We start from the raw sequence: 115,343 nt of genomic DNA, 5'->3' as shown, positions 1-115,343 counted from the left end.
AGCCACTCTTGTTACTCTCTACATCCACCAACTTGCCATAGGCCGTGGTGAGCAGCATGCCCAGCTTCACTGGCTTGGACACCAGAACTCCGGCCTTACCCAGAAAACGCTTGAATATAGTGTGCTGCGATAGTTTTAGTCCTTTATTGATAAGATCCTGAATCATATTTTTGTCTTTTGTTTGGCACTTATACGGTAGTAGTCTTCTATTTGGTATATGCTACCGCAGCATGATAGAAGAGAGCCGTCTTAGATAAAAAATTATTATTGCCTACATGCTTTGCAGTCTTGTTTTTTCTCCATTAAATTGGTGTACTTTAAGCATTAAATTATCCCATACACTTACAGGCATGTCGCATCGTATATGAAAGCGTCCCTCATCATGCTGGTGTCGTTGCTGGTAGCTTCGGCCGCAGTAGTCTTTGGTTCCTTCCTGCTCCCTGACTCCTATGAAGTCAGGCGCTCCATTGTGGTCAACGGCAAGCCAGAGCAGGTGTTCCCATACCTGAACAACCCGACCAAGTGGGAAGAGTGGAACGCCTGGAACAAAGCCTACGACCCCACCTTGATTCGCCTTTACGGTGGTCCGCTGTCAGGTAAAGGAGCTTACCAGGAATGGAACGGCGACAGGGTAGGAATGGTGAAAGTACACTTTACGGAAAGCACGCCCCCTAACGAACTGTACTACAAGCAGTTCATCAAAGGCGAGGAATTTGAAACCATTGGCATCTTCAGCCTGGAACCGCTGGAGGAAGGGACACGCGTGGTGTGGCACCAGAAGACACGTGTGGCCGATGATATCCTTAACAAGTATAAGGGCTTCTTTAAGAAACTCAAAACAGAAGCTGAAACGGAACAAAGCCTGCTTTCGCTCAAATTGCTTTTAGACCCCAATGCCAAGGCGGACAGCAAAGCACAGATCGCAAACGGAAAAGGCCGCAGCTAGGTATAGCAGCGGCCTTTTGCCTTTTTTATAGGTATAGCTAGAGCAGTTCGTTTGCCAGGTTGGCCAACTCAGAGCGTTCCCCTTTCAGCAGTGTGATGTGCGCATATAGCGGGTGGTTGCGCGCCCGATCGATCAGGTAGGAAAGGCCATTACTCTGCGAGTCCAGGTAAGGCGTGTCGATCTGGTATACATCCCCCGTGAACACGATCTTGGTGTTTTCCCCCGCCCGCGAGATGATGGTCTTGACCTCGTGCGGGGTCAGGTTTTGCGCTTCGTCCACTATAAAATAGATGTTCGAAAGGCTGCGCCCCCTAATATAAGCCAGAGGTGTGATCACCAGTTTCTCCAGTTCCACCAGTTCCTTGATCTTCTGGTACTCTTTGCTATTCTCCGCATACTGGTTCTGAATATACTTCAGGTTGTCCCAAAGCGGTTCCATATAAGGGTTGAGCTTCGATTTGATATCGCCGGGCAGATAGCCGATGTCTTTGTTGCTGAGCGGCACGATTGGCCGCGCCAGGTAGATCTGCTTGTAGTCGCGGCGCTGCTCCAGGGCACTGGCCAGGGCCAGTAGGGTCTTGCCTGTACCTGCCACACCCTGTATACTCACCAGCTTGATGCGCGGATTTAACAAGGCATGCATGGCGAACGTCTGCTCGGCATTTCGAGGCTTCACACCATAGGCCGTTTGCTTGTCTACCCGCTCAAACTGATCCTCGGCCGGATTGTAGTATGAGAGGATAGAGCTTTTAAAGCTTTTCAATACATAAAAGTGATTGTCTGGTGGAGTTTCCTTAATCACTTTACCGCTATTTGAGTTGCCTTTTTCATACAAGTCGTTGATCACACCCGGATCAATTTCCTCCAGCGTATCACTACCGGTATACAAGCCCGCCACATCCTGAATCTTACCGGTTTCATAGTCTTCGGCGATCAAATTGAGTGCCCGGGCTTTCAGTCGCAGGTTGATGTCTTTGGTCACCAGTACAACTTTGCTCTTTGGGTAATCCTGCTGCATGTGTAGGGCAGAGTTCAGGATGTGGTGGTCGTTCTTATCGCCAAAGATCTTGGTGGCATCCAGTTTGGCACTGCCGTTCATCATCACCTTAAACTTGCCTTTGGTCTTGCCGTTGAGCGGAATCCATTCCTGCAGCATATGCTCAGAGGAAAGCTTATCGATGAAGCGGATGAACTCGCGGGCCTCAAAGTTCTTAATGTCGTTGCCTTTCTTGAAGTTGTCGAGCTCCTCCAGCACTGTAATTGGAATAGCCACATCATGCTCCTGGAAGTTCTGCACCGCGCTGTGGTCGTAGAGGATGACCGAGGTGTCGAGTACAAATATCTTTTTGCCTTTTGCATCAATTACTATACCGGGTGCAGGTTCTTTTACCTTGCTAACTGTACGTGAAATTGTTTCGGTTTTGTCTTGGGTTGTCTTCGTCTGTTTGGGCATAAGGGAAGGGCTAAAGTGGTAGACATACCCATTTTACGCAAACACATAGCGCTTAGTCTATCTTTAAAAGAGTCTATTTCCTGTTGCGCACAGGTGTTGTTATCAGTGAAAAAAAATTCCGATTTTTAGTCTTCTGATTTATAACTCTTTACAAAATAAACTTGTATAACTAAATGCTTAGTTGAATATGAAAAAAATATCTATATTTGTTTGAGCCTTCCTTAAAAGAGGAGTGCAGTTTTATACGATACTATAAAATATAATCGGGCGTATGAAAACCACTTATACCTTCTTCTTACTGCTGCTTCTTGCCCTTCCGCTGCCCCTGCAGGCACAGACGAAGCCCAAAAACGGCATCTGGCCTTTCAGGATTAATCGTTTCGACAAAGAGGGGCGCCACCACGGCCGCTGGAAGCTATACCTGTCAGATAACAAGACCCTGCTTCGTGACGGGCGATTCAAGCACGGGCAGGAGCGGGGCAAGTGGCGCTATTACTACCCTGATGGAAGTATCCGGAAGATCGAGTACCACAAGCCATACTCTAAGGAATTTCTAATCAAGTTCTTTCATGACAACGGCGAGCTGGAAAAGCAAGGCATGGCCAGGGTGGTGGAAACCGAGCACGTGATCCACTACTATTGGTTCGGCACTTGGCAGGTATACAACCGCGCCGGCCAACTCACCCACACGGAGTATTATGAAAAGGGAAACGAGATGAAGCTGGAATTGAGCAGAAAATGATGGGTAGGGGGTTGACTGGATTTTAATTTGTCTGAATCAGGATTTGCAGGATTTAAGATGGCCACTACCCCCACGGATTAACAGGATTGTCCTGCACGATTTTCATCCACCTGCACCTCCCGAATCAATTCCGGGATCTTCGACCTCGAAGGTGGACTTGTCCTACCTACTGCTTTCCCGCCTGTCATCCTGAAAGGATCTTGGTTGCCGGTTGGTTAGGTGATTGCTATAACACACCCCTGCCCCCAATGCTGTTAACTTAAGGAATAAGAAGAAGCTGATTCGGATTTATCAATCCGAATCTAATCTGTTGCGGGTCTCCAGACCCGCGTGTACCTGTATACGGGGATTAGGAAATCTCCTGCACTGGGGGTAGGGGCCCCTTATTAAGCTTTCGGATTGATAATCCGAGTATTTGCTTAAGTTGACAGCATTGTCCTTATCCCCGGGATGTTAAGCCGATGCTGCTTGCTACCAAGATACTTACAGGATGACAAAAGAAGTAGCATGAAGGCCCCACTCTTAAGCGGAGAATTCCTGCCAATCTTAATCTACAGGTACAGCGCTGTAGTAAAAACCATTGGCAGGTATAGAAAGACATCCTTGACACTTGAGCTACGAAGCAGATCGCTCTAGCCATGTGCACTTTTCGGCGCTCCACTGTTCGAGCGTTCAGCGAGTGGGGGCTGGGGCCCTCGATTTGGAGCGTCTTGATTTTTTTGCTTGCTGGGGGTAAGGGCCCTCTATTTTTTCATCAATGAAAAAAGTGAGTGCCCGCCGCACAGGCGAAGTTACAAATCAACGTAGTTAGTATACCTACAACAGCAGTCGCTATAAAGCAAGCTATACCTGGGCCAGAGGCCCCACCATAACAGTCACGAGCGTGGACGCTCGAGCCATTAAACAGAGCCCCGCTGGCAAGGCGAAGACCCTCACTGACTACTAACTCAGCGTATAATACTCCTCCTTCTCTTTATCATGCAGCCGCACATACCCATGAATTACCAGTTTTACCAGCATACGATAGGCCCTTCTTTCAGATAAATTCGCAATTTTCATATACTGCCGCAGCGTAACACGTCGGTTGAGCGCCAGGTAGTCCAGCACGGCGCGTTCGTGTCGGTCAAGGGGAATGCGCTCGAAAGCGGGCTCTTCCGTCTGTAAGGATTTCTCTACCATTTTGCTGGTTTGCACGCTCGTGTCCTTTACACGTACATAACCCCGCCAGTCATCTTCTTTTACTTTGGCAAAATGTGGTTTAACGTTGCTTTCGGGTACTGTCACTTTCAAGATGGTGTGACCGTCCAGTTCCACTTCTTCATAGGTAAGCAAAAGGGGAGGGTCGCAGTAAAAGCTGGCGGCAAGCTCCAGGGTATGTTTCTCTTCCTCTGGGTCTATGCCGACTACCTTGCCATCGTCTTTTACTCCGATCAGGATGGTGCCACCGCGTGTGTTGGCAAAGGAAACCAGGGTACGGGCTATTTTGTCAGGCTGGGTGACGCGCTGCTTAAAATCTACCTGATCGTTTTCGCCCTGCCAGATCAGGCGCTGTAAATCATCCATAGTCAGAAGGCTGCAGGTATACAGGCTATACCTCGTTATACTGTAATAAGAGCTGGCGCCCGGTTTTGTTTTGGTAGGCCAGCTTCATGCTAAATCAGAAATGCATAAAAAAAGCGAGCCTGTTGGGGCTCGCTCTCTTTATACGCAATATGTATTAGAATGGCAGATCGTTGTCTGCATCGCTGCTATAGAAAGACGGAGCCGCTGACTCCTGGGCAGGAGCACCAGCCGGAGCGCCAAAACCACCTGAGGCGGCAGCACCCTCAACACGCCATGCCTGCAGGTTGGTGAAGTACATGGTCTGGCCGTTCTTCGTGAAAGGCTTGCCCGTCAGGTTAAACGTTACTTTTACTTCGTCACCCGGCTTGTAGTTGTCGATCAGGTTGCACTTGTCTTGCGTCAGTTGGAACTTGCAGTACTGCGTGAACGAACCGTCCGGAATCTCCAGCACAAACTCACGCTTTCTGAATTTTTCACTTACCTGCTGTTCCTCAAACACTTCGTACAGCTTTCCTTGAATATCAAACGACATAAAATATACTTTATAATGAATAGATTGATCTAAGGACAAATATACAAAATGTTTGGTTTCGGCGGGACGGAAAAATGGCAGCTTTTTTAATTTTCATGCTTAAAAGCGGACCGATAAAACAGGCAGGGCCCTGCAGGCGTAGGAGCCTACTATAACGCACCCATTAATATGCAAAACTTAGCGATTGCCCTACACGGAGGAGCCGGCACGATCACACCCGCCTCCATGACACCAGAATTAGAGAAAGCCTACAAGCAAGCTCTCTCATATGCCTTGAACCAAAGCTACCAGGTGCTTGAAAAAGGTGGCTCGGCGCTGGATGCCGTTGAATTGGCCGTGGTGTTGCTCGAGGATTCTCCCTTGTTTAATGCCGGTCGTGGTTCTGTGTTCACGAAGGAAGGCAAGCACGAGATGGACGCGGCCATGATGTGCGGCAAGACCCTGGAAGCCGGCGCGGTGGCAGGTATACGAAGTATCCGCAATCCGGTGCGGCTCACCCGGGCCATACTCGAGCACTCCGACCATGTGTTCCTGAGCGGCTATGGGGCGGAGGAGTTTGCCCGCAAGTACAAAATTGATTTTGCACCCGAAGAATACTTCTACGACCAGCACCGCTACCAGCAGTGGCGCGAGGTACGGGACACTGACATTTTTATGCTCGATCACACCGAGGAACGGAAATTCGGCACAGTAGGCGCCGTTGCCCGCGATGAGAACGGAGACCTGGCAGCAGCCACCTCTACTGGCGGCATGACGAACAAAAACTACAACCGCATCGGCGACAGTCCGGTGATCGGGTCGGGTACCTATGCCAACAACAAAACCTGCGCGATTTCCTGCACCGGGCATGGAGAGTTCTTTATCCGGGCGGTGGTGGCTTATGATGTGTCCTGCCTGATGGAGTACAAAGGCTATACCTTGCAGGAGGCCTGCGAGGAAGTAGTAATGGACAAGCTCGTTAAATTTGGGGGAGAGGGCGGACTGATTGCCGTGGACAGCAAAGGAGAGCTGGCCCTGCCCTTCAACTCCGAGGGGATGTACCGGGCTTGCCGAAGCAGCGGCAAAGAGGGCAGAGTGGCTATCTACAAGGACTAACTGCGCGACTCTGAGGCCATCTCGTTTTTCTCTACGTCCGCCATGTCCTTGTAAAAGGACCGCGAGTTGATGTTGAACACGTTTCCCTTTGCCAGCACATGCATCATCATACCGGCGATGGCCACCGGGCGTCCAGGCTCTATGTCGTTGATGTTCGTGTAACTCACGCCGTGCCCATCTACAATGACAACCAGATTGGATCCGATGGTTTCGATCATATGACCGTCTGTGATCAACACGCCGGTATCTTCACCCAAACCAATGCCCACAGTTTTAGGGTAAGTGACCACCGCCTCCATCAGCCGACCGAAGCGACCACGTATCACGAAGTGGGAATCGATGATGACGCCGCTGATCAGGCCAAAGCCCCGGTCCATCTTCACTGAGCCGCGCAAGAGAGATTCTGTGGAGCTGCCTCCCTTGATCATAACTTCCGACATGGCCATAGCGCCTGCACTGGTGCCGGCCACCACAAACTCCTCATGCCAGTACCTGTCGTGGATGATCTGCAAAAACTCTGTGTTTCCAAATATGCGGGTGAGACGGGACTGGTCGCCACCGCTGAACATCACCCCATCGGCTTTGCGGATGCGTTCGAGGTACTCCGGCTTCAGGGCATCCTCTTCTTCCCGGATGTGCATCATGTTGGCGTTCTCACAGCCCAGGATACCGAATGCGCTTTCGTAGCGTTCGCCTACTTCCTCAGGTATAAGCGAGGCTGTCGTAATCACTTCGATGGTAGGGTTGCGGGCAGGTATTTCGTTCAGAAAGCGCTTAAGTATACCCAGTTCAAAAAAATCAAGGTAGTATTTCTTTTGATGTTTCGGGTTCGGATATGAGCCTTTGTCTTCATTTCCGCCAATGGCTATGAGCTTTCCTTTTGGTCTATCCACGTGTGCTTCTCTTTATGCTAATTGTATACTAATGCGAAAGGTAAAATGTCCTACGATCAAATTTCCCTCCCCTAAGATTACCTATATTTTCGAAAATCGTTACGAGACAAGCATCTTTATTACGTCTGAAGCCTGTATTTATTTGTTTCTCTGAATTGTACTGCAATAAAGACGCACGACTTACACAATAAAAATATCACAAATGTTATATATTTAACTAATCTGTGATCTTACTATATATACTTCATATAATAAAAGTTATATTTCCAAACCTCCGGCACCTCCTCCCGTATAGTAATCACACAAGCTTCGGCTTATAATTATTTACGACGCTAAACCTTTCCAAGCTATGAAACTAAACAACCTGAATGACTTATTCATCCACGAACTAAAGGATATCTACAACGCTGAAAAGCAGATCACCAAGGCACTTCCTAAAATGATGAAAGAGGCTTCGTCCTCTCAGTTGAAGAAGGCTTTTGAGATGCACCTCAGCGAAACAGAGACACAAATAGAGCGACTTGAGCAAGTCTTCGATTTATTGGGCATGAAGGCCTCCGGAGAGAAGTGCAAGGCAATGGAAGGAATCATCAAAGAAGCGCAGGACATGATGTCTGAAAACGCTGACTCTGATGTGATGGACGCTGCCCTGATTGCTTCGGCTCAGCGTGTGGAGCACTACGAAATTGCCGGTTATGGTACACTTTGCACCTATGCCAAGCAGTTAGGTCACAAAGAGATTCTAACCCTGCTGCATACCACACTCGAGGAAGAAAAGGCCACTGACCTGAAGCTAACCGATCTGGCTGAGAGCAAGATCAATGTAAAAGCTGAACACAAAGGAGCAAAGTAAGCTCTAAAAATATACCGAAAAAAATCTGTCCTTTCCCCATGCTAAACAAGCTGGCCAGAAGGAGACAGATTTTTTTGTTTATACCTGTTTGCATCAAAAAGGCCCCGCATAACTGCAGGGCTTTTTTGTATGTTAAGTCATTGCCTATTTCAGCATGGCATCCAGCGTGTTGGTGGACACGGCATGGTAGTTAGGCTTGGCTCTAATGTAGATTTCCTGCGCCTTCTTCTTGCCTTCCGGCGTAGCGGCCAGTGCTTTATAGATCGGCACCAGGAACTTACGACGTCCCACATTGGTCAGGAAGCTGTCGAGCGCCTTGTCGGCAGCCGCGTAGTTGTTACGGATGGTGTGGATGAACCAGGCCGCCAGTACCTCAGAATTACCCGAGTTGGTGAAGCCAAAGGCTTTGTCCAGGTCTGCCATCTGCTGCTGGCTCATCTGCTCAGGCAGCATGCGGATAAAGTGCAGCCACTCGTGGCTCGACCAGTCTTTGGTCTGCAACTGACTGGCCGGTTTGCCGCCCTGCCAAGCCTTGAATGACTCTTCAACCTGCGCGAAACGCTTCGATGTTGGCTTCATATGATCTTCTGGCAGCCCAGGGGTATAAACCCAGCCTTCAATATTGATCTGCTCCACTAGTTTCGCATCGCCCTGAATCAGTTCTTTGCGCAGAAAATCCAGGAAGAGATCAGTATTTGTACTCTGGAAAGCAAAGGTCTGGAAGTATTTGTTCAGGAACTGGTCGAAACGCTCCCGGCCCACGGCACGCTCCATATTTTGTAAAAAGAAGTTACCTTTCTCATAGGCAATGTCCGTCAGGCCTTCGTCCGGGTCACGTCCTTCAAGATCCAATTTCAGGCGGGTATCATCGCTATTTGGACCTAGTTCTTGCAGCGTGTTCTGCAGATCCTGGTAGCCCAGCACGTTCAGCATGTCGGCGTAGTCCTTTCCGTAGATCTCCTCCATGATGCGGCGCTCAAAATAGACGGTAAAGCCCTCGTTCAACCAAAAATCGTCCCAGGTGCCGTTGGTCACCAGGTTACCACTCCAGCTGTGCGCAAGTTCGTGCGCGATCAGGCTGGTGAGCGAGCGGTCTTTAGCCAGCACGGTAGGCGTTACGAATGTCAGGCGTGGGTTTTCCATACCGCCGAAGGGGAAGGAAGGAGGGAGCACCAGCAGATCGTAACGGTCCCAGCGGTACTTGCCATATAGTTTTTCGGCGGCTACCAGCATCTTGTCCATTTCAGCAAACTCATACACGGCAGCATCAATCGTGGCTGGCTCAGCGTAAATACCGGTCTGCTGCCCGATCGGCTTGAACACCAGGTCACCCACTGAGAGGGCCATCAGGTAAGACGGAATCGCCTGGCGCATTTCGAAGGTATAGCTGCCGGTTTTGTTCTTCTGCTGCGGGTTCTCTGCGCTCATCACGGCCATCAGCTCTTTTGGCACCTGCACTTTGGCGCTGTAGGTGATGCGTATACCCGGGCTATCCTGAATCGGAATCCAGGTGCGGGCCAGGATTGCCTGCGATTGCGTGAATAGGAAGGGGTGCTTCTTGCCGGCCGTCTGCTGCGGGTTGAGCCACTGCAGCGCATCGGCATTGGCTGTTGTTCTATATTGAATCGTTACATAATCCGTTTCAGGCTGAATTGCGATGATCAGCGGTCGGCCGAGGAATTCTTTTTCGTCACCGAGCTTGAAGGTGGTTGGCGTCTGCTCTTTGCCCAAGTATACCTGTTCGATTTCAAGCCCGCGCGTATCAAATACGATCTCGTTGCCTTTTGCCAGGTTCTCGATCTGGTAGGAGGCTTTGCCGGAAATCACTTTCTGCTCAAAGTTCACGGCAATGTCTAGGTCCAGGTGGCGTGCCACAGCCTCGGCAGGCTTGGCAAAGCTGTGTACGTCGGCAGGCGCCTGGGCCATGCCTTGCTGTTCTGCTGTCATAGTTTCATCTGTCGTGGTGGTTTGGGTAGAGCAGGCACCTAATTGCAGACTGCCGGCCAATCCTAATCCAAGTAAAAATTTACGGTATGGAGTCATTGTATACATTGGTTATCGTCTGGAAAGATACATTTTTTGCCATGAACTTTAAAGTACCATCCTGTAAATGCAGCGACTGGACCTTTTAATACGTAATATGTTATAGAGGAATCTTTAGTAATTATAGTTGATCCACTTCACGGGCAATGGATCTGTACCATCGCGGCGAGCTGGCATTACCGGTATATATAGAACATTTTATACGTGTTTAAAGTACATAAAGCAAAACAAAAGCGAAACGGCTCCGACTTCAAAAAAATAGCACAATTTCAAGCAATACATTATTGTCGTGTTTTCACAGCCTTTCGCTCAAGCCATTAAACCAACTAACATGAACCCTTTCATCCTACAGAAATTTAAACCAATAGGTCTGGTCTTCCTTTGCCTGTTTAGCCTTGCTGCTTGCAACAAAAGCGGGGATAGCAAAGAAGAAGGCGGCGGCGTTAAAGAAATGCTGGGCCTCAACACGGTGGCCGCTACTGAAACCGACAGTCTATACATAAAGGACTACATTGGTCAGCATAAGCAGTTTAAAGAGCACGAAGACCTGATCTACCAGTTTTATGGTGATCGTGAATACAGACTGGGCTGGTTCAGGGGCTCCGATCTGGTGCCTGAATCAGAAAAGTTGCTGACGACCCTAAACAATGCCGCACAAGAGGGCCTGGACCCTAAAGAGTATAAGGTAGTTGCCATCGACGAGATGATCAGCCAATACAATGAGATGGGACGTAAAGACTCTGCGCGTCTGCAATTACAGCAGCAGATCGATATTGCCCTGACTGCCACTTACTTCAACTATGCCTCTGATTTTTACAGGGGCCGCATCGACCCAAGCAACGTAAAACAGGTGGAGTGGGGCGTTCGTAACAATAAAATAAAACTGCACAAAGCGCTCCAGACAATCCTGAAGGAACGTGAAAGCACCTACCCGTACTACGAGTTTGAAGCGCTGCACAAAGGCTACGCCGACCTGCGGGATGCCCTGCAGCAGTACCGTGAGCTGGAAGAAAAAGGAGGCTGGTCTAAAGTAGAACTCGGCAACAAAAAGATGCTGGTGAAAGGCGATACAGCCGCTGCCGTGCTGTCGCTTCGCCAACGCCTGAACCCAACTGCACAGATCAATGCAAACGACCCGGTGATGCGCAAGTTTGACGACAAACTGGAGGCGCAGGTAAAGGCATTCCAGGAACTTCACGGCATCGTGCCTGACGGCAAAGTAGGTGGCAACACGCTGCGCACGATGAACGTGCCGGTGGAAGACCGCATCCAGCAGATCATGATGAACATGGAGCGCTGGCGCTGGATACCAAAGCGCCTGGTGCCAAAGAGTCTGGACCAGAAGTATATCTGGGTAAACATTCCGGAATACAAACTCTATGTGTACGAAGACCCGAACAACAGCCCGGAGGCAGAACGCGCCTACAAAAAAACCATGGAGATGAATGTGATCGTGGGCAAAACCATGCATTCCACACCAATCTTCAGCGACAGAATGGAATATGTGGTGTTGGCCCCTTTCTGGAATGTACCAAACAGCATTGTAGAAAAAGAGATCGCGCCGGCAATGGCCCGAAATCCGGGTTATCTGGAAGGGCAGAACATGGAAGTAGTGACCAAAGAGCGTGAACCAAAGCAGATTGACCCGTCTTCCATCGACTGGTCGTCAGTCACTGAAAAGGATTTCCCTTACATGGTTCGCCAGCGTCCAGGGCCTAAGAACTCGCTTGGCACGATGAAATTCCTGTTTCCGAACGAGCACGCCGTATACCTGCACGACACGCCATCCGGCTCCTTGTTCAGCCAGACCCAGCGTGGTTTCAGCCATGGCTGCGTTAGGCTGGAACGCCCCATGGACTTAGCACAGTACGTGCTGAAAGACATGCCTGAGTGGAACGAGAGCCGCATCCGTGAAACGATTAGCGGAGGAGAGGAGAAGTGGATCACCTTACCAAAGCAAATTCAGGTATACCTGGTATACTTCACCAGCTGGGTCGATGAAGACGGCAACGTACACTTCCGTGATGACATTTACGGCCACGACAAGCGACTGGAGCAGGAGCTATTCAGCTAATCCGAAGATATAAGGATATCATCTTAACATGTGAACTATGAAACAGTTAGGAATAGTATGCCTGCTCTTTGGACACATGCTGCTTGCCTCCTGTGGCGAGGAGCAAAGTTCAAGGGACAGACCTGAAAAAATAACAGACGGAAGCCTGACGCAACGGGAGGTGGGGGCGGATACCACGCTGCAGCATGTGGCCGAGATCAGTATTCGTGCCATCGGTGGGGAGGAACTTGAAAGCATGACTTTCGATCAGGACACCATCGAGGTAAAGGCAGGTACGCTGATAAAGCTGACTTTTACCAACGAAGGGAAGGATCCGAAGATGATCTATAACATCGTTTTCACGAAAGAAGGCTACTCGGCACAAGCCGCCCAAAAGGGGAGCAAAGCAGGTGCTTCGGGCAACTACCTGCCAGACAGCTCTCTGCTGCTGGCAGCGACGCCCCTGGCTTTGCCCGGTCAGTCTGTGACAGTGGAGTTTACGGCACCCGACACAACCGGTGTTTTCGAGTACGTGAACACCTACCCGAGCGAAACACCCTTGATGAAAGGAAAGCTGATTATCAGGGAGTAAGCCCCATACCTTGATTTTATAATAGCAAAGCCTCTGCACACAAGCAGGGGCTTTCTTTTTGAGCTTTAAACACTTACAGGTATAACCTGAGAACGAATTGCAAAAAAAGCATGTTAGAAGGCATACGATATACCCGGCGAATGCATACTTTTGTAGCATCCTGATTGCTTATGAAATTCACCAACCCTGACTGTCTGAACTGTTCGAGCCGCGCACACTCCCTGCTGAGCTGCTGCCGGGCATCTGAGCTGACGCACCTTTCTGAAACCAAATCGTGTTTCACTTACAAGAAAGGGCAGCTGATCTTTCATGAGGGGGGTAAGCCGTCAGGCCTCTACTGCATCAACACCGGCAAGATCAAAATCGCCAAGCTCGGTAGCGACGGCAAAGAGCAGATCGTGCGCCTGGCCAAACCGGGCGATCTGATCGGGTACCGTGCCCTGATGGCTGACACCAATTATTCTGCCTCGGCGGTTGCACTGGAGGATGCTGTGATCTGTTTTATACCTCGTTCGCAGTTCCTGGAGTTGATCAGTCAGAACGTGGAGTTTGCGGGTGGGCTGATGAAGCTTATTTCCAATGCCCTGGGGGAGGCGGAGGAACGCATGGTGCAAATGGCCTACAAGCCAGTACGCGAGCGTTTGGCTGAGGCTTTGCTGCTGCTCCAGAAAACATATCAGGAGCGGGAAGAAGGCGATACATTTACCATTTCTATCTCCCGCGAAGACCTGGCCTCCATTGTCGGTACTGCCAAGGAAACGACTATCCGACTACTTTCCGAGTTCAAAGACGAAGGACTCATTTCCGCCAAGGGCAGCTCCATTACCATTCTGGATCACGACAAGCTGTACAAGATCAGCCATATGTACGACTAGGTCGATTGGCGCAAGGTATAAGGTATAGGCAATAAAAAACGGCAGCCGTATGACGTCTGCCGTTATTGTAGCTCAGTCTCTCCTCTAAGCTAAAATCACCTTATACTAAACACTAAACTTTAATCACAAAACATTATCTTGAAAGGCTTTCAGCGCTCTTGCGCCAGCCATTATTATCTTGTTTGATATAACAAATGTCGGGCATTCTGCCGGGCTATGCACTGAGGTATATCAGTTCAGAAAGTGACATACATCATCTTTTAGGCTTCACCATCCAATTACCTTTGTGTCAGACATTAATAAAGGATAATTGTGATGGAAGCCGCACTCCAAACCAATATTCAGAACTGCTACCACTGCGGGGATTCCTGCGGTGACGAACCCATTTTGGCGCACGAAAAAGCCTTTTGCTGCGACGGGTGCAAAGCCGTTTATGAACTTCTCGAAGAAAACAATCTCTGCACGTACTATAACCTGGAGGAAAGCCCAGGCCTGACAGGCAAGAAGCCTGTCTCAGAGGCGCGTTTTGCCTATCTGGACGATCCGGGGGTGGAAGCACAGCTGATTAACTTCCGCAGCGACAAGATCTGCAAGCTGACCTTCTACATTCCGCAGATGCACTGCAGTTCCTGTATCTGGCTTCTGGAAAACCTCTTTAAGTTAAACCCAGGTATAGCCGAGACCACGGTGAACTTCATGCGCAAGGAAGTGGCCCTCACATACCTCCACGAAAAGACCTCATTGCGTGAAGTGGTGGAACTGCTGACCCGTATCGGGTATGAGCCCGCCATTACGCTGGCCGACACCGACGGTAAGAAAACCACCAGTAAAAGTCGCACCATCATTTACAAGCTAGGTATAGCCGGCTTCGCTTTTGGTAACGTTATGCTGCTGGCCTTCCCGGATTACCTGGACTTTACACAGGGGCTGCAACACAACTTCGGCTCGTTTTTCGGGTACCTGAGCATTCTGCTGTCTATACCTGTGTTCTTTTACAGCGCACGTGGTTTCTTCACGTCGGCTTGGGAGGGCATCAAGCAGCGCATGGTCAACATCGACCTGCCGATCTCCACCGGTCTGCTGGCGCTCTTCTTTGTTTCCCTTTTTGATATCCTGACCGGCCGCGGACCTGGCTACCTTGATTCGTTTACCGGTCTGGTGTTCTTCATGCTGATCGGTAAGTATTTCCAGCAGCGCACCTACGACACGCTGTCCTTCGACCGCGACTATACCTCATATTTCCCGGTATCCATCACGGTGCTGAAAGAGAACGGCGAGGAATCATCCACAGCGGTACGAAATCTTCAGGTAGGAGACCGTATCCGTATTCGTAACCAGGAACTTATACCTGCCGACGCCATCCTGTTGCGCGGTCGTGCCATGATCGACTACAGCTTTGTATCTGGTGAGTCGGAGCCGGTAGAAAAGGTGGTAGGCGAGGTGATTTACGCCGGTGGTCGCCAGGTAGGCGAGAGCATTGAACTGGAAGTGGTGAAAGAGGTGTCCCAGGGTTACCTGACGCAACTCTGGAACGACACCGTATTCTCCAAGAACGAAGAACAGTACCTGCATACCTACTCTAACATCGCGGGCAAGTACTTCATCATCGTGACCCTGATGGTCGCAGCCGGTGCGCTCATTTACTGGGTACCGCGCGACATGGACATTGCCATGAAAGCGTTTACGTCCGTACTCATCATCGCTTGTCCTTGCGCCTTGTCGCTGGCCACACCTTTCGTGCACGGCCATACCATGCGGGTATTCGGACGCAATAAGTTCTACCTCAAAAACACCGGGGTAGTCGAGCGTTTAGCCAAAATCGACACAGTAGTGTTCGACAAAACCGGCACGCTCACAGAGCCAAGCGAAGCAGAGGTAACCTACACAGGTAAAGCTCTTTCAGCTGATCAGGCGCAAGCTATACTTTCAGTGCTGCGCCACTCCACGCACCCGCTCAGCCAGCGCATCAGCGAATCCATGAAAGGCAGCACGGCACCAGTTACAGGCTTTCAGGAATTCACCGGCAAAGGACTGGTAGGCGAAGTAAACGGTATGTTGATAAGGGTAGGTTCAGCCGCATACCTGGGCGTTCCTACTGATAAACAGAAAGACACGCTCAAAACAACTGTTTATGTATCTGTTGACGGCGTAGTACTGGGTTACTATACCTTCTTCAACGTGTACCGCGACGGCCTGAAAAAAGTGCTGGGTGATCTGAAAGACAAGAAGATCGCGGTGCTCTCCGGTGACAACGACCACGAGGCGGCACGACTGCGGGAACTGCTTGGCACTGAGGCAGAGTTGAACTTCAACCAGTCGCCAGTGCAGAAGCTGGAGTATATCCAAAAGCTAAAAGAACAGGATAACCACAAAGTGCTGATGGTAGGAGACGGCCTCAACGACGCCGGTGCCCTGAAGCAAAGTGATGCAGGTATAGCCCTGAGCAACAGTGTCACCAACTTCTCACCGTCCTGCGATGCCATTCTGGATGCTGAGTCATTCGACAAACTGAGCCAGTTCCTGAACTTTTCCAGGAAGACCATGACGCTGATCCTGCTGACATTTGCTGTGTCGCTGGTTTACAATGTGGTCGGCCTGACCATGGCCGTGATGGGACTGTTCACACCGATCGTCTCTGCCATCCTGATGCCGATCAGCACACTTAGTGTGATGACGTTCGCAACGCTCTCCGTTAAGTACGCCGCCAAAAAAGCGGGACTTTAATTATGGGTGAATGAGTGATTGATTGAAATAGTGATTAAAAATTCATTCTCTGTTTTATTCCATTATCCATTCGATCAATCACTCAACCATTCATTCACTAACGCACCAAATCAAAAAAACGCCATGTATATCATATTCATTCTCATCGCCATTAGTGTGCTGGTAGCAGCTGGTTTTCTGGCCGCTTTCCTGTGGGCCGTTCGTTCCGGGCAGTACGACGATGACTATACGCCAGCCGTTCGCATGCTTTTCGAAAACGAGGTTGGCGGCGGTCCAAAAACCGATAAAGCAGCTCAAAAGCAGCCCTAAGTCACACGGTTTACTGATGACAATCACCTGGAAGAATGACATTAGTCATCTTTTCGGAGAGGTCGTTTTATCAATTTTGCAAATGATTATCAAGCAAACAAACAGTATTACACAACACATCTTAACCAATGGAGGACACCGCACATGTCAACTAATGTAGAAACCGTCTTAGAGCCGAACCCGAAACGGGTAGGACAGGATTCAGGGGGGATAGAATCCTTTTTCTACGACAACAAGATCGTTCGCGACTTTGGTATCGCCACCGTTTTCTGGGGCGTAGCCGGTATGATCATCGGTACGCTGATCGCGTTCCAGCTCGCAAACCCCGACGTGAACCTGGGCAACCAGTACACGACTTTCGGTCGTATCAGGCCACTACACACCAATGCGGTGATCTTTGCCTTCGTGGGTAACGCCATCTTCATGGGCGTGTACTACTCGCTGCAGCGCCTTTGTAAGTCGCGCATGTACAGTGACCTGCTGAGCAAGCTCAACTTCTGGGGCTGGCAGCTGATCATCGTAGCAGCCGTTATTACCCTTCCTCTGGGTATGACTTCCTCGAAAGAGTATGCAGAGTTGGAGTGGCCTATTGACATTGCTATCACACTGATCTGGGTGGTGTTCGGATGGAATATGTTCGGCACCATTGCCAAGCGTCGCGAAAAGCACATGTATGTGGCCATTTGGTTCTACATCGCCACTTTCCTGACCGTAGCGGTGCTGCATATTGTAAACTCTTACGCGCTGCCTGTCAATTTATTCAAGAGCTACTCTGGCTACGCCGGGGTGCAGGATGCGCTGGTGCAGTGGTGGTATGGCCACAACGCGGTTGCGTTCTTCCTGACAACGCCGTTCCTGGGCCTGATGTACTACTTCCTGCCTAAGGCTGCAAACCGTCCGGTATACTCATACAGACTCTCTATTATACACTTCTGGTCGCTGATCTTCATCTATATCTGGGCTGGTCCGCACCACTTGTTGTATACCTCATTGCCTGACTGGGCACAGTCACTGGGTGTAGTTTTCTCCATCATGCTACTGGCACCAAGCTGGGGCGGTATGATCAACGGTCTTCTGACGCTGCGTGGCGCCTGGGACAAGGTACGTGAAGAGCCCGTGTTGAAGTTCATGGTAGTGGCGATTACCGCTTACGGTATGGCTACTTTCGAAGGCCCGATGCTGTCGCTGAAGAACGTAAACGCCATCGCGCACTTTACGGACTGGATCGTAGCACACGTGCACGTAGGTGCCCTGGGCTGGAACGGCTTCCTGACATTTGCGATGCTGTACTGGTTGTTCCCACGCCTGTACAAAACACAACTACACTCTAAGAAGCTGGCCAATGCACACTTCTGGTTAGGCACACTGGGTATCCTTTTCTATGCCATCCCGATGTACTGGGCAGGTTTCACCCAAGGTTTGATGTGGAAACAATTCACTCCGGAAGGTACTCTGCAGTATTCTAACTTCCTGGAGACTGTGCTGCAGATCGTGCCGATGTACTACCTGCGTGGTATTGGTGGTGTGCTATACCTGAGCGGTGTGTTCCTGATGATCTACAACCTGTATAAGACGGCTAAGTCTGGTGCTTTGGAGGCAAACGAGGCGGCAGTAGCTCCACCGGTTGTGAAAGAAGTGAGCCACAACGCCGGTCACTGGCACAGCTGGATTGAGAAGCGTCCGATGCAAATGGCTATCTGGGCAACCGTAGCGATCCTGATCGGTGGACTGGTTGAATTTATACCTGCCTTCGTGATCAAATCTAACGTGCCGACCATTGCCAGCGTGAAGCCTTATACCTCACTGGAATTGCAGGGACGTGACCTCTATATTAAAGAGGGCTGTGTGAACTGCCATACGCAAATGGTTCGTCCGTTCCGTTCGGAGACAGAGCGCTACGGTGAGTACTCTAAAGCAGGTGAGTTCGTGTATGACCACAACTTCCTGTGGGGTTCCAAGCGTACCGGTCCGGATCTTCACAGAGTGGGCGGCAAGTACCCACACAGCTGGCACTACCACCACATGCTTGACCCGACTTCCATGTCACCAGGCTCTATCATGCCGGCTTACCCATGGCTGTTTGAGCAGGACGTGGACCTGACCACGACGCAGAAGAAACTGGAAGTGCTGAAGCAACTGGGCGTACCTTACGAGGACGAGTACATTGCGAACGCGAACCAGGAGTTGATGAACCAGGCACGTGAGATTACCGCCGATCTGGCCAAAGAAGGCCTGGAAGTGCGCCCTGAAAGCGAGATCGTCGCCATGATCGCCTACCTGCAGCGTCTGGGTACCGACATCAAGGTGAAAGCTGAAGAAGTAGAAGAATAGTAAACCTGACAATAGACAAGATGACAGAGGACTGAAGCGTAAATCGGAAGTCCTTTGTCACCAAGTTTAAGCGTCGAAATTTATAAGACAATGTATAAGAACGTGTTACAAGCCATAGAAGGCATTGAAATATACCCGCTCATTTCATTTACTATCTTCTTTTTGTTCTTCCTGGGCCTGCTGGTTTACGTGGCCCTGATGGACAAGAAGTATGTGAGTAACATGAGCAGCTTCGCCTGCGCAGACGAGGATCAAGACCAAACAACAGGAGGGAACAGACAATGAAATCTCCCATGACAAAACTGAAACAACTGGCCCTGGCGGCCGGCTTTGTCCTGATGACGGGGGCCACGGCCTTTGCGCAGGATGCAGTGCAGGGCAAGAAAATATTTGAAGGAAACTGCGCCGCCTGCCACAGCATGGATGCTGACGTAGTAGGACCTGCTTTGAAAGACGTGCACGAGCGCCGTGGTGATGAATGGCTCCATAAGTTCATCAAGAACTCGCAGGAGATGATCCAGGCGGGTGACGCTGATGCGGTGGCCGTGTACGAGAAGTTTAACAAAATGCCGATGCCGGCGTTTGGTGGCTCCCTCACCGACGACGACATTAACCATGTGATCGCTTACATAAAAGAGGCCAGTGCCGCGGCACCTGCCGTAGCAGAAGCGCCTGCAGCCACAACTACAGCTGAGGCAGCAGCCCCGGCCGCCGTGCAGGAGGTTGCTTTCATGGACCTGCCACCGATCGTGCACTTTATTTATGGACTGGTGGGTCTGATCATCCTGCTGATTATCATTGTGCTGATCATGCTTTTCCGTCTGATCGTGCCCATGATGGGAGACTCTCTGAAAGACGAGGAGTTTCAGGGTACTTTCTCTGGACGCGTATATGCGCTACTGAGTGGTGATGCCACGGTAATGACGGGCAAGGCAAAAGACGTGATTCACTCTACCCACGATTTCGACGGCATACAGGAGTACGACAATGACCTGCCGCCATGGTGGAAGTACATGTTCTATGTGACTATTGTGTTTGCTGTAGGGTACATGCTGCACTACCACGTGTTTCGCACCGGAGCGCTGCAGATTGAGGAGTATGAAACAGAAATGGCACAGGCAGCTTTGATTGCCGCCCAAAATGTGGAAGACCCGAATGCAGTCACTGATTTTGAAGTACTGACAGATGCTGGCGCACTGGAGTCAGGCAAGGCGCTCTACATACAGAACTGCGCGGCCTGTCACGGCCAGGCTGGTGAAGGTACGGTAGGCCCTAACCTGACAGATGAATACTGGATACACGGTGGCGATGTGAATGACATCTTCCGCACGATCAAGTTTGGTGTGCCTAGCAAAGGCATGGTGCCTTGGCAGGGCAAACTGACCAAAGACCAGATGCTGGAAGTGAGCAGCTACATCCTGTCACTGCAAGGCACGAACCCGCCGAACGCCAAAGAGGCGCAAGGCGAAAAAGAGTAAATAAAACCCTCCCTACGTAAGAGGCAGGCATTCGGAAGAGTGCCTGCCTTTTGTATTTTGATGGTTTACTGATGACAATCACCTGGAAGAATGACATTGGTCATCTTTTAACAGACCACAAATCTGGAATTTTGTATCAGCAAAGAGCAGCATAAAGCAGCTTCTGGCTATCATTCATAATTTAACAGGCAGGATTAATATCCGCACAAATTAAACTGCCATGGCAACTAAAATGCACACCGCTCCGGACGAATTCCGGGACCATATTTCGACAGTAGACGAGCATGGAAAAAGGGTATGGGTATACCCTAAAAAACCCAAAGGTAAACTCTATGACTATAGAAAGTGGGTAAGCTATGGCTTGCTGGCGTTTCTGTTTGCAGGACCTTTCATTAAGATAAATGGACTGCCGCTGCTGATGCTCAATGTGGTAGAGCGCAAGTTCGTGATCTTCGGCGTCCTCTTCTGGCCGCAGGACTTCTTTATACTGGTACTCGCCTTTCTAGCGCTTGTTGTGTTCATTATCCTGTTCACGGTGGTTTATGGCCGCTTGTTCTGTGGCTGGGTCTGTCCGCAAACGATCTTCCTCGAAATGGTCTTCCGCCGCATCGAGTACCTGATAGAGGGTGATTACACCAAACAGCGGGCACTGAACAAAATGCCCTGGAATACGGAGAAAATTCTGAAGAAGAGCTCCAAGACCGCTGTTTTCTTGTTGATCTCATTCCTTATATCCAACTTGTTCCTGGCCTATGTAATAGGTATAGATGAACTGAAGAAGGTAATAGTAGAAGGCCCTATCAATCATATGGCTGGCTTTGGATCTCTACTGGCTTTCACGGGCGTATTTTACTGGGTTTTTGCTTACTTCCGGGAGCAGGTATGTACCATCGTTTGCCCTTATGGCCGTTTACAAGGGGTAATGCTCGACAAGAAAAGTCTGACAGTAGCCTATGACTATGGCCGTGGGGAGCCTCGCGGCAAGCTGCGCAAAGGGCAGGAGCGGACTGAAGGCGACTGTATCGACTGCCACCAGTGTGTGCAGGTATGCCCGACAGGTATAGACATACGCAACGGAGCACAACAGCTGGAATGTATCAACTGTACGGCCTGCATCGATGCCTGCAACGACATCATGCGCATGATCGACAAGCCGGAAGGTTTGATCCGCTACGACTCTGAAGAGGCTATTTCGGAAGGACGCCAGTGGAAGCTGTTCACACCACGGGTGATGGGCTACAGCGCTGTGCTGATGCTCCTGCTGGTTGCGCTTACGTCGCTTTTGCTTACCCGCGACGACGCGGAGGCAACTATTCTGCGCACACCGGGTCAGCTCTACCAGAAAACAGAGCAGGGCACCGTGAAGAACCTTTACAACATCTCGGTGATCAACAAGACCAATTTGGATATGCCACTGACCCTGAAGCTGCACAACACAGACGGCTCGATTAAGATGGTGGGCAGCGAACTGGTGCTGCCGGCACAGGGCAAGGCCGACGGAGTGTTCTTTGCTGAAATTCCGCAAAGCCAGTTGACGGGCATGAACGCCAAGATAGAAATAGGAGTGTACCACGAGGGTGAACTCATCACCACACAGGACACCAAGTTTCTGGCCCCTGCCAAATAAATACAGCTTAATTAAAAAGCAATCATTCAAGCGCAATCATCATGAAAACTGATAAAGATAAAAAATTCACTTTCTGGCCTTATGCCGTTGTCATTGGCCTGGCGTCCTTCATGGGCTACATCATCTACTTTGTTATTCAGGCCATGAACCAGGATGTAGACCTGGTGAGCAAAGACTACTACGCTCAGGAGATCGCCTACCAGGACCAGATTGACCGCGTGCGCCGCACACAGGCCCTGGGCGATGTGATGCTGCAGTACAACGAGGAGGCAGGCAGTATCCTGCTGCAGGTGCCGGCTACATATGAGGATAAAAAGCTGAACGGCACGATCACCTTGTTCCGTCCATCGAATGACAAACTGGACAAGCAGCTGCCTTTGCAGCTTGGCAGGGACAAGAGCCAGCTCATAGAGGTGGGAGACCTTGAAAAAGGGCTCTGGAAAGTTCGTGTGAACTTCAGCGACGGAGAAGAGGCATATTATTCAGAAAAAACAATCCAAATAAAATAAAGCCATGATCTGGGCAGGTTTTCTATTTGGCTTATTAGGCAGTTTCCATTGTGTCGGGATGTGCGGCCCTATAGCAATGGCGCTACCATTTGTCGGGAGCTCTGGCTGGCGTTACTACGTCGGCCGGCTCCTGTACAATGGTGGTCGCATCGTTACGTACGCTTTATTGGGCGCGCTCGCAGGCGCCTTCGGACAGTCCCTCGAGATGGCTGGCCTGCAACAAACCGTATCCATTGTATCCGGTGTGCTGATCTTGTTGCTGCTGGTTTTGCCGGCCGCTTTCAAAGGCAAGGCTTCCAGTGTAATGGGGACAGATAAGGTGATGGTTTGGGTGCGCAAAAAACTCGGCTATTACTTTCAAAAAAACTCAATGGGTTCCCTCTTCATGGTGGGTATGCTCAACGGGCTGCTTCCTTGTGGATTCGTTTACATTGCCCTGGCCGGTGCCATCAGCGCTCCAGGTATAGGGGGTGCCATGCTCTATATGGCGCTCTTCGGGTTGGGTACTTTCCCGCTCATGTACATCGTTTCACTTTCGGGCAAACTAATCAGCCTGAAGGTGCGGGGCCTGTTTAACAGAGCTGTTCCATACGTGGGTATGGCATTGGCGGTGCTGTTCATTATGCGAGGCCTTGGCCTAGGTATACCTTACCTGAGCCCTAAGGTAGTGCAGACGGCGCAGCACACCACCGAAATGAGCTGCTGCTCAAAGCCAGAATAACTCTAAAGCCAATACTGTTAAAAGTCACTTTTTCGGATGATGCAGCTCACTGCAGCCGAAGCCGGCTTCCTATACCTTTACGATACTAACCATAACGACTATGACAACGCTATCGCAGACAAAACGCATCCTGGTTCCGCTGGACCTGAACGAGACGGGGGAGGACCTGTTGTACTATGCCGGGCAGATGGCCCACGCACTGGGGGCAGAGCTATACCTGTTCCATGCCTGCAAAACGGCTGACATGACATTTACACAGCAAAGCAGCTGTATTCAAAAACTTCGGTCATTTGCCGAGCGCGTGTTTAGCCGGGAATTCAACGCTTCCAAAGTTGCAGCGCCCTTTGACTGCGTAGTGCGCCCGGGGCAGATTCGGGACAGTATACAATCCGTTGTGCAAGACTATCAAATCGACCTGGTATTGATGGACGCGGGAGCACGTGCCAACAAGGGGCTTACAGACGAGGCGGCAGAGCAGACCGCAGCCATCATGGAACTTGTGTCATGCCCTGTGATGGTGGTGCCGGCCTGCGTAAGGTATAGAAAACTGAAAAACCTGGTGTTTGCAACCGACTTTACAGACCAGGACCAGCAGGTACTCTTCCGGATTGCGGACCTGGCGCAGCAGCTGAAAGCTAAACTGACCCTTGTACAGGTATACGGGGAGGAAGAGCGCTCCCAGTTGTGTAGCTACAAGGCCGCCATGTTGGAGCTTGAGAAGCAGCTGGAGGGGCGCAAAGTGGCGTTCCGCTTACTGGAGGAGGAAGATGTGTTGGAGGGCATTAGCGAGTTCTCAGAAAAAGCATCGGCAGATTTACTGATACTGGCCACTCAGGACAACTTCCTGATGGAGCGTCTCTTCAGCACGAACTACATGAAAACCATGGCCTTCCACACCCGCATACCACTATTGACCTACCGACAGCAAAAGAAAAAACCATGTTCCGGCTGCTGTGTTAACTGCAAAAGCAAACAAGAGCAGGTACAACTGCAGGCTATAATCCAGTAAACCCACAGCTATGTCAGTCAGGGATTTCATAAAAAGAGGGATGATTGAAGGGGAGTCAGAAACCCTGGATCGGGGGAGCTGCATTTTCAGGCAAGGAGAGGAAGTTTCCTTTTTTTACCTGGTCACGCAGGGGCGTGTGGCGCTGACAGACTATACAACAGGTAAAGATGAGCAGGCTGTTGCCCCACCAGATTATTTGCTCGGCATCACCGACCTGCTGCATGATACCTACAGCTTCACGGCCTATACCCTGGAGCACACCGAACTGATCCGGATAAAACGGGAAGCGATAAAAAAAGCTTTGCATGAAAATCCGATGCTGCGACTATACCTGCTCAAAATGATGAGCTGGGAAGCCAGCCTCACCAACACGGCTTTCGAATAATTAAACCACTTTATGTTAAAGAGCCAGTAGCCCACAGCTGCTGGCTCTTTGTATTTACAACCTATACCTGTAGCTGGCAGTAAACAAAAGCAACATACCCGCCACGACTATATGAAGAGAATCATAAGCCGGCTGAAGCTTGTTGTTCAGTTCATTTATACCAGCATAGGTTTTTACCCGACATTGGTCTCCCTGCTCTTTTTCGGTATTGCGGTCTTAATGATCTATTTTGAAACCAGGGGCATCAGCAAATCCCTTGAAGATGAACTCCCTTTTTTCATCATTAGTCATGGCGAAACGGCCAACATGATCCTGAGCTCGATTGCAACGGGCGTTTTCTCGCTGATCGTTTTCGGTTTTACCATGGTCATGCTGGTGCTCAACCAGGCGAGTGCCAATTTCTCACCCCGGGTTATTCCAGGACTTATTACTTCCAAGTCCAACCAGAAAGTGCTGGGCTTATTCCTGGGAACGCTGATTTATACCTTGGTGGTGATGGTGAATGTTCGCTCCGAACACTATGACACCGACCTGCCGGGGCTTGCCGTGTTCCTGGCCATGTGCTTTACGATCCTCTGCCTGGCCTTTTTTGTTTATTTCATACACTCCATTTCTACTGCCATACAAATTGGCAGCATCCTCGAAAGCATTTACAAACTGACGCTGCAGAAATTGCGCAAGGAAATAGAGCAGGACGAAGGGAAAGAACTCCCCGCCATCTTCGAAACAGGAAACTGGCAACAACTCAATAGTAGCTATAGCGGTTATCTGCAAAAAGTAGACAGGGATGCCGTGATAGAGCTTTGCAGAGAGCATGATGTGGTGCTGGAGTTTTTGCAGCCGCTCGGGCACTTCGTGATCAAAGGATTACCATTTGCCAAGGTCACAGGGAAGCTTGAAAACAAAGATACTTTTTGTGAAGAGCTAAACACCCAGGTGAGCTATTACCAGGAGGAGCTGGCGGAAATAAACTACCTCTATGGTTTCAAGCAGATTACGGAAAGCGCAGTCAAAGCGCTTAGTCCCAGCATAAACGATCCTGGCACCGCCATAAAGGCAATCGACTACCTGACCGATCTCCTGATCGTGCGGATGGAGCTCACCGACGAGAAAATATACCATGACAAAGAGAATGTGCTTCGCCTGCGACTTGATGAGGTCAGCTTCCAGGAATTACTCAGCCTTTGCCTGGGGCCGATCCGGGTGTATGGCAGAGAAGACCCGGTTATTTTGCTGCGTCTGCTGAACCTGCTTAAAAACCTGTGCCAGGCAGCAAAATCAAACCCCAAAAGACTGGATCCAATCACTTCGGAGGCTCGGCTCGTCATAGCCGATGCGGATGGTGCTGTGCAAAACAGGGGAGACAGGGACAAGATAGACGACATGATAGAAGCACTGAACAATACCCGGGCGCTTCCCCAGTCACTTCCTAAGCTCAGCTTAAAGTTGGCGACTTAAGCGGGAAAAAGTTATTTTTACAGGAATTGCTAATTGCTGTTTATGATTTTTGATTCGATTAAGAAGGTGCTGGATAGTGTTTTCAACATTATCCACGAGACCGATGAGCCAGGCACAATACGCGAAATTTACGATAAGATTCCGGTGCGTGGCAACAATACCTGGATGCTGATCTGCTCCGCCATGCTGGCCTCCATCGGTCTCGACACAGGCTCAGGAGCCGTCATCATCGGGGCCATGCTTATCTCGCCGCTCATGTCGCCTATCCTGGGGCTGGGCTTGGCGGTGGGCATCAACGACCGCGAAATGCTCTGGGCGTCCGTCAAAAACCTGTCCATCGCAGCAGCTGCCGGCCTTATCGTGAGTACGTTTTATTTCATGATCACACCCTTGGGCGAGCCTACCAATGAACTGCTGGCCCGTACCAAACCAACCTTGCTCGATGTGATGGTGGCCTTTTTTGGCGGTGTGGCAGGCATCGTCTCTATCTCCAGATCCGATAAATCGAACGCCATACCTGGCGTAGCCATTGCCACCGCCCTGATGCCGCCGCTGTGTACAGCGGGCTACGGTCTTGCCCTGGGGCGTCTGGACTTCTTTTTCGGAGGCTTTTACCTGTTTTTCATCAACGCTGTCTTTATCAGTCTGGCCACTTTCCTGATCGTTAAGTATCTGAAGTTCGACACCAAGCACTACGTAGACAAAGCCACGGAGCTCCGTGTGGCGCGTATCATGGCCATCGTGCTTTTTATCGTGGTGTCACCCAGCGCCTATTTCCTCTACAACATTTACCAAAACGTACAGACCAAAAAGAAAATTGAGAACCTGATCGTGCGCGACTTCGCTAACCGAGACAATGAGATCATTAAGTGGGAGGTTTCTGATACCGATACCCTCAGCACGATCAAGATCTACAGCGTTGGAAATCCTGTGCATGATACCCTTATCACGCACTACAACACATTGCTGGCTAACAATTCACTCCCGAAACACCAGGTCAAACTAGTGCAGCTCGACGTGTCTGCCGAAGATGTGCGTCGCATGGCTTCTGACCTGACGAATAACCTGACGCAGGACTTTTTGAGAACGATTGAGATCCAGAAAATGCAAAGCCAACGTGCCGACAGCTTGATGCGGCTTGCCAATTCGTATACGCCTGTGAGTGCCAGCCGCGAACTCAAACTGATCTTCCCGGAAATTGACAAAGTAGAGGTGGGAGAGATCGTATCGGTAGCCGAAAACAAAGCAAAGCTCGATACAGTTATGTTGGTTATGATCGGATGGAAAAAACCACAGGCTGCCGATCAGGCGAAAAACACCAGTGCCGTTTTTGTGGACCCAGCCAAAGTAACGGAGTATGAACAGCGTATACAGCAGTACATGGCCAGTCGCTTCCGCCGCGACTCGGTGAGGGTTTCATCTTCCTTATAATCGGCAGTATGGCAAGTCAGGGCAGTGACATTTTAAAGCGGAAACTGTATAGTATCATTTTTGAAGCTGAAACGCCGGCAGGTAAGGCTTTTGATGTGATACTGCTGTTTATGATTGTGGCCAGTGTGGTGGTGGTTTCGCTGGAGAGTGTTGTAAGTTTGAGGAGAGACTACCTCCACCTTTTCCAGGCACTGGAGTGGGCATTCACCATTCTCTTTACAATTGAGTATCTGCTGCGCATTTACAGCTCAGGAAAACCACTTAACTATATTTTCTCTTTTTTCGGGATCATTGATTTTCTGGCGATCATTCCAACCTACCTGAGTCTCTTTATATTGGGTTCCCAATACCTGTTGGTCATTCGGGTATTCCGACTGCTGCGCATTGCCAGGGTCTTTCGCCTGACACGGTTTGTGAACGAAGGACAGGTACTGTCAAAGGCTTTGCGTGCCAGTTTAACCAAGATCACCGTATTTTTGGGAGTTGTGCTGATGATGGTTATTGTAGTGGGCGCCCTGATGTATGTGATAGAAGGCAGGCAGAGTGGGTATACGAGCATCCCGAAGAGCATCTACTGGGCCATTGTGACACTCACCACAGTAGGATTTGGTGACATCACGCCAGTTACGCCGTTGGGGCAATTTCTGGCCAGTTTACTGATGATCACTGGTTACGGTATAATTGCAGTACCTACAGGCATTGTGTCAGTAGAGCTAGCCAATGCAGAACGCATGAATACCAACACCCGCGTTTGTCCGAACTGCCACAAAGAAGGACACGCCCCAACGGCTAACTTTTGCGACAACTGCGGCTATGAACTTCATAGAAAGCAGGAGGCAGTGGGGAACCCTGCCTAGTCTATGATGATCCGGGGGATGTTTATGGGGAGTCTGGTGAGTAATTCATAGTTGAGCTGTGTGCTGAGCTCGGCAAAGGAAGCCACCGTAATGTGCTCATTCCCCTGTTTGCCCAGCAGTACGACCTCGTCCTGCAGCGACACGTTGGGTATACCTGTCACATCCACCATCAGTACATTCATATTAACAATGCCAACCACAGGCGCCCTATGCGATCTGATGAGTACATGCCCCTGGTTACTCAGGCTACGACTATACCCCCAGGCGTACCCCACCGGAATGGCCGCAATCAGCATTTCGCTGCTGGCCTGAAAACTTTTGCCATACCCTATAAACTCACCCGACGGTACTAGCTTTAAGCTCATTACATGGCTTTTCCAATTGATTAACCGCCTCAAGGGATCTGTGCGGTCAGTGCTCACTCCCATATAACGCTGGTAGATTTCCGGGCTTGGCCAGAAACCATACTGCATAATACCAACCCGTACCAAGTCCAGATGCGTTTCAGGGTATGACATAACGGCTGCCGAGCAGGCTGTATGCAGGGTTTTTATCTTAAGTCCTTTCTGCAGAATCGAGCGCACGGCCAGGTGGTATTTGTTTAACTGTCCTGTTACCCGGTCATGGTTTTCACTGCTCTCAGCCCCTGCATAGTGCGTGGACACTCCCACTAGCTCAAATGCATCAGGTTGCTTTAGAATAATATCGGCAGCTCGTTCTATTTCAGCGGTGTCTAATCCAATGCGATTCATGCCGGTCTCCAGATCGAGATGGATACGGGCCGGCTTTTGTAAAGATCGGGCTGCAATGGCTGCTTGTTCCAACCTGTTGATCGAAAAAATATAAAGCTCAATGTCGTTAGCAATAGCCCAGGCCAGTTCCGCATCATCAATGTAGCCCATGATCATGATGGTAACGTGCCGGGGCAGCACTTGATGCAGGCGGTAGGCCTCATCGGCACTGAAAACTGAGAAATGGTCAACTCCGCAGGTATGAGCCAGTTTCCCGAACTCCTCAATGCCGTGCCCATACGCGTTTCCCTTTATCACGGAAGAAAAGCGGGTGGCAGGGCTTAGCTGGGCTTTAAGAAACTTAATGTTATGCGCTAAAGATGAACTGCTTATTTCGATATAAGAACTATGGAACATGAAGTGGTTAGGGGTTTATTACAGACGCTGCGATGCGGTAAAACAAGGCGGCTCCCGTAGGTATAAGTTCATCAGGAAAATCATAGTCGGCATGGTGGAGCTGTGGTTGGTCCGGACCGGAGCCCAATCCGAAAAGGGCACCGCTATACCTGTTGGTGAAGTGCCCGAAGTCCTCAGACCAGCGAACCGGTTGTGCGGCCTGCTTCACGTCCATGTCCAGTTGCCTTGCTGCTTCCGCTACAAGTTTTACTGCTTCCTCACTACAGCGTGTGGCGGGAAATTCTTCGAACCACTCCAACTCATACCTTAATCCGTACTTGAGCGTAACCAGCCTAACAGACTCTACTGCAAGTGATTTCAGTTTATTCAGGTCTTCCTGCTCAAAGGCCCTGAGTGTGGCCAATACCACCGCAAAACCTGGGTTGATACCAAAGGAGACTTCACCCAAGCGGGCATGCACAATGGTGAGCAATGTCAGGTCCCGAAAATTTTGTGGGTCCCGGATCAGGGCATTAAAGGCTTGAATCAGTTCGCTCATGCCTTCACCTGGGTTCAGCCCATTCTCAGGCTCCGCCGCATGGGACTCTTTGCCATGCAGCTTCACCTGCAGTCCCACAGAGGCTGCCGCGAATATGTCTGGGCGGTAGAGTACCTGTCCCATGGGTAAACCAGGGATATTGTGCAGCGCAAAAACATAATCAGGAGCAAGCTGCTGAAAGGCCGCCGTCCGGAGTACTGCCAAGGCACCCGCGCCGTTCTCCTCTGCAGTCTGAAACAGCAGTACCACGCGGCCCCGTGGCAATGGGTTATGGTGCAACATACTGGCAAGCCCGGCTAAAATGGACATATGTCCATCGTGCCCGCATTTGTGACTGACACTTATATGAATGGAGGTATAGGGTAGCTCGTTTTGTTCAATTATCGGGAGTGCATCTAACTCCGCACGAAACAATACGGTTGGTCCTTCGTTCGTTTCGCTTCCATGGAAGATGGCTGCGAAGCCAGTGCCGCCAAGATCTTTTATTATTTCAGCAGGCTGGTAACGCTGTAAGAAGCTTTTAAGGGTGAGACTTGTTTCATACTCAAGGCCGGAGAGTTCAGGGTGCCGGTGCAAGTGGTGGCGTAACGCCGTGATTTCATGCAGATCAGGTATAGAAACAAGGGGCAGGGTAGAGGGCATAGGTAAAATGTACTTAGCTGTCAGTAGGGCTTACGGTTGATTGGGCTAAAACTTTACAAAAAAGCCTGCCCCGTACATCATCATGCTAGCAGGGCAGGCTGTAATTTCGAAATTATAACTTACTTACGAACTGATTTCTTCGCAAATCTGATCGACTACCTGCAGCAGCACCTTTGCGATTTGCATGGCGCCCGTGCGCACTTCAGCTAAATTGGTTTCCTGCTTGGCATTTGACTCTACAAACCGCACAGTTTCTTTCAGGGAGTCGATCTTCATGGTGTCAATGGTAGACTTAACCTTGTGCGCCAAGGCACTCACCGACTTCCAGTCATTCTGCTCCAGCGCAATTTGCAGATCGCGCACGGTAACAGGTATGGTATCGGCAAAGAGCTGACGGGCACGGTTCATAAACACCTCGTTGTTGTGCGACATTTTCTGGATGACCTCCATGCTGTAAAGTGGAGCAGCATTCACTTGCTCATCCTGCACTTGCTGTGGAGTGTCAGTGCCTTTTTGCTCGGCTCTGTATTGCTTATCAGGTACCAGGCTGGCAATTTTGGCAAACAGCACTTCAGATTCAAAAGGCTTCGACAGATAGTCATTCATACCTGCGCTCAGGTATTTTTCGGCATCTCCTTTCAGAGCATTGGCTGTGAGGGCAATGATCGGAATACCGGCTTTACGCGGATCGCCCATAGCCCTGATCTGTATCGTAGCATCAATTCCGCTTAGTTCCGGCATCTGGATGTCCATCAGTACAATGTCGTAATCCGATCGCTGTACCATTTCGACAGCTTCGAGGCCGTTGGTGGCAACGTCCAGCGCAAAGCCCCATTCTTCCATGATAGCCTGCGCCAGGAAAACGTTCACTTCATTGTCCTCTGCCAGCAATACCTTTACAGCACCCAGGCTACTGTAGTCAATATCTGCGGCTTCTTCCTCCGGGAGTTTGTCTATTTCGCTTTTCGGGTAAGTGATCATAAACTGGAAAATACTGCCTCCTTGCGGATTATCTTCTACCCAGATATCGCCACCCTGCCGCTCTACCAGGTTTTTACAAATGCTGAGTCCGAGTCCGGTACCTCCATACTTACGGGTGATGCTGGAATAGGCCTGTGTAAAGCCCTCGAAGATCAAATCCTTTTTGTCGGACGGTACGCCTATACCTGTATCAACTACCGAAAACTCGATGGTGAGGGTAGATGGTGTTTCCTCCAGCGTTCTGGCGTGCAGGGTAACGCTTCCTTCCTCCGTGAACTTAATGGCATTGTTTAACAAATTCAGAAGAATCTGATTCAGGCGGTAGGGATCTCCCTGCAATAGGCTATGCGGCAGGTCCAACTGGCCAAGCTGAAGGGCAATATCCTTTTCTTCGGCCTTGTACTTCAATGCCTGATAGGCTGCTTGCACAGTCTCTTCAATTCTGAATGGAATAGACTCCAGCTCCAGCTTACCTGCTTCAATCTTAGCCACATCCAGAATGTCATTTATAACGACCAGCAGGTTGTCAGCAGACTTGTTGATGATCTTGAGGTAATTGAGTTGCGTATCGTCCAGCTGGGTTTTGTGCAACAGACCACTCATGCCCAGTATACCATTGAGTGGCGTCCTGATCTCGTGGCTCATATTGGCTAGAAAGTTCTCTTTTACCCGTGCAGACTCTTCAGCCGCTTCTTTGGCATTTTTGAGTTCACGCTCGGTCATGATCCGGTCGGTCACGTCCTGCGCAATCCCAATGACGTAAGGGGCCTGACCATCTTCACTTACTTTATAATTCTGGTAGTTGAGGAAGCGCTCCTCTTTGTCTTTCCGCAGTACGCTCAGTATACCTTTGACCACGGTGTTATCTTCAAACTGCTTCAGGTAGTCCGGGAAGTGCTGGCGATGCAGTAGCGGGAAGAACTGTTTTAGCTCTTTACCCAGAATCTCCTCTTCTGTATAGCCCAGCATTTCGACCAGGTAGGGGTTAACAGAAAGGATGACGCCCTGCATATCGTGCGTACACAAATAAGCCTGGCTGTACTTGATCAGGTCACGGTACTTCTTCTCGCTCTTTTTGAGAGCTTCTTCTGCCAGCCGGCGCTCTGTTATTTCACGTGAAGAGGACTGAATTTTGATGATATTGTCTGCATTGTTGGTAATGGGCTTGATGCTGGTTTCGACCCAGATGTAGTGGCCATCCCGGTGCTTTTTACGGTGCTGTACAGTCGTGTCGTGTCTTTTCTCTAAAGCGATCTGGTGGCCCATGGTGTGCACTTTGAGCGCATCATCCGGATGTATGATATCATAGGCAGAAATTCCGATCAACTCAGCGGGCTTGTAGCCCAGCATCTCTTCCACGGCATTCGAGACATAGAGAAAGTTTCCCTCAGCGTCGTGCAAACAAACCAGGTCGCGTGAGTTTTCGGACAGCAGCCTGTGCAGTTCCTCGCTCTCCTCCAGTCGTTTGTTGGCGTTATATTGCTCTGTGATGTTTGCGGATATGCCCAGCACATGCACATCGCCATTTTTTGTGGTAAGGGGCTTTTTGATGGTGTTGAACCATTCCACGCGACCATCAGGCAGGGTAAAGCTGTCCTGTACACGAAGCTCCTGACCGGTTTGGATCACGATTTGGTCAACCTCGTTATAATACTGCAATTCTTGCGACACCTTATGCAGATCGTTGGTATTCTGATCCAGAAGATCCTTTGGCTCCTTTCCAAACAGCGCGGCGCACTCATGGTTCACAAGTTTGAAATTGCCTGCGCCGTCCTTTACATAAATCAGTGTAGGACTGGTATCTAGCACCAGTCTGATAAAGTCATTCTTCTCTTTTACTTCATCGGCAGCCTTACGCTCTTCTGTCACATCGCGTACAATCGTCAACACCTGCTCTTCATTGTACTTTACGATACGTCCTTCGTAAAACCGCTCGTCCAGTTCGTAGTTTATTGACTGCATCTGACCGGTTGCCAGCACGTCCTGTATCAGGTCAAATGCTTTTTGGCTGAGGGAAGCAGGGAGCATATCAAAGAGTGTTTTCCCAACCACCTCTGAGGGCTGCATGATATCGTACTGTGAGTGTTCATTATGCATCTCCAGGTATACCCCACGTTTGTCGATGATAAACATAAGGTCAGGTATGGCATCCAGCATCGCCCGTATTTTGGCTTCACTGTTTTTGATCTCCTGCTGTGCGTGATGCAGATCGGTAATATTAAGTCCGTGCCCGATAACGATCCTTACTTCGCCCTTCTCGTCGAGTACTGGCTTGAGTTTTCGGATATGGTAACTTGCGTTGCCCTGTTTATCGACGAGCCTTTCCTCAAACGAGACCTGACGACGTTCCTGTAAGACTTTAATTAAATGCTTACCACGGTTTTCTATGCGGTGCAACGGCACATTGCGGTAAGCGCAGTACTCTTCGTTCGTTTTATTAATGATCCATTCCCGAAGGTGTGGATCCGACACGGCCGTCGGGTTCACAAAAATGTAGCGCAGCTGATCATCATAAACAGCCACGTCTGAAGGCAGATTGTTCAGGATGGCCTCATAAAACGCTTTCTGTTCGGCCAGTTCCTGGTTCTTCTGACGCAATTTGGTGGTGTCCTCAGCCGATCCGATGATCTGGCTAACTTTGCCATCGGCATTGCGTCTGAAAACGGCTTCCTTACAAAATAGAATTCTGCTGGAGCCGTCCCTTGCCCGTACACTATATGTTATTTCCCGAATCTCGCCGTCCCGGGCACTTAGCATGCCCGAGGTGTGCTGCAGCAGGACGGGCTTGTCCACGTCTTGTATAACGGACATAAAAAAATGACCGTCCATGGCATCCAGGTCCTGTTGCGTGTACCCCAGAATCGTTTTGATGCTGTTGTTAAGGTAGATGCTTTTATTCTGATCCAGATCGTAAATGTAGACGATACTCGGCACCATGTGCATGACATTTTGCACGAGCTCTGCCGTTGTATCAGGCTGATTTGTACGCAGCAGCTCTAGTTCGCTGGCAAGAGAGGTGGCCTTAAGTTCAGCTTCCTGACGTGCTTTCTTTTCTTTTTCGAGCTCATTTTGCAAAACCTGCAGCTCGTATGAAGTTTCCATCATGCAATCAATAAAATCCGAGTAAAAAGGAAAGCGGATTTACCCGCAAATTATTGTTTTTCATTGAGGTAACAATCAATGTAGGAAGATAATTTTAGTACTAAACAGAATAATTTATTTTCTAAATACAAGTTCCTTCCAGTCTAATGTCTGTGCTATACCTTCGGGTTACCATCTTTTAGATTAGGCGATAATAGTATTCTGCAGTGCTATACAGCTCGTGTTATGATTTTGACACAACAGCAGAATACTATTCTGGAATTTTCAAAAAAACAGCAGCCTATAGCATTTTTAGAGAGTTGTTTCAGTTCCTATTATTTATCAAAAGGGCAAATGGTTGCTTAAAAACAAAGATGCCTGCTGATTATAGAATAAATTATATTTATTTGAAATTTTGTTTATTTCATTTTTTAAAAAAATGGGCAAACTTTAAATCAAACAAAATATAGCAAAGTAGCAGAACATTTACCCTTATGAAATTTGCCCGCCTGAAGGAAAAATTCATCAGCTCAATAATGGATAGCAGTGGCGAGTTGTTTTCTGTCATAGATGCCTCAGGCAACTACCAATTTGTTGGCGGCTCCATCCGAAGCTTACTAGGCTATCAACCAGCAGACCTGGTTTCTCGCTCGGCTTTTGAATTCATTCACCCCGACGACCAGCCTCTGGTTGCATCCGCTTTGGGAAGTGCCCTATTTAACAGGACAACCAACCTGCCAAATTTCCGCTTCAGGCACCTAAACGGAAGCTGGCGCTGGTTACAATGCCGTATTACCAATATGTCGGATAATCCGGAAGTGCGGGGCTTTGTGACCAACTCAATTGATATAACAGATCGGGTAGAGGTGGAGCGACAACAATTTCGGTCGCAGGCGCATTACGAGTCCCTGTTTCATAATCACCCTGATGCGGTATTCGAGCTGGACAGGGGCGGCTTTTTTACACTCGTCAACAAAAACTTCCCTAAGCTGGCAGGCTATGGGCCGGAAGAAATAAAAGGCATGCACTTCCGTGATTTGGTGCATGAAAAAGACCTTCCGATCGCGCTGAATGCCTTTGTAAGAGCACTGGAGGGGAACGCACACCAGGTGGAACTGTCGATCGTAAAACCTGAACAGGAGGAAGTGTACCTGACTATTGCCGTTGTGCCCGTGGTGATAGGAAATGACATTGTGAAGATACAAGGTATAGCCCGCGATATTACGTTGCAGAAAAAATACGAAAGCTACACAGCGGCGCAGTCCAAACAGTTGCACAGTATCATGGAACGTTTGCCGGAGTCTTTCTTCTCGCTCGATCGGGAGTGGCGCTATACCTATGCCAACAATCATTACTGCCAGTATCTGGGTATTTCTAAGACAGACCTCCTTGGTAAGAAGATATGGGATTTGTTTCCAGATGCGGTGAACGGCAGTTTTTTCAAAACTTGCCTGCAGGTGGCCCAAACAGGTATGCCGGCTGTCATGGAAACGTCCTCTCCGCATCACGAAGCCACTACCATCAACCTACAGATATACCCAACTGGGGAAGACATCTCTGTTCATTTTGTGGATATAACGGAAAAGAAAAAGGAGCAGGACCGACTTGAAAAACTATCGTTGGTTGCCAGCAAGACAAATACCTGTATTCTTATCAAAAACAAACGGGGGCAGATTGAATGGGCAAATGAAGCATTCGAAAGCGTAACAGGCTATACCTTGAGCGAGATCATACTTCGGGACTCTACAGCATTGCTGTCAGGTGAGGAGACAGATCCTAAAACATTAAACAAGATCCGGAAGCACATTGCCAATGGCAAGCCTTTCAGGGGTGAAATACTTAATTATACAAAAGACGGCAAAAAAATCTGGTTTTTCCTGGAGATCACGCCAGTCCATGACGAGCATGGAGACCTTATTAGGTTCATCTCGATCCGGACAGACATTACAGCTCGAAAAGCAAAAGAAGAGGAACTGATAGAGGCAACCCGTGAATTGTTTCGCCAGAACCACGACCTGCAGCACTTCAGCTATATGGTATCGCATAACCTTCGGGCTCCGGCTGCCAACATCATGGGGCTGTCGAGTCTAATGGGCCGCATCGATAAGCGTGACGCCATGTATGATCAGCTCATACAGAAAATAAAATTATCTGCACACAACCTGGATACGGTCATTCGCGACATGAACCATGTGCTTTCCATACGCGACCAGCACGAGGACCTGCAACGCGAAGAGGTATACCTGGCAAGGATAGTGGACGAAGCGATCACCCTGATGGAATATAAACTCAACCGCCAACCCTGCAACCTTCAAGTAACCGTAGATTCTGAAATCAAATTAGTCTCCAACAAGGCATACCTGCTGGAGATTCTCAAGAACCTGATCTCAAACGCAATTAAGTTCAGGCAAAAGGACAAACCACTCGATCTTACTATTTCTGCCAGCAGGAAAAAGGAAACCGTGACACTCAAAATAAGTGACAATGGTGTAGGCATGAACATGCACCAGGTGGGAGAGGACCTGTTCAAAATCTACAAGCGGTTTCATGTTGGCTACCAGGGCAGAGGCATAGGCTTGTTTTTGGTCAAAACTTATTTGGACATACTGAAGGGAAAGATCAAAGTGACATCAGAACCAGGCAGAGGCACCAGTTTCAAAATTCAATTCAAAGCCTAAGCTTGGTAGATGCTGCTTAAATGACGATGGCAATGCTACGCCAGGCCTAAAGTTTGGCCACAACTCTGTATACCTGTTAGCAAATGCGACCGTTTGCTACTGGTGTCTGTTCCTGTTGGAGTAGATTGCGCCGGAGATAAGGCCTTTACTAAAAAATTTGAGGAGATAAGTCTTTAAATTACGTCAATTCCTGCTTGTGCCCGTACGATAAGATACGAGCCCATTTGACTACTGCAGATATCCCATTACCGATGGATATAAATAAAGAACTAGAGCTGTATCAGTTCGAAAAACTTAACCAGACGCTCTTTCTCAATCATCCGGATGCCATTTACTTACTGGATCTGGAGGGGAATTTCATGATGGTAAATGACGAAGTGTGCCGCATTACCGGGCATGACCGGGAGACGCTCATCGGCCAGAGTTTTGAACCACTCATCGAAGAGCGTATGAAAGCTTTTACAAAGGAGCGCTTTCTTGAATCCATTCAGGATAAACCACAGCGCTACGAAACCTCTATTGTCACCAAAAGTGGTTTTAGACACCTGGACGTCACCAATTTCCCACTCAAAAATGATGACCGCATCCTCGCTATTTTCGGAATCGCCAAAGACATTACTGAAAAGAAACAGAAAGAATTAGAGCTCGAGCAATACATGGCACTACTACAAATGCATAACGACGAGTTGGAGATCTTCCGGAAGATACTGGCCCATGACATGCGCAAGCCGGTTGCTAACGCACTAGGTTTTGCAAGGCTACTGAACGGAAGCCTCCCCGAGAGCAAAGAAAAAGAAGTGAAACGCTATTTGTTGCACACCGTGGAATCGGTTGACGTAATGCTGCGCGACCTGAACGAATTGATTGCGTTGCAGTCGACAGGGAAGGAAAGCAAAGAAGCGGTGGACGTCAAAAAAACGATAAAGCGTATTGTCAATTTCTTTCAGGAAGAGATCCGGCAGGCGGGCGCAGTCGTAGAGCAGGAAGTGGCGGATAACATCCATATACAGACTATCAAGGCTTATTTCAACAGCATTATCCGCAATCTGATCTCCAATGCAATAAAATACCGTAGTCCAAACCGCCAAACAGTAGTCCAAGTGTCAGCTTTCCTGCACAATGGGCTCATCACCATTTCAGTGAAGGACAATGGCATCGGTATGAACCTGGCGGGTATAGGCAAAGAGTTGTTTCAGATGCACAGGAGATTTGCTCCGAAGGCAGCGGAAGGCAACGGCCTGGGATTGTATATTGTGAATCAGCAGGTCAGGTTGATGGGTGGGCAGATCAAAGTTGAAAGCGAGTTAGACAAAGGCTCCACGTTTACCATCACGCTTCCCACTCAGTAAATTTTTACCTGCATACCTAAGCCAGCCGCATACATGTCGTAACCCGTGTGCTATACCTTACTTCACCGTGAGCTCATGGCTCTGGATCATCCGATAAATTGTTGATTTGCCGATATCGAGTTTGTCAGCTACTAGCAGTACATTATAATCGTATCTGTCCAGAAAACGTTGAATGATGGCAGTAGTGTATTCCTTTAAGCTGCGTTCTTCGGCCAGGAAATCCCTTTCGGTGTGACTGGCGGAAAAATTGATATCCTGTTCCTGTATTGTGTCTTCATCAGCCAGCACAACAGCCAGTTCTGCCAGGGCCTTCAGCTCGCGCACGTTGCCCGGAAAAGCATAGGAGAGGAGTTTCTGCTGCGCTTCAGGCGACAGGTGTTTGCGACCCATTCCGTTTTCTTTGACGAAAGCGTCAATAAAAAATTTTGCCAGCACCAGAATATCGCTCCCTCGCTCACGCAAAGGCGGCAGTTGGATAGGCAGACCCAGCAATCGGTAGTACAAATCTTCTCTGAACCGACCTTTTTTTACTTCCTCAGCCAGGTTTTTGTGGGTAGCCACAATAATGCGCACATCCACCGGCACTACAGCGTTGCCACCTACCCGTGTAATTTCTTTTTCCTGCAGCACGCGCAGCAATTTAGACTGCAGGCTAATATCCAGTTCTCCGATTTCATCGAGAAAGATAGTACCCTTGTTCGCTTCTTCAAACTTACCCAGGCGGCGTGAAACAGCTCCGGTAAAGGCGCCCTTTTCGTGGCCAAACAATTCGCTCTCAATCAGTTCGCGCGGTATAGCCGCCACGTTTACAGCCACATAGGGCGCTCTTTTACGGGTGCTGTTATAGTGTATCGCTTTGGCCACCAATTCCTTGCCCGTACCCGTCTCGCCGTGTACTGACACCGTAATATTGGTTTTAGTCGCTTTGTCCATCAGGTTAAACACCTTTTTGATGGCATCACTGTTGCCAATGATCACTTTGCCAAAATCGTATTTCTGCCCGATCTCCTGTTTCAGGTGGTCGATCTCTTCACGCAATGACACATTTTCCCGTATCTTGTTGATCGTGTTCCAAAGTCGTTCCGGTGTGTCTTCGTCCTTTACAATATAGTCATAGGCGCCCAGTTTGAGCAGATCTACAGCAGTGGCCACATCCTCCTGACCTGAAATAACCACGACCTGTACATCGGGGCTCTGTTCTTTGATGCGTTTGAGAACCTCCGAACCGTTTTTGTCTGGCAGCGAGTAGTCAAGCGTCACCACATTGGGCTGCAGGTGCATGTTGGCAAGACAATCGTTGGCTGAGTGAAACCTGCGGATTTCATAGTCTGGATTCAGCGAAAGGTGGTATTCCAGCAATTCGCTATACCAGATATCGTCATCCAGAATGAATATTTTAAAGGAACCGTTTGTCATCAGCTGTGGGATAGTTGCAAAGTTTGAGTCAAATATAACTTAAATGTTATATCCTGATAACAGATTCCGTCCCAATTTTGGTTTAACTGTATGGCTTAATCAGCATTTCAGAATAATGTTATAATTCGCCTCGGTTCAGTACTTTACATTACTTAATACTGCCTTCACACTTTGATGCGGCTACATAGAAAAAATCAAGAGAGAAGTTTAAGGTATGAGTTCCGACTTGTACTTTGTGACAATGGTGACGGGGCATCTACATATTCATATCGTCGAGCATTCCGTCATTCTAAGGTTGGCATGGTTAGCCCTTCGTGTTGATGACCTCACATTTGGCTCGCACAAACATGAATACGCCGTAGCAGATCAAGCCCAAAGCCAAAATCCCCAACAGGAAGGAGCCATAGGAAGCCTCCTCCAGAAACTGAAAGGCCTGAGAACTACTGCCTGCCTCCTTGGAATTTGAAGTCAGTGCGGCGCGTAAAAGCAGGTAGCCAATGATCAGCCAAACCACCCCGCGGGCGATATACCCCACTAGTCCGGCCCGTATGAGCGAGGTTCTAATTTCCGGCTTTAGCTGCTGTGCCTGTACTTTGTTCATGTACTTACCGGAGTAGGCACGGTAAAACTGGTAAATGCCCATCACCATGGTGCCAACAGCCACAGCTCCAAGCAACCACTGCCCAAAAGGCTGCGACAGCAACTCACGCGCCAACGTTTGGCGTGAATCCGCTCCGTTGCCACCTCCGCCGTTGCCAAGCAGCAGTTGCGCGGCTGTGAAGGCAAGTGCTCCGTAGACTGCTCCACTAAATGCGTAGCCGATACGCTTTCCTATACCTTTAGCATCCGTTCCCTTCTCCTCCGTGTCGCGGATGGCCTGTATGAAGCGCCACAAGGTATAGCACAGCATACCAGCCACCACGATCGCAAGCAGCACCTTGCCATAAGGCTGCTCCAGAATGAACTGAAAAACCCCGGTCTTGCCGGCTCCCTGCTCTGTCTGACCGCCAAGTTCGAAAGCCGCCATAAAGGCAAGCGCTCCAACCAGGCAGTACACGATTCCTTTAGCGATCAGACCAATGCGGGCGAATCGCACGACCCACTCCGGGCGGGGGGCAGGTATACGGGAAGGCGAGATAGAAATATCCATATAGTGAGTATTTAACCTTCCCATACACGAAAACCCGAGGCTAAAGTTTAGTATCGTGCCTATAAGTTTTTGAATCGCTTATGTGCTTCCTCCTCCAGGCGGGCACGGTGATCCGGATGGGCAATCTCAATCAACGCCTTGGCACGCTGCCGCAGGTTTTTACCGTACAGGTAAGCCACGCCGTATTCCGTCACCACGTAATGTACGTGCGCGCGCGTCGTCACCACACCTGCTCCCTGGTTGATGTAGGGTGTGATCCGCGAAATGCCTTTGTTCGTCATGGACGGCAGTGCAATGATTGGCTTCCCGCCATCGGATAAAGCTGCTCCCCGAATAAAGTCCATCTGGCCGCCTATACCTGAAAACTGGTAAGTGCCGATGGAGTCAGACACCACCTGGCCGGTCAGGTCAATCTCAATGGCGCTGTTAATGGCAGTTACTTTCGGGTTGGAGCGGATGACAGTCACATCATTCACATAGTCAGAACTGAGCATCGTGATCAGCGGGTTGTCATCCACAAAATCGTAGAGCTCCCGGTTGCCCACAATAAAGCCTGTCGCAATGCGGCCCCGGTGCTTCTTCTTGAACTCGTTGGTAATGATACCTTTCTCGACCAGCGGCAGTACCCCGTTAGAGAACATCTCTGTGTGAATGCCAAGGCCTTTGTGGTTGGTGAGGCTCCTGAGTGTGGCATCCGGTATACCGCCAATTCCCATTTGCAGCGTGGCGCCGTCTTCTACCATTTCGGCAATGTAGCGACCTATGGTTTCCTCTGTTTGGGTGATGCGCGGGCCATAATCCACTTCCGGAAGCGGCTCATTCACCTCCACCAGCGCATCAAAACGGCGAATGTTGATCAGGGCGTCACCGTGGGTACGGGGCATCTGGGGGTTTACCTGCGCAATGACGTGCTTCGCACTGATAACAGCCTGGCGGGCAATGTCCACAGAAACTCCCAGGGAGCAGAAGCCATGGCGGTCGGGCGGCGACACGTGCACGATGGCCACATCCAGCGGCATGATGCCGGAACGGAACAGGTTCGGGATTTCGCTCAGGAAAATAGGCACATAATCCCCTCGGCCACTGTTCACGGCCTCACGCACGTTCGCCGACACGAAAAGTGAGTTGATATAAAAAGCGTCACTGCAACGTTCATCAGCGCAGGGCATGTCACCAAAGGTAGAAATACTCACCAGCTCCACGTTTCGCAGTTCATCAGCACGCTCAGCCAACTTATGCAGCAGGTACTGTGGCGTAGCGGCACTGCCGTGCACAAATACGCGATCACCTGATTTGATAACAGAAAGCGCTTCTTCAGCTGTGGTGTACTTCAATTGGAGTTGATTCATGGTTCTTTGTTTTTGAATGTATGCTTTGGGAGTATCGCTTAACTTACGTCCAGGCAGGCACTCGGTTTATAATGCGTCCTAAATCAGGGCGCCATGTTTAATTATTCGCAAAAGAATATATAAATTTGAAAGCAAGCTATGATATTTGTCACCCTTAAAAATAAGCGCGCGTAAGGAGGAAGGAGAGAAGCCCCACACCCTTGCCGACCACACACCCACTTCAACTATGAAAAGCATAAAAATTAAACTGTCATCAGCGCTATACCTGTTTCTTTGCTCTATTTTTCTTAGTTCATGTGTGGCCACTTCCGGCATCGACAACACCACTAGTATTAGTTCATCAGAAGGAATTCTGGGTAAGAAGACAACCTACGCCTGGTACCAGCCAACTCCACCTGCACAGCCTGCCTACGGTCCAGAATTTAATCCCAGTTTGCAGAGGCACATGCTGAAAGCGATAGAAGAGGAACTGCAGCGCAAAGGCTATACTAAGACCACCGTAAACCCAGATATGCTGGTGGCTTACGATGTGAGCGTGTCGGTACCGGATGCGATGGACAAAGCCGAGCTCTATGGTCCGGGCTTCGGATATAGTTACGCGTATATGGCCGGCTACAGGTATAGCTACGGCAACGCACAACTCCCTGGATACCGCGCCGTGGACTTGTTTAAGCAGGGAACGCTGATCGTAGACGTGATCGACCCAAAATCAAAGCAGCTGCTCTGGCGCGGTTGGACCGAGGGAGCCATAAAGAATTTTGATGCAGGATATGGAAAGGCGAAGAGCGAAGTACAGAAAATCATAAATCGTATGCCAGGCGCCGTGCAGCCTTAGAAAACACCATACTCCGTGTAGGAAAAGGATCCAGCACTTCCTATACCTGTGCCCATAAATCAGACAACAATTTTTTGCCGGCTTATTTTAGCGCTATATTTAAGACTCAGAACTACACCAAACAACTTACCCTTATGAAACAGTACCTGGACCTGATGCAGCACATCCTTGACAGAGGGGTGAAGAAAGAAGACCGTACCGGCACCGGTACCCTGAGTGTGTTCGGCTACCAGATGCGTTTCGATCTGGCGGAAGGGTTTCCGCTGGTAACGACTAAAAAGGTGCACCTTAAGTCCATCATTCACGAGCTGCTATGGTTTTTGAAGGGCGACACCAACATTGCTTACCTGAAAGAAAACGGTGTTACCATTTGGGACGAGTGGGCGGATGAAAACGGAAATCTGGGTCCGGTATACGGCTCGCAGTGGCGCAGCTGGCCTACACCCGATGGCCGCCATATTGACCAGATTACCCAGGTGGTGAATCAACTCAAAAACAACCCTGACTCAAGACGCATTATTGTGAGTGCCTGGAACGTGGCCGAGATCGAAAACATGAAGCTGCCGCCGTGCCATGCTTTTTATCAGTTCTATGTTGCCGAGGGCAAACTGAGCTGTCAGCTATACCAGCGCTCCGCTGATGTGTTCCTGGGGGTGCCGTTTAACATTGCCTCATATGCCTTGCTGGTATTAATGATGGCGCAGGTGACCAGCCTGGAGCCAGGCGAGTTCATCTGGACCGGAGGTGACACGCATCTATACCTGAACCACCTGGAGCAGGCCCAATTGCAGCTTACCCGTGAGCCGCACACGCTGCCAACCATGCGCTTGAACCCAGACGTTAAAGATATTTTCGGTTTTACATTCGAAGACTTTAAATTAGAGAACTACGAAGCCCACCCAGGTATAAAAGCACCTGTTGCCGTATAAATGTTAAAAGTATAAGCCTATAAAACAAAATGCCCGAAGCTAAGCTTCGGGCATTTTTCATTTAGGGATTAGTAGACCAGATACCGGCCTCTTTGATAAACACGCGGCGGTTTAGTTTGAGTTGCGCCACGATCAACTCGGCAAAGTCCTCCGGCTGCATCACGCGATCCGGGTTCCCGTCCGTCAGTTTCAAATCAATGGCCATGTCAGTAGCCACCGTACTTGGCGTAAGGGTGCTCACCCGGATGTTGTGCTTGCGCACCTCCTGCATGAGCGACTCCGACAGGCCAATGACAGCGAACTTAGAGGCACTATAAGCACTCGTTACCGGGGCGCCTCGCTGACCGGCCGTAGAAGAAATGTTAATGATATCGCCGGTCTGGCGCTCGATCATTTCTGGCAACACGGCGCGGGTCATGTAGTAAACCCCCATCAGATTCACCCGGATAATGTTTTCCCAGTCAGCTGGGTCGAGTTCAAGAAATTTGCCAAACTTAGCAATCCCTGCGTTGTTGATCAGGATGTCAATGGGACCGAGTTCGGAGCCAATATGCTTTACTGCTGCATTCACTGATTCTATATCGGTTACATCGGCTGTGGCAACGGAAGCTTTAACCCCCAGTCGCATGACCTCTTCGGCTACTTCTTCTAACTGCGATGTTGTACGAGCCAACAGCCCCACATTTACACCTTCTTTGGCCAGCGCGACTGCTATTGCTCTCCCTATACCTTTACCGGCGCCCGTAATGAGGGCGCTTTTGCCTGTTAATTTTTCCATGTTGTAATAAGCAATGTTTGTAGCTACAAATATACCACAGTATAGTCATAAAGTTTAGGTCAGTTCCTGATATTTACCAAATGAAATTCGGCGCTTTTCTGCGTTGCTCTGCATGGCGGCCTCTATGAGGCGGATGGTATTTCGTGCCTGTTCCGGTTTTACTTCCAGTTCCGTTATACCTGCGATGGCATCTCGGACATTTTCATAAAAACCCCGGTAATCACCCGGTTCACTTTGAATTTTGCCGATAAGGTGTTGTCCGTTCAGTTCAGTGTCAAGTTTGCCCCAGATCTCTTCCGATTCTACGCCCCAGTCTGCTACTACAGGGCTATGTCCCGCTTTCAATGCCGCTTCCTGGACGTCCAGGCCGTATTTCACAAAGGCGCCTTTATCACCTGAAAGTTTAAAGCGAGGTCCAGGCTGCTTCACCAGCATACCTGCCTTTAAAATAGCTTTCAGGCCATTGGTGTAATAGAGCGTTAAGTCAAAGCTGTCGATGATCTTGCCGCCACTACGCTGGGTGAGAAGGTCAGCGTATACCTCTTGCGGAGTTCCAAACAACATGAGGGCCTGATCTATCAGGTGGGCACCCAGATCATAGAGGATGCCCGACCCCGGCTGCTCTTCCTCTTTCCAGGTCTGGGAGGCAGGTATAGGACGGAAGCGATCGAAGTGTGCTTCGTACTCTACCAGACGGCCAAGCATTTCGTTTTCGAGCAACTTCTTCACAGTCCTGAAATCACTGTCCCAGCGGCGGTTTTGGTAAACGGTCAGCAGCTTTCCTTTAGAATGGGCAAGTTCTATGAGTTCGCTTGCTTCTTCTGAAGTAACTGTAAACGGTTTCTCGACCACCACATGCTTACCTGCTTCTAACACTGCTTTGGCCAGGCTGTAATGTGTGTCGTTGGTGGTAGCTACGATCACCAGGTCAATGGCTTCGTCCTCCAAAACGCTCGTGGTATCGGATACAATATCAGCTTCAGGGTATAACTGTCTGGCAAGCGCAATGCTTTCGGGGCGGTTTGCTTTTATTTTGCTGAGTTTCAAGCCATCCACGGCGGATAAGATCGGCGCGTGAAAGACCCGCCCGGCTGTGCCGAAGCCAAGAAGGCCGATATTTAAAGTTTTATTCGTCATTAGAGGTAATTATAAAATTTCATCATTTGCCGCCTTCAAATGCTTACGGCAAGCCATCCTATTTGCTGCATAATAATAATGAAACTACTATATTTAACTTTCGCTTCAATTAACCATACCTTGCAATTTGAAACAAATTTTACCCCAACCAATTAAATTTTTAAGGTATAGCTGTGTCGCTTTTGGCTTATACATTACAACCTCTGCAGCTAGTTTAGGCCAGAATCAGCCATTTGCCGACTCTACGAGGTTTGCCGCCGATACGGTACAGTTCACATACAAGCCTTACGAATTAAGCGCAGCAGATTTTAACAAAGGGCTTGTCACCTCTGTGGAACCGGCTATTATCGGCAGGTTTGATGGCTTGCGGGTGGTGTCCGGCGGAGGTGCACCCGGTACAGGAGCAGAGATGGTGCTGCGATCAGGTACTTCTTTATTCGGAAACAACAGCCCGTTGGTGATTATCGATGGCGTTTTGCTCGATTTTTTCAGTCATTCCCTTCATGCAAGCAACCTGAGCTGGCTGAATCCCAATGATATTGCCGCGGTTTCGCTGCTGAAAGATGCCTCTGCAACCGCCCTTTATGGAGGTGCCGCTGCAAACGGAGTCCTGGTGATCACAACGAAATCAGGAAACGCGGGCGACAAAATCCGGCTGCAATACAATGCGACAGGCGCAGTTTCAAGCCTGCGCAAAAGGGCTGATATCTTTTCTGCGGATGAATTCAGAATTCTGATTCGAGAGCGATATCCTAACCAGCAGCATCTCCTGGGGGAACACAACACCGACTGGCAAGATGAGATCTACCGTACGGGTTTCGGATTGGCCAACAATCTAAATGTGAGTGGCGCAATGGGGCCAGTACCGTATCGGGTGTCTGTTGGACAGCTGAAGCAAGACGGAATTCTTAAAACCTCCGGGTATAAGCGCAACACGCTGGCCGTCAATCTCCAACCTAGCCTTTTTCAGAAGCACCTGACTTTCAATCTGTCCATGCATAACACACGGCAGGAATTGCAGCTGGCCGATGAACGGGCCATACCTGCCGTCATGGCTTTTGACCCTACGCAGCCTGTGCATGCTGATAACAAGTACGGTGGCTATTTTGCTCACACTAGACCGGATGGCTCTTTGTTGAGTAGCCAGATCAACCCGGTGAGTCTGCTGGAGCAAATGGAGAATAGCGATGAGATTAAAACACTCTCCGGTCAGGCGCACGTACAGTATCGGCTACACTTCCTTCCTGCGTTTACGGCCAACTACAGGTATGCCTACTTCAAATCCGATAGCGATTACAGCAGTAGCTGGCCGCTCGATATGGCTTCCCGCCCGTCCAGCCATATCGATTTGATCAAGCATGCCTTGGAGTCAGAAACCAAGCATTCTGAGGTGTTTATTACATTAGATCAGCTCCTGCCTGCTTGGAGTAGTAAATTGAACTTGAAAGTTGGCGCGCTCAAAACCTACCAAGAGAATTTAAGCCAATATGAAGAAAGCCAGCGCAGCAGCATTCTGTATACCAGGGCTCAGAACAGACAGCTAATTTCGGAGAACTTGAGTTATTATGGAAGCTTTGGCTATACCCTGTTTGATCGCTATACCTTAAGTGCTTCTTTCAGAAACTTGTCAGATTCAAGATATAAAGAAGATGTTTTCCGGCACCAGTCAAAGGCAGTAAGTATAGGCTGGGACATCGTAAAAGAAAGGTTTCTCGCCAACTCGGAATTTATCGCGCTACTAAACCTTAGAGCAAATCTGGGCAGCTTCAGCAGACTGGATGAGCCCGGAAGATTCAGGAGCATTGGGTGGTCACCTGTTCAAGGAAGTCCGACGCCTGGTGGGTCTAACTGGTATGTATTTCCGGGTCCCAGCAACGAAATTAAATTAGAGAAAACGTTGCAGAAAAGTTTAGGTGTAGAGTTCGCCCTGTTTCAGAATAAAATTCTCGGTAGCATTAACTATTTTCAGAATAAGTCTAGCGACCTGCTTATACCTTTTAGACTTCCGTATGGTAGTGGCAATGGGTTAAGGCACCTGAGCGTAGGTGACCTCACCGCGTCCGGGTTAGAAACAGCTTTGCACTACACAATATATCAGAAAGGAATTGCCTTTCTGAAGTTAGGAGCCCATGCCACTTTTATCAGAAATGAGGTTGGCAGTATAGGGGATGCTACAAAAAAATACACCTACTCCGACAGTGACTATGGCCTGGCACTGGTTGAGGGTAAACCCGCTCAGGTTTTCGACCTTTATCAGCACCTTTACGATGGTGACGGGAAACCCATACAAGGTGGTTATGATAAAAGCGAATATGGTTATGCCTTGAAATATGCCATGGGCACGAACCAACCGAAGGTATACTATGGCATCAGTTCCAATGGCGGCTATAGAAAATGGGAAATGTCTTTGTTAGTGCGGGGTTCGGCCAGACAACAGGTATACAATCAGGCAGACGCCAAACGAAGTTGGCTGTATGCAAATGACAAATATCCTTCCTTATCGAATGCGACCCGCAGCTACCTGGAGAACGGCTTTATTAGTTCCCACTTAGAATCCAGCCACTTTCTCGAAGATGCATCCTTTCTCCGTCTGGAATATGTGCAATTTGGCTACAATGTCGGGAAACTGCTAGGCAATAAAGTCAATTTAAAAGTTAACGCCACGGTACAGAACGCTTTTATTTTAACCAAGTATAGTGGACAGGATCCAGAAGTCTCCAACGGTATTGACAGGGGGCAGTATCCACAACCGCGCACCTTCTCGTTAGGTTTAAATCTGAGTATATGACAGATAAGAAGGCTGGCCCAAGGTAAAAGACAGCCTTTTATTTACCTGTTTTTCAAGTATTTATACCTGTAGCCCGGCTTTAAGATTTTGCAACCAATCATGATTGATCCGTAGGTGAGAATCCTCCAGTTTCTCTATACCTCGTATACCTGTTGCATTGGTCCCGAATACGCAATCAGCTTGAACCAACTCTTCCGGTTTAGCCAGCACCTGACGTACTGCTATACCTTGCTGAAGGCACCCGCGCAGGATATTGCGGCGCAAAATCCCGTTCACACAGCCAGACTCCAAAGTGGGGGTATAGAGCGTTCCATCCTTCAGCCAGAAAATATTGGAAGAGATCAGCTCCGCGACGTTGCCTTTTGCATCCAATAGCAGCATATCATCCAAACCGCTGGCTTGCTTCTCTATACCTGCCAGTACATAAAGTGGGGCTTGCGGACCTTTGAAATGGGAAAGAGGAGAGAAGCACGCTTTAGCAGTCTGACAAATCCCGACTTTTATACCAACGTCAGGTATAGGTTGCGTTGGTTCTGCCGTTGCCAACCATTCGATTTCGTTGATTTGTGGGGTATATAGTCCGGCACCCGCCCGCCATACCTTCAGCTTAAGACGACCTAACTGAGGCACATTGCGTTGTTTAGCCAGCTGCAACAGTTTTTCTTCGAGCTCTCCATCCCAAAAATAAGCAGGTATAGCCAATTGCAGGGCTGCAGTTGCCTCTCTCATTCGCGCTTGATGGTCAGGCCAAAAGCGCAGCATGCCATCCACAGCCATCACTGTTTCGAAAAAGCCGTCATTATACTGAAAGGCCCGGCTGGTGATGGCTAGCTTCAGATCTTGTACAGGAAGGAAAGTATTGTTGTAGAGAAGCAAGTTTTTTAGTTAAGAGTTATAAGTTGAAAGTTAATAGTTAGAAGTTTTGAAGTAATTTTTTGTCATCTTGGAAAGATCTTGGTGGCGAGTAGCAAAGGATTACGAAGCTGGTAACCAAGATTCCTTCTGAATGACAATTTAAAAGAAAGCGCAATTATCTACACCATTACCGAATCAAAGCAAACCGTTTCCCTGGAAGCGCTTTCACCATTCCTTTAAATTCCAGACCTAACAGCACGGAGGCCAATTGGTTAACCGGTACCTGTGACTTCCAGCCTAAATTATCCATTTGCTCTTCGCCGGATTGAATCAGCACTTGCAGCACCTGCATTTCTTCCGGTGTGAAATCTGCCGGGTCTAGGGCAGGTATAGCAGCGGCCCTTTTGGAGGCCAGTTTGTCTTCGACATCCCAGTTAAGCAATTCGATCAGGTCTTGGGTGGAAGTTAGCACAGCCGCTTTGTGTGATTTGATCAGCCAATTGGTGCCTTCCGACATGGGAGAGTTGATATTGCCAGGCACAGCCATCACTTCTTTGTCATAGCTGTGGGCGATGTCAGCAGTAATGAGGGTTCCGCTCTTGAAAGCCGCCTCTATCACGATGGTGCAGTCGGACATACCTGCGATGATGCGGTTTCTGGCTGGGAATCTCGGTGCATCGGGTTTGGTGCCGAAGGTGTTCTCGGTGATTACGCCGCCTTGCTCGAGCATTTTCTCGGCATACTTTTTATGCACCCCGGGGTAGATCGTATCAGGTCCGGAGGCCATCACGCCGATGGTCGGAAGTCCGGCCTGCAGTGCGGCCCGGTGAGCGGCAATGTCAATGCCGTAGGCCAGACCGCTCACGATCATCACATTATAGGGCTTCAGTTCATCCACAATCCGCTCGGTTATCGCTTGCCCATAACTCGTTGGTTTACGGGTGCCTACAATGCTGATAATGCGGCGATGGTTTAAGTCGGAGTTTCCTCTGAAATAGAGGAGGGGCGGGGCGTCGGGCAGTTGCTTCAGCCGGTTCGGGTACTTCGGTGAGGTATAGAACAGCAATTGCACATGCTTGTCTGCAGCCTTTTTCAGCACATCTTCCGCTTCCAATAAGGCCTGACGACCGTTGTCGCGAATGCTCTTCGCTACACGCTCACCCACGCCCGGCACCTTCAATAGCTTGGCAACAGGCGTGTCAAACACGGCTTTGGCAGAGCCGCAATAACTCACGAGCACCTTCGTCAGCTGGTCGCCGACGTGGGGCAAAAACGAGAGGGCTACTTCAAACTGGGCTTCGTGTGACATGCACCAAAGTACGCAGGCTTAGCTTTTGGTGTTCAGCTGTTCCTTGATTCCCACCAGGAAAGAACGCACTTTCTCCAGCGAATTGATGATCTCGATCTTGTCCTTGGTCTGCACCGATTTGTTCTTCAGCACTTCCTTAGCGCCCTGTATCGTGAAGCCGCGCTCTTTTACCAGGTGGTAGACCGCTCGCAATTCTTCAATGTCCTTGGCAGTGTACTGGCGGTTGCCTTTCTTGTTTTTCTTCGGCTTGAGCTGGTCAAACTCAGTCTCCCAGAAGCGGATCAGCGAAGGGGCGACGTCAAACTGGGCAGCTACTTCACCGATGGTGTAGTACTGCTTTTCGATTTCTTTTTCTTTATAAGGCATAGTGTCGGTTTCAAGGTATAGGGCAGCAGCACTAATTTTCGGGTATAGCACGCAGAATTACGGCTAAAATTGCTACTTTTGCCCTAATGCAGGCCCGTGTAAGCATTGCCCGAAAGGGCTGTTTCTATAAGGCAAAAATTCTATATTTTTTGTTATTAAACAACAAGTATAGCAGATTGTATCTAAAGGCTTAATAATCATAGATGAACTCAGCTGAAATTAGACAAAAGTTTCTTGACTTCTTTGCGCAACGGCAGCATCAGATCGTGCCGTCAGCACCCCTTGTGGTGAAAGATGACCCCACCCTGATGTTTATCAACTCAGGTATGGCGCCCTTCAAGGACTACTTCCTGGGCAACAAACCCGCCCCATCCAAGCGCATTGCCGACACCCAGAAATGTCTTCGCGTATCGGGCAAGCACAACGACTTGGAAGAAGTAGGTTACGACACCTATCACCATACGATGTTCGAGATGCTGGGCAACTGGTCTTTCGGCGACTATTTCAAGAAAGAGGCGCTGGCCTGGTCCTGGGAACTTTTGACAGAGGTATACCAACTGCCGAAAGATAGACTGTATGTGTCGGTTTTCCAGGGTGATGACTCCGAGAACCTGCCGATGGACCAGGAAGCTTTTGATATCTGGAAGTCTATGATTGCGGAAGACCGCATTCTGATGGGCAACAAGAAGGACAACTTCTGGGAGATGGGCGACACTGGTCCTTGCGGTCCGTGCTCGGAGATTCACGTGGACTTGCGTACCGACGAGGAGCGTGCACAGGTGGACGGCAAGACACTCGTCAACGCTGACCATCCGCAGGTGGTGGAGATCTGGAACAACGTATTCATGGAGTTCAACCGTCTGGCCGATGGCTCGCTGGTAAAACTGCCTGCGCAGCACGTCGATACAGGTATGGGCTTCGAGCGTCTGTGTATGGCCATTCAGGGCAAACGTTCTAACTACGATACCGACGTTTTCCAGCCGCTGATCCAGTTCATCGCCAAAGAAGCCGGTGTTGTTTATGGAGAAAACGAGCAAGTAGACATTGCCATCCGCGTCATGGCCGACCACATCCGGGCCATTGCTTTTGCGATTTCGGACGGACAGCTGCCGTCTAACAATAAGGCGGGCTATGTGATTCGCCGTATCCTGCGCCGTGCGGTCAGGTATAGCTTTACATTCCTCGACTTCAAAAAGCCATTCCTGTATAAACTGGCTGCCGTACTGGCGGACCAGATGGAAAACGTATTCCCGGAACTGAAAGCACAGCTAAGCTTCGTGCAGCGTGTGATTGAGGAAGAAGAAAACGCTTTCCTGCGTACGCTGGAAAACGGCCTGAAGCGTCTGGACGCTTTGGAAGCTAAATTCAAAGAGAACAACAACACCATCGACGGCAAAACTGCCTTCGAACTGTATGATACGTTCGGATTCCCGCTGGACCTGACCGCCCTGATCGCCCGTGAAAAAGGCCTCAAAGTGGACGAAGCTGGCTTTGGTGTGGAGATGGAGCAACAGAAGAACCGCTCCCGCAACGCTTCGGCACAGGAGCAAAGCGACTGGGTGATCATTCAGCCGGATGTGGAGACGGAGTTCTTGGGTTACGAGCATGACGTAGCGGATTCGCATATCGTGCGCTACCGCCAGGTGAAAACCAAGAGCAAAAGCGAGTACCACATCGTGTTGGACCGCACCCCGTTCTATGCCGAGAGCGGCGGACAGGTAGGAGACACAGGCTACCTGATTTCGAATGCAGAGCAAATAGAGGTGCTAGACACCAAGAAAGAGAACGACCTGATTCTGCACATCACTTCTAAGCTGCCACAGAACATCGAAGCCACATTTAGGAGTGAAGTAGACTTTGAGCGTCGCAACCTGATCCGTAAAAACCACTCGGCTACGCACTTACTGCACGCTGCTTTACGTAAGGTTTTAGGTGAGCACGTACAGCAAAAAGGCTCTTTAGTAAACGAAAAAGTGCTCCGTTTCGACTTCTCGCACTTCGCCAAAGTAACCGACGAGCAGCTTCGCGAGGTTGAAAACATTGTGAATCAGCGCGTGCGCCAGGCTATACCTTTGGAAGAACAGCGCAACATTCCTATTGCCGAGGCGAAAGAAATGGGTGCCATGGCGCTATTCGGTGAAAAATATGGCGAGTTTGTGCGTGTGATTGCTTTCGACCGCGATCATTCGGTGGAGCTTTGCGGCGGTATACACGTGCACAATACAGGCGAGATTGGCTATTTCAAGATTCTATCAGAAAGCTCTGTAGCCGCTGGTGTGCGTCGTATCGAGGCCACAACGGCAGCGTCGGCTGAGGAATACATGCAGCAGCAACTGAATGAACTGAACGCCGTGCGCGAAGTACTCGGCACGCACAGCAACATTTCGGGTGCCGTGCAGAAGCTGCAGGAGGATAACAAAGCCCTGCAGAAGCAACTCGAGCAATTCGAACTGAAGCAGCTGACCACTCTGAAAGAAAGTCTGGTGCAGAAGGCCCAGTCTATCGACGGTGTGAACTTCGTGGCGGAGAAAGTAGACGTGAGCACAGCTGATTACCTGAAGAAACTGGCCTTCGACATGCGTCAGGCAGTAGACAACCTGGTGCTGGTGCTGGCCGCTGAGATTGACGGCAAACCACAGATTGCAGTGATGTTGTCAGATAATCTGGTTTCGGACCGGAAACTGAACGCGAGCCAAATGGTGCGCGAACTCGCCAAAGAGATCAAAGGCGGCGGTGGCGGACAGCCGTTCTATGCTACAGCGGGTGGTAAAGACACTTCCGGCTTGACGGCTGTACCTGCGAAAGCAGCTGAACTGGTGAAAACATTGATTAATGCTTAATATAGAGTATCGGTAGCCAACTTAGAGTCAAACTAAGAAACTTCCAGTATTTATACTTGTAAAATGGATAAAGCAATAAGAGACAAATACCAGGCGATAATCGGTCTGGAAGTGCACGCCCAGCTGCTGACGGAGAGCAAGGCCTATTCGTCTGACTCCACGGAATATGGCGTGATGCCGAATACCAACCTGAGCGTTATCACACTGGGGCACCCGGGCACTTTGCCACGCATAAATAAGTCTGTGGTGGAGATGGCTGTGAAGATGGGTCTGGCAACCAACTGCGAGATCAGACGCTACAACATCTACGCCCGCAAAAACTACTTCTACCCAGACCTTCCGAAAGGTTACCAGATCACACAGGACAAAACGCCTGTTTGTACGGCCGGCTACCTGGATGTGAAGGACGCCGAAGGCAAGGACAAGCGCATCGGCATCACCCGCATTCACATGGAGGAAGACGCCGGTAAATCCATGCACTTAGCAGGTGAGACAGAAACGCTTATAGACCTGAACCGTGCCGGTGTGCCGCTGATTGAGATCGTGTCGGAGCCGGATATTCGTGATTCGGAAGAAGCTTACAACTACCTGACCGAAATCCGCCGTTTGGTGCGCTACCTGGAAATTTGTGACGGCAACATGGAAGAAGGCTCGCTTCGTTGCGATGCCAACATTTCGGTGATGTTGAAGGATTCTCCGCTTTGGGGCACCAAGGTGGAGGTGAAGAACATGAACTCCTTCCGCAACGTGCAACGTGCCATCGAGCACGAAATCGAGCGCCAGATCATGGTCATTGAGAACGGCGGCACGATCGATTCTGAAACCCGCAACTTCGACGCCAACACCGGCACCACTACGGCCATGCGCTCTAAGGAAACCTTGAATGACTACCGCTACTTCCCGGAGCCGGACCTGCCACCATTGGTAATCGAGCAGGAGTGGCTGGAGCGCATCAAAGAAACCATGCCAAGCCTGCCACAGGAACTATACAAGCGCTTCACGGAAGAATTTGGGCTATCTGAATATGACGCTGGCGTATTGACAGATGCGAAAGAGATCGCGCTGTACTACGAAGAACTTTGCAAGCACACCAGTAACTACAAAGGTGCAGCGAACTGGGTTACGGGTCCGGTGAAATCCTTCCTGAACGAGCTGCAACTACACATTAAGGACTTCCCGCTGCAGCCGCACGCCATTGCGGAGATCATCTCACTTGTTGACGAAAACAAAGTAAGTCATTCAGTAGCTGCCAAGAAGATCTTCCCTTATATGCTGGAAAATCCAGGTATACCTGCCCACCAGGTGGCCGAAGAGCAGAATCTGCTGCAGGATTCTGATTCGGATTCTCTAAAAACGATCGTTGCTGAAGTGCTGGCTGCCAATCCGCAGAAAGTGGAGGAGTACAAAGCTGGCAAGCAATCGCTGATAGGTATGTTCATGGGTGAAATCATGAAGAAGACCAAAGGCAAAGCAGACCCGAAGGTGGCAAACAAATTTCTGCAAGAAGGGTTAAAGGCGTAGATTTATGCTTTACGTATCAAAATAGACGTGATTCAGTCTCGCTGCTTGATACGATCATCTAAATTAAAAAAGACATGAACCTAAGAAACTATGTAGTACTGGCTTCAGCGGCTGCCTTAATGGCCAGTTGCCAGGGCAACAAGACGGCAACCAACGGCAGTGCTTATACCATAGAAGGCAAGTTGCAGAATGCCACGCCAGGTCAGATCTTCCTGTTCGAGCTGGGAGAGCAGCAGTTCATTGCCCGCGATACAGCTGATATTAGTCAGGATGGTACATTTACTTTTCAGGGGGAGGTTAAAGAGCCAACTCTGTATCGCCTTGGCCTTGATCAGCAGAATGCGATGATGATGGTGCTGGAAAACAAAGCCATAAAGGTAGAGGCGGATGCCCGTGACCTGAACAATACCGCCAAGTTCGAGAACTCCGAAGACTCGGAGCTATTCCAGCAGCTCAACAAGATGGTGAACGAAAACCGTCAGAAGGAAATGGCGCTGAGTGAACAGTTTAACCGGGCCATCTCAGAAGGTAATACAGAAGAAGCAGAAGGTTATCGCCTGCAGTATCTGAACTTACAAAAGGATGTCAAGAGTTTCATTGCCAAGCATCCTGAGTCTGTTGTATCGGCCTTTGGTACGCTGAGCCTGGTAAATCCGCAGCTTGACTTTGCTTTTGCCGACAGCATGCTGACGCTGTATACCCAGCATATACCGGAATCGAAGTATACGAAAACGCTGACGGACCGCCTTGCCACCATGCGCACGACGGCCATTGGCTCTGCTGCCCCTGACTTCACTTTGCCAACCCCGGAAGGCGGTGAAATAGCCCTGTCCTCACTCAGAGGGAAATATGTACTGATCGACTTCTGGGCTAGCTGGTGCGCGCCTTGTCGCAAGGAAAACCCGAACGTGGTGAAGATGTATAACAAATACAAAGACCAGGGTTTCGAAATTTTTGGCGTATCCCTCGATCAATCCAGAGAAAAATGGTTGAAGGCAATTGCCGATGACAAACTAACCTGGCCACAGGTTTCGGACTTGAAAGGCTGGGAAAGCTCTGCAGCACAGCTTTACCAGGTGGACGCTATTCCACAGACCATTCTGCTCGATAAAGAAGGAAAGATTATCGCCAAAGGTTTAAGAGGCGAAGAACTGGAAGCTAAAATCGCTTCGCTTGTGCAGTAAGGTATAGCACAATCTCCAAAAAGAGAAAAGCCCCTCCGTACATGAGGGGCTTTTCTTGTTTTTAAACTAGAGTAATACAGTTCTATAAGATTATCGGAAATCAGGCTAAAGTATAGTGCACTCAATTTAAGCTTTCGCCGGATACCCTAAAGGTAAGATTTATTGTTTCTGCAACTTCCAGGATGCAAAACCAGACAATTACGTACTTCCTGAATATCCTTGATCCCAAAGCTACTTTTTAAACACGCGTTGTAGCGCTCCCCAAAGCAACTTTTTCTGCTCCTGATCACCATCGAGTACAGCCAAGGATTGTGAGAACACCACCGGCACACTGCCAACCATCACCGGATTGTAAAGGGTGAACTTATCATGCGGCAGGTCGGTATCCAGTCGGCTGGCGAAGCTGAGGATATAGCTGGTTTGCAGGGTATCGCAGAGCGTTTCAAACTTAGTGGTGGCACCCGACACATTGTTTACAAAAGCAACATCGGCAGGCCCAAAGCCGATCGCAGCCAGAATCTTGATGAGGAAATCAGACTGAGGTAGATCTTTAAAAGCTGGTTCAGGTAGCGTAACTAAAACAACAAGCCCCTTTCGGTTTTCACCGATCACCTCAAAGGACTTTGGCTGTTCTGCCTTCTCAATTTTTGGCAATTTAGGAATAGCCGCTACCGGCGTTGAAGTTGCAGGTGCTTCCTGGGTAACAGGCGAAGCCTTTGGTACTGCTTTTTCCTCCACAACAGGTATAGCCAAAGTTTCTGAAGCAGGCACAGATGCAGGGGCACTGACTTGTGCTACCTGCTCATCGGGGAGCAGGTATAGCGTTTCCGGCATAAAATGTCGGAGGAACTCACTGTTAAGTTGATCAGGCGTCAGTGCTGTCATGTGTATAGGTATAGATTACTCCTGACCTTCTTTCAGATCAAAAATAGAGCGCAGTTCATTTGCTTCACTCGGCTTCATACGGCCCGCCAGCACAAGGCGCAGTTGACGACGACGCAAGGCACCGTCATAAAGCTTGATTTCTTCTTCTGTTTCAGGTATAGCCTCAGGCACATCAATCGCTTTGCCGGATTGGTCCACAGCCACAAACGTGAAGAAAGCCTGGTTCGACATCACTTTTCTTCCTGACGGAATGTCTTCGGCATACACCACGATGTGCACTTCCATAGAAGAAGAGAAAGCGCGGGTTACTTTGGCCTCGAGGGTTACCACGTTGCCTAGTTTTATGCTTTCAGCAAAAGACACGTTGTCTACCGAAGCCGTTACCACAATGCGGTTGGAGTGTCGCTGTGCGGCGATGGCCGAAACAATGTCCATCCAGTGCATCATTTTGCCACCCATCAGGTTGTGCAAGGTATTGGTATCGTTGGGCAATACCAGCTCGGTCATGATGACGTAAGATTCGCTTACTTTTTTCTGTTTACGCATGTCTGTTCTATAAATTCTGCCGCAAAGATAGGGCACGGGCGCTCAAACAAAAAGCCGGCTATAAATTAAGATCGTTTGCTATACCTTAAAAAGAAGGCTTGTCCCAGCCGGACTTACCGAGTAATGGCACGAATTTAAAGTCAGTGAATGCTTCCTGAGAAAATTCATTTTCGCTGGTGCGCGTAATACGCAGCATCTTCTGACTTGATTCCCCCCCGACAGGAATCACCAGTATACCGCCTATGTTCAGCTGACTTACCAACGTTTTCGGTATACCTGGCGCACCGGCTGTTACGATGATCTTATCAAAAGGCGCGTGTGCTGGCAGCCCCAGGGATCCATCACCGTGGAAAGTATGCGGAAATAATCCGTAGGTTCTGAAAAACTTCACCGCCTTGTCGTAGAGCGGCTTATTGTATTCGATGGTGTATACCTTGGGCGTGATCTGCAGCAGTACACAGCATTGGTAACCCGAACCAGTTCCGATCTCCAGCACTTTGTCAGTTGGCTGCAGTCTCAAAAGCTCCGTTTGGAAGGCCACGGTATAGGGTTGCGAGATGGTCTGGCCCTCGCCAATCGGGAAGGCTTTGTCCTGATAGGCTTGCTCGAGAAAGGCTTTCTCAAAGAAGAAGTGCCGGGGTACCGTCTCGATTGCAGCCAACACCCGTTCATCGCGTATGCCTTTGTCTCTCAACTGCTTTACCAAGGCGCGGCGCATGCCTTTATGCTTGTACAAATCTGTCTGCATTTCCCTCTGAATTTGTAAAATGTAAAAAATCAAGCTGAGCAATTTCAGGTATAGGGATCCCGCTATACCTTGTCTGAACTCCGCCTGAAACTCGTGTATTGCGAAAATAAGCATACCTGCCCACAGTTACCTAACCGGATCGTAATTTAATCTTCCCTGCAAACGGAATAACAGGACGTAACCGTGCATTTGAGCGAAATCATGGTTAATTTTGTATTCAGTTAACAAATCAGAAAATCATGTTCACAGGTATAATAGAAGGCATGGGCCAGGTGCAGGCCATTCGGGAAGAGGGCACCAACAAGCACTTCACGCTGTCGGCCTCTTTCACACACGAGCTGCAGATCGACCAGAGTGTGGCCCACAACGGCATTTGCCTGACGGTAGTGAACATCACGGATGCCGGCTATACCGTTACAGCTATCGACGAAACCCTGCAAAAAACGAATTTGAACAGCCTGAAGGTTGGCGATAAAGTAAACCTGGAGCGCTGCATGAGCGCCAACGGCCGCTTCGACGGACACATCGTGCAGGGTCACGTGGACCAAGTCGCAGTATGCGAATCAGTGGAAGATCAGAACGGTAGCTGGGTTTTTACTTTCCGCTACGATTCTTCATTAGGCAACGTAACCGTGGAGAAGGGGTCTGTGACGGTGAACGGCATCAGTTTGACAGTATTCAACTCAAAAGAAGACCGTTTTTCTGTGGCGATCATCCCTTATACCTACGAGCATACCAATCTGCATCAGGTAAAGCCGGGTTCAACTGTTAACCTGGAGTTTGATATTATTGGGAAGTATGTGGCGAGGTTGTTAGGGAAAGCTTAAACGTCACTTCACCACAATCCGATGGTAAGTCACCCCATAGCCACCCCAAACGCCCAACCCTCCGTTGATGTTTGACCTTGTGGTATTAGGTGAGCCGATGGGACTGCCATTGTTGTTCCGTTCGTTTTCCAGGGTATACCAGAAGCGGTAATGCTCTATGTCAACCGCTGCCCAGCGCACTATGATGGTGTCGCCCTTACCAAAATAACTATAGGTATCTAAATCCACATCCTGACCGCGGGGTTCGCCTCGGTCCAGCGGGAAACTCAAATTTTGCACGCCGTTGATCAGCTCATCGTTGAAAACGGAAGCAAAATAGCCCGGATAGAATGGTTCGCTGTTACGCTTTGTAAAATAACGCACACTGTTTCCCAGCGTGTCAGGGTCCTGGTAGCGGTAAAAGAGCGTAAACAGACTGTCCTGACTTGGGTCGGGGTGGGGTTGCAGAAAAAGCTCCTGCAACGGGTTCAGGTTGGGGATAGTCGTTGAGGAAGTCAGTACACGCCCCTCATGGCTGATCCGCAATTGGTAGCTTTTGCCTACTTCCCCCTGAAGCTCTTCGGTGGTATAAACATAGAAAATAAAATTGCTTTTGCTGGTCAGTAGCACTTCAGGTATAGCATACTGCTCTGAAACCACCCGCCGCAATTCCGGCCAAAAGGCAGCGGCTGGCACCTCTTTTAAGGTATAACTTTCCCCACCGCTCGACACGACCACCTGTGCCCCGTGCACGAAACTATCCTCCATATCGGCAGGAGATAAGCCCGCGAAAACCGGTCTGCTGCGTGTGAGTACCAACACCGGTGGAGCCCCCTGTTCAATGTGCCCTTCCACCACCAGTTGCTCCTCGCCGGCAGGAATATCGATAGTTAAGTTCTCTTCACAGGAAGTTAGAGACCAAAGTAATAACAGTACCAGAATATAGCTCAGTCGCATCGTTTTACCATTTAAAATTCCAGGTGACGGATGGCAGAGGAAAAGGGATCAGCGACACCTTTTTGGCCTGTATTTTTGTATCTGTGCTGTAGGGCGTGCCGTCGCTGTCGATGAAATACAGAAACGGGTTTCGGCGCCCATACACGTTGTAGATCGCAAATGTCCAGCTGGATTGTAGCCTACGCTGTGTCTTTCCCTCCAAAGTGGCCGACAGGTCAAGGCGGTGAAAAGGCTGCATCCGGAAGCTGTTGCGATCCCCGTACTGGTAATTGACAGTCCCCTCAATTAGATAGCGGCGCTCAGGCATGGTGGTCGCTTGGCCGGTTCCGTAGACAAAACTGCCACCAAAAGTCCAGCGCGGATTGTAGGTATAAGTGGCCACTAAGGACACATCATGCCGGCGGTCGAAGCGGGCGGGGAAGGTGCGAACCTGGTTAATGTCGGGAAACGTGCGGTCGGTCCGCGACAAGGTATAGCCGAGCCAGCCCTGCAGTTCACCATAATTCTTGCGCAGAAAGAACTCTGCCCCATACGATTCACCGCTGCCCCGCACAAATTCATATTCCAGATCACGGTTGCTCGGACCAGCCACAAAACCTTCGCGGTATTCTAGCTGGTTTTCCATGGTTTTAAAATAGAGTTCTACGGAACCTTCGTACATGTTCTGGTTGAAGCTCTGAAAGTACCCAATAGCATATTGGGTCGCCCGTTGCGGCTCCACGATTGCCGAGCTCGGCACCCACACATCAAGCGGTAAGGTGGTGTAGGCATTGGAAACCAAGTGCAGGTACTGCGCCGATCGGGTATAACTGGCCTTGACAGACGATGCAGCATTCAAGGTATAGCGTGCTGATACCCGTGGCTCCAGTGCCTGGAAGGTTTTAACCCGCTCTCCTTCGGCATACGCTACCGAATCGATAGCCCGTTGGTTTTGGTCGAATTCATAAAAAGTGAAAGGGCCCGTTTGTGCAAAATAACTACCCCGTATACCTAGGCTCAGCAAAAGCCGATCCGTCACATTCCAGTCATCGGACATATAGATTGCTGCCTGATGGGCTGTCTTAGAGAGGATCCGATCGGTAGAGAACACATCTCCCTCGGCTGTTTCGGCGCTGCCTGTGCGGGGGCGCAAGGTATGGTGCGTGTACTGCATGCCATATTCCAGATGATGCTGCGCTGAAGGAGTATAGACAAAATCTGCCTTGGCTGTGTAATCCCGGATACCGGTTTCTACTGAAGTCGTAATGTCCCCGAAATCCCAGGTGAAATCAAACGCGTAGTTGCTTAGTATACCTGAAACATCCACCGAGTGCCTGTCCGAAAACCGGTGATTCCAGCGTGCTGTGGCAGCGGCATTGCCCCATTGGAAATCAGCCTCGAAGCGGCCGGATGATAAGGTGAGCGTGCCCACATCTTTGCCGTAATAGCCGCTCAGGTATAGCTTGTCCCTGGACGATAGTGTATAAGAAACTTTCCCGTTGAAATCGTAGAAATAGTACGGCACACCGCCTTGCTCAGTGTTTTTCAGAAATGGTTCGAACAGAACATCCACATAGGTGCGACGGGCGGAGAAGATGAACGCAGCCTTGTCTCTTATCATAGGTCCTTGTACCGTCAGACGGGAGGCGATCAATCCGATACCGCCTTCTGCCTGCAGGCTGTCTGCACTGCCTTCGCGCAACTCCACATCCAGCACCGATGAGAGGCGTCCGCCATATCGGGCAGGCATGTTGCCTTTGATCATGGTAGCATTGCTGATTGCATCGCTGTTAAAGACCGAGAAGAAATTGAGCAGGTGTCCCGGGTTGTAGACCACCGTCTGATCGAGCAGAATCAGGTTCTGATCGGATCCGCCGCCGCGCACATAAAAGCCTGTGTTGCCTTCCCCGCCGGATTGTATACCCGGCATCAACTGTACCGTTTTCATAATGTCCGTTTCCCCAAATAACACGGGCAGCGTCTTCACCGATTGCATCGGGATATCAAGCTCTCCCATAGTCGCGGTTTGGGTGATGGGCTTAAGGCGTGTGCCGATCACTTCTACCTCGCGGGTGCTGTAGGAGGCTGGGGCTAGTCGCAGATCGAGTGTTTCGTTGCTGAAGAGCTGCAGCGGCGTTTCCTGGTTCTCGTAACCTATGTAACGGATAACCAAGGTATAGCTTCCGGGTGGAGCGCTCAGGCTATACCTGCCGTCAGGCTCCGAAACGGTGCCGATAGAGGGACGTTCCTTCAAACTGATGGAAGCGCCAGCCAACGCTTCAGCTGTGTTAGCGTCGAGCACCTGACCGCGCAGCAAAAAGCTGTCCTGTGCCCATGCGGGCAGCACGGGCAGAAGTATGAGCGGCAGAAACAGATATAAGAAATGTCGTAGTTGCAAGTCCGGAAATCAGCTGTTCTAACAATACGACAGAAACAGCGCATTATGCCAAAGGTTTGTGCTGAAAGCGGGTATATTTTCGCAGCCACAAGCGGTAGCCCACAACCGCCAGCATAGCGGTACCTGTACCAACCAAAGCACCCCCAACAATATCACCCGGATAATGTACACCCAGGTAGATACGGCTATAGGATACGACCACGGCCCAGATCACCAGCACGATCTTGAAGATCAGGTAGCGGTCGCCCAGGATTAAGTTAAAGAACACGGCCAACGCAAAACCCGTTGAGGCGTGGGAGGAGAGAAAGCCGAACCTACCACCGCAGCCGCGCACCAGATTCACCAACTCCGAAATTTCCGGATCGTGGCAAGGGCGCAGACGGGCAAAGTATGGCTTAAAAATACCTGAGGCCACATAATCGGCCAATCCTATACCTGCCACCGCCATCAGCAACATCGGGATGCTCTGCAGTTTATAGCGCCAGATGATGTAGCCGATCAACAGGAGGTAAAAAGGAATCCAGAAATACTTATTAGAAACCGTAACCATGACCGCGTCCCAGAACGGACTCTGCTGCTCGTTCAGGTATAGGAACAGTTCTTGGTCCAGTTTCTCCAGTTTTTCCAGCATATAAGAGCAACGGTAAATTAATGTTTAGAAATTCAGAAGTTGAAAGGATGCCTGACGAATCAGCATTCGCTTAAAAGTTTAATAAAAACTGATACCAATTGCATTGGTTCAGGACTACGCAATATTGATCCAGTCGATTTCCTTCTTGAGGTAGCCCAGTGTTTTTTCTTCTGGTCCGCCCGGTTCCGGCTTATGGTTGTAGACCCAGGAGGCATGCAGCGGTAAGCTCATCAATATAGACTCGATGCGACCGTTAGTAGCCAGCCCGAACTTGGTGCCGCGGTCGTACACTAGGTTAAACTCCACGTAACGGCCACGGCGGATGAGTTGCCATTGTTTCTCCCGCTCCCCGAAAGGCAGATTACGGTTCTCGTTGATAATTTTAGTATAGAAAGGCGCAAAAGCATAGGCCACATCGCGTACGAAGGCAAAGCGCTCTTCCATACTGATTTCATCAGTCGCCATCAGTCGGTCGAAGAAGATACCGCCCACACCGCGTGTTTCCTGTCTGTGCTCGTTGTAAAAGTAGTCATCCGCCCATTTTTTGAACTCCGGGTAATAAGAGGGATGGTGCTTGTCGCACACGGCTTTCATGGCTTCATGAAATTCCCGTGCCTGTTTCAAATCAACATAGATTGGGGTGAGGTCGATGCCGCCGCCAAACCAGGCCGTGCCGTTGCCGGCTTCGAAGTAGCGCACATTCATATGCGTTATTGGCACCATCGGGCTGTGCGGGTGCATCACCACCGAAACGCCCGTCGCAAAGAACTTCGGGTCCGGCATCTGCAGCATTTTCAGGAATTGGGGAGAAAGCTCGCCTTGCACGGCCGAGAAGTTGACACCGCCTTTTTCGAGTACGTTGCCGTTTTCGATGATGCGCGAAATACCGCCACCGCCCTGCTCGTGCTGCCACTCGTCTTTCTGGAATTTGGCACCACCATCGCAATTTTCAAGGTCGCGTACCAGGTCTAACTGGAACTGCCGCATAAAAGCTTCAACTTCTTCTCTGAACATTTTTTCTCCTTTTTGATTATTGGTATCACGACACACGTATCACGTAGCACGACTTTATTGGGACAAAGGAGTATTTAAAACAGTACAAAAGACTTATAGGGAACGGCTATACCTTGGTGTCCATATTCTTTTGTCCTTTATCACGAAGTCCTCGACAATAAAAAAAGTCGTGCTACGTGATACGAAATACGTGATACGTACCCACAAAATTACCAAATAAACCCCGCTCTACCGAACATTCGTAAGGATTTCAGAAAAAGGGCTTTTTTGCTTAACTTCGGGCAATAACTAAGCGCAACCTATGTCTAAAGAACTGATGGAGGCATTTAAGATTGACACGGGCATTCTTAAAAAGGCTTACCGACTCATGATAACTGCCAAGACCATGGCAGACACCTACGAAGAAAACAAAACCATTTGCAGCAAGTACGTCCACAGCACCTCGCGTGGGCACGAAGCGATTCAGCTGGCTACGGCTCTTCAGCTAAAGCCCTACGACTACGCCTCGCTCTACTACCGCGACGACTCCATGCTGTTAGGTATAGGCATGCAACCCTACGAACTGATGCTGCAGCTAATGGCCAAAGCAGATGACCCTTTTTCAGGCGGCCGCACCTATTACGGACACCCATCGCTGCGTCGTGAAGGATTCCCGACCATTCCGCACCAAAGTTCAGCGACCGGTATGCAGGCTATACCTGCCACCGGTATGGCACACGCCATCGCCTATTTCGAGTCGCAGGGACTAACCAATGGAGAGGAGAAGCCTGTGGTGCTTTGCTCGCTGGGTGACGGCTCTGTGACCGAGGGCGAGGTAGCAGAGGCATTTCAAATGGCAGTGCTAAAGAATCTGCCGATCGTATACTTGGTACAGGACAACGACTGGGGCATTTCGGCCACGGGCAAGGAAATGCGGGCTATGGATGCCTACGAGTATGCGGCTGGTTTTAAGGGTATGGAACGTCTGCGCGTGAATGGCTCTGACTTTGCAGAGTCATACGAAGGCATGCGGGTGGCATTTGAATATGCGCGGGAAGTGCGTAAACCGATACTGGTGCACGCCAAGGTGCCCTTGCTGGGGCACCATACCTCTGGTGTGCGTCGTGAGTGGTACCGTGGAAACAACCTGCAGGAACACAGCGTGAACGACCCGATCCCGAAACTGCGCCAGGCTTTGCTTGAATCAGATGTTACCTCTGAGGAGATTCAGTGGCTGGAACATGAGGCACAGAAAACAGTGGCGCAGGACTACCAGCGTGCGCTGGATGCTCCTGTACCTGATCCTGTTACATTCGACCAACATGAATTCGCCCCGACACCAGTTACCGAAGAAAAAGGCGAGCGCAGTCCATCCGGCGCTGAAAAGACTATAATGGTGGATGCCGCCCTGCATGCCGTGGACGATATCCTGCGCACTTACCCGGAGGCGCTATTCTATGGCCAGGACGTGGGAGGGGAACTCGGCGGTGTTTTCCGAGAAGCAGCCTTGCTGGCCAAGAAATACGGCGACGCCCGCGTGTTCAACACCCCGATCCAGGAAGCTTATATTGTGGGCTCTACCGCAGGCATGTCCGCCGTTGGAGCCAAGGCCATTGTTGAGATACAGTTTGCCGATTACATCTGGCCGGGCATGAACCAGCTTGTGGAGGAGCTTTCCAAGAGTTGCTACCTGTCCATGGGCAAATTCCCGGTGCAGTCGCTGATCCGGGTTCCGATTGGCGCCTATGGCGGCGGTGGTCCGTATCACTCGGGAAGCATAGAATCTACGCTGCTAACCATACGCGGTATAAAAGTAGTGTACCCAAGCAACGCAGCCGATATGAAAGGTTTGATGAAAGCCGCTTTCCTTGATCCTAACCCGGTGATCATGCTCGAGCACAAAGGCCTTTACTGGTCGAAAGTAGCCGGTACGGAAGACGCTAAAACCGTAGAACCGGACGAGAACTACATCCTGCCACTCGGCAAGGCCAATGTGGTGCAATACGCTGACCAAGAAGAGGTACGCATGGGTAATAGCATGACTGTGATCACTTACGGTATGGGTGTGTACTGGGCTAAAACAGCTTCCAGGCAATTCAAAGGCAGCGTAGAGATCCTCGATCTTCGCACGCTCAACCCGCTGGATTTTGAAGCAGTAGTTGCTTCCGTACGTCGCCACGGCAAAGCTTTGGTGCTGACCGAGGAACCGTTGATGAACTCATTTGCTGAATCATTGGCTGGTCGCATCTCCAAAGAGTGCTTCCAGCAGTTGGATGCGCCTATCTATACCTTGGGTGCCGCCAACCTGCCGGCTATTCCTTTGAATGTAGAATTAGAGAAAATGATGCTGCCGAATCCTGATAAAGTGGCAGCGGCCATGGAAGAGTTGCTGAATTACTAAATTAGGTATAGCTGATAATAAAAAGCCCCGCCAATTACTGACGGGGCTTTTTTATGTACCAAAGTTTAGAAAGGATAACCGATGCCAATATTCAGGTTAGTCCGTCGATCAGCGGGGTCTGTCTGGCGGAAAAAGTCAGAGAAGCGGAAGTCGCGAATCACAAACTTATTGCCGTTGATATCGCCGGCCGGGTCATACACCTGTGTGGCAAAGTCAAAGCGCAGGATCACGACCGAGAAATTGAGACGAAGGCCAAATCCGGTACCCACAGCGAGTTCTTTGTAGAAGCGGTTAAACTGAAACTCGGAGCCGGGGCGGTTATCGGGCTTGAGCATCCATACGTTGCCAGCATCCACAAAGAGCGCTCCGTTCAAAAATCCGACCATATTGAAACGATACTCGGCACTGGCCTCCAGTAGTACTTCGCCTGGCTGCTCTGCTATGTAAGGACGCTGTACTGGTTCTCCATCTACATCAACCGTACGGTAAGAACCTGGCCCCAATCGTCGGGCTGTCCAGGCGCGCACGCTCGAAGCGCCGCCTGCAAAAAAATACTTGTCGTAAGGCAAAGCGGTAGAGCCAAAAAGCGGACCGCCCACCCCTGTGTTTACTCTGTAGACAAAGTACCGCTGCCCACCCAAGGGGATGTAGCGTCGGTAGTCGGGGTTGATTTTAGCGTATTGAAATTGTCGCAAATTGCCCATTTCCGGCAAAATGCCCAGCTTGGAAGTGAGTCCACCCACCTCGGTAAGCACACGCAGATACCTGGCGTTGCGGGATTGTATAAAATCGTTGGTGTTATAAATCAGGTTGAAGCCAATGAATGAAATAAACCCACTCCTAAAACTTTCAAAAAAAGAGCGGCTCAGATCACTCAGCTCTCTTAAGTCTTTCTGGAAGGTTGTATCGATGCGCCCCACCTGGATCACGTTCACGTTCACGGGCGAGAACACATATTGCACCGTGGGCGTTTGCAGCGGACGAGGGTACTTGTACCAAATATAGTCCAGAGAAGACTCGTATATTGACCGCTGAAATTCTAAACGGTTCACATTGGTATAACCAGCATACAAACGTGTGCGGGGATTGAAGTCCTGCAGTATGTTTTTACCTCCGAAAGGCAAAATAAACAGGGGAAATGTAAGCGCAGCATCCCCCCCGAGCTCCCGTATCATCACTGTTTGCTCGGGGTTAGAAATGTTATACTGCCCTTCCAGGCCTCCCCTTATACCGAACTCCAGGTTCTCGGCCCCGCCAAACACATTCCGTATTTTGAGACGGACAGTCGAGAATGGTCCCGGCCTACGCTCCGTGTAGTTCAGACCCAATTCAGTCGTTTCCTGAAACTTCTTGGACGGTAGGGCATTGACAAAGGCATTGAGCTGGTTACCGGCCAACGAGTCTGTTAAATTGGTAACCTTACTGTAGAGGACGTTGTTGAACTGAAATACATCCATTTCCGCCAGGCGCCTTTGTGTGAGAGAAGTCCTGAACTGGCTGTAGCGCTGGCCAGGGTATACGGACACCTTTTTGTCCAGAATATTAGGTGAGAACTTCTGGTCATAGGCCAGGTACTTCACATTGTTATACTCCAGGGTGTCCCTTACCAACCCAAAGCGATCTGCATCTGTTTTGAAATATACATTCCGGATGGTATATGCTTTATGGGAAGACTGATCTTCGGGGTTTTGGATAATGGTGTTCACCCTCACCGTATTCTCTCCAAAACTAGTGTCTACCTCAAACTCGATATAAGCGCGTGCAAAATCAAAATAACCGTTGTGGCGGATCATTTCATACAACCGATCACGCTCAGCGCTGATAATTTGTTCATCGTATACATCACCGACCTTAAGCAACGACCTATCCTGATACCGTTTTACGACATGAAGCAATGAGTCATCAGGAACCGTGAAGTCGAATTCGCTGTAGCGGTAAGGCTCGTTTTCGGCAATGTTGAGCGTAATGTATACCTTTTTGCCCTTCACCTGCTTTTCATAACTCACTTCATTTTTAAAAAAGCCTTTGGTGTTCATGTAGATTTCCACCTGATCCTGGGTACGCTCCATCAGCAGGGAGTCATAGATGGCGGGGGGCTCACCGATCTGCATCAGTAGGTTGCCTTCTTCCTTGCGGCCCTGCTGCCGGGCGATGCGGCGGTCAAAACGGTCTTGTATCCGGCGGGATTTGGTAGAATCGCCACCAACTTCGGCTATTTTAGTAGCGCGCTTTTTGCGTAACTCCTCAATGCGCTCGTCGATGCGGGAAGGGCTGTAAAATCTTTTCCCAAAATTATAAATGGCCAAATAGGGGGTAGAGGCCAGGAAAGTACGGTTTGGCTGCTGTTGGTAAAGTGCCTCTACCTCAGTCTGACTCACATGGTTTATCCCTTCGGGTTCTATACCTAACAAGAGCTGCTCGTTTTCGCCCAAATTTTTGGTGGGCACACAGGCAGCAAAACTAATAATTGTAATTACCAGCCCGAATATGTAACATCGTGTTCTCAAACGATTCTCTGCTCTATGTTGTCGAAAGCAATTGTAAAGTACGTTAATGCCCTGCAAGTAAAAAAATACCGCAACCAACACCAAGCCTTTGTGGTGGAGGGTGCCAAAAGTGTACTGGAGTTGCTGCATTCAGACTTTGAGCTACAGCACCTGTTCATTACCGAAGAATTTTTGCAGGAGCACGGTAACCAGCTAAGCAAAGGTACACGATACGAACTTGTTACGGAACAGGATTTGACAAAGGCGGGTACTTTTTCAACTAATAATGCCGGACTGGCTGTGGCCCGCATGCGCCAACTGCCCAATTTACAGTTCAAACCCGGTGAATTTACGATCGCACTCGACGATATACGTGATCCGGGCAATCTGGGCACCATCATTCGCATTGCGGACTGGTACGGTATTCAAACGATCGTATGTTCCGAAACCTGTGCTGACTTTTACAACCCCAAAACCATTTCAGCTACCATGGGTTCCTTTACCCGTGTTAAAGCCTACTACCTCAACCTGGGGGAATGGTTGCGCGAGCTTCCAGAGGGTATCCCCATCTACGGGGCCTCGCTGGACGGTGAGAACCTGCACCACATGCAATTGCAGCCCCACGGCGTAGTAGTGATGGGAAACGAAGCCAACGGCATACGCCCGGAAGTCGCTAATGAGGTAAACCACCTGATCAAGATCCCGGCATTCGGCAAGGCAGAGTCGCTGAACGTAGCCACGGCCACGGCCATCATCATCGACAACTTTATGCGGCATGCAGTTATCTAAAACAGAAGAGACCTCCGATTAGAGGCCTCTTCTGTTAACAGTATAATCACTTAACAAACAGATTCTTAATTAAGTAGTCTTAAACCAAAGCTGATCACGTTGGCATCCGGGCCACGATTGTCTTTGAACAGGTCGTTCATGTTGTATTTCACAAACAGGTCCAGGTTGCCGTAGCCTACCACGCCGGTCAGGCCATACTGAAAATCACTCAGGTTGTAGCTGCTGCGTATTTTTTCTTTTTGGGTCTTGCCGCTGTCTTCATACTTCAGCTTGGAATGCCCGCCCAGGCGATAGCCTACAAACGGGCCGGCTGCAATCTTAAATCCTTCCTTGCCGTTCTGGCGCTTGAATTGCAGCATCGGCATAAGCGGAATATTTACCGATGAATGCGTCAGCTTAGACTTATCGTAATTGGTTTCCGGTTCGCGGCGGAAAAAAGTCACATCGTCTACATCCTCTTCGATGACAAAGTTGCGATCAAACATATAGTTGTTGAAGGCGAACTCCAAACCTGACACCAGGTGTAGCGGGCTTTTGCGACCCCCAATTTGCGATTTAAGGTGCCAGTTTAGGCTTACGTAGCGGGATCCGAGCGGCTTCAGGTCAGGAACTTGCTGGCTTTCCGTATTCAGGAAATTGTTAAGGCCCAGGTCTACGTCAAAGTTGAAACGGGTGGCCTTGTACGACTTTTTCACGTCGCTGGTGCGTATGCTGTCACGTTCGGCCCGGTTCGGCACATTTACGTCTACTTTGGTGTTGCCGTCCTTTTCTTCAATTTCTACGTCAATCTTGATGTTTTTATTGATGCGGATCTGGTGCTTTTCTTTCGTTACCTTACCATCTTGATCAGTCTCCTGTACGGTAATGGTGACCGTCTCAGGGTTATCATCATCCTTGCCAAACACAACCGTCGTTTCCTGCGACTTCAGTTCCTTGTTAGCGCCGTCCATACGGTCTACCTGGTCTACGTACTTATTCAGAACGCGCATCAGGGAGTCGAGGCTATAATTTTCGAAAGCCTTGAGCTGCTCCATGTTCTGCAGGTATAGCACCATTTTAGCGCCATTGGCCATTTTCACAACGATCGTGTCCTGCTGGCCGAGTCGCTCGCCTATGGTTTGTCCGTCTTTGGCAGACGCACCGGTGGCTGCAGCCAAGATGATGGCTGTTACGAGAAGTAGTATCTTTTTCATGGTTTTAAAAGATTAGAGTTGAATGACTTTTGATATTTTCTGTTTTCCAATTTGTGTTTCAAGTGCAATTCTGTCTGCGTTGATACCGAGCTCAGACAACTCCACCCGTTCTCCGTTAGACAGGTTCCGCACCTGCTTAAAAATGTTCTTTGCCAGTTTTTGCTTCTTTTCAAAGCCGCTAAGCTCTACTTCTGATTCCACTTCTTGCACAGCGACGGCTCGTTTTATTATAATTTCTACCGGTTGGGCGTTCAAATCCACGGTGTTAGCAGCGAAAGTAGCCGGAGCAGTTTCTCCTGTGTTACCAATTTCGACTTTCTGAGGTGCGTCAGGTGTAGCCGGCTGCTCTACCTGTGCTGCCAACTGTTGAGCAGACACCGAATTTCTTGTACTGTTTTTCAGGCTGGCCTTTTTCACATCCGCTCTGGTTTCTGCTTTGGCGATCATTTGCTTCTTAACCATTTCTGCCTGCGTGGTTGCTGGGGTAGTAGTTGTGGAAGGTGTAGCAGGCTCAACCACTTCTTTAACATCTGATGGCGAAGTCACAGGTTCTTCAGTTACTTGTGCTAGTTGCGCATCGGCCATAACTGGCTCAGGTATAACGAGAGGCTGCTCTGGCTTCAAACCGTTTACATCGGCCAAGCCGTCTCTGTCAACTGGCACAGAGCCGTTCTGCACGTTGTAAAATACGATGCCCACGGAGAGTAACAGCGCAATGGCGGCCGCGATAGAGTAGGAGAGCCACATAAACCCTCGCGGCTTCGATTCGCCTTTGTTGGCGGCAGGCATTTCAGTTTCTATCCGGTCCTGCAGTCTGTTCCAAAGGTCGGCATGAGGTGTCGGTGACGAAGGTCCCAAACGCTCCTTGAATAGCTTGTCTATGTCTTCTGGTTTCATAACTGAACCTCCTTATTATTTTTAGCTAGCGACTGCTTCCTGTCCGGTCAGTCTTCGTTGCAGCATGGCGCGTGCTTTGCTTAACTGCGATTTCGAAGTGCCTTCCGTGATATTCAGCATATCGGCTATTTCTTTGTGAGAATATCCCTCAATTGCATACAGGTTAAAAACTGCCCTGTAGCCGGCAGGTAAAGTGCGCAAAAGCTCCAGCAATTCGCCTTCTGCCAGATCGTGGTCGGCTCCCATGCTACCCGCCACCTGTACGTGGTCGTCTTCTATCGACAGGTATAGCGACTCTTTCTTTCTCAAAAACCCCAACGCTTCATTCACCATGATGCGTCTTACCCAACCCTCGAAGCTGCCCTTGCCTTCAAACTTGTCTATGTTTTGGTATACCTTCATAAACCCATTGAGTAAAGCCTCCTCAGCATCCATCTGGTTTTTGAGGTAACGCAGGCACACACCGTACATCGGCGAGGCAAAGCGCTCGTAAAGGCATTTCTGCGCTTTACTTTCGGCCTTTTGGCAACCTGCTATTAACTCCTGTTCCGTCACGCTGGGTAAAATTTTATCAAATGATGTCGCTTATCTGGCCTTTTCTGAGCTGTTTTGCTGCTCTTTACCTCTTAGATGTGGATACTCGTCCGGAGGTTGCCTAAGCAAAAATAAATTTCTCATATTTTTTTTGAATAGCGCTACCGTTGGCTATAAAATACTGGCTTTCAGCTTAAAATAAAAAAGCTGTATTTGCTTCAATAGTCGTTTAGACATTAGAGCAAAACAGCCTTAAAAACTTGAATAAGAATGATGAGTTTAACTATTATTAATAAGCCTTGTCATTATACCTAAAGCCCTGCCAAATTGTAAGGAAGATAATTTTCAGATCGAGCAGAATGGACCAATGTTCTAGATACCATAAATCAGCTTGTACACGATTAAGCATAGCTATAGTCTCTTTCGTTTCGCCCCTATACCCATTTACTTGTGCCCAACCTGTGATGCCGGGAGTAAGGAAATGCCGAACCATATAATTATCAATCACTTTAGAGTAATCTTGTGTGTGCTTAAGCATATGGGGACGAGGACCGACCACAGACATATCTCCCATAAAGACATTGATAAACTGTGGTAATTCGTCAATACTTGTTTTCCTGATAAATTTACCAACTCGGGTAATCCTTTGGTCTCCCTTGCACGTCTGTAATGTATCACAATCTAAATTGACCTTCATGCTCCTAAACTTGAGACAATAAAATACCTTATTCCTTTTACCTGAGCGTTGTTGCTTAAAAAACACTGGTCCCTTAGATTCAAGTTTAATAATCAAAGCCATAAGAGGTATAAGCCAACTCAAAATTAAAACTATGACAAGTAATGAAAAGAAGATATCAAAGCCTCTTTTAAGAATTTCATTGGCCTTACTTTCCAAAGGTTCTTGTCTGAGCTTAAGGATAGGTACGTAACCGAACAACTCCACCAAGAAATTATGATGGATTGTACCTTTAAGATCTGGCACTAATCTAAAAAGAATCATATGCGCGTCTGCCTCTTGCATTAGTGATTCTATCTTGTTGCTTTGGTTATATGGTAATGCGCAGTAAATTTCACTTATACCATTAGACTCAGCATAGCTTATACAGTCATCTATTTTTCCTAAGTAGTTTATATGAGGAGGGACGTTAGATGGATTATCATCAAAAATTCCAACGACGTTATAATCTAGTTGATTGTTGATAGTAATGTAGTTATAGAGATCTTTTCCCGCTAAGCTAGCACCAACAATAGCAATATTATTAGAACCTAGCCAAGATTTTCTTCTATACTTTCTTAATAATAAGAATGCAAATCTCAAGGAAAGGATCAGAATTGGTAAAAGGATAAAATAATAAATAAATGGAGTTGGTGGAATATATAGCTGAGGCAGAATAAACTTTATAAGTATAGCTAATATCATAAATAAACATAGCGCTCCAACATTAGCTCTCATTATAGGAACAGCCTCTCGTTTTAGTATCTGACTGTAAATATTAAAAACATGTGAGCAGTAGAACCAACAAAAGTTTAAAAGCAGCAAAGTTAATTTATAGTCATATACCTCTCCCCAAGCAAAACTGCGTTCAGATATTATAAATGATAGGTATAGAGTACCATTTATGATAAAATAGTCAAGTGTTACATTAATCCAGCTAAATAAGGTAGAGTATTTATGTGACATAAGATATTAAACTAAATTAATTCAAAATATAATTTAATATAATAAAGCAAATATTATTTGGTATATTGAATATATTAAATTTGATAGAAATGAAATTATTTAAACTATCTTATAAAAAATATACCATTAAAAATCTTAAAAGATTACTATATTTAGTTAACTTTAGTGAATGGCACAGAATTGATGGTAGAAGTTTATTTATTCTAATTATTAATAAATTCAGAAGAGAAAATGATCCGTTTTATTTTATATTATTCTTTTACTGCTGGAATCAGACTAAGGGCAGGAATTAATATAATTATTGGCATAGGAGATACGAGCAGTGTATCAATTCTAAAAGCAACCGTGTGGAGTTGAGACAACTCTGATTGCTCAGCGCACACATACATTCCTAAAGTCAATACAAAAAGAAATAAATAAAGCAGAATAGCAATTTTAGTGATTTTAGAAGCCCCAAAATAGTAATGTATTATTAGTAAACATATGGTACAATAAAGAATTCTATAAATCATTGTCAAAGCTCTGCTGCTTACCTCAAAATATTTTAAATCAAGGTATGCCCCCTTATTTTGAAAAGAGGTTTTAGATAATTCATCCAAAATAAAAGCAAAATACCCTTTTACAGATTCTTCCTGGTGACCTATCAAAACCAACATAGTGATAAGACTAAGAAGGATAGTCCATTTCCATTTAATAACTTGTTGCTTGGGACTTAGGATTTTGCGCCTTAACATGTTTTCCTACTCCGGAATATCTTTTAACCCAAATCATCCATAAAACAAAAATAGCCGCGTACACAATTATTGTAAAAGTGTATTTGTGGTTGAAGTCTACTGTATAACTAAAGTGATGTGCATTTAGAGCCAAAGCAGACACACGTAATATATTCAGGATATAAATTAGTAATAGACCAATAGGGATGAAAAATAGCTTTTTAATGATAGGACCTGGAAAAGCAACAATGAAGCCTGTAAAAAGAGCCATCAGCACCATCCCATTGCAAGCATGATAAACAAAAACAGTGTCTGCGCCATCTATCTGCACCATAATACCGTTTGCGTCAGCATTATATCCAATAAAGCTCAGAAAGTGCACTGTTGAGTGCACAATTTTCAGGCTTAACCAATTGTCTAGTAGGCTCAGCCAAAAATCATACACAAGAAACCACACAATGCAAAGGCTCAGTGAGAAGATTAAAAACCTCAAAACTATACCATGCTCTCTCATAGGCGATAGCAGCTAAGAATGTTATAATAAGAGCAATAGCTAATCAAGTATAAGGGTTATTGCTTCTGTTGCTTTTTCGATAGTCCCTTAGCTTTTTAATACCGTAAGCCGTGCCAGCTGTCAGCAATACAGCCACACCACCATCTAAAGGTACACCTGTAGCACCTTTGTTTCGGCCCGGGGTATCACCATTGCGGCTTGGTCTATCTATGTTTCGCCCTTGCGCTACCACATCTATAGTGGCTGTAAACAGGAAAATCACCAATGTAATCACTGTACTGGTTAATATTTTTTGCATGTCTATTTTATTTTATGTGTAACAGAATAAAATGATGGCTTCAAATTTCAAATTCGACATTCGGCAATTTCAAATTCGACATTCGGCAGAAGATGATTAGTTAAATATTCTCTAAATCACTCTTAATCTAATAATTATGAAGAAGCGATGAGTTCAAAACAATATTTACTAGAATAATTTTACGAAATAGCAAGATTATAGACTGAGAAAATTAAATAATTTTCAGATAAAAATACTGAATGAAGATGCAAAAGTTTATTTACTAATAATTACTTGACTTATACTAACAAATCATATACGCTCGCCTTTTAAGAACTGCCTTTATTTAACTTAAGTAATTTTTGTTTAAATAAATTCGTATAAGGTGTCTACAACCCTTTTCTAAAAGCTTTTGACAGAAGCTATTATAACAACAAACATTCGTCATCTCTGCATTCAGTACCTTGGAAATACATTAGCCTGTGGCTGTCTATATTCCATGGAAGCTTTACGGCAGGTGGGTGCCTGCATTAGTTTTAGGGTTACTGTATTTTATGCATTAACAAATTTGGTGTTTCTTTTTAAGATAGCAACAAGCATATTGATTCTTTAATCCTAGAACATTAGTTGACTCAAATAATTAAGTGCCAAGGTGATTGAAAAACATTTAAGTGCAATTTTGATAATCACTCAAACAGCAAAGCTATGGTAAATGTAGGCATCATCGGTTATGGGTACTGGGGGCCCAACCTGGTAAGAAACTTTTTCGCTGCGGAGGATTGCTGCGTAAAGGCTGTGGCAGACTCACGCCCGGAGCGGTTGCAACAACTGGGAAAAGTATATCCTACTATAAAGGGAGTACGAGACGCAGAAGACATCATCTACGACCCAGGTATTGACGCTGTGATTATTGCAACTCCTGTATCAACGCACTTTACCTTGGCCTGGAAAGCACTGGCAGAGGGAAAGCATGTGCTTATCGAGAAGCCAATGACATCCTCCACTGAAGAGGCCGGATTGCTGATAAACCTGGCAGAGCAGAAAAGGGTGCTTCTTATGGTGGACCATACTTTTCTGTATACAGGTGCAGTACAAAAAATGAGACAGTTAGTAGAAAGCCAGGAATTGGGAAATATAAAGTATTTGGATTCAACCCGTATCAATTTGGGTTTGTTCCAATCAGATATCAATGTGCTATGGGACCTTGCCCCGCATGATATCTCCATCCTGAACTACATAGTGGATGAGCGCCCCTACAGTGTGAATGCAACAGGTATCACCCACACGAACAACAACATTGAGAACATTGCCTATCTCACTGTAAATTATGCTTCCGGATTCATCGCCCACTTCAACTGTTCTTGGACCAGCCCTGTGAAAGTAAGGATGATGCTAGTGGGCGGAGACCAGAAAATGATTCTGTACAATGATTTGGAGCCTACGGAGAAGATTAAAATATACGACACGGGCTACAGCTACTCAAATGATGAGGAAAAAAAGCGGGTGTTGGTAGACTACCGAACAGGTGATATACATGTACCTAAGCTTGCCACAACGGAAGCGCTCCTCGTCATGGCTAATGACTTCATCAGCAGTATACAGGAGAAAAAGCAACCTAAATCCTCCTGCCATTTGGGCTTGGATGTGGTGCGCATTCTGGAGGCCTCTAACAAGTCTATCAAGCAAAGCGGGCTCGAAGTCGTATTGGACGCCAGCACTGTCCCATCACAATCAAGTACACAAGAAGTCTTAATCTGATACTCTATGGACACAGTTACAATCGATAATGAAAAGCAAAGCCTCCACAATATAAGGTTAGGCAAGGACGTGAAGATTTACAATTTCGTGAATGCCTATGGCTGTAGTATAGGCGATGGCTCTAAGGTGGGTACTTTCGTTGAGATACAGAAGGGAGTTTTCATTGGCAAGAACTGCAAAATCTCCAGCCACACCTTTATCTGCGAAGGGGTGCATATAGCGGATAATGTCTTCATTGGCCATAACGTCACCTTTATCAACGATAAGTTTCCAAGGGCTACGAACGGAGATGGCTCTATGCAGACAGAAACCGATTGGAGCTGTGTAGAAACATACGTGGAGGAAGGGGCTTCAGTAGGCTCAAGTGCTACCATACTGTGTGGTGTGCGCATTGGCAAAGGAGCCATAGTGGGTGCCGGCTCTGTCGTGACCAGAGATGTTCCTGAAAATACTGTCGTAGCGGGTAACCCGGCTAAAATAATGAAACAAGCTGACCATTTACTTGTCTGATATGCAAACGATAGCCATCCAGGAGAAAATCCCCTGCCTTGACCTAAGAGGTCAGCACCAGCAGATTAAAAGCGAGATATTTACGGCTTTTGAGAAAGTGTATGAAAACACAGCCTTCTCTGGTGGGCCTTTTGTGGAAGAGTTTGAGAAGCATTTCGCTGCCTTTTGCCAGACAAAGTATGCCGTCGGTGTAAACAATGGAACGTCTGCTTTACACTTAGCTATGCTCGCTTTGGGTATCGGGGTAGGTGATGAGGTAATCGTTCCAGCAAATACCTTTATCGCTACTGCCTGGGGCGTGTCCTATACAGGAGCCACTCCTGTCTTTGTGGATTGTACACCTAATACCTGGCAAATAGATGCATCCAAAATAGAAGATAAAATCAATTCCCGCACGAAGGCCGTTGTAGGAGTGCACTTATATGGGCAGCCCTTTGATGTGGAGGGCGTTCAGTCAGTGTGCCAGAAATATGGGCTATACCTATTAGAGGATGCGGCACAGGCTCAAGGAGCACAGTACAAAGGCGCACCAGTAGGAGGCTTTGGGGAGTTAGCCTGTTTTAGTTTCTACCCCGGAAAGAACTTGGGAGCATGTGGAGAGGCTGGAGGCATTACAACTGACAATGAGCGGTACTACAAGCATCTGCTCAGCCTTCGGAACCATGGATCTATGGTACGCTACTACCACGACATGGTTGGTTTCAACATGCGCATGGGAGGACTGGAGGGTGCCTCTTTGAATGTGAAGTTGAAGTACCTGCCGGAATGGAACAAACGAAGGAGAGAAATAGCGAGGCGGTACCAGATGGGAATCACGAATCCGCACCTCCAAATGCAGGCACAGCCAGACTGGGCGGATTCAATATACCATCTTTTTGTAGTGACGACCGAGGACCGGGGAGAGCTTATTAAATACCTAAACGGTCACAACATATACCCCGGTCTGCACTACCCTGTTCCATGCCACCTACAGAAAGCGTATGTAGACTTAGGCTATAAAAAAGGGGACTGTCCGCATGCAGAGTATTTGGCAAGCCATTGCTTGTCCTTGCCTATGTATGCTGAGTTGACAGATGAAGACGTGCATCAGGTGATAGGGGTATTGAACTCATACAGAAATGCCTAAGAGGAAACTTATTATATTTCCGTTTAATGGCAATGGGATAGAGGCACTCGACTGCATTGATCTTAATAAATATGAACTGGTTGGCTTTGTAGATGATGATGCATCGAAAAAGTCAGACCTGTACGATATATACTCACGTGACTTACTAGCTAAGTATAAAGAACTCCTAGTTTTGGCAGTGCCGGGAAGTCCTGCTTCTTTCCGTCACAGAAAGGAAACAATAGCTTCATTAAACATAGAAGAGGGCAGGTATATCACTGCTGTACATTCCCGAGCCTCTATTGGCAGAGATGTTCAGATTGGTTTCAACTGCCTGGTAATGGCAGGGGTGGTGCTCACCAGCAACGCACGCATCAACAACCATGTATGCATTTTGCCTAACTCAGTGATTCACCATGATGTGGTTGTGGAAGATTATTCGCTCGTAGGGAGTAACGTAGTGGTAGCAGGTGGGACTACTATAGGGAAGAGCTGCTATATCGGTAGTGGAACGAATATTATTAACGGCATAAGTATAGGTGATGAATCACTGGTAGGCTTAGGGAGCAACTTGTTGAGAAGTGTTACGGGCGGAGCAAGAATGGCGGGAAATCCTGCCATAGACCTGAATGCCCGCTCTAAAAATGAGGTGCTTTAAAATGTTACAATATGACAGAGGTATCCAGTATAGAAAATTTATTTTCCTCTGTCTACGCCTCGCTGATGAATAAATACGCTGTTACTAACTTACCGAAAAAGGGCTTTAATATTGTCAAATTCAGCAGGAATGAGAAGGGTTTCCTGACTAAAAATGTAGAGAATAACCTCTCCATCTTCATCCAAATTTTACGTCTGGACTACAAGCAGACAGGCATTAACTATGACCAGAAAGACAGGTTATCAATAATGCTCTTCTTAATTGGTTTTATACTCATCATCAGTGACATCCTCATCTTTAGACTAAACAACTCAGCCCATGCATAACAAGATACAGAACAGCGTCATCCTAATAACCGGAGGAGCAGGATTCATAGGTTCTTACGTAGTGGAGGAATTGCTGAAAAACAACCCTGCAAAAATTATTATTCTGGATAATCTCATACGCGGCAGCTTTGACAATATGGGTTCTTTCATCGGAAATCCAATAGTAGAGTTTGCTGAAGGGGACATTAGAGACATGGCGCTGTTGGAAAAATGCATCGCAGGCACTGACTATGTCTTCCACATGGCAGCCTTACGCATCAATGCTTGTGCTTCTAACCCAAGAGAGGGTTTTGATGTGATGCTGAAATCGACTTTTGAGCTGGTTGAACTATGCGTGAAGCATAAGGTTAAGAAGGTGATTTATAGCTCCAGTGCCTCTGTGTATGGACTAGCCCAGCACTTCCCTACTCCCGAGACAGATAATCCATATGATAACCAGACCTTTTATGGTGGAGCAAAGATGTGGGGGGAGCAACTGTTCCGGAGTTTTAAATTCATGTATGACTTAGATTACGTGGCACTCCGCTACTTTAATGTATATGGAGCCCGAATGGATACTGATGGCAAATACACAGAAGTGATGATTCGTTGGCTGGACTGCATACGTGATGGCCATGTACCACTCATTTACGGGGACGGCAGTACCTCTATGGACTTTGTGTATGTCAAGGATGTGGCGAAAGCCAACGTCGCCGCTTTAAGCTCCGATGTGACAGACGAGGTGTTCAACATAGGCAACTGTGAAGAAACGAGTTTGAAGCAGTTGTTGGAGATGCTGCTGAAAGTAAACAATTCGTCACTCATACCTGAGTTCAGGGAAGAGAAAACAGTGAATCCTGTCAGTAGGCGATTGGCTGACAACAGCAAGGCAAAGGACATGCTGGACTTTGAGCCAACCATTAATCTAGAAGAAGGATTGATTGAACTGAGTCGGTGGTATTTTGAAAAGAAAAAAGCAACAGCACTTAGCTTATGATCCCTATCGCAAAACCTTTTCTTACAGAGGAGGAAGCCCAGGCGGCTTATGACACCATCTTGACGGGTTGGATAACCCAAGGACCGAGGGTGCAGGAATTTGAAGAAAAATTCGCTGCTTATACTGGTGCTAAGTATGCTGTGGCAGTATCAAACTGCACCACAGCGCTGCATTTGTCAATGATTGTGGCAGGTATAGGACCAGGGGATGAGGTAATCTGCCCATCTATGAGTTATATAGCCACTGCTAACTCAATAAAGTATGTGGGTGCTACTCCTGTCTTTGCTGAGGTTCAGCCAGAAACGTATAATCTTGACATCGCTGACGTTGAGAAAAGGATAACAAAAAGAACCAAGGCTATCCTGCTGGTACATCAGATAGGTATGCCTGCAGATATCGATGCCTTTCAGGAACTCTGCGATAGGTATGGACTGAGACTGATTGAAGATGCTGCATGTGCTGCCGGCTCTGCTTACAAAGGCAAGAAGATTGGGTCACATTCAGATATCGTATGCTTTTCGTTTCATCCACGAAAAGTGATTTCAACTGGGGATGGGGGGATGATCACAACCAACAGCCAGGATCACTTCGAAAGGCTGAAGCTTTTGCGGCAGCATGGTATGTCTGTGAATGACAGGGTGCGCCACGAGTCAGTCAAGATGATTTTTGAAGACCACATAGAAATTGGTTATAACTATCGTATGACTGACATACAGGCGGCTGTGGGTATAAAGCAACTGGAAAAGCTGGACTGGATAGTGGAGGAGCGAAGAAAAGTCGCCGCAGCCTATATAGCGGCATTCCAAGACATTGACTGTGTTCGTCTGCCACTTGAGAAGAATGGGTACTTTAGCAACTACCAGTCTTTTAGTATTTATCTAAAGCAAAACTGCCTGGTAGAAAGGAATACGTTGATGCAGGAATTGCTGCAAAGAGGGGTTGCGACTAGGCGAGGAATCATGACGTCCCATCGGGAAACTGCTTATAAGAACCTGATGCCAAACATAGAACTTCCTATATCTCAGGACTTGCAAGACAGATCTATAATATTACCTCTTTTCGTTCCGATGACTTCAGAAGAAGTAGAAACAGTAAGTAATCATTTTGCTCAAACCGTTACAGCGGCTTCTATCTGCTCTTAAAACTACTTTGGTTTAACATTAATCACTAGAATCCTTTGGTATATAGTCTTGCCCTGCCTACCAATGACTCAAAAGTAATAGCATGAATTTAGGAGTATAACATAAGTTGTTATTGTGATATAATTTTAATTTCCTTGATTTTAAAAGGTATATAAATCAGCTGTTTTGGTCTGATAAATAACATAAGAAAGAATCTTTAACTGTGACAAATATTTTACATCAGGATATATAGTTCAATTTGTGATTTAATTGCAAATTTTTATGTATATTTTATTATTTATTCACGTATAAGAATAAATATCTCCGAACTTGTAAAACATGGTTAGTAGAGCCCTTTACTTATGTTGCATAGTCTTATTCGTTTCATGTTCTCAAAGAAACTTAACTTATTTAAGTGATTTGCCAGAAAAAGAAACGGATGTGAAGGTAATTTCAAATGATGTTGAGTTAACAATCCAGCCGAATGATATGCTGGACATTTCCATAACTAGCCTAAGCCCCGAATCGAATGTACTTTTTAACAGTGGCGTAATTCAGGTGGGAGGTGGGGCTAGTAGTTCCTCTACAGGTAAAACCTCAGGATATCTTGTAGATAGAAATGGGTACGTGCTGATTCCGGTGATAGGTAAAGTTCGCATAGCGGGTTTAACAAAACAGGAAGCTATAAATGACTTGGCTTTAAGGCTTGGCAAGTATGCTAGAGATCCGATTGTCGACATCAAGTTCATGAATTTCAAAATTACTGTCATCGGGGAGGTCAATACGCCTTCCACGTTCAATGTGACAAGCGATAGAATAAATGTGCTGGAAGCCCTTGGACTTGCAGGTGATATGACACCTTATGGGAAAAGGGAAAACGTATTGATAATCAGAGAACAATCGGGCGAACGAATCACAACACGCATCGACTTGAATAAGAAGGAAGTGCTGAATTCTCCCTTTTTCTATTTGCAACAAAATGATATCGTTTATGTGGAGCCGGACAAAGTGAAGGCAATTCAAGTAAGCCCTGGGAGAAGTAATGTACAATATGGCTTGTCTATAGGTCTGGCTTTGGTTTCGGTAGTCACACTTTTAGTGTCACAGGTTTTTTAGTTGTAGAGAGATATGAGAGAAAAAGAGCTTTTTCCACTAAAATCAGAACAGCCTGAGCCAAAAGATATTAAGGAAATCCTAGGCAAGTACCTTAGGTACTGGTATCTGTTTTTGTTTGGAGGTGTGCTTGGAATTGGCGGTGCATACTTCTATTGCCTGTATTATACCATCCCTCAGTATAGTATAAGCAGTACCATACTCTTGAAAGGGAACCAGGAGGAATCTGATGGTGGAGGCTTTGGGGATTTTAGCATTATGAGGACTTCCAATAATATCAATAACGAAATTGAAGTACTGTATGCCTTGAGCCTTATGCAGCGTGTAGTACGTGAACTAGACCTATCTACGAGCTATTGGGTGGAAGGAACCGCGAAAAGCATGGAGATATATGGAAAGGATGTACCTATCAAAGTGATTGTTAGCCAGTTTGATTCGAGTAGTTTCGGAAAATCAATTTTCATACATCTGACCCCTGAGGGGGGGTTTATTTTAGAGGAGGGTGAAGGAGAGCGAGCAAAGCTTAGGTTTGGGCAGCAAGTAAAAAGGCCATATGGCATATTTACGGTGGTGGTTGCCACAGGGGTAGCCACTTCTGAAGTGCCTGTTGGACAGAAAATACAAGTGGTTTTCCATGACTTAAAGAAAGTAGCACAGCATTATAATTGGAGTATGGTAATAAATCCCAAAAGAGAAGACACCAATGTGCTGAGAATAAGTCTGTCAGACCCAGTTCCCGAAAAAGGAAAAAACATAATTAACAAGTTGGTTGAAGTGTATAACAAGGAAGCAATAGAGTACAAAAATCTGCAAGCTTCCAGTACTATAGAGTTTTTGGATGAGCGGCTTAAATACCTCACCACAGAGCTTTCAGATGTCGAAAAGGATGTGGAAAAATATAAGCGCGATAATAAGTTAACGGATGTGAACACGCAGGCCTCGCAGTATATGGAGCAGGCTAGCGGGTACAACAGTAAGTTGTCAGATTGGGCCATTCAAATAGAGATTTTGGAGTCGATTGAAGATTACCTGAACAGCAGCAACAACCAGTATAAAATGGTGCCTAGTACGCTAACCATTCAGGACCCGACTCTGACAGGGCTAATCGCGAAATTTAATGAGTTGCAACTTGAGAGAGAGCGTCTGCTTAAGAATGCCTTTCCGGATAATCCCTTAGTTCAGAACGTTACAGAACAGCTAAACGATTTGAGGGGAAACATAACAGAGAACCTGAGAAATATCAAAAAGAGTCTCATCATCACCAGCAATAATCTAAGAGCATCCTCAGGGCAATTCGAATCCAAAATCAGTAAAGTGCCTTCTATGGAGCGGGAGCTGTTGGAAATCAACCGACAGCAGGCCATAAAGCAAAACCTATACCTATACCTGCTTCAAAAGCGAGAAGAATCTGCCCTGTCTTTAGCTGCCAATATCTCCAATAGCCGAATCATTGATCCCGCTATTGCAACTGACAACCCTATCAGCCCTGATAAGCAGACCTTCTACTTGCTGGGCTTGATGCTTGGATTGGGGATACCTTTTGCAGGAATTTTTTTAAAAGGGTTGCTTGATACCAAAGTGCAAACCCAACAAGAAGTAGAGCAATTGACGTCGACTCCTATTTTGGGTGAGATTTTGCACAACAGTTCTCCGGATACGCTGGTGGTGTCTACCAACAGCCACTCTCCGATTGTAGAGATGTTTCGCCTCATCAGAGCGAAACTGCAATTCGCTGCTGTTGACAAGGAGAACAAAACAATACTGGTCACATCTAGCATGAGCGGTGAAGGAAAGACATTCTTTACTATAAATTTAGGGGCAGCTCTGGCCTTATCCGGTAAACGAGTGGTTTTACTGGAATTGGATTTGAGAAACCCAAGAATTACTGAAGAGTTAGGCCTGATGAATGCGTGCGGACTATCTGATTTTATTATCTCAAAAGAATTGGGGATAGCTGACATACTGAAGCCATGCGAATTTGATTCTAATCTCTTTATAATCAGTTCAGGTCCTATTCCTCCCAACCCGGCAGAACTTATCATGTCTTCCAAATTAACTCATCTGATAGAGGAGTTGAAGAAAAGCTTTGATCATATCATTATCGATACTGCTCCTATAGGTCAGGTGGCCGACGCGTTCAGTTTGAACGCTGTGGCTGATTCAACTATCTACATTGTCCGCTACGCCTATACTTTAAAAAAGCAACTTAAAATCATTGATAGTATCTACAGGGGCAAAGAGCTGAAAAACCCAGTGATAGTATTGAACGACGCTAAGGATGGCATTGGCAGCTACGGCTACGGCTATGGTATAAAAGAAATCAAAAGGAAGGGTCTTCGCAAATTGAAGAGTGCTTGAGGCTGCTATACTGGAAGAGTAAATGAAGGTGTTGGTACAGAGAATATATGAGAACAACAAGTTAGCAAGAGCACGTGAATGGGCTCGGCTGCTTACCTTCACAGGTACATTGCAGGTGCTTATCCAAGCACTAGGGTTTACCTGTGGCATACTTGTTATCCGAATATTGCCAACGCAAGAGTACGCGCTCTATACCTTGGCCAACACGATGCTGGGCACCATGATTGTATTGGCGGACGGAGGTATAGCCAATAGCGTTATGGCGCAAGGAGGCAAGGTGTGGAGAGATAGGGATAAGTTAGGGACGGTGCTGGCAACTGGTTACGATCTCCGAAAAAAATTTGCCATAGGCAGTTTACTGATTGCGGTTCCTGTCCTGCTGTATCTGCTGAGGCACCACCAGGCCAGTTGGCTTATGTCGTGCCTTGTAGTTCTGTCGCTCATCCCAGCTTTTTTTACAGCTTTGTCTGGTAATTTACTGGCTGTAGGTCCTGTATTGCACCAAGCCATATTACCGCTCAAGAAAAATGAGATCATAGCAAGCGCAGCCCGATTGGTTCTTCTAGTGGTAACTCTATTTATATTTCCCTGGGCATTTGTGGCCGTGCTTATTGCAGGTATACCTCAGGTGTGGGTAAATATACGGATCAGAAAAATGACGAATCAGTTTGCAGATTGGAGCAAACAACCCGATAAGGAGGTTCGTGATAACATCTTGGCTTTTGTGAAACGAATAATCCCAGGGTCTATTTACTACAGTGTATCAGGGCAATTGACTGTTTGGCTTGTGTCGATTTTTGGGAGCACAATAGCGTTAGCACAGATAGGTGCTCTTGGCCGTTTATCTATGATACTGGGCTTCGTTAGTGCTTTGTTTGGTACTCTTATAGTGCCTCGTTTTGCAAGGTTAGAAGCCTGTAAGAAAATGCTCTTGAGCAGGTTTTTGCAGTTACATGGTGGGTTATTGATTTTCTTCATGACAATCCTTTTGGCTACTTCGGCTTTCCCTGAAGAATTACTATTTATTTTGGGTAGTAGCTACGCAGGCTTAAGCAAAGAACTTGTGCTGAGTGTGGCTGTAAGTTGCAGCAGCTTAGCAGCAGGTTTTCTTTTCTCCATAGCGGCAAGTAGAAACTGGGCTATCAATCCTTTAGTCTCTATACCATTAACCCTAGTGGCAATCGTATCTAGTCTTTTGTTGATAGACATATCTACATTGGCTGGAGTGCTCAAGTTTAATCTGTTTGTGTCAGCATCTGAGGTTGTAATGTATTTCACTTATTGTGTATTAAAAATAAATAAAATACAATAGTTCTTACTTGAGTTTAATGAAAATGAAATTTTAAAATATGGCAGCTTCAGTATGTACGCTTTTCGAAAAACACTTTCACAAAGGTGTGCCTGGGCTTATTAATTCGCTTTACAAGAATGGTTTCCGGGGAGACTTTTATGCTGGTTATCGAGGACCGCTGCCAAAATGGTCAGAAAATGCAACTGATAATCCCGATTTAGGCTGGGCTGGTGCTAAAACAATGCGTGTGGCCAATGATTTATGCCTTCATTTTATTCCGGTTACAACAGAATACCACCTGGCACATTATAAGCCAGCTTTTATGCTCAATTTATTCAAGGGACCGGCTAAAGCTGTCGATGCTCTCGCTTACTTTGACCCTGATATTGTAAATCTTTGCCGGTGGGGCTTTTATGAAAAATGGATGTCTTACGGAGTCGCCATGGTGCATGAGGTTGTAAGTAATGACATGCCTGCCACGCACCCCAGCAGGATGGAATGGTACCACATCATCAAAAAAATAAATAGGCAGCCCCAGCGCATGATTAACTCTTACATCAATGCCGGTTTTTGTGGTGTAGCTGCTGCAAATAAGGAATTTTTAAAGGTATGGATCCAAGTAATTGAAGTGGCCATTAAAGAGTACAATATGGATGCAGCTACATTCATAGAATATGACAGAACATCTGCTTTTTATTCCATTGACCAAGATGCCTTTAATATTGCAGCCATGTGTTGTGATTCGCCTATTAGCGAAATGGGACCGGAGGCAATGGGCTTTGTCAATTCTGGTTGGACTATGTCTCATTCTACTGGATCGCCCAAGCCTTGGACGAATAAGTTTATTCTATCGGCGCTGAAGGGTAACCCTCCCAGCAGACCCCACAAGGATTACTGGAGTAACATAAGTGAGCCCATAAGCCTGTACAGCAGTTCCTATGTCAGTTTAAAGAAGTTGGAAATAATATTGGCTTCGCTTATAGGAAGATTCTACAGTAGAAATTAAGTCTCATTATTATTGAATGTAGACTCTATACATGATTTATATACAATGATTGCTAAACCAAAACTTATATACTTTCAATGGGATCACTCATGCCTTCCAAAGTTTATTCAGTTGCATATGCAGCTTCATGTTAAATGCCTGTCAGAGTTTTTTGAAGTTGTCTTAATAAACAAAGACTGCAATTTTAAGAAGGTTTGTGATTTATATGAACCTGATCTTGTACTTTTTGAAAGTGGTTTCAGGTCTAAACTATCAAGAAAATTGCTTGTAAAAGAAACCTCATCTTATACTGAAATACCTAGGTTAGGTTTACATAACGGAGATTCATGGTGCGATTGCCGTGTTGGTTTTATTTCTGATATGGAACATTGGGGGATTGAAACTTTCTTTACTATTTGTACAACTACAGCAGAGCATACCCCAAGTATAGCTGATAATCTATTTGTCTGGCCAAACTTTATAGATAGTCATATTTTTAAGGATTATGGTGTAGAGAAGAATACCCCGATTCTTTATACTGGGACTATAAATCCACTATATCCTTGGAGGCAAAAAATTCATGATATAACAGTGAATCGATTTCCATCAGTTGTGCACCAGCATACTGGGTACAACAGGCAGTCTGCATTGATGATTTATGGTGAAAAGTATGCACGCTCTATCAATACATCTTGGTTTGTACCTGCCTGTGGTTCTGTTGCTAAAGAGGTTGTACGTAAACACTTTGAGATTCCTGGGGCTAAATCTTGCCTTTTAACTGAAAAGTCATCTAGTCTTGAAGCCGCAGGATTTGTGGATATGCAAAACTGTGTTTTTGTAGATGAAACAGATGTTTTAGATAAGCTTAATTATCTTTTTTCTAATACTGATGTGTTAAAAAGAATAACAGCTGCTGGTTATGAACTTGTACATTCTAACCATACTTTTAAACAGAGAAATCAAATTCTACAATGGTATCATCTAGCAAAAAATTTAAAATCTGATGAAAAAATTAAACAGAATAATCCATTTGGAAATCTTTCATTAGTTAAAACATCTTCAAATACTAATAGGAAATATACTACTGGTAATGGTGTTCATTTGAAACTTATATATGAGGGCGATAGATATTTGGCAAAGAAGAATTACAATGAAGCAGAGGCTAAATATTTAGAATGCCTTAAATATATCTTTTGGATGTGTGAGCCTAAATTGAAGTTGGCAATTTGTTTTTTAAATAAAGGTGAGGAATTAGAAGCATTGAAATGGCTAATCGCTTTGAATAAACAAAACCTAGGTACGTATAGTAGAGCATTTAGTCCTGATCCTATTGAGTGGGCATACTTGATAAAAGCGTTTCTCTGTAATGGTAAAGTAGATGAAGCTTTAATACGATCTAAACAATTCCACACAATTTCCCACCCTGAGTTAAATCGTACAAGATTAATTTTAAATTATTTGACTAAAACAAAAATCAATAAATCTGATACAAATAATTACAAAAATGTAAAACACAACAATAGTATCCATCAGCTTCCACATTTAGATATAACAAACTGGCTTAAAGATTTTCATTCCATATTTATCGCTTGTCACCAATTGGATCTGGCAGAGAAAATATACGAACTGATAAGAATGGATATAGTAGATGAAGAAGAGTTATCAAGAATAATTGTTTATCCTAAATCAGGTTTAAAGATAGCTATTCTCAATATTAGAGTAACTGTTATACAAAAGCTTAATAGCTTCTCAAATCGTTATTATTATAAGCACTTGTATTGGTACTTCTTATATAAATTACCATATAAATATTTTTTGCAACAGTATTCAAATCTTATAAATGTTAAGAAGCAAATTATACACCTTTTAAAACCTTCGAAATGAATTTGATTTTTTTTGCGTACGTTCTTTTTTAATCTGGCTTATAATGAAATAGATATCCCGAATGCAATAAGGCAAAAATGTTTAAGCTTTTACGAGTGAAAGGAGGTTTTGCATACAGAGTACAGAGAGTTGGCTCAACTACGGGCTTGATGAGCAGCAAGAATATGTAAACCTGACGAGGGCTTCCAAATTCATCAGGTGCCCTGCAGACTAGGCACCCGTTAATTTTAGAATACATGAAAGTATGGCAATGGGTAAGTGCCCGGTTATACTAGCTGAAAGATTGTGGATCCAAAGGCACCCGAGTGGCAGAAGTTTGCATTGTTTTTTCCGGTGAAGAAGCTGAAGGACTTGCCTAAGTTTCTCTTGGAACATGAGCCATTGGCAGAGCCACTTGGGAGGCAGGCTCTGTTGTCTTGTCAAACATACTTTAGAGCCGGAACCATCACAAATACTACACTGATACCTTGTTGGCACTAATTCGGACAGCCTTTAAAATATTAAAAGAGGCAGCTTTAAGAAGATGGAGGTCATTTCCCCTTTACTAGAATAATAAATGGACAATGCCTCAAAGAGTTTGGAATAGATTCAATAAGAGTAAAAGTATGATACATAAAATATGTATCCAATAAATGATTAGTCGATACAGGTATGAAAATATTATTTGTATGTGGTTCAATAGAGCCGGGACGCGATGGTGTGGGTGACTATACGATGAAGCTGGCTGCTGAGTTAAGTCGTCAAGGGAACTTGTGTTCTGTCGTTGCCATCAACGATTGTCATGTTCTAACGGAATTTAGCGGGTATTATAATATTGATAGTATTAAGATGCCGGTTCTGAGGCTGCCTACCAAATGGCCTAATAAGCAGAGATACCATAGTGCTAGCGTATGGATTGAAAAGCAAGACCCGGATTGGGTAAGTCTTCAGTTTGTGATATATGCATTTAGACCTAATGGCTTACCCTTTGGTATTAGTACCGAAATGAACAAAATGCTAGCTGGAAGGAAATTACATATTATGTTTCATGAGCTATGGATTGGCATAGAGCGGAGTAGGTTGATTAAAACATTTATTACTTCTACAGTGCAAAAGGGGATTATAAAGCACTTGTTGACAACAATTAAGCCTTCAATCATACATACAAGTTTACCCTACTTTCAGCAAAGATTAGCCGATTTGGGTCATCATGGTAAATTATTACAAGTATTTTCGAATATCGATAGATATGAAAAAAATAATAAGTCTGAAAATAGTTGCTTGTTTAGAATCGGTATATTTAGTCAAATTGAAATATATAGCAGCGTTGTTTTATTCTTAAGAGCCTTAAAAGAACAGGCTGACACTTCGGGAATAAAGTTTGAAATATTTCTCTTAGGAGGAATAGAAGCTCATATGAAAGCAAAAGCCATCCAACTGCGAGAGCAGCTTGGTGATGGTTATAATGTTCTTGTCACGGGTTATTTAGCGCCTCCTGCGCTATCAAAGGCTCTCCATAGTTGTACACTTGGCTTAACTTCTGTACCGCGTCATTGCCTTGGAAAAAGTGGTTCAGTAGCAGCATTTATCGCACATGGAATTCCAGTAGCTGCTCCACACTTCCTTACAAATCAGGGCCCATATAAAATTGGTTTTTCTTCAAGCAATCTATGTAATGCAATTATACTTGAACCTGCTTTAGAGCACATCTATCTTTTAAAAAAAAATATACTTCATACGGCTAACATGATAGAAGTGCCTGCAGTTGCAAAAAAGTTTATATCAGATTTAAAAGAGCAATATGAATCTAGAACCAGACATAGCGATAATCATCAATTCATTCAATCGATTGTCCCTGCTAAGAGAATCGGTTAAAGCCTTGGCAGACTGGATTCCTGCATCTCAATTCAGCTGGAGATGTGCAGTAATAGTATATGATGCAGGATCTGTTGATGGAAGCATAGAGTGGCTTATGGATGAGGCTCAAAAATCAAGACTGACACTTCAGGTTTTACTGCCAGAACCAGGAGAAGACACCTCTTTTGCTGCCGGCTTGAATAAATGCGTAAATTATGCTGTTCAGTTATATCCTTCAATTGATTATTTGTTGTTCTATGAAACTGATAATCAGATTTTAGAGCCTAAACCTCTTTTAGATGCCTTAAAGCAATTGGAGAGCAGGGCTGAATTGGCTGCTTGTGGTTTTACGGTAAGGTTACACAATGGGCTTCCTGCTGGTGTTGGACAGCCATTTCCGAGCCTAACCAATTTTATAATTGGGAAAAACTTGGTTGACAAATTCCAACTTGAGCGCATTCCATACATGTGGGATGATACATTAGAAGGCAGCAGCTTTAGTGAAGTGGATGTTGTATATACAAGCCCACTTCTTGTTAAACTGGATGCATGGAAAGAATCAGGTGGTCTTGATGTACATATGTTTCCCTTCGCTGACTGTGATGTAGATTGGGCTCGAAGGCTATATAAGCTAGGATGGAGAATGGGCGTAATCAAGTCTAATAGCGTCATTCATGATAACCTAAATTTTCTGTCGGCCTGGTCTATGACACGTGCTGTGCAGAATCATCGTGGTAGGCTAAGGTATTTTAAGCGACATCGTCCAGTTGGTATTATTTTAGTGTGGCCAGTTCTTTTAATTCTTCGTCACTTCTTAGAATTTACTTTTGTGAAAATTTCGGTTAGAGACCAATTAATACGTAATCGACTTCTAGGTCAATTTTCCTGCCTTCTTAAATCATCTATAAGAGGTTATGAGTGATTAGTCTCTAACTACCATCCTTGGCTGCGATACAAACAGTAATAAGAAATGTGTTAAAACCTCTGTGCACTACTGTAAGCTAGTAAGGAACACATTTTTGACATTACTATACATGCTACCTTATTTAAGTAATAGCTGTTGACAACTCTTAAGTAGCCCCTCTTATGCTAAAAGTATTGCTTTACTCCCACTTTTTCTACCCATCAATCGGTGGTATTGAAACAGTTTCGTTGACTTTGGCTAAAGCTTTTGTGGAGAATGGACTTGAATGCTTTGTAGTCACTAAAAGTGATAATAATGTTGCTGATAACTTTTCCTTTCCTGTTGTAAGAAATCCTAACATACGGCAGCAGCTTGAGTTAGTACAATGGGCCGATGTGATTCTATGCAACGGTGCTAGTCTAGCTTTGCAGCCATGGCCCTTAGTGCTCAGGAAGCCAGTAATCTGGGTGCATACAGGTTACCAAGTGTCCTGCATAGATGGCTGCGGCTGGGTGGAAGGGGAAAGAGCGCCACTCGTTCCATTAGATTCAGTTGCCTATCACCTGAAGCGGGCCGGATGGAGAGCAGGTATGATAGGGGCAGCGAAGCTGTTCGTAAGAAGAGTTTTTGCAAAGCATATAGTATCAATGAACGTAGCAATCACCAAGTGGATGCTCCAAGCGCAGCCACTCCCTAAACAGGTTCACATTTACAACCCATTTCCGCTAGCAAACTTTAAAGATTTATACTCTAGTGTCCCAGAGTATGACTTTATATATTTGGGCCGCATAGTCAGCGAAAAAGGGGTGGGCACTTTGCTTCGTGCTTTTGCTACTGTAATCTGGAGTTTTAATAGTCCCTCAAGTCTATTAATAATAGGCGATGGTAATTGGCGGTCTAAAATGGAGCAGCTAGCTTATGATTTACAGATTGCCCCATATGTGGATTTCGTAGGAAAGAAACAAGGAAGGGAACTGACAGAATATGTGTCGAGCGGCCGTATCGCGATTGTACCCTCCGAGTGGTATGAGCCTATGGGTGGCGTGGCACTAGAACTGATGGCTGCCGGAAAAAACCTCATCGTGTCTGAACTGGGTGGCTTAAAAGAGATGATAGGCAGCTCCGATTTTACATTTCCTAATGGGGACTATGAGGCACTAGCTAAACGTATGCTCCAAATGCTTCTTGATGAAAACCTTAGGAATAATCAGTTACGGCTCTTGCAGGAAAATCTTGTCAACTTTACGCCTTCCCTTTTCATAAAAAAATACATAGAACTGCTACAAGAGGTAAGAAATAAATCTGTCATATCACGCCATAATAATAAAAATAAATATAAAGTTTAATTTTTTATACATATAATAATATTATACGTAAATTATTATCTACAATTGTGTATAATCTTTAGCTTTTTTTGGGACTTAAAATGTCGATTGTTGTTTCTCACCCCACTGGTAATGCAAATGTTAGAGCTGTTCTTTCTGCTTTGTATGCTGCAGAACTGCTGGCAGAGTTCAATACTACATTGGCATTCAACTCTGAAGCGGCTTGGCTCAAATACTTGCCACAGCAGGTGCGTAGTGAGTTTTTGAGGCGCACTTTTCCGGTTGCACATCACAAAGTCAAAACACATCCTGTTCTAGAGGCGATAAGACTAGGCTCTAAAAAAATAAATCTCTCCAGAGCTGTGCACCTACAAAAATGGGTGAGCACAGATTCAGTATACACAAGCTTCGACAAAGCTGTAGCCAGTCGTCTGACTGATTTGGTTGCTCGGTATGAAGTGAAGGCTGTGTATGCTTATGAAGATGGCGCACTTGCCACTTTTAAAAGAGCAAAAGTACTGGGGCTGAAGTGCGTGTATGACTTGCCCATTGCCTATTGGGAAACCAGCCGGAGACTTATGATGGAAGAGAAGGAGCGGTTGCCACAGTGGTCGGGTACTTTGGATGGCCTCAGTGACTCAGAGGAGAAACTGAACAGAAAAACGCAGGAAATGGAACTTGCCGACTTGGTGGTTACTCCTAGCCAGTTTGTACGTGACTCTTTGCCTCCTTGGAGTCTGGGCAAAGATATCACCATGTCTCCGTTTGGTTCTCCGGATGTACAGTTTTATAGGGGTAATATGGAGAAAAAGTGGGATAGAAATCTACCGTTAAGAGTGTTGTTTGTGGGTTCGATGACGCAGCGAAAGGGCTTAGGAGATTTGTTTGGGGCTCTTAAACTGCTCCGACATACCCCGATAGAGCTTATCGTGATGGGGTCGCTGCAAGCTTCGATGGATTTTTACAGAAAGGAATTACCCACATTCAACTATGAACCTTGTAGACCGCACCAGCAGGTATTGAAGCTTATGCAGTCTTGCGACTTGCTCTGTTTGCCTTCCATTGTGGAGGGTAGGGCTCTGGTGATGCAGGAAGCAATGAGTCAGGGCTTACCGCTTGTCATTACTCCCAATACTGGTGGTTCTGACCTAATTTTAGAAGGGGAAACAGGATTTTTGGTGCCAATTCAATCACCTGAGGCAATTGCAGAGAAACTAATGTGGTTTGTAAATAACCGCGCACTTATACCTGAAATGAGTAGAAAGACCAAAGAGCATGTCAAATCTTATACCTGGGACAGGTATGGAGATCGCATAGTTACCTCTTTGGATATTAACTCTTTTAATTCAGTAAGAACTTCACGCAGATAAAAGTAGATTTTCCCCTAGAACAAAAATGCTAGATACTGTTCCATATGCCGGTATAAAAAAAACAGCCGATGGTTCTCAACGGTTGCTAAAACAGGGTATATGGCTATACTTCCTTTTGCTACTTTTTGAGGGTGCTTTGCGCAAATGGTTTTTACCTGCCTTGGCGACTCCTTTACTCTTAGTAAGAGACCCCTTAGCACTATGGCTGGTCTTTGAAACCTGGAGAAGAGGCTTACTACCTGCTAACTTCCACATGGTTGGAATGGTAATGATTGGAATAATAGGGACATATACAGCTTTGGGTCTAGGGCATGGAAGTATGGCAGTGGCTGGTTATGGAGCAAGGATATTACTCCTTCACGTACCGCTCATATTTGTTATAGGTCGTATATTTAATCGTGAAGATGTTCTCAAGGTAGGCAAGGTGACGCTATGGATTGCAATTCCAATGGCTTTGTTGATTGGTTTACAATTTTTTAGTAATCAATCCGCCTGGGTTAATAGGGGAGTTGGTGGCGACGTGTCAGGTGCAGGTTTCAGCGGTGCGCTGGGCTATTTGCGTCCTCCCGGAACATTTTCATTTACTAACGGTACTACCTTGTTTTTCGCTTTTGTAGCTAGCTATGTGTGTTACTTTTGGTTGAACCCATTAGGGATTCATCGGACTATACTTATTGGTGCTACCATATGCCTATTAGTTGCGATACCACTCTCAATTAGTCGTGGCTTATTCTTTCATATTGGTGTATCTGTTTTTTTTGCACTTTTTGCAACATCCAGGAACCCACGGTATATGGGTAGGATGATTGCAGCTGTCATAGGTATAGGAGTTGTGTTAACTGTACTCGGCAATAACAGTTTTTTTCAGATTGCTACAAGCGCGTTCTCAGCTCGGTTTGAAACAGCCAATATGCAAGAAGGCGGTTTAGGAGGTGTTTTACTTGACAGATATTTAGGGGGTATGGTAGGGGCTCTTACTGAATCCTCTGAACAGCCTTTTTTTGGTTATGGTATAGGGATGGGTACAAATGTTGGCAGTATGTTGCTTACAGGAAAATTTACTTATCTTGTCTCTGAGGGGGAATGGGGCCGGCTGATAGGTGAACTTGGGCCTTTAATGGGCATAGGTGTTATTATTTTGCGGATCAGTTTGATAATCAAAGTAGGAAAAGCAAGTTTCAGAAGGTTATCTGAAGGTGATTTGCTGCCATGGATGATGCTAAGTTTCGGCATTATGGTTTTTCCACAAGGGCAATGGTCGCAACCTACCTCACTTGGCTTTTGCACTCTCAGTATTGGGTTGATAATTGCATCATTGCGGACTCTTTCATATGAGGAGAAGTAAAGTTAAGAGATTCTAATCAAAACTATCTTCCATGAATATTGCATTCTGTATAAATCGATTAGGATTAGTTGGACTTGGTGCAACCTTATCTTCTTTAATCAGGAATTGCTCAAATCAAAGTAGACTAAAGCTCTGGTTTGTTTGTGCAGACATGAAAGATAATGAAAAGCTCCAGATTGTAAAACTCCTAAAAATGGAGGGCTTTTCGGGGACTTATAGTTACGTTAATTATAATCCGAAACTTCATTTCGGTGCGTTTCCTTCACTACATGGTGACTGGACTGCATATGGACGTTTACTGCTCGCCAATCTATTAGAGGAAGACCAAGTACTTTATCTTGATTCCGATTTGATTGTGGAAGAAGATGTTCTAAAAGTAGAAGCATTTGATTTTGTTGGGCATATTTTAGCTGCAGTTGGTGGTGGTCAATTCAAATATACCCTAGGAAATAAGTTTTATATTAAAACAGTAGGTATGCCTCCGGAAGCTGAATATTTCAATTCTGGAGTTTTGTTGTTGAATTTGAAAGCTTGGAGGCAGGTTGATGTGTTTAGTAGATGTGTCGAAATAGCAAGAAAATATCCTGTGGAGCTGCCTTCCCATGATCAATCTCTCCTCAATATCATTTGCAGCGGAAACTTTGCAAAACTTCCACCATCATTTAACTGTGAATGGGAGGCTTATGAATCTGAACCACAGGTCGCTGATAAAATGATTTTGCATTTCATTGGCTCACCAAAGCCATGGGACCCTTTAGGATTTATCCTTCATAATGGTTACAGTAAGTGGTTGAAATATGCTGATAAGGAATGGTCTGCCTTTTTCCAACAAATTACTATTGCAGAGCTTGTCAGAGTGTGGCATATACGCAAATCTTATATTAGAACTGTGCTGAGAAAATTGAAAACATAACCAGCAACTTATCAATTACCTAGTTATGGTGCTTCTGTAATCAAGTTGTGAAGTTTCAAGAAATGGAAAGTAAAGCTTAGAAAATGCGTATTGTCTTTTTCTCACATCCAGCATTCATTGGATCTCAGAGCATGCCTCGCTTTACACGAATGTTGGCTGTGGGTATGGAGCAGCGTGGGCATGACATAGAGGTTTGGTCACCTAAGCCCATGTTTTATCGCATACCTGTGCCAGCTAGTATGCGAAAGTGGCTTGGGTATATAGACCAGTATGTAGTTTTCCCTGTTCTACTGCGCCACCGTCTAATCAAATGCTCTCCAGAAACATTGTTTGTATTAACAGACCAGGCGCTAGGACCATGGGTGCCTTTGGTTTCAAACAGATTTCACGTAATTCATTGCCACGATTTCATGGCACAACTATCAGCAATAGGTGAGATAGCAGAGAACCCTACCAGTTGGACAGGTTGTTACTACCAAGCTTATATCCGCCGGGGTTATTCCAGGGGGATGAACTTCATATGCGTCTCTAATAAAACACATACTGATTTACACAGATTACATCAAAACTGTCCAAGGATATCCGAGGTTGTGTACAATGGGTTTAATAGAGCTTTCAAACCATATGCCTCAACAGAGGCTCGTGCTAGACTAGGTGAAGAGGTTGGAATAAAATTGTCACAAGGTTATATTCTTCATGTGGGAGGAAATGAGTGGTACAAGAACCGCTTGGGAGTTATTGAAATATATAATGCCTGGCGACAAAACAGCCAGCGAACGGTGCCGCTGTTGATGGTTGGCCATGCACCCTCGTCAATTTTGCAGAAAGCTCATTCAGCATCTCCTTACAAAGAGGACATACACTGGATAAGCGGTTTAGGAGATGAGATGGTTTGTATTGCCTATTCTGGGGCAAATGTCCTGCTATTTCCATCCCTGGCAGAGGGATTTGGGTGGCCTATCGCTGAAGCAATGGCTTGTGGTTGTCCTGTCATCACGACTAATGAGGCGCCTATGACTGAAGTGGCAGGCGAAGCTGGGTTTTACATTCCGCGACGTCCTGTTAACAATCAATCAATCGAAAAATGGACTTTAGAAGCAGGTAAGGTAGTGGAAAAGATATTATTGCTAACACCTAGGGAACGAGAATCAGTTATCCAAAAAGGTGTTCTGAATATTGAAAGATTCGATGCCGGACTTACAATTGATAAAATCGAAACTATATACGAGAATATTATAGCTGCAACATAAAGCTGCATCTACACAATACATTATAGCAAATGAATTCGAGCTAATTATTTGCCATAATTTTATAAAATTATAAACTATATCATACAACCTAAGTATAAATTATATAAATGATTTTATAAAAATTTATATAATGTGTGGTATACTTGGACAAATAGCTTACGAAGGATATTGTAGTGAAATACCTCAACTCAAAGCAATTAAGCATAGAGGGCCAGACGGAAGAGGGGAATGGACTAATAGAGAGGGAAATGTATACTTAGGTCATACCAGGTTAGCTATTCTTGACCCAACAGAATTTGGGCAGCAACCTATGCAGGATTCAAGTAAACGCTATACCATCATTTTTAATGGGGAAATCTACAACCATCTTGACTTACGTTTGCTTCTGCCCGATCTAAAATGGAAAAGCTCTTCTGATACAGAAACTCTTATAGAACTGTATGCTGTGAAGGGCTTAATGGCACTGCCACTTTTGAAAGGGATGTTTGCTTTTGCTGTCTACGACTCGATAGAAGACTCTATTTTGCTTGTCAGAGATAGACTTGGTATTAAGCCTTTATGGTTCAGTCACGATACCAGGTGTTTTAGCTTTTCGTCAGAAGCGAGACCCATTCTTAGAAAAGAGAGTTGCTCGCCAACTTCCCAAGCTTTAAATGAGTTCATTGGTTTTGGACGAATGCCAGCAAGTGGAGAAATATTTGACGAGGTATACATAGTGCCTGCCGGAAATTGGTTGAAAATTGAAAGGGACAGAAAGTTAACTATAGAGAGATGGTGGCCGGACAGCAAGTTCACTTATGGAAATGGTCAGAGCCGTGAGAAGTGTGCTCATAGAGTAAGGAGCCTGGTCACTAAAGCTGTCGAAGAGCATCTTATTTCTGATGTAGGAATAGGGACATTCTTAAGTGGAGGGATAGATTCTAGCATCATCACACTAATAGCTGGTAAAGCACTGGGTAAAAACCTGAAATCATTTACCATTGGCTACCCACAAAGTAATTTTGACGAAAGGGCCACTGCACGAAAAGTAGCAAGCCTTGCAGGCACAGAACACCATGAAATAGAGGTGAATGAAACTACCTGTTTAGATTGGGTAATGGGTGCTGTAGCTAGTATGGACTTACCCTCCGTTGATGCTATCAATACGTACATTGTATCCAAGGCAGTGCGAGAAACAGGACTCAAGGTTGCTTTGTCTGGCTTAGGCGGTGATGAATTGTTTGGAGGCTACCCTAGTTTCAAGAGTATACCTGTTCTTAATAATATAGGGAGACTCCCGGACATTCTAAGGAATCAGCTTGTGGGCTTCATGCCACAATCCATCAAAGACAAGCTGCATGGTCTACATACTTTTGACACTATCAGCTTAGCCTTAAACAGGCGACGATTTACTTCGATTATCGATCTGGCTGCATTAGGGTTTAGCGAAGGCATTCCCTCAATTCCCCCCCCTCCTTCAGGATTAGATACGATGGGTCTGATTTCCTGGGCTGAACTACATGGGTATACCATACCGATGCTTCTTCGGGATAGCGACCAAATGAGTATGGCTGTCGGATTAGAAATCCGTGTGCCTTTTTTGGACCATTGTCTTGTAGAAGAAGTATTAGGTATGGCTCAAAGATACAAGAAAGGAAAAAAAGTAAAGCCTTTACTCATCGATGCTTTTAAGACTGAACTTCCTCCCGAAGTATATAACAAGCCTAAGCAAGGGTTTGTACTGCCTATGGATGAGTGGATGAGAGGAGCCTTGAAAGAATTCACTGAAGATGGGATAGCCGCTGCCGTAGACTTGCTCTCCTTACCAGAGCCAAAATTGCAGTATAAGAGTTTCCAAAAGCGAATGTCACATTGGACGCGGTGTTGGCTATGGTGTATCCTAGGACATTGGTTAGCAAAAAGAACTCTACCAGAAGAAACAGCCTTAGTTTACTAACCTATCAGTTTAGGTTAATGCTCTGAATGTAGAGAAAATGTTAATTAATAAAACAGTTTATATTTGATGAAGATCCTCCGAGTCATAGCAAGCATGAAACCAAGTCAGGGAGGCCCTTGTCAAGGCATTCGTAACTCAATACCTGAGCTACAGACTCTCGATGTGTATAATGAAGTTGTGTGTTTAGATAGCCCTGAAGCAGGATGGCTTGCGGAAGATAATTTTCGCATACATGCACTTGGTGTTGGAAAAGGACCATGGTATTACAATTCAAATCTTATCCCCTGGCTGCTCACTAATCTTCCTCGATTTGATGCAGTGATTGTACACGGCCTATGGCTCTACCATGTCTATGCGGTTAGAAAAGCTATCAGACTTTTGAAAAAAAAACAAACAGGAGGTAAGAGGGAGCCTATTCCAAGGGTTTATTTGATGCCTCATGGTATGCTCGATCCTTATTTTCAAAAAGCTAAAAATAGGAAAATCAAGGCTATACGTAATAAACTTTACTGGAGTATTATCGAGAGTGATAATATCAAGGAGGCAGATGGATTACTATTCACATGTGAGGCAGAACTGCGACTAGCAAGAGAGCCATTCCGTTCCTATAAACCCAAAAGAGAAATCAATGTCGGATATGGTATAGCCGAACCTGCGCAATACGATCAGGTGATGGAAGAAGCATTTCATTCAAAATGCCCTCAGGTTGTAAAGGAGCCGTTTCTCCTGTTCTTGAGCAGGATACATGAGAAAAAAGGAGTAGATATTTTACTCAAGGCCTACGATCGTGTGTTGGAAACAAGGACTAGGCTGACTCTGGTAGAAAGCGGTAATGGAGAGACCCCTATAAATTACCCCAATTATGCGAAGTTTCCAAAGTTGGTCATTGCAGGTCCGGGGTTGGAAACTCCATATGGGCAGCTGCTCCAAAGGATGGTTTCTCAGTCTCCAGTACTCCGGGAGTCAGTTTTTTTCCCTGGTATGTTAACCGGAGATGCTAAATGGGGGGCATTCTATGGCTGTGAAGCATTTGTGCTGCCTAGTCATCAGGAAAATTTTGGAATAGCAATAGTAGAAGCACTGGCTTGTAGTAAACCAGTGTTGATTTCTAACCAAGTGAATATTTGGCGTGAGATAGAAGCTTCTGGTGGGGGTATCGTGGCTGAGGACACACTGGAACAAACACAGCAAATGCTGGAGAACTGGGACTCTCTTTCTTTTTCTGAGAAAGCAGAAGTCGGCTTAAAGGCTCGTAGGGCTTATGAAGAACATTTTGCAGTAGGTCCCGCAGCTATAAAGCTTTTGGGCGCTTTGAGATAATCAGCTGTTATCTTGTAGTTGTTATAACTTTATTGACTAGCCGTTTATGCATAATCAGGATACTTTCACAGGCGCTTCGTTTTCATTGTACAATAGGCTCGGTAGAGTTTTATGGGGTATTGTTGTGCTTTTTTTCTTTAGGTTCTCTCCAAAACCCTTTCACGCCTGGAGAGCTTTCCTTCTACGATTGTTTGGTGCTAAAGTAGGACATGGAGTGCATGTATATCCTGGCGTAAAGATCTGGGCTCCTTGGAATCTTGAACTTGCGGATGAGTGCGGTATTGGGAGTGGGGCTAATCTTTATTCAATGGGTAAAATCACCATAGGCCGGAGGGCTGTGATTTCTCAAGGAGCGCACTTAGTTGCTGGCACGCATGACTATACTAAGACTGGATTTCCTTTGATTATTAAGCCCATTCATGTTGGTAATCATGCTTGGATAGCAGCCGAGGCTTTTGTACACCCGGGCATTACAATTGGTGAGGGAAGTGTGATAGGTGCAAGGTCTGTGGTTAATAAAGATATGCCTGCCTGGATGATTTGTAGCGGGCACCCCTGCAAACCTATAAAGGCAAGAATGCTTAAAGGGTACGAATCAGAGAATCTAGCTGTTGAAAATTAAATTTGAGTTGTAATGATTTCAGTGGTAATTCTTACTAAAAATGAAGAGCTTGATCTTCCCCGGTGCCTAGAATCAGTCAATTGGTCTGATGATGTTCATGTTCTTGACTCAGGCAGTACGGATAAGACCGTTGAGATAGCTTATTTATATGGAGTGAAATTTTGGGAAAACAGTTTCGAATCCTTCGGTAAGCAAAGAAACCATGCCCTCGACCACTTGGCCCTTCGGTATGATTGGGTACTATTTTTAGATGCTGACGAAGTAGTGACTGATGAGTTTCGTGCGGCAATTATTCATGCTATAAACAATGCAAACAGTGATGTTGCTGGTTTCTATTGCTGCTGGAAAATGATGCTTGAAGGAAGGTGGTTGAAGCATTGTGATAATTTTCCTAAATGGCAATTCAGGCTGCTGAGGAAGGGCAAAGCCAGGTTTATAGATTTTGGCCATGGCCAGAAGGAGGGTGAAATCGTAGGGAGAATTGAGTATGTCAAAGAGCCTTACTTGCATTACAGTTTCTCAAAAGGCTGGTCCCAGTGGATTGATAGGCATAATAAGTACTCAAGCCAGGAAGCTGTTGCCCGCCTTCATGCTCTACCGCCTTTTGCCAATGTGTTCTCGCGCCACGGAAGCGTGCGCAACCCAGCTCTCAAATCTTATCTCAGCAGAATCCCTGGATGGCCAATTCTACGCTTTATCCATGCATATGTCATCAATCTAGGCTTCATAGAAGGCATACCCGGTTTAATTTATTGCATAAACATGGGATATCATGAGTTTCTGATTCAGATAAAAATGAGGGAGCTGAAAAAAGTGCACTCTGCTTCAAGACATACTCATGCAAAAAGAATTGTGCAGACTGAAAGGTAAGTCAAAACCCTTAGCTTGAGGGCAGGCATTGAATTAAGCCAAGAAAAGCATCTTAGAAGCAACGTTGCTGAATAGGCTTGTCAGTAATGGTTAAACAACCATTTCAATTGCCCCTTTCCTGAACTTAAACCAAAGCTGAATCTTTAAGCAACATACTTACTGCAAAACGTCCAATTTCACCCTTCTCCTATAAGCCGTATCTACATCCTATAAAATTGCGCTACCAATATATTCAGCAGAATAATTATTAATAATTATTTAATATAAAATTAAACTAATTACATACTAATATGATTTTTTTTCGTATAGTTTTAACTATATGAATAGCGTATGAAGAAGTCTATTTTACTGTTAGGCTATAATTTTTATCCTGAACCTACCGGAATAGGTAAATATAGTGGCGAACAAATCAAATGGTTAGCTCAAAATGGTTATGACTGCACAGTTATAGCCTCATATCCTTACTATCCATTCTGGAAAGTACAGGAGCCATACCATAGTAGGAGGCGGTGGTATAAAACAGAGGTAGAACATTTCGCGTCTGGAGGTATGATTACCACCCATAGGTGTCCAATGTTCATACCTCAAAACCCATCAGGTATTAAAAGAGTGTTGTTGGACCTCTCATTCTTCATGGCTGCTTTCTTTAAACTACTTTACCTGCTGCCTGGCAAAAAATATGATATTGTCATCACTATTCTTCCGTCTGTAAGCCTCGGGCTGTTGGGTATGTTTTATAAAAAATTAAGAGGGGCAAAGCTCATATGTCATGTACATGACTTGCAGATTGAAGCAGCGCGTGACCTTAAAATGATAAAATCCGAACAGATGATTAACATGTTGTTCAGGTTTGAGAAATTCATCTTTGATAACTGCGACGTGATTACTTGTGTCGGAAAAGGCATGGCTCGCAAAGTTGAAGAAAAAGCCCGGAAGGATGTTTCTTTGTTCTTCAACACAACAGATCTTGACCAATTCCACCCATTGAAAAATCGAGTGGAATTAAAGCAGCTATTTGGCTTCAAGCCAACAGACAAGGTCATCCTGTATTCTGGCGCAATCGGTGAAAAGCAAGGTATTGAGGCTATCTTACATGCTGCAGAGGAGAACAAAGGGAGGCCTAGTCTAAAGTTTGTCATCTGTGGCTCAGGGCCATACAAGAATAAGTTGCAGGTAATGGCTGAAAAAATGAGTCTACAGAATGTAATTTTTATGCCTCTGCAGCCAATTGAGAAGTTCAACCAGTTTTTAAATATGGCTGATGTACACCTGATTGTGCAGAAAGCAAACGCTGGTGACTTAGTGATGCCATCTAAGCTGAACACTGTTCTGGCCATTGGTGGCCTTGCTTTAGTTACTGCAAACAAAGGGTCGGGGATGCATACGCTACTAGAGCAGCACAACATGGGTATACTCGTTGAGGCAGAAAATCAGCAGGCTTTGAACAAAGGTATACAGAAAGCCCTGACTGAAAACAAAGATGAGATGAAGCGGAATGCACGCCACTATGCTGAGTCATACCTCTCTATAGATAAAATTATGAAATCCTTTGAGAACTCCTTCCTGATACAAAATACAGTTACTCACCAGGTGGTACACCAGCCATCTACCACCTGATTCAACTTCATCCATGATAATATAGGCCATGTTCAATAGGCACTGAAAATTAACTAAGATACTCTATACCTAAAGACGCTGAATTCTACTTGGGCAATACGCTTATCAAGATAATATACTAAACTAAAAATATTATAAATGGATAAGACTGATAAAATATTTGTAGCTGGACACAAAGGAATGGTTGGCTCAGCCATTGTAAGAAAACTTCAGGTATACGGGTATACCACCATTGTCTGCCGCTCCTCAAAAGAGCTTGATTTGAGAAACCAACAACAGGTACTTGACTTTTTTGCTGATGAGAAACCAGACTATGTCTTTCTAGCTGCGGCAAAAGTAGGAGGTATTATTGCGAACAGTACATACCCAGCAGCTTTCTTGTATGATAACCTGATGATTCAGAGTAACGTCCTGCATGCAGCCTATCTGCATCAGGTCAAGAAGCTCATGCTACTGGGTTCTTCCTGTATCTATCCAAAATTTTGTCCGCAGCCCATGAAGGAAGAGCATCTGCTGACAGGCGTGTTGGAGCCAACAAATGAACCCTACGCAATTGCAAAAATTGCCGGCATTAAGCTGTGCGACTCCTACAGGAGTCACTACGGATGTAACTTTATCTCTGTGATGCCTACCAGTATTTATGGGCCAAATGACAACTATGACCTGCAAAATTCCCATGTGCTGCCTTCGTTGCTGAGGAAATTCATGGCAGCACGAGACAAAAAAGAATCTTCTGTAGTGATATGGGGAAGTGGAACACCCAAACGGGAATTTATGCATGCTGATGATTTGGCGGATGCGCTTGTGTTTCTGATGCAGACTTATAATGAGCCCGGAGTCATCAACATAGGTATAGGCGATGATATAAGTATATTTGACTTGGCTAAATTGGTAAAGAAAGTGGTAGGCTATGAAGGTGATATTATTTTGGACCCAAGCAAGCCTGATGGGACACCTCGTAAGTTGATGGATATAACGAAATTAGGCTCCATGGGATGGAAAGCTAAAATAAGCCTGGAAGAAGGCATTAGGCTGTCTTACGAGGAAGTGAAGGAGAAGCAATGGGCTGAAATGGGCTAAACTGAGCTCAAAGGCTTTATCTAAAGAATTATGATATTTAGCACAAGCGGCCATTGATTTAAGCATAGAGTGTTTGCCATAGAATGCGTACAAATTTTATGGCGCCGATGCTGTCCTGCCATGTACAGGATCCCTAACGTTAGGGGAAACAAATCGGTTTAGGTGCTTATGCTGGATGGGTGGGAATGTGTTAGTAGGCAGAATATCCCCTCGGGCTTCACCACTGTATGCACATGCAATAACTGAGGTATACCATTCTCAATTCTTCACGTTGGCGTTCCGTTTATACCATAGCTTAAATCAAGTTTATGTACTGTGCCATTTTCTCTTTGTTGCTTCTTATTTCTCCTACTGTTACAAGTGAATCTCAGGCATTGGGGTCATACGTTGGAAGTAGGCCGAAGCAGGATAGTACGCATTACACAACAGCCTCTCATGATCCAGATTATTCCAGAAGAGTTAGGTTCGGTTTTAAAACTGGTTTGAATCTATCAAACTTAAACTTTAATAAAGGTTTTCCGAAGCCTACTGTTCCTGTAGAATTAACCTGGGGTATAGGTTTCAGCGGAGGTTTCTTAATGGAAGTGCCCATATACCAAAGGCTGCATTTTCAGCAGGAATATTTGTATACATATGTAGAAGGCAAAGTAGAAAGTGAAGGCTTACAATATAAGCTTAAATATATCTCGCTGCCGGTGCTTTTGAAATATAAGCTCCTGCCACGGTTATCCTTAGTCGCTGGACCACAATTTGATATATTGTTACATGCAGTGGAAATCCAGGGTGGCAACTCTTTGGATATAATCCATCAAACGGAAGAACGAAATATAGGCGTAGTCGCAGGGATTGAATATAAGCTATCAGATAAAATAGTTATTGACACCAGGTTTATGCATGGATTAAACCACATAGGCATGATGCAAAGAAAAACTGGCCAAGAGTTCAAATTAGAGTCTTTTAGTCTATCCATCATTCTTTCTCCTTTCAACTAAAACTTAAACTACAATAAGAAGAGCAGTTCTAATCTGCGAGCCTGCATAGCCCTATAGACTAGTACTAGTTCTGAAGCTTATAATGAGCAGTTCTATATACTTATTTGAATTTAAACTAGATGGCTCGTGCACTTGGGAGGGCATGTTTGAGGTATATGTACCTGCAGATATATCTGAACAGACTGTAGTATCGCGTTTATTTTAACCTTTATATGATTCTATTTTAACTTCTAAAAATTAGAGGTTCACTGTGCATTGTACAGCTGTTTGCCATTTATCGTACATTTATGTAAAGGATAATTCATTTGAATAAATCTTATATAAAATTATAATCGTAGTATAATGCAAGGCTGTTTTTGAATAAATAGCTGGTTGATGTATAAATACAATTCCATTTTGGGCAACTCTTTAAAGCTTGCTACTAGTAGTGGCTCGCTTTGCTACTCCTGCCAATAATACTCCATTTTTACTTGCCAGCTTTAATTGTGCAAGTCAAGCAGTATAAGCTTATCCTGTCGAGTAAAATCACCCAATTCCTATTAGCTAAATATGAAATAATATGGATTTAAGTATTAAGGTGTATAAACAAGACTTTCTTAAAGCTGATTCAGATAGCTAATCAACGAGCATAAAAACCTTGAGATTTAAAATAGTTTTATTATGAGCAAGAAATTTACTGTTATTACCTTCTGGAAACAACTCATTCTCCCACTGTTTGCCTTTTTTTCAATTTATGTGGCCTCCGCTCAACTCCGTGTGCAGCCCCCGAGCTCAGACTCATTTTTGGAGCTAATTTCAGGAGTTACATATTTCGAGTCAGATGGAGCGACTGACACTGATGACAGCCAGAAGGAAGTGACGCGTGGAATAGCTCATTATGGGGCCACCACAAGTAATGAAGCTGATGTGCAGCTGAAGAGAATTGAAGCTGCAATTGCTGATTTAACTGCCGACTATAAGTCCGCCAATTATGTTGGGGCAGCCTCTTCTCTTTATGCCCCAGCTGCTGGTTCAGGTGAGTCCATACTGGTAATAAGCTCATCGTCAAACAAGTTCAGCCAGTACCCATCCGAGATATTGATAGCCGAAGGCTTGAATGGATTCAGTACAACAGACATATCTGCTGTAACGACAGACTTGTTGAGCAGATACGATGTGGTAATAGTAGGACATATGCCATTGTCTGACTCACAGGTGACTATGCTGAGCAACTGGACCAATGCCGGTGGTGTGATGATTGCTTTTAGACCCGATGCCAAATTAGCCCCCATCATGGGGCTCACGCCAGCAGGAGGTACGTTAGCCAATCAGTACCTGTTGGTGCACACATCCTCCGGGCCCGGAAAAGGTGTAGTGAACCATACAATACAGTTTCAAGGCACAGCAGACCTATACCAGGTAAGTGGAGCGACCAATCTGGCGACCTTATACTCGGGAGCTAACACGGCAACATCTTACCCGGCCGTCACCATGAACAGCGTGGGAGACCAGGGAGGTACAGCCGTTGCCTTCACATACGATTTAGCGAAATCAGTTATCTACACACGGCAGGGAAATCCGGAATGGGCAGGCCAGAAAAGAGACGGTCAATCTGGGCCTATACGCTCTGACGACCAGTTTTATCCGGATTGGATTGACCTGAGCAAAGTTTCTATTCCGCAGGCAGATGAGCAGCAGCGCCTGCTGGCCAACATCATTACCTTACATGCCCGCAAACCTGTGCCGCGTTTTTGGTACTTGCCAAGAGGATTAAAGGCTGCAGTAGTGATGACTGGTGATGACCATGCTAACGGTGGTACCAAGGCCCGCTTTAATCAGTATATTCAAATGAGCTCTGACAATAGTGCAGAGGCCGTAGCTGATTGGAGAGCCATACGCGGAACATCCTATATCTATCCGAACACACCCATTACAGACATAGAGGCAAGAGCATTTGAGCAACAGGGTTTTGAGATTGCGCTCCACCTTAATACCAACTGTGCAAACTATACTCCAACCTCGCTAGAGAGCGACCTAACGAACCAGTTGGCAGAGTTCAAGGTCCGGTATCCGAGCTTAGCAGCGCCCACTACCAACCGCACGCACTGTATTGCCTGGAGCGATTGGCATACCCAACCAAGATTAGAGGGACCAAAGGGCATCCGTCTGGATGCGAACTATTACTACTGGCCGAGCCCTTGGGTGCAGGATAGGCCAGGTATGTTCACTGGTTCAGGTATACCCATGCGTTTTGCTGACCTGGACGGCGGATTGATTGATGTTTACCAGCTTACGACTCAGATGACAGATGAGTCTGACCAGACATTCCCTTTCACAATGGACCAGTTGTTGAACAAGGCCTTGGGTTCTGAAGGATACTATGGCGTGTTCTGTGCAAACATGCATACAGATGCAGACGTGTCTGAAGGTTCTGATGCTATCATCGCCTCTGCAAAATCCCGTAATGTACCAGTGATATCAGCTAAGCAACTTCTTACCTGGCTTGACGGTCGCAATGGTTCCTCTTTTGGCTCCATGAGCTGGAATCAAGGAGAACTGAGCTTTGCTGTAAGTGTGGCAAGTGGTGCGAGAAGTCTGCAGGGGATGCTGCCTATCACTGAAGTGACGGGACGTCTGATTAGCTTGACAGTGAACGGTTCAAACGTGCCATTCAAGGTGGAGGTAATCAAAGGTATAGAGTATGCTTTTTTTCCAGCTTCTACAGGCAATTATATTGCTGTTTATGACATTGATGCAGCTCCTAATCAGGCACCTGTTGTGGATATTACATCTCCTGGTCCAGGAGAGGAATTTACAGCGCCTGCCTCTATTACTATTACAGCCTCTGCCTCTGACGTAGATGGCTCGGTGAGCCTGGTGGAATTCTTCCAGGGCGGGACGAAAATAGGGGAGGACACGAACGGAAGCGACGGGTGGAGTCTTGTCTGGAATGATGTAACGGCAGGTGTATATCAAATCACAGCCAGAGCATTGGATAATGCTGGAGCATCAACTACTTCTGAAGCAATCAGTGTTACGGTTACTGCCGTATGCCCCTGCACGGTTTTCCAGCCGAGCGCTGCACCCACGGGCAGCCTTCAGAACGACGGGCAGGCCCTGCAGCTGGGCATGAAGTTCCGCTCCTCTGTCGACGGCTTCGTGACGGGTGTTCGCTTCTACAAGCAGAGCGGCAACACGGGCACCCACACGGGCCAGCTCTACAGCAGCAGTGGCACTTTGCTGGCCTCGGTGGTGTTCAGCAACGAGACGTCCACGGGCTGGCAACAGGCTAGCTTCGCCTCGCCGGTGGGCGTCACGGCAGGCACCACCTACGTCATCTCCTACCACTCTAGCGAGGGCAACTACTCCGCCAACAACAACACCTTCAGCCAGGCCATCGTCAACGGGCCGCTTACCGGCCTGCAGAACGGGGTGGACGGGGCTAATGGTGTCTACCGCTATACCTCCTCGCCAGCATTCCCAGCCAGCAGCTACTCGGCGAGCAACTATTGGGTAGATGCTGTCTTCAATACAGCTTCCACGCCGGGTAACCAGGCTCCGGCTGTAGCTATCACTTCTCCAGCAAATGATGCCACATTTGAAGCACCAACGAACATCACTATAGCGGCCACTGCAACCGATGCAGACGGGACCATATCCAAGGTAGAGTTCTTCAACAGTGACACAAAACTTGGGGAGGACACAGACGGCAGCGACGGCTGGGCCTTTGTTTGGAACAGCGTACCGGCGGGTACCTATGCGCTGACAGCAAGAGCTACCGACAATGTGGGGGCTGCGGCTAGCTCGGCAGTCGTGAATATCATAGTAACAGGTGCAGCTAATGCACCTCCTACGGTAGCTATCGATTCTCCAGTCAACAATGAGTCCTATACTGCACCCGCCTATATCTCCATCACCGCCTCAGCCTCTGACGCAGACGGTTCGGTGAACAAGGTGGAGTTCTTCCAGGGCGAGACAAAAATAGGCGAGGATACCAACGGCAGCGACGGCTGGGGCCTCACTTGGGATAATGTGCTGGCGGGAGCCTATCAGCTTACAGCTAAAGCGCACGATAACGCCGGTGCAATAACCATTTCGGAAGTGATTAACGTCAAAGTTGATGCCGTCTGTCCTTGTACCGTTTTCCAGCCAGCTGATGCACCAGGAAATAGTCTGTATGATGACGGGCAGGCCCTGCAGCTGGGCATGAAGTTCCGCTCCTCGGTTGACGGCTACGTGACGGGGGTGCGCTTCTACAAGCACTCAGGTAACACCGGCACCCACACCGGCCAGCTCTACAGCGCCGCCGGCGCCCTGCTGGCCTCTGTCACTTTCAGCAACGAGACGGCCTCGGGCTGGCAGGAGCAGGCCTTCGCCTCGCCGGTGGCCGTCACGGCTGGCACCACCTATGTCATCTCCTACCACTCCAGCGAGGGCAACTACTCCGCCACAAATCAATATTTTAATCTCGCAATTGACAATGGTCCTCTCCGAGGTTTGGCCAATGGGGAGGATGGACCAAACGGTCTGTATGCCTATGTCAATACACCTTCTTTCCCAACTGAGAACAGTGGCCAGGCAGCAAATTATTGGGTAGATGTGGTCTTCAATTCAGTGACCTCACCTGAAAATCAGCCTCCAACAATAGTACTTACATCACCTGAAACAGGGGCTAAGTTCACGGAACCCGCTTCTATCAACCTTACAGCGACCGCCTCAGACACAGATGGCTCCGTTTCCAAAGTGGAGTTCTATCAAGGTGACACGAAAGTAGGTGAAAGCTTAACCAGCCCCTACAGCTATAACTGGGCTGATGTACCAGTGGGAACCTATAAGATTACAGCCAAGGCTTTCGATAATTTAGGCTTGACCACTACTTCTGCTGAGGTAGAAGTTACAGTGGTTACGTCTGTTAATCAGGTACCAGTTGTAGCAATCACTTCTCCCAAACAGAATGCAACTTTCACTGCGCCGGCTAATGTTGTCATCGATGCCGAAGCCTCAGACCCGGATGGATCAGTTGCCAAAGTGGAGTTCTTTAGCGGGGATATTAAATTAGGTGAAGATGATACTAGCCCTTACAGTTACACTTGGGCTGGCGTAGTGGCAGGCACTTACCAAATCACTGCCAGGGCCATAGATAACAGAAATGGAACAACCACTACAGAGTTTATAACCATCACGGTATCAGAACAAGTGAATCAGGCGCTGGTAGTAGCCATAAGTTCTCCTGCCGACGGGGCAAACTTCACAGCGCCTGCTACGCTCAAGATTGTAGCCACAGCGTCCGACGCGGACGGAACGGTTGTCAAAGTAGAATTCTTTGAAGGCGAAACGCTGCTAGGCGAGGACTCCACAAGTCCCTATGAGTACGAGTGGAGCAATGTGGCGGCCGGAAATTATCAAATCTCCGCTGTAGCTACTGACGATAGATCTGGCGTTACTACATCGGAAATAATTAGTATTGTTGTTTCAGCGCCTGTCAATGCTCAACCTGTTGTGGCGCTCACTTCACCTGCTAATGGAGATACCTTCGTGGCGCCAGCTTCTATCACACTTCTTGCCGATGCATCGGATGTCGACGGAAGCATACAGAGAGTAGAGTTTTACCAGGCTGATACCAAGTTGGGAGAGGATACGGATGGCAGCGATGGATTTGGGTATATCTGGAGCAATGTTTCGGTAGGCACCTATGCTCTGATGGCAAAAGCATTTGATAATCTCGGTGCGGAGGCTTCCTCAGCAATAGTGAATATCACAGTCAACGAGTCTGCCAATACGCCTCCAGTAGTGAGCCTGACAGCTCCAACTGAAGGAGCTAGTTACACGGCACCCGCGTCGATTACTATGACGGCTACCGCCTCTGATTCTGATGGTACTATTGCCTTAGTGGAATTCTTCAATGGGAATAACAAAGTTGGGGAGAGTTTGACCAGCCCGTATAGCTATACCTGGGCTGAAGTGCCAGTGGGAATTTACTCACTAACAGCAAGGTCTACCGATGACAAAGGCGCTATTACTATCTCAAACGTGGTAAATATAGCAGTTAATCCTCCTACGAATGAGTTGCCAATAGTTGCTATTACCTCACCAACTGATGGTGCCACCTTTACGGCCCCAGCCTCTATCTCCATCACAGCCTCAGCCTCTGACGCAGACGGTTCGGTGAGCGCGGTTGAGTTCTTCCAGGGCGAGACGAAGATAGGCGAGGACACGAACGACAGCGACGGCTGGAGTCTGTCCTGGGATGGGGTAGCAGCAGGTACATACCAGATAACAGCCCGAGCGTTGGATAATGCAGGCGCATCAACCACCTCCGCAGCAGTAAGTGTGACGGTGAACGCTCCAGCCAACCAACTACCAGCGGTGGCCCTAGCTTCTCCAACAGACGGGGACAGCTTCACGGCGCCGGCAAGTATTACCCTGGGCGCTACAGCCTCTGACCCTGATGGAACAATCACTAAAGTTGAATTCTTCCAGAATGAAACCAAACTAGGAGAGGACCTAACCAGCCCCTATACCTACAATTGGAGCAATGTGGAGGCCGGTACCTATCAACTTTCAGCTCGGGCCACAGACAATGCTGGAGCAATTTCGACATCGACGGTGGTTAGCATCACGGTTACTGCACTAGCTAACCATGCACCGGTGGTAAGCAATCCTATACCTGACCAGAATGCAGTCATAGGAACTTCCTTCAGTTTTACGTTTACAGCCAACACATTCTTTGATCCGGACAACGATTTGCTTACTTATACAGCTGATTTGAAGGATGGGAATCTGCTGCCGTCATGGCTTAGCTTCGACGGGGCTACCCGCGCTTTTCTCGGTACTCCCCCATCAAATAGTCCGTCAATACTCAACATACGGGTGACAGCTAATGACGGAAGAGGAGGGACAGTAAGCGATGAGTTTGTATTAAACATTAGCCAGCCAACAGTTACAGGGCAGCAGGTGACGAGCTTCACGCTCGTCAACTCCCACACCGAGCAGGACCTGCTGGCCCTCGAGGACGGGGCGGTGATCGTGCTCTCCGAGCTCTCGAGCACCAAGCTCAACATCCGGGCCAACACCTCGCCCTCGGCGGTGGGGAGCGTCAAGTTCGAGCTGAGCGGGGC

Annotated in this window: 89 protein-coding genes (1 of these 89 running past the window's edge); 57 read left to right on the top strand and 32 right to left on the bottom strand. The window is 46.9% G+C overall.

Annotated features, from left to right (window positions below; genetic code table 11):
• Positions 1–166, bottom strand: the beginning of a protein-coding gene (locus tag C8E01_RS22190; protein ID WP_116544815.1) for a YkvA family protein. It extends 284 nt beyond the left edge of the window; the window shows 166 of its 450 coding nt (coding positions 1–166); the start codon lies at positions 164–166; the stop codon falls past the left edge of the window.
• 198 nt (positions 167–364) lie between these two features.
• Between C8E01_RS22190 and C8E01_RS17800 the strand changes: the two genes are divergently transcribed.
• Positions 365–946, top strand: coding sequence for an SRPBCC family protein (locus tag C8E01_RS17800; protein ID WP_116544814.1), 582 nt, complete (start codon positions 365–367; stop codon positions 944–946).
• A 37-nt stretch (positions 947–983) separates the two neighbouring features.
• On the opposite strand, the gene C8E01_RS17795 is transcribed toward C8E01_RS17800, so the two are convergent.
• Positions 984–2,399 carry a PhoH family protein gene (locus C8E01_RS17795; protein WP_243409666.1) on the bottom strand — a complete coding sequence of 472 codons (1,416 nt, stop codon included), beginning with the start codon at positions 2,397–2,399 and terminating at the stop codon, positions 984–986.
• A 271-nt stretch (positions 2,400–2,670) separates the two neighbouring features.
• On the opposite strand from C8E01_RS17795, the gene C8E01_RS17790 reads away from it, so the two are divergent.
• Complete coding sequence (locus tag C8E01_RS17790) at positions 2,671–3,141, top strand: toxin-antitoxin system YwqK family antitoxin (RefSeq protein WP_116544813.1); 471 nt, start codon at positions 2,671–2,673, stop codon at positions 3,139–3,141.
• Between the two features lie 942 nt (positions 3,142–4,083).
• Here the strand turns inward: C8E01_RS17790 and C8E01_RS17785 are convergent.
• A complete protein-coding gene (locus C8E01_RS17785; protein ID WP_116544812.1) occupies positions 4,084–4,704 on the bottom strand; it encodes an RNA-binding domain-containing protein in 621 nt (206 codons plus the stop codon).
• 154 nt (positions 4,705–4,858) lie between these two features.
• A complete protein-coding gene (locus C8E01_RS17780) occupies positions 4,859–5,236 on the bottom strand; it encodes a DUF3127 domain-containing protein (RefSeq protein ID WP_116544811.1) in 378 nt (125 codons plus the stop codon).
• Positions 5,237–5,404: 168 nt separating this feature from the next.
• Between C8E01_RS17780 and C8E01_RS17775 the strand changes: the two genes are divergently transcribed.
• Positions 5,405–6,331: an isoaspartyl peptidase/L-asparaginase family protein gene (locus C8E01_RS17775; protein WP_116544810.1), complete on the top strand. Its 927-nt coding sequence runs from the start codon at positions 5,405–5,407 to the stop codon at positions 6,329–6,331.
• Here C8E01_RS17775 and C8E01_RS17770 read toward each other — a convergent pair.
• On the bottom strand, positions 6,328–7,224 hold the full coding sequence (locus C8E01_RS17770; protein ID WP_116544809.1) for a cyanophycinase: 897 nt from the start codon (positions 7,222–7,224) through the stop codon (positions 6,328–6,330). The genes C8E01_RS17775 and C8E01_RS17770 overlap by 4 nt on opposite strands.
• 349 nt (positions 7,225–7,573) lie before the next feature.
• On the opposite strand from C8E01_RS17770, the gene C8E01_RS17765 reads away from it, so the two are divergent.
• Complete coding sequence (locus C8E01_RS17765; protein WP_116544808.1) at positions 7,574–8,077, top strand: YciE/YciF ferroxidase family protein; 504 nt, start codon at positions 7,574–7,576, stop codon at positions 8,075–8,077.
• A gap of 144 nt (positions 8,078–8,221) precedes the next feature.
• Here the strand turns inward: C8E01_RS17765 and C8E01_RS17760 are convergent, their stop codons facing one another.
• On the bottom strand, positions 8,222–10,120 hold the full coding sequence (locus tag C8E01_RS17760; protein WP_243409665.1) for a M1 family metallopeptidase: 1,899 nt from the start codon (positions 10,118–10,120) through the stop codon (positions 8,222–8,224).
• A gap of 331 nt (positions 10,121–10,451) precedes the next feature.
• On the opposite strand from C8E01_RS17760, the gene C8E01_RS17755 reads away from it, so the two are divergent.
• The 16 genes from C8E01_RS17755 (at position 10,452) to C8E01_RS17680 (ending at position 28,479) form a co-directional block, all read left to right on the top strand.
• The gene (locus C8E01_RS17755) at positions 10,452–12,194 is read left to right on the top strand and encodes a L,D-transpeptidase family protein (RefSeq protein WP_116544806.1); all 1,743 of its coding nucleotides are present in this window, start codon (positions 10,452–10,454) and stop codon (positions 12,192–12,194) included.
• A gap of 37 nt (positions 12,195–12,231) precedes the next feature.
• Positions 12,232–12,765, top strand: coding sequence for a plastocyanin/azurin family copper-binding protein (locus tag C8E01_RS17750; RefSeq protein ID WP_116544805.1), 534 nt, complete (start codon positions 12,232–12,234; stop codon positions 12,763–12,765).
• A 170-nt stretch (positions 12,766–12,935) separates the two neighbouring features.
• The gene (locus C8E01_RS17745) at positions 12,936–13,640 is read left to right on the top strand and encodes a Crp/Fnr family transcriptional regulator (RefSeq protein ID WP_116544804.1); all 705 of its coding nucleotides are present in this window, start codon (positions 12,936–12,938) and stop codon (positions 13,638–13,640) included.
• A 315-nt stretch (positions 13,641–13,955) separates the two neighbouring features.
• Positions 13,956–16,364: a heavy metal translocating P-type ATPase gene (locus C8E01_RS17740; protein WP_116544803.1), complete on the top strand. Its 2,409-nt coding sequence runs from the start codon at positions 13,956–13,958 to the stop codon at positions 16,362–16,364.
• Between the two features lie 123 nt (positions 16,365–16,487).
• A complete protein-coding gene (ccoS, locus tag C8E01_RS17735) occupies positions 16,488–16,673 on the top strand; it encodes a cbb3-type cytochrome oxidase assembly protein CcoS (protein ID WP_116544802.1) in 186 nt (61 codons plus the stop codon).
• Between the two features lie 144 nt (positions 16,674–16,817).
• Positions 16,818–19,004, top strand: a complete 2,187-nt coding sequence (gene ccoN / locus C8E01_RS17730; protein WP_116544801.1) for a cytochrome-c oxidase, cbb3-type subunit I — start codon at positions 16,818–16,820, stop codon at positions 19,002–19,004.
• A gap of 90 nt (positions 19,005–19,094) precedes the next feature.
• Positions 19,095–19,289 carry a hypothetical protein gene (locus tag C8E01_RS17725; protein WP_116544800.1) on the top strand — a complete coding sequence of 65 codons (195 nt, stop codon included), beginning with the start codon at positions 19,095–19,097 and terminating at the stop codon, positions 19,287–19,289.
• 8 nt (positions 19,290–19,297) lie between these two features.
• Positions 19,298–20,482, top strand: a complete 1,185-nt coding sequence (locus C8E01_RS17720) for a c-type cytochrome (RefSeq protein ID WP_243409664.1) — start codon at positions 19,298–19,300, stop codon at positions 20,480–20,482.
• A 220-nt stretch (positions 20,483–20,702) separates the two neighbouring features.
• On the top strand, positions 20,703–22,109 hold the full coding sequence (ccoG, locus tag C8E01_RS17715) for a cytochrome c oxidase accessory protein CcoG (RefSeq protein ID WP_116544798.1): 1,407 nt from the start codon (positions 20,703–20,705) through the stop codon (positions 22,107–22,109).
• 41 nt (positions 22,110–22,150) lie between these two features.
• Positions 22,151–22,618 carry a FixH family protein gene (locus C8E01_RS17710; RefSeq protein ID WP_116544797.1) on the top strand — a complete coding sequence of 156 codons (468 nt, stop codon included), beginning with the start codon at positions 22,151–22,153 and terminating at the stop codon, positions 22,616–22,618.
• 4 nt (positions 22,619–22,622) lie between these two features.
• Positions 22,623–23,339: a sulfite exporter TauE/SafE family protein gene (locus tag C8E01_RS17705; protein ID WP_116544796.1), complete on the top strand. Its 717-nt coding sequence runs from the start codon at positions 22,623–22,625 to the stop codon at positions 23,337–23,339.
• Between the two features lie 100 nt (positions 23,340–23,439).
• The gene (locus tag C8E01_RS17700; protein ID WP_165820680.1) at positions 23,440–24,348 is read left to right on the top strand and encodes a universal stress protein; all 909 of its coding nucleotides are present in this window, start codon (positions 23,440–23,442) and stop codon (positions 24,346–24,348) included.
• A 10-nt stretch (positions 24,349–24,358) separates the two neighbouring features.
• On the top strand, positions 24,359–24,733 hold the full coding sequence (locus C8E01_RS17695; protein WP_116544794.1) for a Crp/Fnr family transcriptional regulator: 375 nt from the start codon (positions 24,359–24,361) through the stop codon (positions 24,731–24,733).
• Between the two features lie 111 nt (positions 24,734–24,844).
• Complete coding sequence (locus C8E01_RS17690) at positions 24,845–26,191, top strand: DUF2254 domain-containing protein (RefSeq protein WP_116544793.1); 1,347 nt, start codon at positions 24,845–24,847, stop codon at positions 26,189–26,191.
• Between the two features lie 42 nt (positions 26,192–26,233).
• The gene (locus C8E01_RS17685; protein ID WP_116544792.1) at positions 26,234–27,622 is read left to right on the top strand and encodes a TIGR00341 family protein; all 1,389 of its coding nucleotides are present in this window, start codon (positions 26,234–26,236) and stop codon (positions 27,620–27,622) included.
• An 8-nt stretch (positions 27,623–27,630) separates the two neighbouring features.
• Positions 27,631–28,479: an ion transporter gene (locus tag C8E01_RS17680; protein WP_116544791.1), complete on the top strand. Its 849-nt coding sequence runs from the start codon at positions 27,631–27,633 to the stop codon at positions 28,477–28,479.
• Here C8E01_RS17680 and alr read toward each other — a convergent pair.
• The 3 genes from alr to C8E01_RS17665 all read right to left on the bottom strand — a co-directional run bounded on the left by alr (position 28,476) and on the right by C8E01_RS17665 (position 34,893).
• Positions 28,476–29,627 carry an alanine racemase gene (alr, locus tag C8E01_RS17675; protein ID WP_116544790.1) on the bottom strand — a complete coding sequence of 384 codons (1,152 nt, stop codon included), beginning with the start codon at positions 29,625–29,627 and terminating at the stop codon, positions 28,476–28,478. The genes C8E01_RS17680 and alr overlap by 4 nt on opposite strands.
• A gap of 7 nt (positions 29,628–29,634) precedes the next feature.
• A complete protein-coding gene (locus tag C8E01_RS17670; protein WP_116544789.1) occupies positions 29,635–30,807 on the bottom strand; it encodes an amidohydrolase in 1,173 nt (390 codons plus the stop codon).
• 123 nt (positions 30,808–30,930) lie between these two features.
• Entirely contained in the window at positions 30,931–34,893 is a 3,963-nt protein-coding gene (locus C8E01_RS17665; protein WP_116544788.1) for a PAS domain S-box protein, read from the bottom strand.
• Positions 34,894–35,363: 470 nt separating this feature from the next.
• On the opposite strand from C8E01_RS17665, the gene C8E01_RS17660 reads away from it, so the two are divergent.
• The gene (locus tag C8E01_RS17660) at positions 35,364–37,547 is read left to right on the top strand and encodes a PAS domain-containing sensor histidine kinase (protein WP_116544787.1); all 2,184 of its coding nucleotides are present in this window, start codon (positions 35,364–35,366) and stop codon (positions 37,545–37,547) included.
• 251 nt (positions 37,548–37,798) lie between these two features.
• Positions 37,799–38,896: a sensor histidine kinase gene (locus tag C8E01_RS17655; protein ID WP_116544786.1), complete on the top strand. Its 1,098-nt coding sequence runs from the start codon at positions 37,799–37,801 to the stop codon at positions 38,894–38,896.
• Between the two features lie 57 nt (positions 38,897–38,953).
• Here the strand turns inward: C8E01_RS17655 and C8E01_RS17650 are convergent, their stop codons facing one another.
• From C8E01_RS17650 to C8E01_RS17640, 3 genes are all read right to left on the bottom strand, one after another.
• Positions 38,954–40,312 (bottom strand): sigma-54-dependent transcriptional regulator, encoded by a 1,359-nt coding sequence (locus C8E01_RS17650; RefSeq protein ID WP_116544785.1) that lies wholly within the window; start codon positions 40,310–40,312, stop codon positions 38,954–38,956.
• 304 nt (positions 40,313–40,616) lie between these two features.
• Positions 40,617–41,462, bottom strand: a complete 846-nt coding sequence (locus tag C8E01_RS17645) for a DUF1206 domain-containing protein (RefSeq protein WP_116544784.1) — start codon at positions 41,460–41,462, stop codon at positions 40,617–40,619.
• A 59-nt stretch (positions 41,463–41,521) separates the two neighbouring features.
• Entirely contained in the window at positions 41,522–42,811 is a 1,290-nt protein-coding gene (locus tag C8E01_RS17640) for an acetyl-CoA hydrolase/transferase family protein (protein ID WP_116544783.1), read from the bottom strand.
• 226 nt (positions 42,812–43,037) lie between these two features.
• Between C8E01_RS17640 and C8E01_RS17635 the strand changes: the two genes are divergently transcribed.
• Positions 43,038–43,646, top strand: coding sequence for a DUF4136 domain-containing protein (locus C8E01_RS17635; protein ID WP_116544782.1), 609 nt, complete (start codon positions 43,038–43,040; stop codon positions 43,644–43,646).
• 134 nt (positions 43,647–43,780) lie between these two features.
• The gene (locus C8E01_RS17630) at positions 43,781–44,575 is read left to right on the top strand and encodes a thymidylate synthase (protein ID WP_116544827.1); all 795 of its coding nucleotides are present in this window, start codon (positions 43,781–43,783) and stop codon (positions 44,573–44,575) included.
• A 61-nt stretch (positions 44,576–44,636) separates the two neighbouring features.
• Here the strand turns inward: C8E01_RS17630 and C8E01_RS17625 are convergent, their stop codons facing one another.
• Positions 44,637–45,353, bottom strand: a complete 717-nt coding sequence (locus C8E01_RS17625) for a 3-ketoacyl-ACP reductase (protein WP_116544781.1) — start codon at positions 45,351–45,353, stop codon at positions 44,637–44,639.
• Positions 45,354–45,407: 54 nt separating this feature from the next.
• The gene (locus tag C8E01_RS17620) at positions 45,408–46,490 is read right to left on the bottom strand and encodes an oxidoreductase (RefSeq protein ID WP_116544780.1); all 1,083 of its coding nucleotides are present in this window, start codon (positions 46,488–46,490) and stop codon (positions 45,408–45,410) included.
• Positions 46,491–46,617: 127 nt separating this feature from the next.
• Between C8E01_RS17620 and C8E01_RS17615 the strand changes: the two genes are divergently transcribed.
• Complete coding sequence (locus tag C8E01_RS17615; protein ID WP_165820679.1) at positions 46,618–49,278, top strand: SusC/RagA family TonB-linked outer membrane protein; 2,661 nt, start codon at positions 46,618–46,620, stop codon at positions 49,276–49,278.
• Positions 49,279–49,338: 60 nt separating this feature from the next.
• Here C8E01_RS17615 and C8E01_RS17610 read toward each other — a convergent pair whose 3' ends face one another.
• The 3 genes from C8E01_RS17610 to C8E01_RS17600 all read right to left on the bottom strand — a co-directional run bounded on the left by C8E01_RS17610 (position 49,339) and on the right by C8E01_RS17600 (position 51,808).
• On the bottom strand, positions 49,339–50,154 hold the full coding sequence (locus tag C8E01_RS17610) for an aminotransferase class IV (protein WP_116544778.1): 816 nt from the start codon (positions 50,152–50,154) through the stop codon (positions 49,339–49,341).
• Positions 50,155–50,320: 166 nt separating this feature from the next.
• Complete coding sequence (gene dprA / locus C8E01_RS17605; RefSeq protein ID WP_116544777.1) at positions 50,321–51,442, bottom strand: DNA-processing protein DprA; 1,122 nt, start codon at positions 51,440–51,442, stop codon at positions 50,321–50,323.
• An 18-nt stretch (positions 51,443–51,460) separates the two neighbouring features.
• Positions 51,461–51,808: a MerR family transcriptional regulator gene (locus tag C8E01_RS17600; RefSeq protein ID WP_116544776.1), complete on the bottom strand. Its 348-nt coding sequence runs from the start codon at positions 51,806–51,808 to the stop codon at positions 51,461–51,463.
• 203 nt (positions 51,809–52,011) lie between these two features.
• On the opposite strand from C8E01_RS17600, the gene alaS reads away from it, so the two are divergent.
• The 3 genes from alaS (at position 52,012) to C8E01_RS17585 (ending at position 57,353) form a co-directional block, all read left to right on the top strand.
• Positions 52,012–54,648, top strand: coding sequence for an alanine--tRNA ligase (gene alaS, locus C8E01_RS17595; RefSeq protein WP_116544775.1), 2,637 nt, complete (start codon positions 52,012–52,014; stop codon positions 54,646–54,648).
• A gap of 63 nt (positions 54,649–54,711) precedes the next feature.
• Complete coding sequence (gatB, locus tag C8E01_RS17590; RefSeq protein WP_116544774.1) at positions 54,712–56,169, top strand: Asp-tRNA(Asn)/Glu-tRNA(Gln) amidotransferase subunit GatB; 1,458 nt, start codon at positions 54,712–54,714, stop codon at positions 56,167–56,169.
• A gap of 74 nt (positions 56,170–56,243) precedes the next feature.
• Entirely contained in the window at positions 56,244–57,353 is a 1,110-nt protein-coding gene (locus C8E01_RS17585) for a TlpA disulfide reductase family protein (RefSeq protein ID WP_116544773.1), read from the top strand.
• Positions 57,354–57,584: 231 nt separating this feature from the next.
• Here C8E01_RS17585 and C8E01_RS17580 read toward each other — a convergent pair whose 3' ends face one another.
• The 3 genes from C8E01_RS17580 to C8E01_RS17570 all read right to left on the bottom strand — a co-directional run bounded on the left by C8E01_RS17580 (position 57,585) and on the right by C8E01_RS17570 (position 59,532).
• A complete protein-coding gene (locus C8E01_RS17580; protein WP_116544772.1) occupies positions 57,585–58,238 on the bottom strand; it encodes a hypothetical protein in 654 nt (217 codons plus the stop codon).
• A gap of 15 nt (positions 58,239–58,253) precedes the next feature.
• Entirely contained in the window at positions 58,254–58,784 is a 531-nt protein-coding gene (locus C8E01_RS17575; RefSeq protein WP_116544771.1) for an acyl-CoA thioesterase, read from the bottom strand.
• 85 nt (positions 58,785–58,869) lie between these two features.
• Positions 58,870–59,532, bottom strand: coding sequence for a protein-L-isoaspartate(D-aspartate) O-methyltransferase (locus C8E01_RS17570; RefSeq protein ID WP_207774912.1), 663 nt, complete (start codon positions 59,530–59,532; stop codon positions 58,870–58,872).
• Positions 59,533–59,771: 239 nt separating this feature from the next.
• Between C8E01_RS17570 and C8E01_RS17565 the strand changes: the two genes are divergently transcribed.
• A complete protein-coding gene (locus tag C8E01_RS17565; RefSeq protein WP_116544770.1) occupies positions 59,772–60,359 on the top strand; it encodes a riboflavin synthase in 588 nt (195 codons plus the stop codon).
• 3 nt (positions 60,360–60,362) lie between these two features.
• Here the strand turns inward: C8E01_RS17565 and C8E01_RS17560 are convergent, their stop codons facing one another.
• The 4 genes from C8E01_RS17560 to hemF form a co-directional block, all read right to left on the bottom strand.
• Entirely contained in the window at positions 60,363–61,295 is a 933-nt protein-coding gene (locus C8E01_RS17560) for a DUF4249 family protein (protein WP_116544769.1), read from the bottom strand.
• Between the two features lie 4 nt (positions 61,296–61,299).
• Positions 61,300–63,672, bottom strand: a complete 2,373-nt coding sequence (locus C8E01_RS17555; protein ID WP_116544768.1) for a TonB-dependent receptor — start codon at positions 63,670–63,672, stop codon at positions 61,300–61,302.
• A 43-nt stretch (positions 63,673–63,715) separates the two neighbouring features.
• On the bottom strand, positions 63,716–64,303 hold the full coding sequence (locus C8E01_RS17550) for a phosphatase PAP2 family protein (protein WP_116544767.1): 588 nt from the start codon (positions 64,301–64,303) through the stop codon (positions 63,716–63,718).
• 114 nt (positions 64,304–64,417) lie between these two features.
• A complete protein-coding gene (gene hemF, locus C8E01_RS17545; RefSeq protein WP_116544766.1) occupies positions 64,418–65,317 on the bottom strand; it encodes an oxygen-dependent coproporphyrinogen oxidase in 900 nt (299 codons plus the stop codon).
• A 301-nt stretch (positions 65,318–65,618) separates the two neighbouring features.
• Here hemF and C8E01_RS17540 point away from each other — a divergent pair, with 301 nt between their 5' ends.
• Positions 65,619–67,697 (top strand): alpha-ketoacid dehydrogenase subunit alpha/beta, encoded by a 2,079-nt coding sequence (locus C8E01_RS17540; RefSeq protein WP_116544765.1) that lies wholly within the window; start codon positions 65,619–65,621, stop codon positions 67,695–67,697.
• A gap of 65 nt (positions 67,698–67,762) precedes the next feature.
• Here C8E01_RS17540 and tamL read toward each other — a convergent pair whose 3' ends face one another.
• Positions 67,763–70,204, bottom strand: a complete 2,442-nt coding sequence (gene tamL, locus C8E01_RS17535) for a translocation and assembly module lipoprotein TamL (protein WP_165820678.1) — start codon at positions 70,202–70,204, stop codon at positions 67,763–67,765.
• A 15-nt stretch (positions 70,205–70,219) separates the two neighbouring features.
• On the opposite strand from tamL, the gene C8E01_RS17530 reads away from it, so the two are divergent.
• Complete coding sequence (locus tag C8E01_RS17530) at positions 70,220–70,972, top strand: TrmH family RNA methyltransferase (protein WP_116544763.1); 753 nt, start codon at positions 70,220–70,222, stop codon at positions 70,970–70,972.
• Positions 70,973–71,037: 65 nt separating this feature from the next.
• Here the strand turns inward: C8E01_RS17530 and C8E01_RS17525 are convergent, their stop codons facing one another.
• The 7 genes from C8E01_RS17525 to C8E01_RS17495 all read right to left on the bottom strand — a co-directional run bounded on the left by C8E01_RS17525 (position 71,038) and on the right by C8E01_RS17495 (position 76,802).
• Complete coding sequence (locus tag C8E01_RS17525; RefSeq protein ID WP_116544762.1) at positions 71,038–72,165, bottom strand: outer membrane beta-barrel protein; 1,128 nt, start codon at positions 72,163–72,165, stop codon at positions 71,038–71,040.
• Positions 72,166–72,177: 12 nt separating this feature from the next.
• Positions 72,178–73,062 (bottom strand): hypothetical protein, encoded by an 885-nt coding sequence (locus tag C8E01_RS17520; protein ID WP_116544761.1) that lies wholly within the window; start codon positions 73,060–73,062, stop codon positions 72,178–72,180.
• A gap of 21 nt (positions 73,063–73,083) precedes the next feature.
• Positions 73,084–73,617, bottom strand: a complete 534-nt coding sequence (locus tag C8E01_RS17515) for an RNA polymerase sigma factor (RefSeq protein ID WP_116544760.1) — start codon at positions 73,615–73,617, stop codon at positions 73,084–73,086.
• Positions 73,618–73,885: 268 nt separating this feature from the next.
• Positions 73,886–75,277 (bottom strand): undecaprenyl-phosphate glucose phosphotransferase, encoded by a 1,392-nt coding sequence (locus C8E01_RS17510; RefSeq protein WP_116544759.1) that lies wholly within the window; start codon positions 75,275–75,277, stop codon positions 73,886–73,888.
• Between the two features lie 251 nt (positions 75,278–75,528).
• On the bottom strand, positions 75,529–76,011 hold the full coding sequence (locus C8E01_RS17505) for an XrtX-associated membrane protein (RefSeq protein ID WP_394342111.1): 483 nt from the start codon (positions 76,009–76,011) through the stop codon (positions 75,529–75,531).
• A complete protein-coding gene (xrtX, locus tag C8E01_RS17500; RefSeq protein WP_116544757.1) occupies positions 75,968–76,504 on the bottom strand; it encodes an exosortase X in 537 nt (178 codons plus the stop codon). The genes C8E01_RS17505 and xrtX overlap by 44 nt, the downstream gene beginning before the upstream one ends.
• Before the next feature lie 43 nt (positions 76,505–76,547).
• Complete coding sequence (locus C8E01_RS17495) at positions 76,548–76,802, bottom strand: PID-CTERM protein-sorting domain-containing protein (RefSeq protein ID WP_116544756.1); 255 nt, start codon at positions 76,800–76,802, stop codon at positions 76,548–76,550.
• Between the two features lie 684 nt (positions 76,803–77,486).
• Between C8E01_RS17495 and C8E01_RS17490 the strand changes: the two genes are divergently transcribed.
• The 26 genes from C8E01_RS17490 to C8E01_RS17360 all read left to right on the top strand — a co-directional run.
• A complete protein-coding gene (locus C8E01_RS17490; RefSeq protein WP_116544755.1) occupies positions 77,487–78,539 on the top strand; it encodes a Gfo/Idh/MocA family protein in 1,053 nt (350 codons plus the stop codon).
• 6 nt (positions 78,540–78,545) lie between these two features.
• Positions 78,546–79,049, top strand: a complete 504-nt coding sequence (locus C8E01_RS17485; protein WP_116544754.1) for an acyltransferase — start codon at positions 78,546–78,548, stop codon at positions 79,047–79,049.
• A gap of 1 nt (position 79,050) precedes the next feature.
• Entirely contained in the window at positions 79,051–80,175 is a 1,125-nt protein-coding gene (locus tag C8E01_RS17480; protein WP_207774911.1) for a DegT/DnrJ/EryC1/StrS family aminotransferase, read from the top strand.
• Positions 80,168–80,812 carry a DapH/DapD/GlmU-related protein gene (locus C8E01_RS17475; RefSeq protein ID WP_116544753.1) on the top strand — a complete coding sequence of 215 codons (645 nt, stop codon included), beginning with the start codon at positions 80,168–80,170 and terminating at the stop codon, positions 80,810–80,812. Before C8E01_RS17480 ends, C8E01_RS17475 begins: the two co-directional genes overlap by 8 nt.
• A 318-nt stretch (positions 80,813–81,130) precedes the next feature.
• Entirely contained in the window at positions 81,131–82,114 is a 984-nt protein-coding gene (locus C8E01_RS17465) for an NAD-dependent epimerase/dehydratase family protein (protein WP_207774910.1), read from the top strand.
• Positions 82,111–83,256, top strand: a complete 1,146-nt coding sequence (locus C8E01_RS17460) for a DegT/DnrJ/EryC1/StrS family aminotransferase (protein WP_116544751.1) — start codon at positions 82,111–82,113, stop codon at positions 83,254–83,256. The genes C8E01_RS17465 and C8E01_RS17460 overlap by 4 nt, the downstream gene beginning before the upstream one ends.
• A 399-nt stretch (positions 83,257–83,655) precedes the next feature.
• Positions 83,656–84,351, top strand: a complete 696-nt coding sequence (locus C8E01_RS17455; protein WP_243409661.1) for a polysaccharide biosynthesis/export family protein — start codon at positions 83,656–83,658, stop codon at positions 84,349–84,351.
• Positions 84,352–84,363: 12 nt separating this feature from the next.
• A complete protein-coding gene (locus C8E01_RS17450; protein WP_116544749.1) occupies positions 84,364–86,706 on the top strand; it encodes a GumC family protein in 2,343 nt (780 codons plus the stop codon).
• Positions 86,707–86,902: 196 nt separating this feature from the next.
• Positions 86,903–88,018 (top strand): MATE family efflux transporter, encoded by a 1,116-nt coding sequence (locus C8E01_RS17445; protein ID WP_243409659.1) that lies wholly within the window; start codon positions 86,903–86,905, stop codon positions 88,016–88,018.
• Positions 88,019–88,055: 37 nt separating this feature from the next.
• On the top strand, positions 88,056–89,003 hold the full coding sequence (locus C8E01_RS17440) for a hypothetical protein (RefSeq protein WP_116544747.1): 948 nt from the start codon (positions 88,056–88,058) through the stop codon (positions 89,001–89,003).
• 45 nt (positions 89,004–89,048) lie between these two features.
• The gene (locus C8E01_RS17435; protein WP_116544746.1) at positions 89,049–90,866 is read left to right on the top strand and encodes a glycosyltransferase; all 1,818 of its coding nucleotides are present in this window, start codon (positions 89,049–89,051) and stop codon (positions 90,864–90,866) included.
• Between the two features lie 651 nt (positions 90,867–91,517).
• Positions 91,518–92,720 (top strand): glycosyltransferase, encoded by a 1,203-nt coding sequence (locus tag C8E01_RS17430; RefSeq protein WP_116544745.1) that lies wholly within the window; start codon positions 91,518–91,520, stop codon positions 92,718–92,720.
• Between the two features lie 4 nt (positions 92,721–92,724).
• On the top strand, positions 92,725–93,624 hold the full coding sequence (locus C8E01_RS17425; RefSeq protein ID WP_116544744.1) for a glycosyltransferase family 2 protein: 900 nt from the start codon (positions 92,725–92,727) through the stop codon (positions 93,622–93,624).
• A 164-nt stretch (positions 93,625–93,788) separates the two neighbouring features.
• Positions 93,789–94,952 (top strand): glycosyltransferase family 4 protein, encoded by a 1,164-nt coding sequence (locus C8E01_RS17420; protein WP_116544743.1) that lies wholly within the window; start codon positions 93,789–93,791, stop codon positions 94,950–94,952.
• A 68-nt stretch (positions 94,953–95,020) separates the two neighbouring features.
• Positions 95,021–96,301, top strand: a complete 1,281-nt coding sequence (locus C8E01_RS17415; protein WP_243409658.1) for a glycosyltransferase family 4 protein — start codon at positions 95,021–95,023, stop codon at positions 96,299–96,301.
• 25 nt (positions 96,302–96,326) lie between these two features.
• Positions 96,327–97,646, top strand: coding sequence for a hypothetical protein (locus tag C8E01_RS17410; RefSeq protein ID WP_116544741.1), 1,320 nt, complete (start codon positions 96,327–96,329; stop codon positions 97,644–97,646).
• 31 nt (positions 97,647–97,677) lie between these two features.
• Positions 97,678–98,559, top strand: a complete 882-nt coding sequence (locus C8E01_RS17405) for a glycosyltransferase family 8 protein (protein ID WP_116544740.1) — start codon at positions 97,678–97,680, stop codon at positions 98,557–98,559.
• Between the two features lie 83 nt (positions 98,560–98,642).
• A complete protein-coding gene (locus C8E01_RS17400) occupies positions 98,643–99,809 on the top strand; it encodes a glycosyltransferase (protein ID WP_116544739.1) in 1,167 nt (388 codons plus the stop codon).
• Between the two features lie 130 nt (positions 99,810–99,939).
• Positions 99,940–101,745 carry an asparagine synthase (glutamine-hydrolyzing) gene (asnB, locus tag C8E01_RS17395; protein WP_116544738.1) on the top strand — a complete coding sequence of 602 codons (1,806 nt, stop codon included), beginning with the start codon at positions 99,940–99,942 and terminating at the stop codon, positions 101,743–101,745.
• Positions 101,746–101,838: 93 nt separating this feature from the next.
• Entirely contained in the window at positions 101,839–103,065 is a 1,227-nt protein-coding gene (locus C8E01_RS17390) for a glycosyltransferase (RefSeq protein WP_243409657.1), read from the top strand.
• 46 nt (positions 103,066–103,111) lie between these two features.
• On the top strand, positions 103,112–103,687 hold the full coding sequence (locus C8E01_RS17385; protein WP_116544736.1) for a WcaF family extracellular polysaccharide biosynthesis acetyltransferase: 576 nt from the start codon (positions 103,112–103,114) through the stop codon (positions 103,685–103,687).
• A gap of 12 nt (positions 103,688–103,699) precedes the next feature.
• Positions 103,700–104,557 (top strand): glycosyltransferase family 2 protein, encoded by an 858-nt coding sequence (locus tag C8E01_RS17380; RefSeq protein ID WP_116544735.1) that lies wholly within the window; start codon positions 103,700–103,702, stop codon positions 104,555–104,557.
• Positions 104,558–104,887: 330 nt separating this feature from the next.
• Positions 104,888–106,174 (top strand): WcaI family glycosyltransferase, encoded by a 1,287-nt coding sequence (locus tag C8E01_RS17375; protein ID WP_116544734.1) that lies wholly within the window; start codon positions 104,888–104,890, stop codon positions 106,172–106,174.
• A 138-nt stretch (positions 106,175–106,312) separates the two neighbouring features.
• Positions 106,313–107,254 carry a GDP-L-fucose synthase family protein gene (locus C8E01_RS17370; RefSeq protein WP_116544733.1) on the top strand — a complete coding sequence of 314 codons (942 nt, stop codon included), beginning with the start codon at positions 106,313–106,315 and terminating at the stop codon, positions 107,252–107,254.
• A gap of 308 nt (positions 107,255–107,562) precedes the next feature.
• The gene (locus C8E01_RS17365; RefSeq protein ID WP_116544732.1) at positions 107,563–108,246 is read left to right on the top strand and encodes a porin family protein; all 684 of its coding nucleotides are present in this window, start codon (positions 107,563–107,565) and stop codon (positions 108,244–108,246) included.
• A gap of 660 nt (positions 108,247–108,906) precedes the next feature.
• Positions 108,907–115,343 (top strand): Ig-like domain-containing protein (locus C8E01_RS17360; protein ID WP_116544731.1); only part of this gene is annotated, 6,437 nt, incomplete at its 3' end.

The organism is Pontibacter virosus (genome assembly GCF_003096355.1).
Classification (GTDB): Bacteria; Bacteroidota; Bacteroidia; order Cytophagales; family Hymenobacteraceae; genus Pontibacter; species Pontibacter virosus.
Note: the sequence above shows the minus strand (reverse complement) of the source record. Positions and strands in the feature narration are given on the sequence as shown.

Bases quoted from the DNA above. Each gene is read 5' to 3' on its own strand.
- C8E01_RS17800 (WP_116544814.1), top strand. From the start codon at position 365: ATGAAAGCGTCCCTCATCATGCTGGTGTCGTTGCTGGTAGCTTCGGCC.
- C8E01_RS17795 (WP_243409666.1), bottom strand. From the start codon at position 2,399: ATGCCCAAACAGACGAAGACAACCCAAGACAAAACCGAAACAATTTCA.
- C8E01_RS17790 (WP_116544813.1), top strand. From the start codon at position 2,671: ATGAAAACCACTTATACCTTCTTCTTACTGCTGCTTCTTGCCCTTCCG.
- C8E01_RS17785 (WP_116544812.1), bottom strand. From the start codon at position 4,704: ATGGATGATTTACAGCGCCTGATCTGGCAGGGCGAAAACGATCAGGTA.
- C8E01_RS17780 (WP_116544811.1), bottom strand. From the start codon at position 5,236: ATGTCGTTTGATATTCAAGGAAAGCTGTACGAAGTGTTTGAGGAACAG.
- C8E01_RS17775 (WP_116544810.1), top strand. From the start codon at position 5,405: ATGCAAAACTTAGCGATTGCCCTACACGGAGGAGCCGGCACGATCACA.
- C8E01_RS17765 (WP_116544808.1), top strand. From the start codon at position 7,574: ATGAAACTAAACAACCTGAATGACTTATTCATCCACGAACTAAAGGAT.
- C8E01_RS17760 (WP_243409665.1), bottom strand. From the start codon at position 10,120: ATGACTCCATACCGTAAATTTTTACTTGGATTAGGATTGGCCGGCAGT.
- C8E01_RS17755 (WP_116544806.1), top strand. From the start codon at position 10,452: ATGAACCCTTTCATCCTACAGAAATTTAAACCAATAGGTCTGGTCTTC.
- C8E01_RS17750 (WP_116544805.1), top strand. From the start codon at position 12,232: ATGAAACAGTTAGGAATAGTATGCCTGCTCTTTGGACACATGCTGCTT.
- C8E01_RS17745 (WP_116544804.1), top strand. From the start codon at position 12,936: ATGAAATTCACCAACCCTGACTGTCTGAACTGTTCGAGCCGCGCACAC.
- C8E01_RS17740 (WP_116544803.1), top strand. From the start codon at position 13,956: ATGGAAGCCGCACTCCAAACCAATATTCAGAACTGCTACCACTGCGGG.
- ccoS (WP_116544802.1), top strand. From the start codon at position 16,488: ATGTATATCATATTCATTCTCATCGCCATTAGTGTGCTGGTAGCAGCT.
- ccoN (WP_116544801.1), top strand. From the start codon at position 16,818: ATGTCAACTAATGTAGAAACCGTCTTAGAGCCGAACCCGAAACGGGTA.
- C8E01_RS17725 (WP_116544800.1), top strand. From the start codon at position 19,095: ATGTATAAGAACGTGTTACAAGCCATAGAAGGCATTGAAATATACCCG.
- C8E01_RS17720 (WP_243409664.1), top strand. From the start codon at position 19,298: ATGACAAAACTGAAACAACTGGCCCTGGCGGCCGGCTTTGTCCTGATG.
- ccoG (WP_116544798.1), top strand. From the start codon at position 20,703: ATGGCAACTAAAATGCACACCGCTCCGGACGAATTCCGGGACCATATT.
- C8E01_RS17710 (WP_116544797.1), top strand. From the start codon at position 22,151: ATGAAAACTGATAAAGATAAAAAATTCACTTTCTGGCCTTATGCCGTT.
- C8E01_RS17705 (WP_116544796.1), top strand. From the start codon at position 22,623: ATGATCTGGGCAGGTTTTCTATTTGGCTTATTAGGCAGTTTCCATTGT.
- C8E01_RS17700 (WP_165820680.1), top strand. From the start codon at position 23,440: ATGACAACGCTATCGCAGACAAAACGCATCCTGGTTCCGCTGGACCTG.
- C8E01_RS17695 (WP_116544794.1), top strand. From the start codon at position 24,359: ATGTCAGTCAGGGATTTCATAAAAAGAGGGATGATTGAAGGGGAGTCA.
- C8E01_RS17690 (WP_116544793.1), top strand. From the start codon at position 24,845: ATGAAGAGAATCATAAGCCGGCTGAAGCTTGTTGTTCAGTTCATTTAT.
- C8E01_RS17685 (WP_116544792.1), top strand. From the start codon at position 26,234: ATGATTTTTGATTCGATTAAGAAGGTGCTGGATAGTGTTTTCAACATT.
- C8E01_RS17680 (WP_116544791.1), top strand. From the start codon at position 27,631: ATGGCAAGTCAGGGCAGTGACATTTTAAAGCGGAAACTGTATAGTATC.
- alr (WP_116544790.1), bottom strand. From the start codon at position 29,627: ATGTTCCATAGTTCTTATATCGAAATAAGCAGTTCATCTTTAGCGCAT.
- C8E01_RS17670 (WP_116544789.1), bottom strand. From the start codon at position 30,807: ATGCCCTCTACCCTGCCCCTTGTTTCTATACCTGATCTGCATGAAATC.
- C8E01_RS17665 (WP_116544788.1), bottom strand. From the start codon at position 34,893: ATGATGGAAACTTCATACGAGCTGCAGGTTTTGCAAAATGAGCTCGAA.
- C8E01_RS17660 (WP_116544787.1), top strand. From the start codon at position 35,364: ATGAAATTTGCCCGCCTGAAGGAAAAATTCATCAGCTCAATAATGGAT.
- C8E01_RS17655 (WP_116544786.1), top strand. From the start codon at position 37,799: ATGGATATAAATAAAGAACTAGAGCTGTATCAGTTCGAAAAACTTAAC.
- C8E01_RS17650 (WP_116544785.1), bottom strand. From the start codon at position 40,312: ATGACAAACGGTTCCTTTAAAATATTCATTCTGGATGACGATATCTGG.
- C8E01_RS17645 (WP_116544784.1), bottom strand. From the start codon at position 41,462: ATGGATATTTCTATCTCGCCTTCCCGTATACCTGCCCCCCGCCCGGAG.
- C8E01_RS17640 (WP_116544783.1), bottom strand. From the start codon at position 42,811: ATGAATCAACTCCAATTGAAGTACACCACAGCTGAAGAAGCGCTTTCT.
- C8E01_RS17635 (WP_116544782.1), top strand. From the start codon at position 43,038: ATGAAAAGCATAAAAATTAAACTGTCATCAGCGCTATACCTGTTTCTT.
- C8E01_RS17630 (WP_116544827.1), top strand. From the start codon at position 43,781: ATGAAACAGTACCTGGACCTGATGCAGCACATCCTTGACAGAGGGGTG.
- C8E01_RS17625 (WP_116544781.1), bottom strand. From the start codon at position 45,353: ATGGAAAAATTAACAGGCAAAAGCGCCCTCATTACGGGCGCCGGTAAA.
- C8E01_RS17620 (WP_116544780.1), bottom strand. From the start codon at position 46,490: ATGACGAATAAAACTTTAAATATCGGCCTTCTTGGCTTCGGCACAGCC.
- dprA (WP_116544777.1), bottom strand. From the start codon at position 51,442: ATGTCACACGAAGCCCAGTTTGAAGTAGCCCTCTCGTTTTTGCCCCAC.
- C8E01_RS17600 (WP_116544776.1), bottom strand. From the start codon at position 51,808: ATGCCTTATAAAGAAAAAGAAATCGAAAAGCAGTACTACACCATCGGT.
- alaS (WP_116544775.1), top strand. From the start codon at position 52,012: ATGAACTCAGCTGAAATTAGACAAAAGTTTCTTGACTTCTTTGCGCAA.
- gatB (WP_116544774.1), top strand. From the start codon at position 54,712: ATGGATAAAGCAATAAGAGACAAATACCAGGCGATAATCGGTCTGGAA.
- C8E01_RS17585 (WP_116544773.1), top strand. From the start codon at position 56,244: ATGAACCTAAGAAACTATGTAGTACTGGCTTCAGCGGCTGCCTTAATG.
- C8E01_RS17580 (WP_116544772.1), bottom strand. From the start codon at position 58,238: ATGACAGCACTGACGCCTGATCAACTTAACAGTGAGTTCCTCCGACAT.
- C8E01_RS17575 (WP_116544771.1), bottom strand. From the start codon at position 58,784: ATGCGTAAACAGAAAAAAGTAAGCGAATCTTACGTCATCATGACCGAG.
- C8E01_RS17570 (WP_207774912.1), bottom strand. From the start codon at position 59,532: ATGCAGACAGATTTGTACAAGCATAAAGGCATGCGCCGCGCCTTGGTA.
- C8E01_RS17565 (WP_116544770.1), top strand. From the start codon at position 59,772: ATGTTCACAGGTATAATAGAAGGCATGGGCCAGGTGCAGGCCATTCGG.
- C8E01_RS17560 (WP_116544769.1), bottom strand. From the start codon at position 61,295: ATGCGACTGAGCTATATTCTGGTACTGTTATTACTTTGGTCTCTAACT.
- C8E01_RS17550 (WP_116544767.1), bottom strand. From the start codon at position 64,303: ATGCTGGAAAAACTGGAGAAACTGGACCAAGAACTGTTCCTATACCTG.
- hemF (WP_116544766.1), bottom strand. From the start codon at position 65,317: ATGTTCAGAGAAGAAGTTGAAGCTTTTATGCGGCAGTTCCAGTTAGAC.
- C8E01_RS17540 (WP_116544765.1), top strand. From the start codon at position 65,619: ATGTCTAAAGAACTGATGGAGGCATTTAAGATTGACACGGGCATTCTT.
- C8E01_RS17530 (WP_116544763.1), top strand. From the start codon at position 70,220: ATGTTGTCGAAAGCAATTGTAAAGTACGTTAATGCCCTGCAAGTAAAA.
- C8E01_RS17525 (WP_116544762.1), bottom strand. From the start codon at position 72,165: ATGAAAAAGATACTACTTCTCGTAACAGCCATCATCTTGGCTGCAGCC.
- C8E01_RS17520 (WP_116544761.1), bottom strand. From the start codon at position 73,062: ATGAAACCAGAAGACATAGACAAGCTATTCAAGGAGCGTTTGGGACCT.
- C8E01_RS17510 (WP_116544759.1), bottom strand. From the start codon at position 75,277: ATGTCACATAAATACTCTACCTTATTTAGCTGGATTAATGTAACACTT.
- C8E01_RS17505 (WP_394342111.1), bottom strand. From the start codon at position 76,011: ATGTTAAGGCGCAAAATCCTAAGTCCCAAGCAACAAGTTATTAAATGG.
- xrtX (WP_116544757.1), bottom strand. From the start codon at position 76,504: ATGAGAGAGCATGGTATAGTTTTGAGGTTTTTAATCTTCTCACTGAGC.
- C8E01_RS17495 (WP_116544756.1), bottom strand. From the start codon at position 76,802: ATGCAAAAAATATTAACCAGTACAGTGATTACATTGGTGATTTTCCTG.
- C8E01_RS17490 (WP_116544755.1), top strand. From the start codon at position 77,487: ATGGTAAATGTAGGCATCATCGGTTATGGGTACTGGGGGCCCAACCTG.
- C8E01_RS17485 (WP_116544754.1), top strand. From the start codon at position 78,546: ATGGACACAGTTACAATCGATAATGAAAAGCAAAGCCTCCACAATATA.
- C8E01_RS17480 (WP_207774911.1), top strand. From the start codon at position 79,051: ATGCAAACGATAGCCATCCAGGAGAAAATCCCCTGCCTTGACCTAAGA.
- C8E01_RS17475 (WP_116544753.1), top strand. From the start codon at position 80,168: ATGCCTAAGAGGAAACTTATTATATTTCCGTTTAATGGCAATGGGATA.
- C8E01_RS17465 (WP_207774910.1), top strand. From the start codon at position 81,131: ATGCATAACAAGATACAGAACAGCGTCATCCTAATAACCGGAGGAGCA.
- C8E01_RS17460 (WP_116544751.1), top strand. From the start codon at position 82,111: ATGATCCCTATCGCAAAACCTTTTCTTACAGAGGAGGAAGCCCAGGCG.
- C8E01_RS17450 (WP_116544749.1), top strand. From the start codon at position 84,364: ATGAGAGAAAAAGAGCTTTTTCCACTAAAATCAGAACAGCCTGAGCCA.
- C8E01_RS17440 (WP_116544747.1), top strand. From the start codon at position 88,056: ATGGCAGCTTCAGTATGTACGCTTTTCGAAAAACACTTTCACAAAGGT.
- C8E01_RS17435 (WP_116544746.1), top strand. From the start codon at position 89,049: ATGATTGCTAAACCAAAACTTATATACTTTCAATGGGATCACTCATGC.
- C8E01_RS17430 (WP_116544745.1), top strand. From the start codon at position 91,518: ATGAAAATATTATTTGTATGTGGTTCAATAGAGCCGGGACGCGATGGT.
- C8E01_RS17420 (WP_116544743.1), top strand. From the start codon at position 93,789: ATGCTAAAAGTATTGCTTTACTCCCACTTTTTCTACCCATCAATCGGT.
- C8E01_RS17410 (WP_116544741.1), top strand. From the start codon at position 96,327: ATGCTAGATACTGTTCCATATGCCGGTATAAAAAAAACAGCCGATGGT.
- C8E01_RS17405 (WP_116544740.1), top strand. From the start codon at position 97,678: ATGAATATTGCATTCTGTATAAATCGATTAGGATTAGTTGGACTTGGT.
- C8E01_RS17400 (WP_116544739.1), top strand. From the start codon at position 98,643: ATGCGTATTGTCTTTTTCTCACATCCAGCATTCATTGGATCTCAGAGC.
- asnB (WP_116544738.1), top strand. From the start codon at position 99,940: ATGTGTGGTATACTTGGACAAATAGCTTACGAAGGATATTGTAGTGAA.
- C8E01_RS17390 (WP_243409657.1), top strand. From the start codon at position 101,839: ATGAAACCAAGTCAGGGAGGCCCTTGTCAAGGCATTCGTAACTCAATA.
- C8E01_RS17385 (WP_116544736.1), top strand. From the start codon at position 103,112: ATGCATAATCAGGATACTTTCACAGGCGCTTCGTTTTCATTGTACAAT.
- C8E01_RS17380 (WP_116544735.1), top strand. From the start codon at position 103,700: ATGATTTCAGTGGTAATTCTTACTAAAAATGAAGAGCTTGATCTTCCC.
- C8E01_RS17375 (WP_116544734.1), top strand. From the start codon at position 104,888: ATGAAGAAGTCTATTTTACTGTTAGGCTATAATTTTTATCCTGAACCT.
- C8E01_RS17370 (WP_116544733.1), top strand. From the start codon at position 106,313: ATGGATAAGACTGATAAAATATTTGTAGCTGGACACAAAGGAATGGTT.
- C8E01_RS17365 (WP_116544732.1), top strand. From the start codon at position 107,563: ATGTACTGTGCCATTTTCTCTTTGTTGCTTCTTATTTCTCCTACTGTT.